102 protein-coding genes and 1 tRNA gene (1 of these 103 running past the window's edge) are annotated in these 115,343 nt (G+C 62.4%); 63 read left to right on the forward strand and 40 right to left on the reverse strand.

The window, feature by feature from the left end; all coding sequences use genetic code 11:
* On the forward strand, positions 1-587 hold a 587-nt coding region (locus SINAR_RS0100770; protein ID WP_027997255.1), incomplete at its 5' end, for an ABC transporter substrate-binding protein.
* Between the two features lie 53 nt (positions 588-640).
* Positions 641-1,936 carry an NAD(P)/FAD-dependent oxidoreductase gene (locus SINAR_RS0100775; protein ID WP_027997256.1) on the forward strand — a complete coding sequence of 432 codons (1,296 nt, stop codon included), beginning with the start codon at positions 641-643 and terminating at the stop codon, positions 1,934-1,936.
* Between the two features lie 147 nt (positions 1,937-2,083).
* Here SINAR_RS0100775 and SINAR_RS0100780 read toward each other — a convergent pair whose 3' ends face one another.
* The 5 genes from SINAR_RS0100780 to SINAR_RS0100800 all read right to left on the reverse strand — a co-directional run bounded on the left by SINAR_RS0100780 (position 2,084) and on the right by SINAR_RS0100800 (position 8,860).
* Positions 2,084-3,814, reverse strand: coding sequence for a CocE/NonD family hydrolase (locus SINAR_RS0100780; RefSeq protein WP_027997257.1), 1,731 nt, complete (start codon positions 3,812-3,814; stop codon positions 2,084-2,086).
* Between the two features lie 2 nt (positions 3,815-3,816).
* Positions 3,817-4,812, reverse strand: a complete 996-nt coding sequence (locus tag SINAR_RS0100785; RefSeq protein ID WP_027997258.1) for an ABC transporter permease — start codon at positions 4,810-4,812, stop codon at positions 3,817-3,819.
* A complete protein-coding gene (locus SINAR_RS0100790; RefSeq protein ID WP_027997259.1) occupies positions 4,805-6,301 on the reverse strand; it encodes a sugar ABC transporter ATP-binding protein in 1,497 nt (498 codons plus the stop codon). Before SINAR_RS0100790 ends, SINAR_RS0100785 begins: the two co-directional genes overlap by 8 nt.
* A complete protein-coding gene (locus tag SINAR_RS0100795) occupies positions 6,298-7,341 on the reverse strand; it encodes a sugar ABC transporter substrate-binding protein (RefSeq protein ID WP_234710555.1) in 1,044 nt (347 codons plus the stop codon). Before SINAR_RS0100795 ends, SINAR_RS0100790 begins: the two co-directional genes overlap by 4 nt.
* A gap of 91 nt (positions 7,342-7,432) precedes the next feature.
* A complete protein-coding gene (locus tag SINAR_RS0100800) occupies positions 7,433-8,860 on the reverse strand; it encodes an arabinose isomerase (protein ID WP_027997261.1) in 1,428 nt (475 codons plus the stop codon).
* A 245-nt stretch (positions 8,861-9,105) separates the two neighbouring features.
* On the opposite strand from SINAR_RS0100800, the gene SINAR_RS0100810 reads away from it, so the two are divergent.
* Positions 9,106-9,993, forward strand: a complete 888-nt coding sequence (locus SINAR_RS0100810; protein ID WP_027997263.1) for a helix-turn-helix domain-containing protein — start codon at positions 9,106-9,108, stop codon at positions 9,991-9,993.
* Positions 9,994-10,016: 23 nt separating this feature from the next.
* Here the strand turns inward: SINAR_RS0100810 and SINAR_RS0100815 are convergent, their stop codons facing one another.
* The 3 genes from SINAR_RS0100815 to rfbF are packed head-to-tail and all read right to left on the reverse strand — an operon-like array spanning position 10,017 to position 13,090.
* Positions 10,017-11,249: a class I SAM-dependent methyltransferase gene (locus SINAR_RS0100815; RefSeq protein ID WP_027997264.1), complete on the reverse strand. Its 1,233-nt coding sequence runs from the start codon at positions 11,247-11,249 to the stop codon at positions 10,017-10,019.
* Between the two features lie 6 nt (positions 11,250-11,255).
* Complete coding sequence (gene rfbG, locus SINAR_RS0100820) at positions 11,256-12,326, reverse strand: CDP-glucose 4,6-dehydratase (protein ID WP_027997265.1); 1,071 nt, start codon at positions 12,324-12,326, stop codon at positions 11,256-11,258.
* Positions 12,323-13,090: a glucose-1-phosphate cytidylyltransferase gene (gene rfbF / locus SINAR_RS0100825; protein ID WP_027997266.1), complete on the reverse strand. Its 768-nt coding sequence runs from the start codon at positions 13,088-13,090 to the stop codon at positions 12,323-12,325. Before rfbF ends, rfbG begins: the two co-directional genes overlap by 4 nt.
* 242 nt (positions 13,091-13,332) lie before the next feature.
* Between rfbF and SINAR_RS0100830 the strand changes: the two genes are divergently transcribed.
* From SINAR_RS0100830 to SINAR_RS0100855, 6 genes are all read left to right on the forward strand, one after another.
* A complete protein-coding gene (locus SINAR_RS0100830) occupies positions 13,333-14,772 on the forward strand; it encodes an FAD-binding oxidoreductase (RefSeq protein WP_027997267.1) in 1,440 nt (479 codons plus the stop codon).
* A 37-nt stretch (positions 14,773-14,809) separates the two neighbouring features.
* The gene (locus SINAR_RS0100835; protein ID WP_027997268.1) at positions 14,810-16,231 is read left to right on the forward strand and encodes a pyridoxal phosphate-dependent decarboxylase family protein; all 1,422 of its coding nucleotides are present in this window, start codon (positions 14,810-14,812) and stop codon (positions 16,229-16,231) included.
* A gap of 173 nt (positions 16,232-16,404) precedes the next feature.
* Positions 16,405-16,872, forward strand: coding sequence for a PLC family EF-hand domain-containing protein (locus SINAR_RS0100840; RefSeq protein ID WP_027997269.1), 468 nt, complete (start codon positions 16,405-16,407; stop codon positions 16,870-16,872).
* 80 nt (positions 16,873-16,952) lie between these two features.
* Positions 16,953-17,324 (forward strand): DUF488 domain-containing protein, encoded by a 372-nt coding sequence (locus SINAR_RS0100845; RefSeq protein ID WP_027997270.1) that lies wholly within the window; start codon positions 16,953-16,955, stop codon positions 17,322-17,324.
* 341 nt (positions 17,325-17,665) lie between these two features.
* Positions 17,666-17,941 carry a hypothetical protein gene (locus SINAR_RS0100850; protein WP_027997271.1) on the forward strand — a complete coding sequence of 92 codons (276 nt, stop codon included), beginning with the start codon at positions 17,666-17,668 and terminating at the stop codon, positions 17,939-17,941.
* A gap of 183 nt (positions 17,942-18,124) precedes the next feature.
* Positions 18,125-18,442: a hypothetical protein gene (locus SINAR_RS0100855; protein WP_027997272.1), complete on the forward strand. Its 318-nt coding sequence runs from the start codon at positions 18,125-18,127 to the stop codon at positions 18,440-18,442.
* A 74-nt stretch (positions 18,443-18,516) separates the two neighbouring features.
* On the opposite strand, the gene SINAR_RS0100860 is transcribed toward SINAR_RS0100855, so the two are convergent.
* The 4 genes from SINAR_RS0100860 to SINAR_RS0100875 all read right to left on the reverse strand — a co-directional run bounded on the left by SINAR_RS0100860 (position 18,517) and on the right by SINAR_RS0100875 (position 22,235).
* On the reverse strand, positions 18,517-19,317 hold the full coding sequence (locus SINAR_RS0100860) for a class I SAM-dependent methyltransferase (RefSeq protein WP_027997273.1): 801 nt from the start codon (positions 19,315-19,317) through the stop codon (positions 18,517-18,519).
* A 176-nt stretch (positions 19,318-19,493) separates the two neighbouring features.
* Positions 19,494-19,895 carry a VOC family protein gene (locus SINAR_RS0100865; RefSeq protein WP_027997274.1) on the reverse strand — a complete coding sequence of 134 codons (402 nt, stop codon included), beginning with the start codon at positions 19,893-19,895 and terminating at the stop codon, positions 19,494-19,496.
* A gap of 349 nt (positions 19,896-20,244) precedes the next feature.
* On the reverse strand, positions 20,245-21,546 hold the full coding sequence (locus SINAR_RS0100870; RefSeq protein ID WP_027997275.1) for a HAMP domain-containing sensor histidine kinase: 1,302 nt from the start codon (positions 21,544-21,546) through the stop codon (positions 20,245-20,247).
* Positions 21,546-22,235, reverse strand: a complete 690-nt coding sequence (locus SINAR_RS0100875) for a response regulator transcription factor (RefSeq protein WP_027997276.1) — start codon at positions 22,233-22,235, stop codon at positions 21,546-21,548. Before SINAR_RS0100875 ends, SINAR_RS0100870 begins: the two co-directional genes overlap by 1 nt.
* A 149-nt stretch (positions 22,236-22,384) precedes the next feature.
* Here SINAR_RS0100875 and SINAR_RS0100880 point away from each other — a divergent pair, with 149 nt between their 5' ends.
* From SINAR_RS0100880 to SINAR_RS0100900, 4 genes are all read left to right on the forward strand, one after another.
* Entirely contained in the window at positions 22,385-23,830 is a 1,446-nt protein-coding gene (locus SINAR_RS0100880; protein WP_033056909.1) for an efflux transporter outer membrane subunit, read from the forward strand.
* Positions 23,830-24,906, forward strand: a complete 1,077-nt coding sequence (locus SINAR_RS0100885) for an efflux RND transporter periplasmic adaptor subunit (RefSeq protein ID WP_150851966.1) — start codon at positions 23,830-23,832, stop codon at positions 24,904-24,906. Before SINAR_RS0100880 ends, SINAR_RS0100885 begins: the two co-directional genes overlap by 1 nt.
* Positions 24,903-27,989: an efflux RND transporter permease subunit gene (locus tag SINAR_RS0100890; protein ID WP_027997279.1), complete on the forward strand. Its 3,087-nt coding sequence runs from the start codon at positions 24,903-24,905 to the stop codon at positions 27,987-27,989. Before SINAR_RS0100885 ends, SINAR_RS0100890 begins: the two co-directional genes overlap by 4 nt.
* Positions 27,990-28,398: 409 nt before the next feature.
* Positions 28,399-29,202, forward strand: a complete 804-nt coding sequence (locus tag SINAR_RS0100900; RefSeq protein WP_027997280.1) for a GNAT family N-acetyltransferase — start codon at positions 28,399-28,401, stop codon at positions 29,200-29,202.
* Positions 29,203-29,258: 56 nt separating this feature from the next.
* Here SINAR_RS0100900 and SINAR_RS0100905 read toward each other — a convergent pair whose 3' ends face one another.
* Both SINAR_RS0100905 and SINAR_RS0100910 read right to left on the reverse strand, forming a co-directional pair.
* On the reverse strand, positions 29,259-29,645 hold the full coding sequence (locus SINAR_RS0100905; RefSeq protein WP_027997281.1) for a GNAT family N-acetyltransferase: 387 nt from the start codon (positions 29,643-29,645) through the stop codon (positions 29,259-29,261).
* 144 nt (positions 29,646-29,789) lie between these two features.
* Positions 29,790-30,284: a hypothetical protein gene (locus tag SINAR_RS0100910; protein ID WP_150851967.1), complete on the reverse strand. Its 495-nt coding sequence runs from the start codon at positions 30,282-30,284 to the stop codon at positions 29,790-29,792.
* A 118-nt stretch (positions 30,285-30,402) separates the two neighbouring features.
* Here SINAR_RS0100910 and SINAR_RS0100920 point away from each other — a divergent pair, with 118 nt between their 5' ends.
* The 9 genes from SINAR_RS0100920 (at position 30,403) to SINAR_RS0100960 (ending at position 39,761) form a co-directional block, all read left to right on the forward strand.
* Entirely contained in the window at positions 30,403-31,044 is a 642-nt protein-coding gene (locus SINAR_RS0100920) for a hypothetical protein (protein WP_150851968.1), read from the forward strand.
* Positions 31,044-31,724 carry a hypothetical protein gene (locus SINAR_RS0100925; RefSeq protein ID WP_027997284.1) on the forward strand — a complete coding sequence of 227 codons (681 nt, stop codon included), beginning with the start codon at positions 31,044-31,046 and terminating at the stop codon, positions 31,722-31,724. Before SINAR_RS0100920 ends, SINAR_RS0100925 begins: the two co-directional genes overlap by 1 nt.
* 206 nt (positions 31,725-31,930) lie before the next feature.
* Positions 31,931-32,992 carry a hypothetical protein gene (locus SINAR_RS0100930; protein WP_150851969.1) on the forward strand — a complete coding sequence of 354 codons (1,062 nt, stop codon included), beginning with the start codon at positions 31,931-31,933 and terminating at the stop codon, positions 32,990-32,992.
* A gap of 6 nt (positions 32,993-32,998) precedes the next feature.
* Positions 32,999-35,026, forward strand: coding sequence for a hypothetical protein (locus SINAR_RS0100935; protein WP_027997286.1), 2,028 nt, complete (start codon positions 32,999-33,001; stop codon positions 35,024-35,026).
* 104 nt (positions 35,027-35,130) lie between these two features.
* Complete coding sequence (locus tag SINAR_RS0100940) at positions 35,131-36,258, forward strand: hypothetical protein (protein WP_150851970.1); 1,128 nt, start codon at positions 35,131-35,133, stop codon at positions 36,256-36,258.
* 242 nt (positions 36,259-36,500) lie between these two features.
* A complete protein-coding gene (locus tag SINAR_RS1000000137505; RefSeq protein ID WP_209439294.1) occupies positions 36,501-36,833 on the forward strand; it encodes a hypothetical protein in 333 nt (110 codons plus the stop codon).
* Between the two features lie 54 nt (positions 36,834-36,887).
* Positions 36,888-38,213: an AAA family ATPase gene (locus tag SINAR_RS01000000132915; protein WP_050577404.1), complete on the forward strand. Its 1,326-nt coding sequence runs from the start codon at positions 36,888-36,890 to the stop codon at positions 38,211-38,213.
* Entirely contained in the window at positions 38,210-38,815 is a 606-nt protein-coding gene (locus SINAR_RS1000000137620; protein ID WP_050577405.1) for an ATP-dependent metallopeptidase FtsH/Yme1/Tma family protein, read from the forward strand. Before SINAR_RS01000000132915 ends, SINAR_RS1000000137620 begins: the two co-directional genes overlap by 4 nt.
* Positions 38,816-38,948: 133 nt before the next feature.
* On the forward strand, positions 38,949-39,761 hold the full coding sequence (locus SINAR_RS0100960; RefSeq protein ID WP_150851971.1) for a hypothetical protein: 813 nt from the start codon (positions 38,949-38,951) through the stop codon (positions 39,759-39,761).
* A gap of 210 nt (positions 39,762-39,971) precedes the next feature.
* On the opposite strand, the gene SINAR_RS0100965 is transcribed toward SINAR_RS0100960, so the two are convergent.
* The 7 genes from SINAR_RS0100965 to xylF all read right to left on the reverse strand — a co-directional run bounded on the left by SINAR_RS0100965 (position 39,972) and on the right by xylF (position 46,845).
* On the reverse strand, positions 39,972-40,370 hold the full coding sequence (locus SINAR_RS0100965) for a hypothetical protein (RefSeq protein WP_027997289.1): 399 nt from the start codon (positions 40,368-40,370) through the stop codon (positions 39,972-39,974).
* A 143-nt stretch (positions 40,371-40,513) separates the two neighbouring features.
* On the reverse strand, positions 40,514-41,353 hold the full coding sequence (locus SINAR_RS1000000137625; protein WP_027997290.1) for a hypothetical protein: 840 nt from the start codon (positions 41,351-41,353) through the stop codon (positions 40,514-40,516).
* Between the two features lie 50 nt (positions 41,354-41,403).
* Entirely contained in the window at positions 41,404-42,372 is a 969-nt protein-coding gene (locus tag SINAR_RS0100975) for a hypothetical protein (RefSeq protein WP_027997291.1), read from the reverse strand.
* Positions 42,373-43,195: 823 nt separating this feature from the next.
* A tRNA-Arg gene (locus SINAR_RS0100985) sits at positions 43,196-43,272 on the reverse strand.
* Between the two features lie 223 nt (positions 43,273-43,495).
* Complete coding sequence (locus SINAR_RS0100990; RefSeq protein WP_027997292.1) at positions 43,496-44,281, reverse strand: ATP-binding cassette domain-containing protein; 786 nt, start codon at positions 44,279-44,281, stop codon at positions 43,496-43,498.
* 14 nt (positions 44,282-44,295) lie between these two features.
* Entirely contained in the window at positions 44,296-45,687 is a 1,392-nt protein-coding gene (locus tag SINAR_RS0100995; RefSeq protein WP_050577429.1) for a sugar ABC transporter permease, read from the reverse strand.
* Between the two features lie 120 nt (positions 45,688-45,807).
* Entirely contained in the window at positions 45,808-46,845 is a 1,038-nt protein-coding gene (xylF, locus tag SINAR_RS0101000) for a D-xylose ABC transporter substrate-binding protein (RefSeq protein WP_027997294.1), read from the reverse strand.
* Positions 46,846-47,228: 383 nt separating this feature from the next.
* On the opposite strand from xylF, the gene SINAR_RS0101010 reads away from it, so the two are divergent.
* Positions 47,229-48,440: an ROK family transcriptional regulator gene (locus SINAR_RS0101010; RefSeq protein ID WP_027997295.1), complete on the forward strand. Its 1,212-nt coding sequence runs from the start codon at positions 47,229-47,231 to the stop codon at positions 48,438-48,440.
* Between the two features lie 160 nt (positions 48,441-48,600).
* Here the strand turns inward: SINAR_RS0101010 and iolG are convergent, their stop codons facing one another.
* Positions 48,601-49,593, reverse strand: a complete 993-nt coding sequence (gene iolG, locus SINAR_RS0101015; protein ID WP_027997296.1) for an inositol 2-dehydrogenase — start codon at positions 49,591-49,593, stop codon at positions 48,601-48,603.
* Positions 49,594-49,968: 375 nt separating this feature from the next.
* On the opposite strand from iolG, the gene SINAR_RS0101020 reads away from it, so the two are divergent.
* Entirely contained in the window at positions 49,969-50,211 is a 243-nt protein-coding gene (locus tag SINAR_RS0101020) for a hypothetical protein (RefSeq protein ID WP_027997297.1), read from the forward strand.
* A gap of 3 nt (positions 50,212-50,214) precedes the next feature.
* Here the strand turns inward: SINAR_RS0101020 and SINAR_RS0101025 are convergent, their stop codons facing one another.
* Together SINAR_RS0101025 and SINAR_RS0101030 are read right to left on the reverse strand one after the other, a co-directional pair.
* Positions 50,215-50,661: a hypothetical protein gene (locus tag SINAR_RS0101025; RefSeq protein ID WP_027997298.1), complete on the reverse strand. Its 447-nt coding sequence runs from the start codon at positions 50,659-50,661 to the stop codon at positions 50,215-50,217.
* Between the two features lie 157 nt (positions 50,662-50,818).
* A complete protein-coding gene (locus SINAR_RS0101030) occupies positions 50,819-51,799 on the reverse strand; it encodes a LysR family transcriptional regulator (RefSeq protein ID WP_027997299.1) in 981 nt (326 codons plus the stop codon).
* A 273-nt stretch (positions 51,800-52,072) separates the two neighbouring features.
* Between SINAR_RS0101030 and chvE the strand changes: the two genes are divergently transcribed.
* From chvE to SINAR_RS0101065, 7 genes are all read left to right on the forward strand, one after another.
* Positions 52,073-53,140, forward strand: coding sequence for a multiple monosaccharide ABC transporter substrate-binding protein (gene chvE, locus SINAR_RS0101035; protein WP_027997300.1), 1,068 nt, complete (start codon positions 52,073-52,075; stop codon positions 53,138-53,140).
* A gap of 191 nt (positions 53,141-53,331) precedes the next feature.
* Entirely contained in the window at positions 53,332-54,867 is a 1,536-nt protein-coding gene (gene mmsA / locus SINAR_RS0101040; RefSeq protein ID WP_027997301.1) for a multiple monosaccharide ABC transporter ATP-binding protein, read from the forward strand.
* A complete protein-coding gene (gene mmsB, locus SINAR_RS0101045) occupies positions 54,867-56,081 on the forward strand; it encodes a multiple monosaccharide ABC transporter permease (protein WP_027997302.1) in 1,215 nt (404 codons plus the stop codon). Before mmsA ends, mmsB begins: the two co-directional genes overlap by 1 nt.
* Positions 56,082-56,226: 145 nt before the next feature.
* The gene (gene araD1 / locus SINAR_RS0101050; protein WP_027997303.1) at positions 56,227-57,222 is read left to right on the forward strand and encodes an AraD1 family protein; all 996 of its coding nucleotides are present in this window, start codon (positions 56,227-56,229) and stop codon (positions 57,220-57,222) included.
* Between the two features lie 72 nt (positions 57,223-57,294).
* Complete coding sequence (locus tag SINAR_RS0101055) at positions 57,295-58,728, forward strand: aldehyde dehydrogenase family protein (protein WP_027997304.1); 1,434 nt, start codon at positions 57,295-57,297, stop codon at positions 58,726-58,728.
* Positions 58,729-58,785: 57 nt separating this feature from the next.
* Positions 58,786-60,531 carry an L-arabinonate dehydratase gene (gene araD / locus SINAR_RS0101060; RefSeq protein WP_027997305.1) on the forward strand — a complete coding sequence of 582 codons (1,746 nt, stop codon included), beginning with the start codon at positions 58,786-58,788 and terminating at the stop codon, positions 60,529-60,531.
* 185 nt (positions 60,532-60,716) lie between these two features.
* Positions 60,717-61,403 (forward strand): hypothetical protein, encoded by a 687-nt coding sequence (locus SINAR_RS0101065; RefSeq protein WP_027997306.1) that lies wholly within the window; start codon positions 60,717-60,719, stop codon positions 61,401-61,403.
* A gap of 194 nt (positions 61,404-61,597) precedes the next feature.
* Here SINAR_RS0101065 and SINAR_RS0101070 read toward each other — a convergent pair whose 3' ends face one another.
* From SINAR_RS0101070 to SINAR_RS0101080, 3 genes are read right to left on the reverse strand one after another with little or no spacing between them, the layout of a single operon-like run.
* A complete protein-coding gene (locus SINAR_RS0101070; RefSeq protein ID WP_027997307.1) occupies positions 61,598-62,422 on the reverse strand; it encodes a transglutaminase family protein in 825 nt (274 codons plus the stop codon).
* Positions 62,423-62,435: 13 nt separating this feature from the next.
* Entirely contained in the window at positions 62,436-63,377 is a 942-nt protein-coding gene (locus SINAR_RS0101075; protein ID WP_027997308.1) for an alpha-E domain-containing protein, read from the reverse strand.
* A 4-nt stretch (positions 63,378-63,381) separates the two neighbouring features.
* Positions 63,382-64,776, reverse strand: coding sequence for a circularly permuted type 2 ATP-grasp protein (locus tag SINAR_RS0101080; RefSeq protein WP_027997309.1), 1,395 nt, complete (start codon positions 64,774-64,776; stop codon positions 63,382-63,384).
* Between the two features lie 373 nt (positions 64,777-65,149).
* Here SINAR_RS0101080 and SINAR_RS0101085 point away from each other — a divergent pair, with 373 nt between their 5' ends.
* From SINAR_RS0101085 to SINAR_RS0101110, 6 genes are all read left to right on the forward strand, one after another.
* A complete protein-coding gene (locus SINAR_RS0101085) occupies positions 65,150-66,067 on the forward strand; it encodes a DMT family transporter (protein ID WP_027997310.1) in 918 nt (305 codons plus the stop codon).
* Positions 66,068-66,075: 8 nt separating this feature from the next.
* Complete coding sequence (locus tag SINAR_RS0101090) at positions 66,076-66,552, forward strand: hypothetical protein (RefSeq protein WP_033056915.1); 477 nt, start codon at positions 66,076-66,078, stop codon at positions 66,550-66,552.
* 107 nt (positions 66,553-66,659) lie between these two features.
* Entirely contained in the window at positions 66,660-67,061 is a 402-nt protein-coding gene (locus tag SINAR_RS0101095; protein ID WP_027997312.1) for a FixH family protein, read from the forward strand.
* Complete coding sequence (locus tag SINAR_RS0101100) at positions 67,058-68,464, forward strand: efflux RND transporter periplasmic adaptor subunit (protein ID WP_027997313.1); 1,407 nt, start codon at positions 67,058-67,060, stop codon at positions 68,462-68,464. Before SINAR_RS0101095 ends, SINAR_RS0101100 begins: the two co-directional genes overlap by 4 nt.
* Positions 68,461-71,640 carry an efflux RND transporter permease subunit gene (locus SINAR_RS0101105; RefSeq protein ID WP_027997314.1) on the forward strand — a complete coding sequence of 1,060 codons (3,180 nt, stop codon included), beginning with the start codon at positions 68,461-68,463 and terminating at the stop codon, positions 71,638-71,640. The genes SINAR_RS0101100 and SINAR_RS0101105 overlap by 4 nt, the downstream gene beginning before the upstream one ends.
* Entirely contained in the window at positions 71,637-72,092 is a 456-nt protein-coding gene (locus tag SINAR_RS0101110; protein WP_027997315.1) for a DUF411 domain-containing protein, read from the forward strand. The genes SINAR_RS0101105 and SINAR_RS0101110 overlap by 4 nt, the downstream gene beginning before the upstream one ends.
* Positions 72,093-72,473: 381 nt before the next feature.
* On the opposite strand, the gene SINAR_RS0101115 is transcribed toward SINAR_RS0101110, so the two are convergent.
* A complete protein-coding gene (locus tag SINAR_RS0101115; protein ID WP_027997316.1) occupies positions 72,474-73,958 on the reverse strand; it encodes a DEAD/DEAH box helicase in 1,485 nt (494 codons plus the stop codon).
* Positions 73,959-74,545: 587 nt separating this feature from the next.
* Between SINAR_RS0101115 and SINAR_RS0101120 the strand changes: the two genes are divergently transcribed.
* Entirely contained in the window at positions 74,546-74,998 is a 453-nt protein-coding gene (locus SINAR_RS0101120) for a host attachment protein (protein ID WP_027997317.1), read from the forward strand.
* Between the two features lie 73 nt (positions 74,999-75,071).
* Here SINAR_RS0101120 and mnmC2 read toward each other — a convergent pair whose 3' ends face one another.
* Entirely contained in the window at positions 75,072-75,791 is a 720-nt protein-coding gene (mnmC2, locus tag SINAR_RS0101125; protein ID WP_027997318.1) for a tRNA (5-methylaminomethyl-2-thiouridine)(34)-methyltransferase MnmC2, read from the reverse strand.
* A gap of 39 nt (positions 75,792-75,830) precedes the next feature.
* Here mnmC2 and SINAR_RS0101130 point away from each other — a divergent pair, with 39 nt between their 5' ends.
* The 6 genes from SINAR_RS0101130 to uraH all read left to right on the forward strand — a co-directional run bounded on the left by SINAR_RS0101130 (position 75,831) and on the right by uraH (position 80,455).
* Positions 75,831-76,961, forward strand: a complete 1,131-nt coding sequence (locus SINAR_RS0101130) for an NAD(P)/FAD-dependent oxidoreductase (RefSeq protein WP_027997319.1) — start codon at positions 75,831-75,833, stop codon at positions 76,959-76,961.
* A 215-nt stretch (positions 76,962-77,176) separates the two neighbouring features.
* Positions 77,177-77,977 (forward strand): DUF1045 domain-containing protein, encoded by an 801-nt coding sequence (locus tag SINAR_RS0101135; protein ID WP_027997320.1) that lies wholly within the window; start codon positions 77,177-77,179, stop codon positions 77,975-77,977.
* 80 nt (positions 77,978-78,057) lie between these two features.
* A complete protein-coding gene (gene puuE, locus SINAR_RS0101140; RefSeq protein ID WP_027997321.1) occupies positions 78,058-78,987 on the forward strand; it encodes an allantoinase PuuE in 930 nt (309 codons plus the stop codon).
* Entirely contained in the window at positions 78,987-79,490 is a 504-nt protein-coding gene (uraD, locus tag SINAR_RS0101145; RefSeq protein WP_027997322.1) for a 2-oxo-4-hydroxy-4-carboxy-5-ureidoimidazoline decarboxylase, read from the forward strand. Before puuE ends, uraD begins: the two co-directional genes overlap by 1 nt.
* 93 nt (positions 79,491-79,583) lie before the next feature.
* The gene (locus tag SINAR_RS0101150; RefSeq protein ID WP_027997323.1) at positions 79,584-80,087 is read left to right on the forward strand and encodes an ureidoglycolate lyase; all 504 of its coding nucleotides are present in this window, start codon (positions 79,584-79,586) and stop codon (positions 80,085-80,087) included.
* Between the two features lie 5 nt (positions 80,088-80,092).
* Positions 80,093-80,455, forward strand: a complete 363-nt coding sequence (gene uraH, locus SINAR_RS0101155) for a hydroxyisourate hydrolase (RefSeq protein ID WP_027997324.1) — start codon at positions 80,093-80,095, stop codon at positions 80,453-80,455.
* 149 nt (positions 80,456-80,604) lie between these two features.
* Here the strand turns inward: uraH and SINAR_RS0101160 are convergent, their stop codons facing one another.
* From SINAR_RS0101160 to SINAR_RS0101195, 7 genes are all read right to left on the reverse strand, one after another.
* Entirely contained in the window at positions 80,605-81,741 is a 1,137-nt protein-coding gene (locus SINAR_RS0101160; RefSeq protein WP_027997325.1) for an alpha-hydroxy acid oxidase, read from the reverse strand.
* A 114-nt stretch (positions 81,742-81,855) separates the two neighbouring features.
* Entirely contained in the window at positions 81,856-83,172 is a 1,317-nt protein-coding gene (gene guaD / locus SINAR_RS0101165; RefSeq protein WP_027997326.1) for a guanine deaminase, read from the reverse strand.
* Positions 83,169-84,401: a urate hydroxylase PuuD gene (locus SINAR_RS0101170; protein WP_027997327.1), complete on the reverse strand. Its 1,233-nt coding sequence runs from the start codon at positions 84,399-84,401 to the stop codon at positions 83,169-83,171. The genes guaD and SINAR_RS0101170 overlap by 4 nt, the downstream gene beginning before the upstream one ends.
* A 114-nt stretch (positions 84,402-84,515) precedes the next feature.
* On the reverse strand, positions 84,516-85,424 hold the full coding sequence (locus tag SINAR_RS0101175; RefSeq protein WP_027997328.1) for a LysR substrate-binding domain-containing protein: 909 nt from the start codon (positions 85,422-85,424) through the stop codon (positions 84,516-84,518).
* A gap of 424 nt (positions 85,425-85,848) precedes the next feature.
* Complete coding sequence (xdhB, locus tag SINAR_RS0101185; protein ID WP_027997330.1) at positions 85,849-88,188, reverse strand: xanthine dehydrogenase molybdopterin binding subunit; 2,340 nt, start codon at positions 88,186-88,188, stop codon at positions 85,849-85,851.
* Positions 88,189-88,422: 234 nt separating this feature from the next.
* The gene (gene xdhA, locus SINAR_RS0101190; RefSeq protein ID WP_027997331.1) at positions 88,423-89,910 is read right to left on the reverse strand and encodes a xanthine dehydrogenase small subunit; all 1,488 of its coding nucleotides are present in this window, start codon (positions 89,908-89,910) and stop codon (positions 88,423-88,425) included.
* Positions 89,911-89,941: 31 nt separating this feature from the next.
* Positions 89,942-90,718, reverse strand: a complete 777-nt coding sequence (locus tag SINAR_RS0101195; protein WP_027997332.1) for a 3-hydroxybutyrate dehydrogenase — start codon at positions 90,716-90,718, stop codon at positions 89,942-89,944.
* A gap of 295 nt (positions 90,719-91,013) precedes the next feature.
* Here SINAR_RS0101195 and glpK point away from each other — a divergent pair, with 295 nt between their 5' ends.
* The 10 genes from glpK to bacA all read left to right on the forward strand — a co-directional run bounded on the left by glpK (position 91,014) and on the right by bacA (position 99,645).
* Positions 91,014-92,507, forward strand: coding sequence for a glycerol kinase GlpK (gene glpK / locus SINAR_RS0101200; protein WP_027997333.1), 1,494 nt, complete (start codon positions 91,014-91,016; stop codon positions 92,505-92,507).
* 354 nt (positions 92,508-92,861) lie between these two features.
* Complete coding sequence (locus SINAR_RS0101205; protein ID WP_027997334.1) at positions 92,862-93,185, forward strand: ArsR/SmtB family transcription factor; 324 nt, start codon at positions 92,862-92,864, stop codon at positions 93,183-93,185.
* On the forward strand, positions 93,182-93,613 hold the full coding sequence (locus SINAR_RS0101210; RefSeq protein ID WP_027997335.1) for an SRPBCC family protein: 432 nt from the start codon (positions 93,182-93,184) through the stop codon (positions 93,611-93,613). The genes SINAR_RS0101205 and SINAR_RS0101210 overlap by 4 nt, the downstream gene beginning before the upstream one ends.
* A gap of 58 nt (positions 93,614-93,671) precedes the next feature.
* Complete coding sequence (locus SINAR_RS0101215; protein WP_027997336.1) at positions 93,672-93,893, forward strand: hypothetical protein; 222 nt, start codon at positions 93,672-93,674, stop codon at positions 93,891-93,893.
* 10 nt (positions 93,894-93,903) lie between these two features.
* Positions 93,904-94,368 (forward strand): DUF1801 domain-containing protein, encoded by a 465-nt coding sequence (locus tag SINAR_RS0101220; RefSeq protein ID WP_027997337.1) that lies wholly within the window; start codon positions 93,904-93,906, stop codon positions 94,366-94,368.
* 41 nt (positions 94,369-94,409) lie between these two features.
* On the forward strand, positions 94,410-94,847 hold the full coding sequence (locus tag SINAR_RS0101225; protein WP_027997338.1) for a DUF1801 domain-containing protein: 438 nt from the start codon (positions 94,410-94,412) through the stop codon (positions 94,845-94,847).
* A 108-nt stretch (positions 94,848-94,955) separates the two neighbouring features.
* Positions 94,956-95,999 (forward strand): LLM class flavin-dependent oxidoreductase, encoded by a 1,044-nt coding sequence (locus tag SINAR_RS0101230; RefSeq protein WP_027997339.1) that lies wholly within the window; start codon positions 94,956-94,958, stop codon positions 95,997-95,999.
* Positions 96,000-96,070: 71 nt separating this feature from the next.
* Positions 96,071-96,820: a type I methionyl aminopeptidase gene (gene map, locus SINAR_RS0101235; protein ID WP_027997340.1), complete on the forward strand. Its 750-nt coding sequence runs from the start codon at positions 96,071-96,073 to the stop codon at positions 96,818-96,820.
* 139 nt (positions 96,821-96,959) lie between these two features.
* Positions 96,960-98,228 (forward strand): MFS transporter, encoded by a 1,269-nt coding sequence (locus tag SINAR_RS0101240; protein ID WP_027997341.1) that lies wholly within the window; start codon positions 96,960-96,962, stop codon positions 98,226-98,228.
* 154 nt (positions 98,229-98,382) lie between these two features.
* Positions 98,383-99,645, forward strand: coding sequence for a bacteroid development protein BacA (bacA, locus tag SINAR_RS0101245; RefSeq protein ID WP_027997342.1), 1,263 nt, complete (start codon positions 98,383-98,385; stop codon positions 99,643-99,645).
* 9 nt (positions 99,646-99,654) lie between these two features.
* Here the strand turns inward: bacA and SINAR_RS0101250 are convergent, their stop codons facing one another.
* Positions 99,655-100,659, reverse strand: a complete 1,005-nt coding sequence (locus tag SINAR_RS0101250) for a polysaccharide deacetylase family protein (RefSeq protein WP_027997343.1) — start codon at positions 100,657-100,659, stop codon at positions 99,655-99,657.
* 159 nt (positions 100,660-100,818) lie between these two features.
* Here SINAR_RS0101250 and SINAR_RS0101255 point away from each other — a divergent pair, with 159 nt between their 5' ends.
* From SINAR_RS0101255 to SINAR_RS0101270, 4 genes are all read left to right on the forward strand, one after another.
* Positions 100,819-101,403, forward strand: a complete 585-nt coding sequence (locus SINAR_RS0101255) for an NnrU family protein (protein WP_027997344.1) — start codon at positions 100,819-100,821, stop codon at positions 101,401-101,403.
* Between the two features lie 86 nt (positions 101,404-101,489).
* The gene (locus SINAR_RS0101260; protein WP_027997345.1) at positions 101,490-102,158 is read left to right on the forward strand and encodes a tetratricopeptide repeat protein; all 669 of its coding nucleotides are present in this window, start codon (positions 101,490-101,492) and stop codon (positions 102,156-102,158) included.
* A 172-nt stretch (positions 102,159-102,330) separates the two neighbouring features.
* Positions 102,331-103,761, forward strand: coding sequence for a ribosome biogenesis GTPase Der (der, locus tag SINAR_RS0101265; RefSeq protein WP_027997346.1), 1,431 nt, complete (start codon positions 102,331-102,333; stop codon positions 103,759-103,761).
* 328 nt (positions 103,762-104,089) lie between these two features.
* The gene (locus SINAR_RS0101270) at positions 104,090-104,545 is read left to right on the forward strand and encodes an RrF2 family transcriptional regulator (protein ID WP_033057054.1); all 456 of its coding nucleotides are present in this window, start codon (positions 104,090-104,092) and stop codon (positions 104,543-104,545) included.
* Positions 104,546-104,573: 28 nt separating this feature from the next.
* Here SINAR_RS0101270 and SINAR_RS0101275 read toward each other — a convergent pair whose 3' ends face one another.
* Positions 104,574-105,788: an SfnB family sulfur acquisition oxidoreductase gene (locus tag SINAR_RS0101275; protein WP_027997348.1), complete on the reverse strand. Its 1,215-nt coding sequence runs from the start codon at positions 105,786-105,788 to the stop codon at positions 104,574-104,576.
* Positions 105,789-106,432: 644 nt separating this feature from the next.
* Between SINAR_RS0101275 and SINAR_RS0101280 the strand changes: the two genes are divergently transcribed.
* The 5 genes from SINAR_RS0101280 (at position 106,433) to SINAR_RS0101300 (ending at position 112,459) form a co-directional block, all read left to right on the forward strand.
* The gene (locus SINAR_RS0101280; RefSeq protein ID WP_027997349.1) at positions 106,433-107,836 is read left to right on the forward strand and encodes an FAD/NAD(P)-binding protein; all 1,404 of its coding nucleotides are present in this window, start codon (positions 106,433-106,435) and stop codon (positions 107,834-107,836) included.
* Between the two features lie 137 nt (positions 107,837-107,973).
* Positions 107,974-109,440 carry an FAD/NAD(P)-binding protein gene (locus tag SINAR_RS0101285; RefSeq protein ID WP_027997350.1) on the forward strand — a complete coding sequence of 489 codons (1,467 nt, stop codon included), beginning with the start codon at positions 107,974-107,976 and terminating at the stop codon, positions 109,438-109,440.
* Between the two features lie 223 nt (positions 109,441-109,663).
* Positions 109,664-111,028, forward strand: a complete 1,365-nt coding sequence (locus SINAR_RS0101290) for an NfeD family protein (protein WP_027997351.1) — start codon at positions 109,664-109,666, stop codon at positions 111,026-111,028.
* Positions 111,029-111,103: 75 nt separating this feature from the next.
* On the forward strand, positions 111,104-111,874 hold the full coding sequence (locus SINAR_RS0101295) for a slipin family protein (protein ID WP_027997352.1): 771 nt from the start codon (positions 111,104-111,106) through the stop codon (positions 111,872-111,874).
* A gap of 108 nt (positions 111,875-111,982) precedes the next feature.
* A complete protein-coding gene (locus SINAR_RS0101300; RefSeq protein WP_027997353.1) occupies positions 111,983-112,459 on the forward strand; it encodes an NUDIX hydrolase in 477 nt (158 codons plus the stop codon).
* A 23-nt stretch (positions 112,460-112,482) separates the two neighbouring features.
* Here the strand turns inward: SINAR_RS0101300 and SINAR_RS0101305 are convergent, their stop codons facing one another.
* Together SINAR_RS0101305 and SINAR_RS0101310 are read right to left on the reverse strand one after the other, a co-directional pair.
* A complete protein-coding gene (locus tag SINAR_RS0101305) occupies positions 112,483-113,619 on the reverse strand; it encodes a siroheme synthase family protein (protein WP_027997354.1) in 1,137 nt (378 codons plus the stop codon).
* On the reverse strand, positions 113,591-115,343 hold the 3' portion of the coding sequence (locus SINAR_RS0101310; RefSeq protein ID WP_027997355.1) for a nitrate reductase. It continues 905 nt past the right edge of the window; the window shows 1,753 of its 2,658 coding nt (coding positions 906-2,658); its start codon lies off the right edge, out of view; it ends in the stop codon at positions 113,591-113,593. Before SINAR_RS0101310 ends, SINAR_RS0101305 begins: the two co-directional genes overlap by 29 nt.

Genomic DNA, 115,343 nt, shown 5'->3' on the forward strand with positions numbered 1-115,343 from the left:
ATCTCGGTTACACCGAGGACAACGGCAATGTGGCGTTCGATGCGGAAAAGGCAAAGGCGCTGCTGGCCGAGGCCGGCTATCCAGACGGCATCTCGGTCAAAATGATCTCAAGCCAGTTGCCGAGCTACGAATCTTCGAATCAGATTCTGCAGGCCCAACTTCAGGAGTCGGGCTTCAAGCTGGAACTGCAGCCGGTAGAACACGCCACCTGGCACCAGATGATTCGTCAGGACCTGAGTCCGCTCGTCACCTATGGCGCTGCCCGCTTTCCTGTCGCGGACGTCTACCTCACTCAGTTCTTCCATTCAAAAAGCGCAATCGGATCGCCCGCTGCGGTGACGAACTTCAGCCATTGCGATGTGGCCGACAAGCAGATCGAGGCGGCTCGTGTTGAAACCGATCCGGAAAAGCAACTCGAGCTGTGGCATGAAGCGCAGCGGCTGATCCTCGAGGCAGTCTGCGGAATTCCGATGACCGAAACTTCGGGTGTTTGGGCCCGGCGGAAGAACCTGGATTGGGGCTTCGAGTTCAAAGGTTCGATGTCGCTCGGGCCGCTGGTAACCGAACTCACCCACTTCACGGAATGACGATCCACGGGCTGCGGGCAACCGCAGCCCATTTCAAATGTGATGAACCTATTATGTTCAAAGAGATTTTCCCGAACTATTCCACCCCCTGTGGCTGGAACCGCATGCTGGCGATGCGTACGCCCCGCTCCGCGCTAAAGAATGACCTTACCGTCGATTATGTGATCGTCGGCGCCGGCTACACCGGTCTGGCGATCGCGCGCCGGCTCCATGAGCTCGATCCGCAGGCAAGGATTGCGGTGTTTGAGGCATCGTCCGTCGGCGAAGGATCTTCCGCCCGAAATTCCGGTTTTACCGGGTCTGAAGTGCTGCCCCGCACCGTCACCCTGGCCGGCGCCGAGAAAGCACGCCGTCAAACGGCTCTGATGAGGGAAGCTTTCGACTGGCTCGCAGGCATAATTGCACGTGCCGGCATCGAATGCGATCTCCAGAAGGTCGGATCGATTCGCGCTGCGGCGACCGAAGCCGGCGAAGCCTCGTTGAGGCAGGTCGCAGAAGTCGCAAAGCTCAACGGAATCAGTCACACCGTGTTGGGCAGGAATGAAATAGCCGAGCGGATCGGATCGGAATATTATCGCTTCGGCATCTACTTGAACGATACCTATCTGCTGCAGCCGGCCGCACTTATTCGCGGTCTGGCCGATGCCCTCCCCGAGAACGTCGCCCTCTACGAGAATACATCGGTCCGACGATTGAAGCGAAACGGCGGAAGCTGGGAACTCCTGACCGACGGCGGAGTGGTGCGCGCCCGAAGTGTGGCCCTCGCGAACAACGGATTCATCCGGCGTTTCGGTTACCTCAAGTGCCGCATGACCACGATCTTCACCTATGCCGCGGTGACCCACCCGGTTGCAGAGACTGAGCTGGACCATCTCGGCCAATCTCCGGCATGGGGTCTCCTGCCTTCTCATCGACTTGGCACGACGTTGCGACGCATCGGGCGCGATCGTCTCATGGTGCGCTCGCTCTATGCTCACGAGCACGAGGTGCCCATTGACGAAGTCTCCGCAAAATTGCGCGACCGCTTTATCAGGAGGTGGCCGGGATTGAGGCACGTGGAACTGGAGTATGTCTGGGGAGGAGCCACAGCCTTCACGATGAATGGAGCGCCCTGGTGGGGTAAGCTCGAAGAGGGGCTTTTTGCGTCCGGAGGCTGCAATGGCAGCGGAATTGCAAAAGGGACGATGTTGGGACGGCACCTCGCCGAGCTGATGCTGGGTATCGGGAATCCGGCGAAGATCAGCAGCGCGATGGGAACGGCCAGTCTGATTGCCCCGGAACCGTTCCGCAGCATCGGTTTCCGGATAGTCTCGGCGATCGAAAGCCGCAAAGCGGGTCTGGAAGCTTAGGAGAAGAACCGACACAGAACCGGATGTGACGTTTTCATGGCGATCCATGGTTATGCGCGGGTCAGCACGACGAAAAAGAACCTCGCCGCGCAGTTGGCGGTCATGCTTGCCGAGTTCGTCCGGGCATCAGCCCCAACTCGCCGAACCTCAACTCCCCAGTGCCGACAGCGTTCTCGCCTGCGGATAGCTGGCGGTCACCACCGGAAGGAGGAGGCGGCTTGGGAAAGCCTCGCCTGAGAAGATGCGCTGTTCTGCAATGATGAAATCGGAGGCTCTCGCCAGGGTGGACGGGATGCCGGACTGCGGATTGCGGTCGAAGCGTGGAAAGTTCGACGAGGCGATCTGCAGCCGGAGCCGGTATCCCTTGCGGAACAGGCGGCTGATGTGACCGAGGCGCACGACGACTTCTTCGGGTTCGCCGCCCGCTTGTCTCGAACGGGACCAGCGCAGGATGCCGTCCACGATACCGGAACTCCTGCCATCCGGGCCGACTTCGCAGAGCCGTGCCGTCCAGTCACAGCTTGCGGCTGAGGACGATACCCAGAGGCGTGCTCTGACCAGTCCCGTAACCTCCAGATCTTCTCCGAGCGGCTGGCCGGTGAATATCACGACGTCGTCGCGCGCTTCGATCGCGGCCTGCTCTACCGGGCCGGAGTTGCGGCCGAGCAGAAGGCCCGGGAGAAACGTGGCGCCACCGGCGGTGGGAACCGGCTTCAATGGGTCGGAGATGAAGGCAGCGCTCGCCTCCCCGGCAGGCGCGGAGCCGAGCGAAGACCGGCTGCTGTCGAGAAAGAGCGACACCTCAATGCTGTCCGGAAGGGGCCAGTCGGGCGCGGCGTGCCAGGTGTTGGATCCGGAGCGGAAGTAGCGCACCACGGGGGATGCCGGTTCTCGCTCGTTGAGCGTGCTCTCGAAGAAGTTCAGCGTTTCCTCGGGCAGATCGATGGTCGAGGCCGCATAACCGAGCCACTCCCGGCCCTGCCAATCGGTCGGGTTGCCGTGCGACCAGGGACCGATGATGAGGCGGTCGGGCATGTATCCGCCTCCTGACCAGCGCGATCGGGCCTTCTCGAAAAGCTCGATCGACCCTTCCACGAAGATGTCGTTCCAGCCGCCGACGACGAGCAGCGCCGCACGGCTTTTCTGCAGCCATCCGGGACGGCAGTCCTCGGCGGCGATCGCTTTCGGATCGAGCCAGTCCGCAAGGTATGGCGCAAGCTCGATGATCGCGCCATCGAGGACCGGAAGACGTTCGAAGCCTGCAAAAGGATCCTTCTGCAGCGTCTGCAATAAAGCCTGGGCACGCTCGCGCATGTCTGCCGGCAAGGAGGCGATACGACGCTGCAGATGATCCGGGCCGAGGGATTCGATCACCCAAAGCAATAGGAAGGCGAGTTCCACGGCTCCACCGCGATACATCCAGGTTTCGCCGTGGCGGGCCGTGGTCAGCTGCGGCGCGATCGCTTTCAGTCCTGCCGGGTCTTCCGCAAGAGCGAGTATTTGCGTCGCACCGACATAGGAGGCGCCGAACATCGCAACCGAGCCATTGCAGAACGGCTGCATGCGAAGCCAGCTGATAGTATCCGCCCCGTCGCTCGCCTCGGCCCGAAAGGGTATGAAATCGCCTTCCGAGCTGTAGCGCCCGCGCGTATCCTGCACGACAACGGCATAGCCGCGTCTTAGGGCTGTCTGGAACTCCAAGGCGGAAATGTGCTGGGAGCCGAACGGCGTCTCGCGGCGATACGGCGTTCGCTGGAGCAGGACGGGACACGGCTCTTCCGTCGCGGGCAGCCAGACGTCGGTCTTCAGCCTTACGCCGTCGCGCATCGGGACGTCGACATTGTCGAGCAGGCGAATCGTCGGTTGGGTGGCCAACATTTTCACCGTCCGCGGACGAGGCGCTGGCGGAGCTGGTCGAAAGAGACCGCGAGGATCAACAGCAAGCCCGTGGCGGCCTGCTGCCAGGACGAGTTGACGTTCATCAGCGTCAGGCCATTGTTGAGAACGCCGACGATCAACAGGCCGATTACCGTACCGAACATGGTGCCGGTCCCGCCTTTCAGCGAGGTGCCTCCGAGAATGACGGCCGTGACGACGGCAAGCTCCAGTCCGAGGCCCGTGGTTCCGGATGTCGAGCCGAGCTGCGAGGCGCTGATGAGACCGCCGAGCCCGATGAACGCACCTGAGAGAAGAAAGCCTGCGAACACCACGCCCTTCGTCCTGATGCCGACGAGGCGGGCGGCGTTTTCGTTCGCGCCGATCGCATAGAGCGAGCGCCCGAAGACGGAGCGCCTGAGCACGATGCCGACCATGATTGCCACGATCAGGAAGACCAGCGCCGAGAGCGGGATGTTCAGGAATGGTCGCCAGATAGCCCAGTCGAAATTGGCGATCGGGATATTCCTGCCACCGCCGATGGATTGGGTGAGGCCGCGAAAGATGGCGAGCGTCCCGAGCGTCGTGATAAGCGCGTTGACACCGATTTTCGTCACGAGAAAGCCGTTGATCAGGCCTATGCAGACGCCGACGAGCATCGCAAGCACGCTGGCCGGCAGAACGCCCAGGCTCTCGATAGTCAAGGCGAGCACGAGGGCGACGAAGGCGACGCCGCTACCGACCGACAGGTCGAACTGGCCCGCAATCAGAAGCATTGTGCCTCCCGCGGCAAGAACGCCGGTGATCGAGAGCGCGGTGAAGACATTGACCCAGTTTCCCCACGTCAGGAAGTAGGGTGAACTCAGCGAGAAGAAGATGATCTCCGCGACAAGGAATGCGAGCAGGGCGGCCGATTCCGGCGCCTTCCGAACTGCCGCCCTGTTTCGGCTGCGCTCCAGATCGGCCATGGGAAGGATATCGGATTGAAGGTTGTCAGGCATGGACACCGCCTCCTGCGGCTTCAGTCAGGGCTTCAGTCGAAATGCGCTCGTGCGGGATCTCCGCGACCATTCGTCCGCGCACCATGACCAGCGCACGGCTGGCAACGGCCGTGATGTCCTCGTAATCCGAGGTGGCGACGACGATGGCGTGGCCCTTGGCAGCCAGTCCGGCGAGCACGCGGTAGATTTCCTGGCGGGCGCCGACGTCGACGCCGCGGGTCGGTTCGCTCAGCACGAGGATCTTCGATCCGGCTTCCAGCCACCGGCCTAGCAGAACCTTCTGCTGGTTGCCGCCGGACAGTTCGGTGATCAGTTGTTCGCCGGAAGCGTCGGCCTTGATGTGCAACGTGCGATGCCAGCGGCCATAGGCCTGGCGCAGCTTGCGGCGGTTCACGAAGCCGCGCCTGGCCAGGCGGCCCCAGCTGGGAGCTGAAAGGTTTTCCGCAAGCGTCATCGTGCGAAGCAGGCCGTCGGCGGCACGATCCGCCGATAGATGGCCTATGCCAGCCGCAATCGCGTCCGCCGGGTGCCGGAAGTGCCTCGGCGAGCCTTCCACATACAGTCTTCCTTCGTTGAAGACGTGCGCGCCGACCAGCGAGCTCGACAATTCCTGAAGGCCCGAGCCGACTTTGCCGTACACGCCGAGTATCTCTCCCGGGCGCAATGCAAAGGAAACGTCTGAAAAGGAAGCTGACCCCAGCCCGATTGCCTCCAGCACCGGAGGAGCGGCGGTCGATGGCGGTACGGCATGTCGGGCATGAGCGACCGCGCGGCCCACCATGGCCTCTATGACCTGATCCTGAGTGACCTCGGCCGTCGCACGATCGAGGGAAACGCGGCCGTCGCGCAGCACGCACACCCGGTCGGAAAGCGCGAACACTTCGTCGAGCCGATGGGTGATGTAGAGGATGGCGACGCCGCGTCCCGCAAGACGCCGGATCAACTGGAAGAGTTTGCGTGCCTCCGCGTCCGACAGGGCCGCAGTCGCCTCGTCGAAGATAATGCATTTCGATGCGCCAATCGTGGAGCGGGCGATCTCGATGATCTGCCGCTCGCCCAGCCGCAGAGAGGCGACCTTCGCCTCCAGCGGAAGGTCCGTGCCAAGCATTTCCAGCGCCTGCCGTGCCAGTTCGCGCATGGCCCGGTAATCGACGAGCCCGGCCCGCGTCGGCCACGCACCGAGCAGGATGTTCTCCGCCACCGAGAGCGTCGGCGCATCGGCGATCTCCTGGGCGATCAAACGGATGCCCGCCGCGCGCGCATCTCCCACACCGCGAAAGGAGGCAGCGGCGCCGTCCACGGAAATCGTGCCGCTGTCGGGCATGTGGTCTCCGGCCAGGATCCGCACGAATGTGGACTTGCCGGCGCCGTTCTCCCCCAGAAGGGCGGTAATCGTTCCTGCCGGCAGATCGAGGTCCACGCCATGGAGGACCTCGATCGGGCCGAACGATTTCCTGATGCCGCGTACGGCGAGGAAATCCGCCGTCATTTGCAGGCAAACTCCGGATAGACCTTGGAGATGTTCTCCGGCGTGATCAGTTCGTGCGGAACGAGAATCTGCCGGTTGATCGTCTCGCCTTTGATAGCCCTTACCAGGTTCGGAACGATCAGTTCGGCATACCGCTCGGGAAAATAGGCGGCGGTCGCGATAAAATGCGGCGCGGTCCAGATCTGGCAATTGTCCGGGTCGAAATTCTGGACGCCGAGATAGAGGTCCTGGTTGCGGCCCTGGGTGCGCGCCGCCGCAAGGGCGGCGATGACGACGTCCTCGTTGATGCCGACCGTGATGACCTTGGTGGCGCCTGGAAGGGCCGTCAACGTGTCGGTGAACTGGCGCTGCGCCGCATCGGCCTGTCCGCCGGCACCGGTGTCGATGATGCGAAGGTTCTGCACCGGCCCGCACACAGCTTCGAATGCCTTGCGGATGCCGCCCATGCGCTGGTCGTTGACGACGCCGACGGCCGTCGATTCCAGCGAGACGAAGGCGTCGTACTCGCAGTTGAAGTTTTTGGCGAAGTGCATGCCCAGCTCGTGGCCGACAATCTCGCCGGCATAGGAATTGGCGGCCCCGACGAACGCCGTTTCGCAAGGTTTCTGTTCGATGTCGATGGCGATGACCGGCACCTGCGGGCCCTCGGCGCAGATGTTGGCGGCAGCGGCGGCGTCCGCCTGAAAGGTGACGAGGCCGTCGACATTCTGGGTCTTGAACTGGCGGGCGCAGTTGAGTGCCGTCGCTGCGTCGAGCTTGGAGTCGCAGGTGACCAGCTTGAAGCCGGCCGTCTCGGCAGCCTTCTCCATGCCGGCCTGAAGTGCATCCGGGAAGGGCACGCCGAGAATGAGCTGGGTGAATCCGATCGTCAGACCTTCGGCACTGCCGGGCTCGATCGCCTGGAATTTGGCGATCTCGGGAGGAAAGGTCGGGGCTGGTGCGTTCAGATTGATCTCCGCCGCGGTAGCCATCGGGCTTGCCAGCCCCATGGTGACGGCAAAGAACAGGCCGATCAGCCGGCGCGCCCGGATAAAATTCATTGATTTTTCTGCAGGCATTTCAGGTCCTCCTCACCTGTTGACTATAGGTTTTTCGCGCATCTCGAGTTGCGGCGCTCCCGGATTTGTCCGTTCAGCACACCTGGACCACTTGCAGACCGAGAAGTTCGCCGAGCTTTGCGATCTTGCCGGCGATGTGACCGACGCCGACGGCGCAGTGATGCGCCGGTCCCTGCGCGTTCCAGTCCTCCACGAAACGGCGCGCGCCGACATCGAACCTGTAGCGGCTGTTGGTGTTGCCGATCTCGAGAACCGGACCAGGCACGGATTGCCCCTCCGCACATAAAAGAATGACCCGGCCCTCGCGCTCGATCACGGAAAGAAGCGTCACGGGGCCATGCCTGACGGACATTTCCACGCTGACGCCGGAGCCGACCTTGCCGTGATAAACCTTGAGGGGACGTATCTTGGTTTTGCCTTCCGCGACCCTGATGTGCCCCGGTCCGTCATGCCCCATGAGGACGACGTCCTCGTTGAAGTCCATGGCGTAATATTCGGTGAAGGATCCGCCCGCGCCGAAGGTGTCCATGATCTTCATCGCCTGGGCGTTCTTGATCTCGTATTCGCCCGCGACCGGAATGCCTTCCGCCGTCAGAAGCGAGCAGCCGACGATCACCGATGCGATGAGATCCTCGTATTCGTGCCCCGCCACCGACTCGTAATAGTATGCGAGCGAGCCGAGCTTTTTCTGCTCGGCAAGTTTGCGCAGGGCCACGGCGGTGTGCGCTGCCCGGTGCAGTTCGGCGGGATCGCAGTCGGGCTGGATGTCGAACTCGCTCCGGATCTTTTCGAGGCAAAGCTCGACCTCCGCCTCGGTCGTCTCGCGTCGGAGCCGCGCGAGCTCGTCGATCTCGACGATTTCGATGTGGGTTCCAAAGGCGGCCGCTTGAGCGGTCAGGTCGGAATAGATGTCGAGCATGCCGTTATAGTACCGGCCCATCAGGCCCAGGCGGTTATGTGCCATGACGTGGGCGACCCGCGCTGCGTCGATCCAGTCGCCGATCTCCCGGTCGACATGCGGATCGCCGTTGAGCATGCCCGTGATCTGATGGAACGCGACGCCCGACCGCCGGAACACATTGGCGATTTCGGGCACCGGGCAGGCTCCGCAGTGGGCGAGCCAGTCACCGGTCATCCTCGTCCTGTCGCCGAGCGCATTGAAGCTCCGGTACTCGATCGCGGCTGCAGGCTGAAGATTGAGGATCACCACCGGCACGCGGGCTCGCCGGACCACGGGCAGAACGGTGGACGAGAGGGCATAGGTGGTGACGTGAAGGAATATGATGTCGACATCGGCCTCGCGAAAACGGTGGCCGGCGTCGTATGCTGCCTCGGCAGTGTCGATGAGGCCGAGGTTCACCACTTCGATGTCGGGCCGGCCCAGTTTCTCGGCCATTTGTCCGACATAGCCTGTGAGCCGATCCTCCAGGCCTTCGAACTGGGGCCAGTAAGTGGACAATCCGATGCCGAAGAGGCCGACCTTCAGGATCCGATCCGTCATGCGCGCCCCGCAAACGCCAGGCATAGATCATGGTCCGGCAGCAGGCCTGCGCCTGCCGCCCCGTGCGGCGATCGGTCCATCATATCTCCTCCGAGGGCCGCGCTCTCCCTGCGGCCATGGCGGCTTCCGTTGCCGGACCGCCCAGATTTCATCCCCGGGTAAACCCTAGCATCGGCCATGCGGATTGACATCATGGTCTTTTCCGCAAAAATGATCAGAAGCATACAAAAAATGATCCTGAGGGGATGCCGTTGGCGGAGAACTATTTCCTCTATCTGCCCGACAATCGACTATGTTCGGCCTGGGGGTGCACGACAGTATCGACCGGGCATACGAAAATACCTCCGCATTCGATCTATCCGCCGATACGTCATCCGGACGACCATCACTTCGATTGGAAAAGAGGGAGGATTCTCCAAGCCTATCAGGTGATCCTGATCTCGGACGGGCGGGGCATGTTCGAATTCGGGCGGCGCGGGAAAACGCAACTGGTGGAAGGCGGATCGATAGTCCTTCTGTTTCCCGGCGTCTGGCACCGGTTCGCTCCGGATCCGGAGCTGGGCTGGACCGAGAACTGGATAGAGTGCCGAAGCGCCGCATTCGACTTTGCGCGGGCGATCGGCCTTATCGACCCTGCGCGCCCCGTTTTGCCCTCGGGACCGGATTTCGACGCCATTTTCGAAGCGATTCACGAGCGTGCCGTCGAAGACGGTCTGAAGAACCAGCCGGTCCTGTCGACGCTCGGGCTGCAATTGCTGGCGCTTCTCTCGCAGCAACAGGAAGGCGCCTCGGCTGCTCCTGCGGACCGGCTGGTCGAACGGGCGCGCGTGCTCTTGATGGAACGCTGCGCGAACCAGATGCCGGTAGAGGAAATCGCCCGGGAGCTCGGTGTCAGCTATTCCTATTTCCGAAGGGTATTCAAGGAGAAGGCCGGCATCTCACCCAAGCAGCACCAGATGGCGCTCAGGATCCGACGGACACAGGATATCCTGACGAATACGGACAAGCCGATCAAGGAAATTGCCGCCTTGCTCGGATTTAGCTCGGCCTTTCACCTGTCGACCCAGTTCCAGGATCTGGTGGGATGCAGCCCGTCGGAATACCGGAAGCGATCGGGCAGCCTGGCCGATTAGGGATGGGGTGCTGGCAGTCAGGCTCAGATCACCCGCACTTCGGGAATGGCGACGACGAAGCGGCCCCCCCAGGAGCGGATATAGCCGTGGGCGGCGACGATCTCGTCGGTCAGGTTCCAGGGCAGGATGACCACATAGTCGGGTTTTGCGGCCGGGATCCTGGCGGGATCGTAAATCGGAATGTGGCTGCCGGGCGAAAGCTTGCCCTGCTTCAGATCGTTGCGGTCGACGATGAAGTCGATGTCTGAGGCGGTGACGCCGCAGACGTTCAGGAAGGTGTTTCCCTTCGCTGCCGCGCCATAAGCCGCAACGCGCTTGTTCTGACCCTTCGCGTCAGTGAGAAACGCACGGAAACCGTCGCAGACCGAGGCGATGCGCTCGCCGAAGGCGGCGTAGGCGGGCATCTGCGTGAGTCCGGCGCTTTCCTCCTTGGCCCGCACTTCCGCGAGCTGTTCGGTGGCCGGTCTGGTTCCGGTCGCCGGCTGGGCGTAGACGCGCAGCGAGCCGCCATGGGTCGGCAGTTCCTCGACATCGAAGACTTTCAGCCCGCAAGCGGCGAAGATACGTTCGACGGCGGCGAGCGAGAGGTAGGAATAGTGCTCGTGATAGATCGTGTCGAACTGAATGCCTTCGATCAGCCGGAGGAGGTGCGGAAACTCGAAGGTGGCGACGCCGTCCGGCTTCAGGAGGATCGCAAAACCGCTTACGAAATCGGCGATATCCGGCACGTGGGCGAGAACATTGTTGGCGGCAGTGAGATCGGCGCGGATGCCGCGGGCGACGAGCGCGTTGGCCGTATCACGGCCGAAGAAGGCGACATGGGTCGGCACGTTGCGGCCTTCGGCGATCCTGGCAGCGTTGGCTGCGGGCTCGACGCCGAGCACGGGAATCTGCCTGGCCGCGAAATACTGCAGCAGGTAGCCGTCGTTCGATGCTACTTCCACGACCTGCGAGCGGCTGTCGAGAGCGAAGCGTTCGGTCATTGCCTCCGCATAACGGCGCGCATGGTCGAGCCAACTCGTCGAGAAGGACGAAAGATAGTGGTAATCGGCGTTGAAAATCTCGTCGGCCGGGACCGTCTCGGTGGTCTGCACGAGCAGGCATTCGGAACAGACCATAACCTTCAGCGGAAAAGCCTTCTCCCGGGCGATCGCCTCGTCGGTCGGCTCGAGAAACGAGTTGGACCAGGGCGTCGCCCCGAGGTCGGCCACAACGGTTTCAAGCGGGGTCGAGCAGAAGCGGCAGGAGTGGGACATTTTGGGTCAGAGGCCTTTCGTGAATGCTTCTATCTGATCGAGCATGAGCCGCCGCGCCGCTTCGCCGCGCCGCCAGCCGTCGTACCAGCGCGCGGTCCACTCGATCGCCTGCTTCTGGGCGAGGCGCGGACGCCAGGCGAGGCTCTCGCCGGCGAGTGCCGGGTCGAGCCCCAGCGTCTGCATTTCGCGCGGTTGCTCGAGCGCCGAGACGTCGTCCCATTCGGGGTCGAGTCCCATCGCGGCCTGCACTGCGTTGGCCACGTCGCGCACGGGGATTGCCGGTTCGGAGGGCGAGGGGCCGAAGTTCAGCGCATCGACGTCGCTCTCGTCCCTGTAGAGCGCCTCGGCAAAGAGAAAGTAGCCGTTGAGGCAATCGAGTACGTGCTGCCAGGGGCGCGTCGCCAACGGACTGCGGATATTGAGCCTGGTGCCGGAAAGGGCAGCGCGCACGACATCGGGCACCAGCCGGTCGGCGGAAAAGTCGCCGCCGCCGATCACATTGCCGCCGCGCGCCGTGGCGACGCGAATGCCGCGCTCCCTCAGATAGGCGCTGCGCCAGGTCGAGACGGCAAGCTCGCAGGCGGCCTTGGAGCCCGAATAGGGGTCGTGCCCGCCGAGCGTGTCGCTCTCCCGGAAATGCCGGCCGCTCTCGTCGTTGCGATAGACCTTGTCGGTCGTCACGACGAGGACGGTCTTCACGGAAGGAGTCGCACGGGTCGCTTCGAGCAGCCGCACCGTGCCCATGACGTTGACGTCGAATGTTTCCGCAGGCGTCGCATAGCTTTCGCGCACCAGCGGCTGCGCCGCCATATGCAGGACGATTTCCGGCTCGCCCTTCCTTGTAATCGCCGCGAGCGCCTCTCCGTCGCGAATGTCGCCGAATTGCCCGCGCGGGATTCCGTCCGAATGCAGCAAATCATGCAGCGACGGCCGCGAGGCCGGCGGCAGGGCATAGCCGGTCACATGTGCGCCCATCTTCTCGAGCCAAACACCCGCCCAGCTCCCCTTGAAGCCCGTATGGCCGGTGAGCAGGACACGCTTTCCCGCCCAGAACTCCGGATCAGCGAGACGGCTCATGCCCAGATCTTCCAGGGCGCGCGGTTTTGCTGCCAGAGCTCCTCGAGCTGGGTCTTGTCGCGCAGCGTGTCCATCGGGCGCCAGAAACCCTCATGCGGGAAGGCCATCAGCTGCCGGTCGCGCGCCAAGCCCTCGAGCGGCGCGCTCTCAAAGGCGACGTGATCTCCCTCGATGCGGTCGAGCACGGAACGATTGAGAACGAAGAAGCCGCCGTTGATGCGGCCGTTGTCGCCGGCCGGCTTCTCGGTGAAGCTCATGACCTGCCCGGCTTCCATGGCGAGCGCGCCATAGCGCCCCGGCGGCACGACGCTCGTCACGGTCGCCTCCCGGCCATGACGGTGATGGAAATCGGTGAGCGCGCGGATGTCGATATCGGCGACGCCGTCGCCATAGGTCAGGCAGAAGGTCTCGCCGAGATAGCCGGCGACGCGCTTCAGGCGACCGCCGGTCATGGATTCCGGACCCGTATCGACCAGCGTCACCCGCCAGGGTTCCGCACTGCTCGTGTGATAGGTGGTCTCGCCGGTCGCCAGGTCAAAGCTAACGTCGGATGAGTGCAGAACGTAGTTGGAGAAGTATTCCTTGATCATGTAGCCGCGGTAACCCAGGCAGATCACGAAATCCGAAAAGCCGTAATGGCTGTAGATCTTCATGATATGCCAGAGGATCGGGCGCCCGCCGATCTCGATCATCGGCTTCGGCCTCAGGTGGCTCTCCTCCGAAATGCGGGTGCCGTATCCGCCGGCGAGAATGACCACCTTCATGCCGCGACTTCCCTCTCCAAACTGCCTTCGACCGCTGTTTCGCGGATTGTCCGCGCCGGCGGTTCATTGGAGCATTTCAGCCGCGATTGCAAGAATTGCGGTGTCGGGGCGCCCGTGTTGCGCCCTGCAACCTAACCCCAAAGGACTATGGGCGCGGGCGACGGGTCTGCTTGCCGGGTGCAGGGCAAAGGCGCAGAATGCCCGCCGCTGGGGGCAATGGTTCACCGTGGGAGGAGCGAATCATGAACGACATGAGCCTCACCAATCTGCAAAACGGAATAACAATGGTCAGCGCCGGGGCAATCGAGGCATTTGCCGGGCGCCTGCGCGGGCGCGTCCTGATTGCGACCGACGCCGCCTATGACGAGGCGCGCACGATCTGGAACGGCATGATCGACCGCAGGCCCGGGCTGATCGTGCAATGCGCCGGAGCTGCCGACGTCGTCAATGCGGTGCGCTTCGCAGCGGAGAACCAGTTACTCGTCGCGGTCCGCGGCGGCGGCCACAACATCGCCGGCAATGCGGTCTGCGACGGCGGCATGGTGATCGATCTCACGCTGATGAAGTCGGTGCGGGTCGATGCGACGACGAAGACGGCCTGGGTCGAGCCGGGTGCGACGCTTGCAGATCTGGATATGGAGACGCAGGCCTTCCGCCTTGCTTTACCGACCGGCATCAACTCGACGACCGGAATTTCCGGCCTGACGCTCGGCGGCGGGTTCGGCTGGATCACGCGCAAATTCGGATTGACGATCGACAACCTGCTTTCGGCCGATGTGGTCACGGCGAACGGCCAGCTGGTGCGGGCGAGCCCCACCGAGCACCGCGACCTTTTCTGGGCCATCAGGGGCGGCGGCGGCAATTTCGGAGTCGTGACGGCCTTCGAATTCCGCCTGCACGAACTCGGCCCCGAGGTGCTCTCCGGGCTCGTCGTCCATCCCTTCGCCGAAGCCGAAGGCGTCCTGCAGCAGTACAGGCGGGCACTCGAAAATGCGCCGGACGAACTCACCTGCTGGGTGGTGATGCGCCAGGCGCCGCCGCTGCCCTTCCTTCCGGCCGAATGGCACGGAAAGGAGGTGGTCGTGCTCGCCATGTGCTATTGCGGCGATCTCGAAGCGGGCGAGAAGGCGATGGCGGGGCTGCGGGCGATCGGCAGCCCGATCGCCGATGTGGTAGCGCCGCATCCCTTCGTCGGCTGGCAGCAAGCCTTCGATCCCCTGCTTGCTCCAGGCGCCCGCAACTACTGGAAGAGCCACGATTTCACCGAGCTTTCCGATCAGGTAATCGGTATTCTCATCGAGGCCATACGGCAATTGCCGGGCCCGGAATGCGAAATATTCCTCGGCCATGTCGGCGGTGCCGCCGGCCGCGTTGCGCCCGAGGAGACCGCTTTCCCGCAGCGCAGCTCGCACTTCGTCATGAACGTGCACGGCCGCTGGCGCGACCCGGCGATGGACCAGGCCTGCATCGACTGGGCGCGGCATCTCTTCGAAGCCACAAAGCCCTACGCCGCCGGCACGGCCTACGTCAATTTCATGCCCGAGGACGAGCTGGACCGGGTCGAGGCGGCCTACGGCGCAAACTATGGCCGGCTCGTCGAGATCAAGCGGCATTACGATCCGCTCAATCTGTTCCGGATGAACCAGAACGTCCGGCCGATAGAGGAACGCGGGGCAGCCTGAAGCGGGCGGTCCGCAAGGTGACGCCTGGAGGCACCTCATGAAAGAGGAAGCGACCCGCGAAGTACTTCAACGCGCGACGGAGCACGCCGCGCGTTTCCGCGAAAAAATCGCGGAGGCCCCGCAGCGGCCGGAGCAATCCTACCCCGCCGCATTGGAGACGTTTCGCGAAGCTCTGCCGGAACGGGGAAGCGCCGGTACCGAAGTGATCGGCGAGCTTGCCGCCAAGGCGGAGCCGGGGCTCCACGCGATGACGGGGCCGCGCTTCTTCGGATGGGTCATCGGCGGTTCGCATCCGGTCGGGGTTGCGGCCGACTGGATGACGAGCGCCTGGGGCCAGAATGCCGGCAACCACCACGCGGCGCCGGCCGCCGCCGCCGCGGAGGCGATCGCGGCCAACTGGCTTCTCGACCTCCTCGACCTGCCGCGGGAGAGCTCCGTCGGCTTTGCCACCGGTGCGACGCTTGCCAATTTCATCTGCCTGGCCGCCGCGCGCGGAGAGGTGCTGCGGCAGGCAGGATGGGACGCCGAGGCGCAGGGCCTCTTCGGAGCGCCGCCGGTCGCGGTGCTGATCGGCGACGAAGCGCATGCGACGGTTTTCTCGGCGCTGCAATTTCTAGGCTTCGGGCACGACCGCGTCGTCCGCGTCAGGACCGACGAAATGGGCCGCATCACCGCCCCGGCTTTTGCGGAAGCCGCCGCGCGGGTTTCCGGTCCCTGTATTGCGATCCTGCAGGCAGGGCAGATCAATACCGGTGCCTTCGACGATTTCGGCGGCATCATGCCGATTGCCCGGGCTCTGGGCGCCTGGGTTCATGTCGACGGCGCATTCGGCCTCTGGGCCCGCGCCGCTCCCGGAAAGCGCGCACTCGCCGACGGGATCGAAGGGGCCCACTCCTGGGCAACCGACGGCCATAAATGGCTGCAGACGCCCTACGACTGCGGATATGCCATCATCCGCGACCAGGAAGCGCATCGCCGTGCCATGACGATCGCCGCGAGCTACCTGCCGCCGAGCACCGAGGGCGAACGGGACCCGAGCCATTTCGTGCCGGAACTCTCGCGCCGCGCCCGCGGCTTCGCCACCTGGGCGATGATCAAGCATCTCGGCCGCGAGGGCATTGTCGCCATGGTCGACCGGCATTGCCGCGTCGCGCGCGCAATTGCCGAACGGCTGAGCGGCGAAGACGGCATCAATGTCCTGAACGACGTGGTGCTCAATCAGGTCCTGCTGCGCTTCGGAGCGGCTGTGCCCGGCGAGGAGGGCGACCGGATGACCCAGGCGGAGATCGCCCGGCTGCAGGCCGAGGGCGTCCTGTTCGCCGGGGGCGCCGTCTGGCGCGACCGCAAGGTGATGCGGCTCTCGGTCATCTCCTGGCTGACGGACGACCGGGCCGGCGAAATGGCCGCGGACGCGATCATCGCCGCCTGGCGGGCGGTCCGCGATGGGATTGAGGTTTAGAAGCGCCTCCCGGTCTTGACGCCGAAAGAAGAGTGGCGCGTACCGGAACCTCTCCACGACCTTGCAGTTAGCAGGCGATCAGGCGGCTGTTCCATGACCGCGGCGAAACTGCCGTGCCGTTTGAGGGCATTGCAGCCGCTGCAGCACTCCTGACAACTCGAGGAGGATATCACATGTCACCGATGAAATTTCCGGCCGTGACCGCTCTGGCTGCTCTTATGGCCATCAGCACCGCAGCCGCCGCTGCCGCCCAGGCACCCGATCCCATTCCGCCCGCCGGAGAAATGCCCGCCGAGGACCAGGGTATCGAACCGGACATGGAACCCGGCGATCGAGGGGGCGCTGAAGGAGTGATCCAAGGCGATCAGCCCGACATGATGCGCGAGGACATGGTACGCGGCGACCGGATGCATGGCGATCGCATGCGCCACCGCGACCGGATGCGGGGCATGATGATGCACCGGCAGATGATGCACCGGCAGATGATGAAGATCATGTTCGCCATCACCGATGCGGACAATGACGGCGCCCTTTCCTTCGAGGAGATCAGCACCATTCACAAGCGGATTTTCGACAAGGTCGATAACAACCGCGACGGTAAGGTCACGCCGGAGGAGATACAGGGCTTCTTCCACGATTAGGAAGACTCCGCTACGCTGGATGAAAGCAGTTTTCCTCCCGGGACGGTTGCGGCCGCCCCGGCCTGTCCCGTGGAGACCCTATGGCACCATTCCAGTTGAAGCGGATCTACGAGGCCCCGACTGCTTCCGACGGCACGCGCATTCTCGTCGACCGCCTCTGGCCGCGCGGCGTCGCCAAAGACAAGGCTGGAATCGATCTCTGGCTCAGGGACATCGCTCCCAGCGATGCGCTGCGCAAGCGGTTTCATGGCAAGCCGGAGGACTGGGACGCGTTTTGCGCCGCCTATGCGGAGGAGCTCGAGAGCGAAGCGGCGGAGGCGGCGGTGGCCGAGTTGCGTGAACGGCTGAGAGAAGGCCCGGTGACGCTGCTTTATGCGGCGCGGGACGAGACGCACAACAATGCGGTTGCGCTGAAGGCATGGCTGGAGCGGGGAAGGGGAGTGGCCCCTTAGATCCCCATGATTTCGGGCCGGCTCGGTCCTAAAATCATAGAGTTATCGATTCCAGCAAGCAGAGCGGCATGCGGGCGGAAACCGCACGCAGTTTTGCTCATCCCGCTCTGAAGACGTGGACAGCGGCCGGCCTTGTTCCCGCATCGTTCGGTCCGTGGTTGCCCGGTTCCATGAAGGGCATGCGGTAGCCGCATAGTAGCCATTCCTTGCATTCGCCGTGCCTGGTACCGATCTATGCAATGAAAACTTCGACCCGTACTCCAACAAATAAAGTGGCATACGCCCGCCCGGCCGACCGGCCGCGCCTGCGGAAGGCCGCCGTAACGATTAAGGAGCCAGCTATGCGGGAATCTGCCAAGACCCTGAATGAGATGACGCCTCGCGAGCGCGAAAACCTGATGACGCTCGTCGCGGACGCACTTGAAGCCACCGCGGACGAGGCACAGGAAATCGGCGATGATCGGTTTGCAGCAAACTCGATCAGTCTCGCCAGAATTATCAGCGGTTGCGCCGAAGACGTTGCGACGATGGATGTGCCGGCAGCGGAACTTCTTTTGCAGCATGGTATCTCGCTGATCGCGCTGTTTCGGCGGGAAGCGCCGCCTGTTCTGCACTGAGCAGAAGGTGAGCGGCTTTGCGCGGGAAGGTGTAATCCGATGGATCTTTGTACCGTTTCCGCGAAACGGTGCAAAGATCCACGCGCGCTGCACGTGCCGACCAGCACGGAACATTTTCAGAAGCAGGTGGTTCGTTGAGCCAGCCCGAAGATCGCGGCTGGAAAGGAACGATGGAGTCTGAAGATGAAACTTGCTGTATCCGCTGCCCTGGCGGCAGTCCTTTTCTCGACGGCGAGCCTGACTGCGTCAGCGCAATCCGGCACGAGCGCCACCGGGGATCAACCGATGACTATGGAAAAATGCGATCCGGGCAGCCCCAACTGCAAGGCGGATCAAAGCAGCGACAAGCCGTATTCCAGCGAGACGACCGGCAGCGTCAAGAGCAATGAGAACAGCGCCGCCGGCGAGGCACAGGACGAGGTTCCCAACAAGGATTGCCCGCCTGGCCTTGCCAAGCAGGACGTGAACCCCAGTCAGGGACGCGACACGACAGCCTGCTGAGCAGCCTGACCGGATCCAGGCTTGTAGCAGTTCCCGAAGCCGGCGGCAGACGCGAAATGCGAGCGGGCGCCGGCTCAGGGAACTATGCCCCGGCAGGCCCAGGCTATGTTCGCAAAGGAGCGTGGACCGTCGGGCCGGCCGGCCTCGTATGCGTCGCGCACGGCGGCACCGGTGCGCGACCGCTCCTCCGCATCGAGCGTCGCCACATATTTGCCGAGCGGCCCTTCGCCGGCGGCAATCGGCGCCCAGTAATCGTCAAAGTTCCGGTAATCCATGCGGATCATCAGCTGGGTTTCCGTAACATCCATGAGCCCCTGCTCGACAAATGTCCGTTTCATTTCCTGCGGCTGCATCATCGGCTGGAAGCAGTAGCGGGCCCGAAGCTGGCGCCCGCCCTCGCTGAGCGCCGCCACCGTGTCGACCATCATGCGCATGCCGGGCATTCCGCCGAGATGGTCCCACACGGCCGCCGCGACGACGCCGCCCGGACGCACCACACGACGCATCTCGGCCACGGCCTTGCCCGCTTCGGGCACGAAGTGGAGCACGAGAAGGGCGAAGGCGCGGTCGAAGGTCCGGTCTTCGAACGGCAGGGCGCAGGCATCCGCCTGTCTTATCTTTATGCGCGGATCGGTATTCCGCCGGGCTGCCTCCTCGACGAAGACGGGCGAATAGTCGATCGCGGCGATCTCTGCGAGCCTGGCGGCGTCGGCGAGCGCGAAGGTGAGACTGCCGGTGCCGCAGCCGACGTCCAAAATCTTTTCGCCATCGGCGACGCCGGCGAAATCGATGAATTCCGGCGCAAGTTTCCGGCTCCAGCGGCCCATAAGCTGCTCATAGCCGGCCGCGTCATGCACGTTGAAGCTTGATGTCATGGCAGCCTCCCGCCCTGTTAACCGAACAGACCGCAGTAATCCCAATGAAACCTGCGGTGATTTGCGCCGCGCTTCTCAGCGCAGCTTCGCAGGCCACAGCCTTATGCTGCTTTAGCTGGCCGTTTGCACTGGCGGCATGCATGGGCGTTGCTGTCCATCGCTCCAGGAAACAAAACTCAGGCACCGCCCGAGTTGCCCGAAGATCCGAGAATTTGCGGTTCTCCAATCTCGATGGCATGCCTGTCTGGATCGTAAAAGCGGAACACCCGCTGCCCCCATGCTTGCCGCTCGACAGCATGGATCAGTTCCACGTGGGGGGCAATGGCCTGGAAAGCGAGGTCAACATCCTCGTGTTCGAAATACAGCAGCAGGTTTCTTCGCCCATAAGGTTCTTTCGCAACAGATGCTTCCCGCCAAATCGTTTGTTCCAGCGAGCTTCCCTCGTGGATTGAAAAGCCGGTCTCGAAAAGCACGAACGTTCCGAAATCCTTCAGCATTTTGAGCCCGAGCACGTCTCGGTAAAACTTCTTTGAGCGCTCGATGTCGCGGACGAAAGGGATCGGATTGATAAAACGCATCGAATTCCTTCGTTAAGTCGAAAGTCATGGTCGCAGAGTAGCGGCGTCTCTGTCCATGGTCGAAAGCGGCGAAATCCCCAAGGGCAGCTATCTGCTGATCGAAAGTCTCGATCGGTTATCGCGCGAGGCCGTGCCGGACCGGTGGGAGCGCGTCGACGGCGCTTTACGGGGTCTAGGCCACCACCGGTTTAACCGGTCGCATGATTCAATGATGCCACGATGTGGACCGAGTGGTGTACCAGAAGAGCGCCTAAGAGCCTGCAAACATTGACTTTACTGGCCATTTAAGAAGCTGATGGCGCGCCGCACCGGGTGATGATAAGAACTACGTTTGCGCCATAACCCTCTTTTAAGGGGCTCCACCCCTAGTGGCCCCGCCCCGTTTATGGGCAGTCGCCTGGGGAATCTCCAAGGTGACCGCCAGGCCACCACGGGCGGCTGTCGAAGCCGTGACCCGGCCACCATGCTGTACAATTGCTTGCCTTGTGATGGCCAGACCAAGTCCGAAGCCGTTTAGCGCAGCCGCATCGGTTCCGCGCGAAAACGGCTGGAAGATTCTCTCGAGTTCGGACACCGGCACGCCCGGCCCTTCATCCGTGACCGTCACACGAAGCGTCCCGTCGACAATTTGGGAGCAAATCGAAACGCGGGAGTTGTCGGGGGAATATTTCAAGGCATTGCGGATGACGTTCTCGAAGGCGCGATAGATCAACTCCCCATCGACCTCCGCGACGAACGCGGCGGCGCGGTCGTGGCAAACGGCAATCCCACGCGCCTGAGCCTCGAAAGTTGCGTCCTCGACGATCTCGTTAAGCAAATCCATCAGATCGAGTGTCTGTACGGCGCGATCGCCCGAGCCGGCGGACAATCGCGCAAGCGTGAGGATCTCACCAACCAGTCCGTCGATTCGCTCGATTTCGCGATCCATGCGATCCATCATGGCCTCAAGCTTCGACGGATTCTGCCGAAGCACACCGATTGCCGCCTGAAGCCGGGACAGCGGCGAGCGCAGCTCATGGGACACATCGTGGAACAGTCGCTGCTGGACCTCATGGAGCTCCTGCAGGCGCGCGGCGCTGGCGTCGAAGTCATGGGCGAGCGCCGTCACCTCGTCCTTCCGGCCGCCCATTTTGTCGCCGATGCGAACGTCGAACCGGCCATGGGCGAGAGCGCTCAGGCCGTGGCGGAGGTGGGCGACGGGGCGAATGAGATAACGCGCGAGCCAGAATGCGGAGACCGCGCTTGCGATGAGGGCCGATATCCATGGCACCAGCTTCGGCCAGGTTTCCGCAACGATACCGGGTTCCGGAGTGGTGGATGTCACGCGGATGCATCTGCCATCGGCAACGACGCCGCGCATGGTCCTGGCATCGATATCGGCGCAAGCTGTCTCCGGACCGGCCTCGGATATGGACAGTTCGACAGGCCGAGGCGCCGCCCTTGCGGCCCGCGCGAACGCCTGAGCGGCCTCTTCCCCCTCTCGCCCGAGCAGCCGTTCGGCCACGTCAAGGGCGAAGACCCGCTGCTCGCGTGCGATGTCCTGGGAGAGCGGGCCAACATCAAGCAGAGCACTGATTGCGAACAGCCCTGCGATCGATGCCGCCATCATCAACCAGGTGATGGTGAAGAACTTCCAAAACAGGCCGCGCATCATCGGTCCTTCAGGAGCTGATAGCCTTGTCCCCGCACCGACTGTATCCAGGACTGGCCGTCTTCCCTGGCGCCGAGCTTCTGGCGCACGCTGCTGAGATGAACGTCGATGCGCCGATCAAAAGGCGTCAGGGGCCGCCCGAAGGCATGCTTCGAGATCTCCTGCTTGGAGACGAGCTGGCCGGCATTGCGGGCGAGCACTTCGAGCAGGCTGAACTCGGTGCCCGTCAGTTCCAGACGCGCGCCGCCCCATTCCGCCGTCCTGTTTCCCGGATGCATGACGAGTTCGCCCACCCGCAGCACGTCTTGCGATGTTCCGGCACCGGAGGAGCCGACACGGCGCAATATGGCCTTCAGCCGTGCCGCGAGCTCGCCGGGCGAGCAGGGCTTCGGTACATAGTCGTCGGCGCCGAGATTGAGCCCGGCGATCCGGTCGACGTCATCGCCCTTGGCCGTCAGCATCAGGACGGGGACCGTGCTCAGCCGCCTGATCCGCTGCAGGACATCGATGCCGTTCACGTGCGGCATCATGATATCGAGGACGATGATGTCGACGGCATTCGATGTGGCCTGAGTGATCGCGGCGCGCCCGTCCTGCGCGGTCGCGACCTCAAACCCCTCCTCGGAGAGATACTCCTTCAGGAGCGTAGTGAGATCGACGTCGTCGTCGATGAGAAGAACCTTTGCCATCCCGGGAGCCTGCCGTTCACTGAAGGCATAGCCATACAGGACAAATGCCTGTCGGGCAGTGGATTTTACCTAACTTAACACTGGCTTGGCCGTACTTAACATTCGACCTGCTACGGACCAGAGGAATTGTCGGTGGTCCGGGCAGGTCAATGAAAACTGCACTCGAAAAGAAACTTTTGCCGTCTGCGGCAGTCACGCTCAGCCTGCTTCTGTCCGGCTGCGCCACATTCGCAGAGCTTCGGCCGACCGAAGTCAAGACCGCAAAGGTCTGGCACGCGACCGTGCCGCATGGCGGCAACGCATCGAGCCTCGTGTCGTGGTGGTCGACCTTCAGCGACCCTTCGTTGACCTCTCTCATCGACTATGCCCAGGAGGAGAACCCCAGCCTTGCCTCGGCCGCCGCCGACATCGACAAGGCGCGCGCAACGCTGGCCTCCGCGCGGGCAAGCCTGTTTCCAGGACTCGACGGTTCAGCCTCCGTCACGCGTTCTGCCACCGACGGCGACGCCGCCAACCGCATTGCCGCCTCGACGACGTCGAGCGGCGGTCTGGATGCGTCGTGGGAGATCGATCTGTTCGGCAAGACGCGGCAAAAGAGCGAGGCGGCTCAGCTCCGGATCCATGAACAGATCGCCAACTGGCACGAGGCGCGTGTCTCGCTCGCCGCCGAAGTGGCCGATTATTATGTTCAGTACCGGGCCTGCCGGCAGCTCGAGAACGCCTACAGCGTCGAACTCGCCTCGCAGCGGGAGACGATCCGGGCGACGGAAACCGCCGCCACCTCCGGCCTCACTTCCACCGCCGACCTGGCCTTGGCACGGGCGAGCGCTGCCTCATCCTCCTCGACACTGACGGCGCAAGAGGCTGAATGCGAAGTCCTGGTCAAAACACTCGCCCAGGTCACCGGCGGTGACGAGGCACGGGTCCGCCAATTGCTGGTCAGGGGCAAGGCGGGCATACCGATGCCGATGAACTTCAAGCTGACCGCAGTGCCGGCCGATGCCCTGCGGCAGCGTCCGGACATCAACGCGCTCGAACTGGAGCTTGCCGCCTCAATTGCCGATGTCGGGGCGGCGAAGGCCGATCTCTATCCGAGCTTGAGCCTTGGCGGTTCAGTGACGATCAGCAGTTCGACGCTGACGGCCGAATCCCTGCCCTGGTCCTTCGGTCCGGCACTGACCATCCCCTTGCTTGATGGTGGATCACGACGGGCAGTCGTCAAGAGTGCGATCGCCGACTACGACACGGCGGTCGCCAACTACAAGTCCGGCGTGCTGAGCGCGATTGCCGAGGTCGAGACCGCGCTTGTTCGGGTCGACAGCACCCGCAGGCGCATCGGTGACGCCAGCAGCGCGGCCCGCAACTACCGGACCTACTTCAACTCGATCGATTCGAACTGGCGGGCGGGCGGCGTCAGCCTGCTCGACCGGGAAGAAGCCCGGCGCTCGGCGCAGTCGGCGGAGATCTCGCTCATCGAAATCCGGCGCGATGCGGTCCGCTACTGGATCGCGCTCTACAAGGCGCTCGGCGGAGGCTGGGACGCCGGCTCCGCTTTGCCGGTTCAGCGCCAGGCAAAGATACAAGGACTTTACTGATGCAGCCTGCCCGTCTTCTGGGTGCCCTGTTCGCCGGGGCGAGCCTAGCTTTCTCAGCCCTGCCTTCCCATGCACAGCAGCAGGAGGAAGCCGCGGCCCTCACCGTGGCCGTCGTGAAGCCGGCGGAACGCCGATGGGCGGAGACCGTGCCGGCGAGCGGCTGGCTAACGCCGTGGCACGAGGCGATCATCGCATCGGAAATCAGCGGCCTTCGTATCACCGACGTTCTCGTCGATGTCGGCTCTGTGGTCTCGAAGGGTCAGCCGCTCGTCCGACTTGCGGACGAGACGGTGCTTGCGGATCTGCGCAAGGAAGAGGCCGCGCTCGAAACGGCGAAAGCCGATCTTGCCAAGGCCAAGGCAAATGCGGACCGGGCGCGCAAGGTGCAGGGCAGCGGCGCGCTTTCGGACGAGAAGGTCACCGAATACCTGATCGCCGAGCAAACCGCCGAGGCGAGCCTCAAGTCCGCGGATGCCACGCTGGACAGCCAGAAGATCAAGATCGATCAGACCACGATCGCCGCGGTCGACGACGGGCAGATCACCTCCCGCTCCGCGCAGCTCGGCGCGGTGGTCTCCTCCGGCACCGAGCTCTTCCGTCTGGTCCGGCAAAGTCGCGTCGAATGGCAGGCCGAGGTCTCGGCACGTTATCTACCCCGCATCAAGGAGGGCCTTGGCACCGTGATCGCCGGGCCTGGCGACCGGCGCATCGCGGGAACGGTCAGGCTGGTCGGGCCGACGGTCAGTACCGACACGGGCCGCGCGATCGTCTATGTCACGCTGCCCGCAGAGGATCATCCTCCCGTCGGCATTTATGTGACGGGGCAGATCGAGCTGCAGTCGACAAGCGCCCTCACCGTACCGGAGACGGCGCTCGTGTTCCGCGACGGCATCAACTACATCTTCACGGTCGATGCGGATCATCGCGCCTCGCGCGTGCGGGTCGAGACCGGACGCCGCAACGCCGGAGAGGTGGAGATCCTGTCCGGCATCGATCGATCAACCTCGGTTGTAAAATCCGGCGGCGCCTTCCTCTCGGACAATGCGCTGGTCAGGGTCGAGGGAGAAGCACAATGAACTTCTCCGCCTGGTCGATCCGCAATCCCGTCCCCGCCATTCTGCTGTTTGTTCTCCTGACGGTGGGTGGGCTGCTCGCCTTCGAGCGGCTCGCGGTCCAGAACTTTCCCGACATGGACCTGCCGACGGTCAAGATCACCGCGACGCTCGAGGGTGCGGCCCCGTCGCAACTGGAGACCGAGGTCGCCCGCAAGATCGAGGACAATCTCGCCTCGCTCAGCCTTCTCGACCATATCACCACGACCATTACGGACGGGTCGGTGTCGATCAGCGTCTCCTTCAAGTTGGAGAAGGACAGCGAGGAGGCCCTCAATGAGGTCCGCAACGCCGTGGACAGCACCACCGATCTGCCTTCGGCCATGGAGACGCCGAGCGTGACGAAGGTCACGGTGCAGGGTTCTCCTCTGATCACCTATGCCGTGCGCTCGACCCGGCTCAACGAAACGGAGCTGTCCTGGTTCGTCGACAACGAGATGACCAAGGCGCTGCTTTCCGTCTCCGGTGTCGGCGATGTCGGCCGCATAGGCGGCATAGACCGCGAAGTACATGTCGACCTCAACCCGCAAATCATGGGATCGCTGGGGATGACGGCCGCAACGGTCTCGTCCCGTCTCAAATCCGTTCAGGCGGACAGTTCGGGCGGTCGCGGCGAGATCGGCGGCAACAGGCAGTCGATCCGCACGCTCGGGGCCGTCGCTTCGACCGAGGAGTTGAAGGCGCTCGCGATCCCGCTGCCGAGCGGCAAGCTGGTGCGCCTCGACGAGATCGGCACGGTGACGGACAGCTTCTCCGACCGCTCCTCGCTCGCCTATCTCGACGGGCAGCCGGTGATCGGCGTTCAGGTTAAGCGCTCGAACGGCTTTTCGGATACCGGCGTCGCGGCCGCCATCCAGGCCGCGATGCGGGACTTCGCGGTCGCCAATCCGGACGTGGAGATCGTCGAGGCCTACAGCACGGTCGGGCCGATCATCGAGAACTACGACGGCTCCATGCACATGCTCTATGAGGGCGCGATCCTCGCCGTCGTGGTCGTCTGGCTATTCCTGCGCGACTGGCGGGCGACCTTCCTGTCAGCGGTGGCTCTGCCCCTGTCGGTCATCCCGACCTTTCTCGCGATGTATTTCGCGGATTTCAGCCTGAATACCGTGACGCTGCTCGCGCTCTCTCTGGTGGTCGGCATCCTCGTCGACGACGCCATCGTGGAAGTCGAAAACATCGCCCGTCACCTCAACATGGGAAAATCGCCGATGGACGCGGCGCTGGAGGCCGCCGACGAGATCGGCCTTGCCGTCATCGCCACGACCTTCACGCTGGTCTCCGTGTTCCTGCCGACCGCCTTCATGAGCGGCATTCCCGGCCTCATCTTCCGCCAGTTCGGTGTGACCGCGGCCGTCGCAGTGCTGGCCTCACTGCTGGTCGCGCGCCTGCTGACGCCGATGATGGCCGCCTACATGATGAAAGCCCATCCGGCCGAAGAGAAGGACGGCCGTATCATGCGCGCCTACATGGCCGTCATGAAAGCCTGCCTCAGCCACCGGAAGCTGACGGTTCTCGGCGTCGGCGTCTTCCTCGGCCTCTCATTATCGGCGATTCCACTTCTCAAATCGGGATTCCTGCCGGCCTCCGACGACGCGCAAACGAAGGTCACGCTCACACTGCAGCCCGGCAGCACTGTCGAGCAGACCGACGCGTTGACGCGCCAGGCCGCGGACATCATCGCGAAGCTGCCGGATGTCACCCGCGTATTCTCCACGGTTGGCAGTGCGTCCTCGGGAGCCGGCCTCGAGTCCTCCACGACGAACGACGTCAGCTCGGCGACGCTCGTCGTCAACCTGACGCCGATCGGCGATCGCGACCGCAAACAGTCCGAGATCGAGAACGACATCCGGCAGGCGCTCGCCGTGCTGCCGGGCCTCAGGGTCGAAGTCGGTTCGGGGGGCAATGGAACGACGCTCGAGATCACGCTTGCCAGTGACGATTCCAATGCCCTCGACCAGGCAGGCAGCGCGCTGGAGGAGCAGTTGCGCACTCTTAAGGGCATAGGCGCCGTTACCTCCAGTGCTTCACTCCAAGCTCCAGAGATCCAGATCGTGCCCGATTTTACGCGGGCGGCGGCACTCGGCGTCACGTCGGAAGCGATTTCCGAAGCGGTCCGCGTCGCGACCAATGGCGATTACTCCTCTTCGATGGCAAAGCTCAACCTGCCGCAACGGCAGGTATCGATCCGCGTGCGGCTCGATCCCGGGAACCGGACGAGACTGGACGACATCGCCAATCTCCGCGTCAGCGGCACGAACGGCAATGTCGATCTCGGCTCCATCGCCGACATTCGCATCGGCGGCAGCCCGTCCGAGATCAACCGCATCGACCGCTCGCGCAACGTCACCCTCTCGGTCGAGCTCAACGGCCGCATCCTCGGCGACGTCAACCGCGAAGCCCAGGTGCTGCCTGCGCTCAAGAACCTGCCGCGGGGTGTTCACCTTATCGAACAGGGCGAATTGCAGCGCAGTTCCGAACTGTTCGAGAGCTTCGGCATCGCCATGGCGATCGGCGTGTTCTGCATCTATGCAGTGCTGGTTCTGCTCTTCCACGATTTCCTGCAGCCGCTGACGATTCTGATGGCGCTGCCGTTGTCGCTCGGGGGCGCGCTTCTACCGCTTATCGTTACCGGCACGAGCTTCTCCATGGCGGCGGTGATCGGGCTGCTCATGCTGATGGGCGTGGTGACGAAGAACTCCATCCTGCTGGTCGAATACGCCATCATGGCGCGGCGCGGCGGTATGTCACGATATGACGCTCTGGTGGACGCCTGCCACAAGCGGGCGCGACCGATCATCATGACCACGATCGCCATGGGATGCGGCATGCTGCCCGTGGCCCTGAGCCTGAGCGGCGGCGATGGGAGCTTCCGCCAGCCCATGGCTATCGTCGTGATCGGTGGGCTGCTGACGTCGACATTCCTCAGTTTGCTGGTCATCCCGGTCATTTTCACGTTTGTCGATGACTTCCTCGAACTCCTCAAACGGCCATTTCGTGGGAATCAGCAGGGAGAATCGGAAGCGGCGCCTGCAAAGGTTGTCTGAGATGACTTGGCGGGCGCGATAGGCGCGTTCGCCACGAAGGCCTCGGAACATCATAGACAACAAGGCCCGCCATGCTTCTCGGCGGCGCCAATCGCCTCGATTAACTGCGGCGATTGGCGGCAAATTTCGTCGCTGGCGTAACGGAAATGGCTCTGTGTCGCCACATAAGCGCGGATTGGGATCAATGAAAATACACGCTTTTCTGCAGCATTCGCACGCAACTACACGAACCCAGGCGCCATAAGTGCGAACTCAAGCACCCCGAGACACCATAAGTGCGAACTCGTTGATATCTGGGCAAACTCGCGAATCTCGTCATTTTTATGCTGACGTCGATCTGCGAAGTGAGCAACCTGTTTCTCGATATTGATTCACGCGGACCGCCGGGTCTCAACACGAAAGAGGCATAATGGCCTATCGGATTATTCCTGCTGACGAGTCTTTGCTCGCAGAGATCGAAACCTGGTTAGACGCCGAAGAGGCCAACTATCAGCGTGCATATCAAGAATGGGAGGAGGCGGATTACCAGGGGGATGCACCGATCCGCGGTTTCCGGTGCAACTGGGATTCAGCAAAGAAGGGATGGCGGGAGGGGCGATCTAAGATCCACTGCCTTATCGTAGATGGTCGAGCTGTAGGTTTCCTCGATGGCACAGATATCCTTGAGATCAATCCCGATCATCGGGGCCATGGCTACGGCCAGATCCTTGCCGACTTCATGATTCAGTCGGCATGGGAGGAAGGAAGGTCGGTGGTCGAAATTGAGATCGCGCCGTCCAGTGCTGAACCATTCTGGAAGCATATGGGCTTTTCGCTTGTAGCAGAGCGAGAGGGATATGGCGGGGGAACTTTCGCCTATAAGATTCTTCCCAGAACCTTCACTCTGGGAGATGGAGATCGCGTCAATTACAAGATCGGCTTCTTCAGCGAGAAAGCACGGTACAGCGATGACCCTAAACCCTTTGCTGAGTTCGTCGGAGACGGCGAGCGCCTTTCCGACGGTCGGATCCAGCTTCCGGAACGCGCATATTGTTTCAACCCGCTGGATGACCAGCACGTGGACTATTTCGTGAAGATCGAGGTCGATGGCGAGGTTATCCATTTCGACAAGGCGAAGTACGAAGAAAGCGGTCTCTGTGGCGTGCAACGCGATGCCGGCTATGACTTCTACATCGAGCGCGTCAATCCTGCCAGCGGCAACGTCGCGAGATGATACTCTGGGTTCCTTCCCGCGGAAGGATCGTAAGCGTCCGGTCCGGCAGTAAGTTGTCACTTCAGCTTTATGAGTCCTGCCTCGGTCTGCCGGAATCCGCAGCTCCGGTAGAAGGAGGTCAGATGCGGTTCGAAGTCGACATGCAACCACTTTGCTCCGCGCTCTCGGGCCACATTTGTGGCCTCTATAACCATGCGAGTAGCGATACCCTTTCTTCGCATCCGAGGGTCGACACAGGTGTCGAGGATAAAGGCGTGGGCACCTCCGTCCCATGCCACGTTTAGGAAGCCGACGAGCCGACCATCTGCATAAGCCCCTATATGCGCGAGGCTGCGCGACAGGACGCCAGAGAAGTCTTTCGGCTCACGGCTGCCCCAAGCTTCTAACCAAAGCATATTGAGGTCGTCTTGGGATGGAAACGGATCAATTCGAAGCAACACCATGTGGCCGCTATCCATTCACTGTTCGGGAGATTGTCGTTGCAAGATGCTCCATGGCAATAGCTCATCGATCGACAGATCTCCACGTAGTCGCAGAAGCCACGCCACCGGCACCACTAGCTTATAGCGGTGCCGGTGGCCGAATTTCTACGGCATCTTGTGCCGGAAGTACGATGCCAAGTTCCCTAGCTCGATTGTGGCCTTGCGGATGTGGCCATCCGTCGAGACCTTGGCGGTCGCCGTGATCTCATCGCCGCTACGTTGCCAACTGAACGATTCCAGAAGTTTCGTGAAGACATCCGCATGCTCCCGATAGACCTTCCAGACCCTCCGGTTGTCGGGCTTGAACCGCGCCTTCAGCAGCAGACCATCCTCCTCGAAGATGACACGGAACGAGAACAGCCTTGTTAACGTGTATACGTAGGTGACGCCATCGCCTGGAACCTCAGGGATTATGAATGACGGGCAATTCTCGCGACCGTAACGGATCAAAGTGCGCCACCGCTCCATTATGTCCGCAGCGGGCTGATGAAGCGGCCCAATCCGCGCCTCGAGCTCTGCCCTGCTTCCAACAGGCCACGCTTCAGCTCCCGATCGAAAGAAATCAAGGCAGCCATGGGATCTGTCATCGCGGGCATTCACATTCTCCTTTGAACTTGGTGCGGCTCGTTCCTTGATTAAAGCTGTAGATTAATCATCGCTACGATGCCTGTGGACTTATCGCCGGTTGATTTACCACATAAAATTGTGCCGACGATACATGGGCCAAGCTGGGGTGGGTATGGCGAACACAGAGTACCGGGATGCCGTGCGGATTCTGTTCCTTCTGAAGGAAGGATCGGAACCCAATCGAGATCTAACCACGTCGGAGGAATATCCACTCAGGTTCGAAGGCGAGACAAGGCTGCAGGCGCTGGACTTCTGGATTCGCTATCCGGACTACCTCGCCGATGAGCTTCTTGCCCAGTTCGACGAGACGGGAGACAGGTTCTTTCTCGATACGGCCCGCGGGATCTTCGACGATGACGAGCCTTCCGAGAAAACGATCCCGATGTTGCGACGGTACTACGGCGCATACGAGCGCCTGGATACGGTGCTGGCGATACTGTCCGTGCGAGGACTCGTGCGGCCGCTCACGCTCCATCATCCGACGACGAATCCTCAGCATTTTCTGGTCAGCAAGGCCGGCGTTGATATCGCCGAGCAGATCGTGCGCGATCATCCGATCTTCGACTGGTACTCTCAGCGGGCACGGTTGGTTCTCCGCGTGGCCAATGGAAGGGGCGGAGCTGTCCTTAAGAAGCGGCAGCATGAGCAGAAGGAATATCACGATGCTCAGGTCGGCGATCTGATTCCCACGATTGCTGAACGGGTTCAAACGAAACTTGCGGAGATCCATTGATGAATACCCCTATTGCGGCACGCGACCAATGGATCGGACAGATCGCCAAGAAGACCGAAATGAGCCCCTCAGAGGTCGAGGGGCTGCTCAAGAAGTACGGCATCGATCCCAGGCTCACGCACTCGGTGCCCAAGCGGTTGCAGATCCTCGCTCTCAATTTCGAGGGCACGAAGACCGGAGACTACGAAACTACTGAAATCGATTTCTCCCAGGAGAACCTGTCGTCCGGTCTTCATGCGTTTGTTTCGAAGCGGAACCTGAAGGGTAAGACCTCGCTCCTGAAGATGATCCGCTGGGGCCTGACAGGCACGCGTGATCTGCCCAAGGACATGGCTGGATGGTTTCGCTCGTTCACCGTCCGGTTCAGCCTCGACAGTGATCTCTACGAGGTTCAGCTTTCGGATCCTGAGAATAGCGTGGGTCGGCTCGTGAAGTTCGCCCGGCAGAAAGAATTCGTTGTCGCAGAATTTTCTGATCAGAAGCAGTTTAACGAATCCATGGACGGATTCTTTCTCCACGAACTGGGTCTTGAGCCGCTTGAAGTCATAGCGGAGCAGCAGGACGGCGGTGTGGAGCAGCGCCACGGCTGGAACTGGCTGTTCGGGGCCCTCTGGATCGATCCGGATCCAAAGGCGGTCTTCGGGGGTGGGGATATCCAGCATGGAAAGCCATCCGGATGATGCAGATGTATCTCGGATTGCCTTGGATCGCGACGCGGGCATCGCTTATCGAAGCTCGAAAGCGGCTCGAGATCGATAATAAGCAGACAACGAAGGCCGCTAGACAGGTATCGAACGCAGCAGCCGCGAGGCTCGCGGAACTTCGGAAAGCGAAAGACGCCATTACATCCGCCCAGAAGGATTCAACGTCGCTTGCGGATTTGCGCATGCGCTTTTCCGACAGCCTCACGAAGTTCATGTCCTCGGCCGAGAAGGTTCGTCGATATATCCTGCTGCTGAACGAGATCGATGCCGATCGCCGCGGTGCCGAGGAGGCCGCGACGGCCGCCACGAGGGAGCTGAACGCTTTCCTCGAGAGCCAGGCTGCCGGCCGCGTATTTAGGAAGCTGAAACCCGTCTCTTGCCCTAGCTGCGAAGAAGTCTACACCGATGCATACCGCGAGGAGCGGGAGCAGCACCACGATTGCGTAGTTTGCGGTCGTGAAGATCATCGCGTCGCCGACGACGTTGAAGGGGTTGAGGCCCGCCTCCGCGAAGCCGTCAACGAAGCAACACAAGAGAGCCGGAGGCTGCGCAGCCGCTTGGTCGATGCAAACAAGCGGAAGGCGGAAGCGGAGGCTGATCGAGAGCGCTTCGATGAGCTGTCGAAGGAACTCGAAAAGGAAATCAAGGCGATCCAGTCACGCCCGGATGGCCAGATGGAGCTCATAAAGCTTTCCGCCCAGATCGAAGAACTCGAGAAGATGGTTAGCGACGAGCCGGTAGTTGAGGTCGATGACATCAAGCTGCTGGACGTCGCAGTAAATGCGACCAAGGACATGTACGACGACGAGCAGCAATCAGTCCTTGGCAAGGTTTCGGACCTGACTGCTGAATTCGCTCGCGCCTTCGGCCTAGACGATCTGAAAAGCGTGAAACTGAAGGGCAACACGCACATGGATGTTCACACGAAGGGCGGCAAGAAGAACTTCGGGGAGTGCACGGCCGGCGAGCGCATGCGCCTCAAGCTGGCCGCGACGCTGGCGTTGATCCAGGTTGCCGAGGAAAGCGGGATTGGGAGGCATCCGGGCGTTCTGCTCGTGGATTCAGTTGGCAGCCACGAAGTGGTCAACGAGAACGTCGTTGCGATCGTGACCGGCCTTGCGAAGCTTCAGTTGTCCCTGCCGACTATCCAGGTGTTCCTTGCCGGGATCCAGAGCGACGCAATCCTGGCGCATGTCCCTTGCGAGAATGTGGTGAAGAATCGGGAAGACGGTTACCTGTGGTAGGCCACCATGCAATACGACGAGATCATGGAAGACATCCTCGCCCGGGAGGCAGTTCCGAGCGTTGACGCGTTTGGCGGGATTGACCGAGTCCTGTCCGATGGAAAGGTCATCGGCGCGTCGATTTTCCCCGATATCTTTGTAGAACTCGTTCTCCCCTTTCGGTCGCTTCGCAAGGCCGATGTCGACCGGTTTATCGAAAACGTATTGATGTCCATCGACCGCGGCGCGGAGCTGGATGCGATTGCCAACTATCTTCTCGCCATCAGCTACGAGGATACCCAGGTCGAGAACGCTGTGTTCCGCCGTCTTCTCGACATCTCCCGGCAGACCAGTCGCTCGGTTCGCCTCCGCGCGGCCGCATTGAAGGCCGCGCTCGGTTTCGCCCGCGACAACTCGATACGTCTGACCCGACTGATCGCCGATCTCGTAGATACCGATCTTGAAGATGATCCGTCGTTCATCGCCCATGCGGCGAGAATAGCCGGTGTCCTCTTGGCAAGGACTCGAAATCCTGCGCTTCTCGAATTTCTGAATGTAGCGAGTGCCGTCAGCGGCTCTGGCGATCAGGTGCACCTGGAACTCGGTCTCGTCGCCCTGCATTCCGCGATCGAAGGGGCCGACCAGACCATCATCCTGCAGCACCTGCGCGATGCCCATCGAGGATTCGCTCACGCCGCTAGCCTGCGCGAAAGCAGATACGACGCGAGGATCTTCGCATCAGCGGTGGAGCTCCTGATCGACTTCCATGAAAACCAGGTCGCGCCAGACTTCGAGACAACCTTGGCCCGTCTCAAGGAAGACGCCTGGGCGTACATGGCCTATTCGGGTGCCGACGCTAAAGATCCAATCCTCGGAGCCCTAGCGAGCCAGACCACGGCTCTCGTCGTGCTTATCGACAAGTTGTCCGAATTGGATCGCCGCCTGAACGATGTCTTTTGGCTGGAAGCGGCAAACCTTATAGAAACGCATCTCCTGTTCGCGTACGAAGCCAACCGGACCGTCTTCGCGGCCGAACCCGGCAAGGGCCTTGACTGCGTCATCAGACCCCAGATCGAAGCCCGGATCTTTGCGAACCATGCGCACGCAATGGCGATCATAGAGTGGATCCGCCAGCATGGTGCGGAACACGACCCCGGCCTCGTCAAAGAACTGAATGAGGTTGCCAGGCGGCTTTTTCGGGAGGGCGGCGGTTTCCCTATCGGCGCGGAAACCGAAAGCCCATCGGTATCCGCCTCGAGAAGCTGGGCACACTTCACTGATCCCGCCACCGACGCGGTACTTCGTGGAATTCTCGAGACAGTCGAGATGCAGCACGCATCCGGTGCAACCAGACCAGTGATGGCGATGATCCAATCGACCGAGGAGGCACTCTCCGGAGTAGCCGACTACAAGGATCCATCGGTAAGGCGAGTGTTCAACACGCTCGTCTACTACATCGCTCTATTCCTCGAGATGAAGCTCGACGGGTCGCGGGAACAGGACAGTTTCTCGAAGTACCTCTTCCAGCACAGTCCACTCCCTGTCGAGAAGGACCTGCAACAGGACTTCCTGCGCCATGGCAAGTCGAACCGCCTTCCGGTCGACGATGAGATCAAGGGCATTGCAGGCGGCCGAGCGGACATCAGGTACAAGGCGGATCCCCACCGGATGATCATCGAGGTGAAGAGGGAGCTGTCTGACGCTTCTTTCGACAATTTGATGCTCTCCTATGGGGATCAGACCGTCATTTACCAGGCTACGAACGTCAAGCTTGGCGTCATGTTGGTCCTGGATCTCTCCAAGCCACACCTGAAGCTCGCCCATATGGACACATGGTACGAGACACGGACGGGCGATCTGCTCGGTGACGGCACTCACAGGGGTGTCCTGGTAGTCAGGATTCCTGGCAGGCGTGGCGTTCCCAGTGCGGCCACCGTCGCCGCCAAAAGCGCGAAGGTTCCCAAGAGCGGCAAAGCGGCCCCAAAGTCTAACGCAGGCAGCCGCGGCGCGAAGGCTCGGCCAGCGCAGACTAGGGCCAGGAAGCCCCAGCCGTGACCTTCGGCCCGATCCAGTCCAAGGTTCACCTCTGATGGAATTGCCATCTGGAAAATGATCGTGAATGATCCTTATCCAGCAGCAACCGACATCAGGGACGAATCGTGTACACCCGCCACCCTCACTCCGAGTTCATGCAGCCGATCCGACGACAAGGAGACGCCGACACCTTCCTGATGGCATGGACCGGTGGGGTGAAGGCAGCGCAGCTCGACCAGAACCGTTGGCGGCTTCTTCCCGTACTGCATGCGGGCCAACCGTATGTGAGCGGGTTCTACACGCAGGCGGAACTCGGTGCGTTCCTAAGGGAACGCGGGTATCGGTTCGTGGCGTTCCAGCAGATAAACTGGAGGTCGGGATCACATTTCTCCCACTGGGCTCCAATCATCCCCGGCGTGCAGAACCACGCTTTCAGCCCATCGGATCTCTGGAGCAACGTCGCTCGCCGCCTGAGTGAGACGCGGACGCGTCCGCTGTTGCGAAGCGGGTTGGAAAAGAGCGAGCAGGATTACCAAGCCATCATGGACGACGCTCAAGAAGACGAACGCCTTGCAAACTCGATCTCGCTGAGCCTCAGAAACCTCGACACCAGCGTGGAGCACATCGCTTCGTTTTACCACGAGGAGCTTATCAACCAGATCGCGGATGGGAACATCGACGGTCGGCGATCCGCTACCATGAGGGACCAGTATCTCTACGAGCAGGTCCACAGCTTCTTCCTCCACCTGGGATCCGTGCGCGACTATCTTGCCGCATTCATCGCCAATCAGATCGGGATGGACAGTCACAAGGTAGATAGCATGGCGCGGCTGGTTGAAAAAATCCGCGGTCCCAATGTGGCATCCTCGCCGCTCCTGCAGGAATTGCAATCATCGGGCAACATCGCCCCGCAAGGCGAACCGTCGACCAAGTGGATGGCCTGCGGTTGGCTCGACGCAGCGACAGATGCGAGAAACGAGTTCGTTCATCGCCGGACTTATGGACAGAAAACCGTGGAACGCATGGGGCATCTCAGGGCGACGGACAGGCCGTCTGGCCTCTTCCGCTACTTCCGGCCGATCAAGCTCACGACGACGGCAGAGAACGATGTCTTCGACGTGATCGTCGAACACTATGAGAACAACAATCGCCTGCTGCACGCATGCGCCAAGTTGTCGGGCCACGACACAAGCATACGGGAACTGGATCCCAATGATGTGATATCGTTCGAAGTCACCAGAACTCGAGCATGAGGCTATTCCGCTGAGGACCTTGACGCCCGCTACTGGCGACCATCAAGTGCGATGGTCCCGCCCTGTTCCGATCGCAGCAGGCGAGGGATTTCGCTTGCCTTCTCGATCTCGATCCCGCTGTCGCTCAATGGAGCACGTCGCCGCCGCTGCTCCGGAACGGCGACGATGAGTATCGGCTCGACTTCCTCGTTCTGACCGGAGAGGGCGGATTCTTCCTGATTGATGTCGGGCAGGAGGAGCCATTGCCGCCGATCTGGCTCTCGAGCGCCATCGAATCGATGGGATACCGCTACCGCCCCGTGGCGATGGTCGACTTCGCCGACAGCTTCCGTCTCCGGAACGCGAAGGACCTTCTCCGATACGGCTTCTACCGGGCGCCCCTCGGCGACAGGATTCGTCTGCTGGCCGGCCTCGAGGAAATGGGATCGCTCACTATCGCGGAATGCCTCTCGGCGATCCGGGAGGGACGGCCGATGCCGACACTGGCCTCGCTCATCCTCCAAGGGTTCCTGGAGATCAATCTGGACGATGCCCTGATCAGCCCGGAGACGGTGGTGCGCCGGATACGGGGATGACGTGACGCGCCATCGGGCGCCAGCGGTCATCTACTTGAATTCCGGGGTCACACAATGAAAAACATCTCTCGCGACCGGGACGGCTTCTCGCTGCCCGAATTCCTGGCATATGCATCCATCAGCGGAGCCATGCGTCCATTCACTCGGGCAAACCGCTATTCCATCGGCCTCGTCGTTCCCGACTGGGATCGCAGGGTCACATACATTCGGGCGGCGCTCGTGGTTCTCGACCGGGAGCTGAACTTCCGCTTTCGGGATCAGGTCAGGGCCTTCGATGACGAGAAGGCGGAATCCTCGACCGACTCCGTGCTGGACATGCTGCAGAACACGAAGACGATCATCCTCTTCAAGTCGGCAGAAGCCGTCCCATCGGATCTCCGGCACGCTCTCGATGCAGTCGTCCACGTTCCGTCTCCCGACAGTCGCCTGGTGCGTGGCGTGGTTCGGTGGGCATACGGTATCGGTGTCACCGAGCAGCAGGCGGAGGCGCTCGCAAGATCCAACTGGAAACGCCTGAAGCTTGCGATGACACGCGGCCGGCCAATCTCGCGCGTCTTCGCAATCCTGGAAAAGATGGCGCAGGAGGAGCTGCCAGCACAACGGCAGACGAAGGATCCCGACACACTCTCTGGGATCCGTCTCGAAGACATGGAGGGGTACGGCGAAGCCAAGGAGTGGGGCCTTGAGCTGGCGCGCGACATCTCCGATTGGCGCGCGGGGACAATCTCGTGGGAGGACGTCGACAAGGGAGTCCTGCTATCCGGCCCGCCGGGGACCGGGAAGACAATGTTCGCCCGCGCGCTCGCTGCCTCATGCAAGGTTAAGGTGATCGCCACCTCATATGCCAAGTGGCAGGCGAAGGGGTATCTCAACGACTTCCTGAAGGCCATGCAGAGGAGCTTCAAGGAGGCCAAGAATGCGGCCCCTTCGATCCTGTTCATCGACGAGCTGGATGCTTTCGGCTCACGCGATGGAGCCGCTGGCAGCAACGCATCGTACGACATCAAGGCGATCAACGGCCTCCTGGAGGAACTCGATGGCATCGAGGGCAGGGAGGGTGTGATCGTCGTCGCTGCCTGCAACCATCCCAAGATGGTCGATGCCGCGATTCTGCGGGCGGGACGGCTAGACCGGCATGTGGTGATTTCGCTCCCGGACGAACACGCCCGCGAGGCGATCTTCAGGATGCACCTGCACGACTGCCTGACTGCCGATGATCACCGTGACTTCGCAGCGGCGACCTCTGGACTTTCCGGTGCCGAGATCGAGAAGATCACCCGCAACGCCCGCAGGTCAGCACGGCGGCGGCGCGGGCCGATCACGAGGGGCGATGTGATCCTTCATCTGCCCTTCATGGCGGACATCCCCCGAATATCTTGAAGGCGAATGCCGTCCATGAGATCGGACATGCGGTGGTCGGCGCCGTTCTCGGCATGGATCTCGTGAAAGTTGCCATCATTGGCCGGATCAGGGTTGATGACAGCTTGCAGTCCCTAGGTCAGGCGCGCTTCAGGCGTGGCACATGGATTCGCAGGACACGGGACCACTACCTCGATTTGATTGCTATGACGATGGCCGGCATGGCTGCGGAGGAGGTATTCTTGGATGGCCACGATGACGGCGTCGCAGGTACCGATGGATCCGACCTCTTCGAGGCGACGAAGACGGCGATCGCCTTGGAACGATCCTACGGCATGGGCGAGAAGCTTGCCTCCTATGGCGATCTCAGTCGGCGCCGTTTCGAAGAGATCGGCCATCTGGATCCTGCGTTAATGGCACGGGTCGACCGCATTCTCCAAGAGCAGCTCGATCGGGCGAAAGGAATCCTTGAGCGGCATCGGAGCGCCTGCATGATGCTCGCCGATGAACTTGTCGCGCGGCTTGAGTTGCCGGACAAAGAGGTCTTGGATGCGCTTGACCAACACAGCAGGGGGAGGGATGAATCCGCTATGCGACTTGATTTCGGACCTCGGGCTCGATAAGCGAACTCCATGAATTCACGATGCCGGGGCGGCGAATAGCCGGACGGTCGTGAGAGCGACCAGGGACTCCGGGACAGGCATATTGCGCGTCCGGAGTTCCGCCCTTCCTCTCGAAATCGTCATGGGGCCGGAAATGATCAATATCTGGGATGTCGGCACATACGACGGCGATGTCCAAGATTACCTCAAGCTGCACCAGGAGACCATTAGGCTCCATCGGGAGAGAGCACTGGAGCTCGACAAAATCGAGCCGCCGAAAGATCTCCAGGAACGAATTCGCCTCCAGAGGCCCGCGAACCAACACTACCAGGCGTACATGGAAGCACGCGATGGACTGGCACCCATTTTGCAGTCGAAGAGCTGTCGGGCGTTTCACTACACGCGGATGACCGACGGCGAGGTGGCGAGGATCCTGCGCGCCGGGATCCGGATGACATCGCTCGATCTCCTGAGAGAGCGGCTGCAGGCGGTTGTCGAAGAGAAACTCCTGAAGCCGGAGATCGCGGAGACAATTTATCGGTCGAGCGCGCTCCATTTACCCCACGAGTACGGCGACCGTAGAGGGTTCTGGACGACAGCTTGCCCGATCGATGTCACGGATTCTGCCGTCGATATGCTGGTCGGTTACTGGGGAGGAGAGTCCTCGTATTTTCCGTTCATGGGTGGATCCGAGGACGAAGCCATGCTGGCTGCGATCCGAGGCATCGGCCGCGGACGAATACTCGAAATTGAAGTTCCCATGTCGTCCACCCAGGGCGTCGGTCCGCACTCCGCGACGAAGACGATGTTCGATGTAGTGGAACGTTCGTTCGGCCACGAGAACTCATTGGCATTAGACTTCAACTCACTCGAGCCTCTGCCGCTATCGGTGATCAAACGGGTAATCTCTGAAGGCGAGGACGAATTTCATGACGTGACGGGGGCGTTCGGTTACAAAGCCTCCTGAGATCGCCGGGACCTTGATCAATGAAAAGACAACGTGGAAGTGTCCGCTACTTTCCCGGGAAGGAGCCAGCGACGGACATGGACGGCGAAAATCTCGAAGATCTCGACGCGGTGGCGTTATCTCGAGCGACTGTGGGTGAACCCTCTTCATCCCAGATCCCCACATCGACACCCTCAAGGTGAAGGCGAGGAATTTCCACTGAGATGGCAGCTAGATGTGCTTATAAGTACTCGGAACCGGGCACATCGCGATAACACGGGGCTGACTTTTCAGTTCACGCGAGTAGTAAGTGCCGCTCTCGTATGAGAGCTCATCGCGGTTGTCGAATTGCAACGCCAAGATCACGCCATCCCTGCCATTTCGCACTGTCACCCAATGGTGCAACGCCCATGCACTCTTGTCTGCGAAAGAGATCGTCGTAAGCTCCCTCCCGAGCTTTATCCCCGGCTGCAATCCTGAATGCAGAATGCTCTCGACATTTTCCGCAGCCGTTGCATGAAAGAAGACGAGTTCATCGCTCTCCAAGTCGGGGGGAAACACATTGTAATCGTTCTCTTCGAGAACCTGCCGCGCGGGAAACACGACGTGACATGGAATGTGGTCGGGCATTAATCAACTCTCAACTCTCTGGCTTGGGTGCCTAATCATGATGGTATCCGGTGCCGTCAGTTTTCCATTGCGGCACGGACGTGGGTTTGGCGGCGGCCAGGGTGACGCGCCTTCCTCTGACGCGGTGCACTGACCATCGCGGATCAGATGGGACTGAACTCGACGAACTCGCACTGCAGATGGTCAGATCTGGTCTTCTTCCAGTCGTAGACGTATTCGCCCTGATCGACTGCCGAGCAGCTCAGTCCCGGCAACACAGTGCCCGACGGATTGGTGGCGGCTTTCCTGGCAATGTACCGCCAGAACAGGCCGGAGGTGTCGGACTGGTCCTTCTCGAAGCGCGAAAGCTGGACTACGCCACATGGACCTTCGGGCTGCGACGACACCACCCAAGCACCGCCATTGCCGAAGTCGGAGACCCAGACGAATTCCTGCGCGAACGGATTCGAACTGACCTGGCAAGTTCGAAGATTCTTGTCGTGGTCGGCCTTTGTGATCTTCAAGAAATTCTCCTCAGTCGGATGATCGCACATGCCTGCGAGAGCGCGGAAGGTGTCGAGCACGCTGGGGTTCGCCTTGGCGTCCTCTTGCAGGCGGATCATGCCTTCCTTGAACTTCGCAGCATCTGTGGCGATTCCAGGATTGCGGGCGAGGGCGGCATCAATGGAAATCTGACCGGTGGCCATACCGAGCCATGCGCCAACCATGTTGCATTCCTTGGGATCGGAGAATTCCTTCACAGCACCCGGATAGTTCTTGCGGGCTTCATCGAGCTTCTTTTCCAGGTCGGCTGGCTTCGCTTTCTTGCGGACGGCTGTCTGAATGAATTCGCACCGGAGCCGCTGCTGGCCCTGCTGGAGTGTGCAGGTGTAGGTCAGCGAGGAGTCTTCCTGCTGGTTATACAGCATGCCGGTGGTCGGATAGTCCGCGGCCAGAGTGCTGGAAGCAACGATGCCAAATAAGAAGGCAAACAGTGATCTCATGAAGTTGCTTCCCTGTGCGGTTCTAGGCGCGCCTCCTGACAGCTCATGGTTCAGTTTCCAACGCCAAGAATATTGGAAACAGCATCTTCCTTCTCGTCGCCGTCTTTCACACGCGCTGCGATCTTTGACTTGATCGCGTCGACCATAGTTTGAAGTTCTGGCCTGATGGCGAGGGCCGCGGCGCGCTCGGCAGGCATATCGATAAACAGACGCATTGCGGTCAGTCGCGTAGCCACACTGTCGAAAATCATTCCCGGGCGAAGAATCTCGTACATTGCGGTCGCCGACCATCGCGACGGATCTGCGTTTTCGACGTCGATGAGGCATCGGTATGTCATGCCGTCCGGCGGGATCATCCTGCTGAGTTCGTTCCGTGAGTGGCGGTAACACAGGACCTCCCACATGACTCTCCGCTCGGCCTGGCCGTACTCGCCGTACATATCTCCCGACCATTGGAAGTCGAGCATTCCTGGGGATCCTTCCCTGTCGTAGCCGTATTTGTTGCGAGCTTTGATGGACTGATAGAGAGCTGTGTCGAAGTCCTTCTCCTTCAGATCGACGCCGTCGCATCTCTCGACCATGAATGGCTTATCACTACCCGTGATGTTGCCAAAAAGCTTGCCCTCGCGCAGTTCGCGACTGTCGCATCGGTCGAAGTTCAGCTTAATCCGTACTAGGCGATCCTCGTAAGCAAAAGCCTCGATGGTTGCCTCTTGCCCGATCGTGCACCGGATTGAAGTCACCTTGCTCGGCGAAAACGTCCGCTCATCCTCGTGATCGTTGGTTGGATCCGGCTCGCCCCCGATGATTATCGCCCCTGGACCTGGGGTCTCGACGGGATCGAATAGGCTGTCGGATAGCGTCGTGTCCTTGTTAACCCATCGGACCGGAATTGAGAAACCGCCTGTCGCGCATCGGCCTGACTGTCCCAATGCGGTTTGCAGGGTCGCCGGGGATTTGCCTAGCTGCGCCGACCAATCGAATGCTTCCGCTACCGCCGTCCCCGGCATGAGAGCCATCAACGCTACTGCTGCAATTCCGGATCGCATCTTTTCCCCGCCACTTTGAACCCAGAGATTGTGTAGCGGCTGAAATAGCCCGCAGCAAGCGGACAGAGCGGGAGTTGCCGCGCCGCCGTCAGGCGGACGTTGTTGTGATTGGTCCAATCATCGCTGGGCCCGATACTCCCGATCGCGAGCATCAGGTAAGGTGTCTGGCAGTATTCGTTGCGCCACCAGTCGCTCCGGGGCAACGCTCCAGTCTGGTCAAAGCCGCTTTTTGGTTGAGTGTATCGCTCCACGACACCGTGCCAATCCTAAGGGCTGACAGAGTCTCCTCCCGTGGATACCGTGGCGGCAGATCTCCCGCAACGAGGGCGCGCAGGAAGCCGAGGTATAGGACTAAGTCCTCGTCGGAAAGATTCGAAAATGGCTGAGCCTGACCTGGTTCGGTCACCGAAAACGGCGTTGCTTTCACTTCGAAAGTATTTTTCGAAATCGCCTGCATTTAGGTGCGACGCGCTCGTGCGTTACATCGGGTGTGCTTGTCCAGCGAAGTCGACTTTGACCTCAAGCGAGTGTCTACACTTTCTCGCAGTGCAGGCAAAAGCGGCGGAAAAAACTTAAAAAAATTTCGGAGTCCGCGTTTATGGCGGGATTTGCCGTAGGATTCGTCGGTGTCAACTTTTCCAGCGGGGAAACGAGGTGCAAGGCCATTCGATTGCGCGATTCGGATGGATCGAATTGCAGTCGGTTGACCGCACCAGTTCGCAATTATGGTGGCTACAGTTCGCGAACCGCGGGTGCGAGTTCGCACTTATGTGGTGACAAAGAATGGCAGAATTGGCGCACCCGACAGGATTCGAACCTGTGACCTTTGGAATCGGAATCCAACACTCTATCCAGCTGAGCTACGGGTGCATCCGTTGGCGGCAGGGCCGCCGAAGCAGGCTGTGAGCGGTTCTTAGCCTAGCTTGCGCGCCGCTTCAATGGTCAATTGCAGGAGATTAAGGGGAAACTCGTTTTCGCCGGCTGGTCTGGGGACGCCGCGCATCGGTTGCGGCGTTCCCAGGGCAAAAGAAAATGCCGCATCTCGGGGGATGCGGCATGAAATCGTGTCTTCGAATCGATCAGGTCTCGCGCCTCACGCCATCTGCATGGCGCCGGGGCCGGGGATCGCCTTGGCGGGCACCTTGCCCATGATGATCATGCCGAGCACCTCGTCCTTGGTCACGTCCTCGGTGCGGGCGTGGCCGACGACCTGACCGTTCTTCATGACGGAGACGCGGTCGGCGAGGTCGAAGACGTCATGAATGTCGTGGCTGATCAGGAAGATGCCGATGCCCTCGCGCTTCAATTGCTTGATGAGTTCGCCGACTTGAGCGGTTTCCTGCGGTCCGAGCGCTGCGGTCGGCTCGTCCATGATCAGGATTCTGGCGTCGAAGAGGATGGCGCGGGCGATCGCCACCGATTGCCGCTGGCCGCCGGAAAGCGCCTTGACCGGCTCCTTGAAGCGCTGGAAGTTGGGGTTGAGCCGGCCCATCACTTCGCGGGCTTTCGCTTCCATCGCCACATCGTCCAGCGTGCCCCAGGGGGTGCGCAGTTCGCGGCCGAGATAGAGATTTGCGGCGGCGTCGACATTGTCGGCCACGGCAAGCGTCTGGTAGATCGTCTCGATGCCGTATTTCTTGGCGTCGCGCGGATTGTTGATCTCGGCCGGTTCGCCGTTGATCAGGATCTCGCCGGCGTCGCGCCTGTAGGCGCCGGAGAGAATCTTGATCAGCGTCGACTTGCCGGCGCCGTTGTGGCCGAGGAGGGCGACCACCTCGCCGGGGTGGAGATCGACGGAAGCATTGTCCACCGCATGGATGCCGCCGAAGGAGATGGAAATGTTCTTCATTTCCACGAGCGGAGTGCGTTGTTCAGTCATGTTCGAACTCCTGATTATTTTGCGCGGGCGCGGTAGACGGTGTCGAGCCAGACGGCGGTGACGAGCACGACGCCGACGACGATCCGCTGGAAGGGCGTATCGATCCCCAGAAGGACCATGCCCGACTGGAGGGATTGCATGACGAGCGCGCCGATCATCGCGCCGGCAATGGTGCCGACGCCGCCGGCGAGCGAGGTCCCGCCGATGACTGCGGCAGCGATCGTGTAGAGCTCGTCGAGTTCGCCCTGGGCATTGGTCGCCGCGTTGAGGCGCGCCGTCGAGATGGCCGCCGCGATGGCGCAGAGCACGCCCATCAGCGTGAAGATCTTGACGGTGACCCAGCGGGTCTTGATACCGGCGAGCTCGGCCGCTTCCGGGTTGCCGCCCAGCGCGAAGACGTAGCGGCCGAAGCGAAGGCGGGTGGCGATGAAGGTCATGACGATGCCGACGACGATCGCGACCAGGACGGGAATGGCGATGCCGTGCGAGATCTGCAGGCCGCCGTCCGGCCAGGCGATGCCGTTGGCATCGGCGTATCTGCGAGCGATATTGACCGGCCAGTAATAGTGGTTGGCGACGGCGACCGCGCCGAGCACCAGAGCGCAGCCGAGGATAGAAAGGAAATACTCGGCCCAGACGGGGCGCAGCGGGAAGCCGAAGCGCTTGCGCTGCTTGCGCGAATTGAGAATGGCGCCGACGATGGCGATACAGGCGAGAAAGCCGACGATCCAGCTCGCCGTTGCGCCGATCGAGCCCTCGGTGCCGCCGCCCATGAGACGGAAGGTGGCGTCCATCGGCGCAACCGTCTGGCCGCTCGTCACGAACCAGGTTGCGCCGCGCCAGACCAGCAGGCCGCCAAGCGTCACGATGAAGGCGGGAACGTTGAGGAAGGCGATGATCGACCCGTGCAGCGCGCCGATGGCGCCGCCGACCGCGATGCCGCAGGCAAGGGTGATCGCCCAGATGGCGCCATGGCCGAGCCCGAGATATTGCGGCAGGACCTGCGCCTGCAGGACGCCCATGATCATGCCGCAGAAGCCGAGCACGGAGCCGACCGAGAGATCTATGTTGCGGGTCACGATGACCAGCACCATGCCCGTCGCCATGACGGCGACGGATGAGGTCTGGACGGTCAGGTTCCACAGGTTGCGCGGTCTCAGGAACAGGCCGTCGAACAATCCGCCGGTCATCACCTGGAATCCGAGCCATATGATGACCAGCGCGCCGACCATGCCGAGCAGCCGGGTATCAATTTCGGTAGCACGGAAGAAGCGTTTCACCGGGTTTTCGTCCGTCATGCGGGCGCGCCCGGATTGCGTGCCCGGTGTCTGATCGGCCCGCGTCTGGTCGGCCCGTGTCTGGTCGGCCCGTGTCTGGTCGGCTTGTGTGATGTCGGCCATGGACATGCCATCCCCCACTTGTCTGTCGATGTCGTTCGGATCCGCTTCGCACCTTGCAAGAGCGCCGCAACGGGAGTGCGTTGCGGCGCTCATGAAGACTAGAGATCGGCCCCGTCGTTTTGCGGTTTACTTGCAGGCAGCGACGTCGTCCTTCGCGCCCTGGCAAGCTTCTTCCTTGGAAATCCAGCCGGCGTCGATGACGACGTTCAGATTGTCCTTGGTGATCGCCAGCGGCGCGAGGAAGACGGACTTCATGGCAACGCCCTTCGGTCCGCCGTTGAAGGTCTCTACGCCTTCGATCTCGTCCATGGTTTTGCCGCCGGCAAGCGCCGCGGCGATTTCGGCCGCCTTCTTGCCGAGCTCACGGGAGTCCTTCCAGACCGAAACCGTCTGCGTGCCGAGCGCCACCCGGTTCAGCGCCGCCTTGTCGGCATCCTGGCCGGAAACCGGAACCGAGCCGGCAAGGCCCTGCGCGTCGAGTGCCGCGATGGCGCCGCCAGCGGTGCCGTCGTTGGAGGCTACGACCGCATCGACCTTGTTGTCGTTGGCGGTCAGGAATTGCTCCATGTTCTTCTGGGCGTTTTCCGGCTTCCAGCCATCGGTATAGGCTTCGCCGACATTCTTGACCTTGCCCGCGTCCATCGCTTCCTTCAGGACTTCCAGCTGCCCGGAGAAGAGGAAATCGGCGTTCGGATCGGCGGAGGAGCCCTTGATGAAGACGAAGTTGCCCTCCGGCTTCTGCTTGAATACCTCGCGCGCCTGAAGGCGGCCGACTTCCTTGTTGTCGAAGGTGATGTAGAAGGCGTCGGGGTTTTCGATCAGGCGATCATAGCCGACGACCGGAATTCCCTCCGCGGCCGCCTTCTCGATCGCCGGGCCGATCGCATCGGAGTCCTGCGCAAGGACGATCAGCGCGTTGGCGCCCTGGGCGATCAGCGACTCGATGTCGGTGAGCTGCTTGGCGGCGGAAGACTGCGCGTCGGCCGAGATGTACTTGTCGCCCGAAGCCTCGAGCGCAGCCTTGATGGCAGCCTCGTCGGTCTTCCAGCGCTCTTCCTGGAAATTGGACCAGGAAACGCCGATGACCAGATCCTTGGCGATCGCCGCAGAATGCATGGACGCGATGATGGCGGCTCCCGCCATCAGCTTCAAAATGGATTTCATCCTATCCTCCCAAATGGCCCTGCTGCGCGCACGAACCTCCCGCACGCATCCCCAACAGGCCTGAAGTCCTGCCGCAAATATCTCCGGCACTTCGTCCGGCGTTTTTTCTCGACAGTCGAGAAAATAAATGTCAGAGTTTCTCCAAGCTGTCAACAAGGCCTCTGAAGCGTGTGGACGATTGCTGCAGCATCTTGAAATCGCTACGGAAATGATGAATGCGCCTTGTCTTGTCGGCCGCCAGATGCTTTGGGAGGGGCATGACCTCGAGGGACCCGCGATTGCTCCTGCATGGCTTTTTTGATCGGACAAGACATGCAGCAACTTACTGAATCGGAGCGCGCTCTGCGCGCCCTGCCAGACGCGCGGCGGTGTAAGAGTATACGATGCTGACCAAGTCGAGCACCGAGCTTGTGCGTCAGCAGAACAGCACCCTCGTTCTCTCGGCGCTGCGCCGTAAAGGCTCGCTCTCCCACACGGAGATTGCAGCACAGACGGGGCTTGCCTCGGCGACGATCTCCGTCATCACGGCCGAGCTCGAGCGATCGGGGGTGATCGTCAAGACCGAGCAGCACGTCCAGGGCGGCCGCGGACGGCCGCGGGTTCTCTTCGAGCCGAGACGCGGCTGCGGCTACGTGATCGTCGTGCGCATTTCCTCCGACGTCGTGCAATACTCGCTTGCAGATTACGGTGGCATCCTGCTCGACCGTTTCGAAGATGCGCGCAGCCCCGATCTCCGCGGCACCGCTGCTTTCGGGCAGGTCCTGGCAGCGGCGCTCGAACGCCTGCTGGGCCGCTCGAGCATTTCCAAGGACGACGTGCTTGCCATTTCCATCAGCAGCAAGGGACTGGTGGCCGCCGACGGCGCACGGCTCATCTGGTCGCCGGTCTTCGGCAGCGAACAGCTCGACTTCGTGGAACTGCTCCGGCCCGATTGGCGCGCAAGGATCATGCTCAGCAACGAGTCGCTGCTTGTCGCGCATGCGCTGGCTGTAAAAGAAGAGGAGAGCGAGGGCGGGTTCCGGGCGCTCGCCGCCGTTTCGCTCGGCCACAGCATCGGCCTCGGTCTCGCAAGAAGAGCCAGCACCGGCCAGTTCGATGTCACGGCGCCGAATTTCGGTCATATGCTGCATCAGGCGGGCGCGGGGCTTTGCCGGTGCGGCAGCGACGGCTGCGTCGAGGCGGCAGCCGGCTTCTACGGCATCCTGCGCACCGCCTTCGAGGTGCCCTCCGATACGATACCGGCGAAGTTCGTGCCGCTGTCGGAGATGGACAAGATTGCCGCGAGCGCGCGGCAGGGGAATCGGATGGCCGGCTATGCCTTCCGCCAGGCCGGCGTGGCGCTCGGCAACGGTATTTCGCGGATGCTCAGCCTCTATGAACCGATGCCGATCTACGTGACGGGGCCGGGCACGCGCTATTTCGAGCTTCTGCAGAAGGGGCTGGAGGAGGGCATGGCGCATTCGCTGCAGGTTCGCCTGCAGGGCATGCCGCAGATAAGGGTGGTGATGGACGAGCAGCGGCTCGTTTTTGACGGCCATCTCGATCGGGCGCTCGGCGCGATCGACGGCGATATTGGAGCCGCCGGCCATCGCTGAGGCGTTTGGCCGCCGGCCAACGCCACGGCGGTGGCTGGCGCAGACGCGAGTACCGAGCAGTCTCCGAGCGCGGAAGCGCCGCCATCATCGGTGCCGAATCGGATGGAGGCGTGAAGGCCGGGCGTTGCCCGGCCTGTCTCGACAATAGGACAGCAGGTCGTCAGGCGACGCTGATCTGGCGCTTTTCCGCAACCGAGCGCACGGCCGCATCGGCGAGCGCGAGTGCGGCAAGGCCGTCCTTGCCCGACGGCGCGATCTCGGCGCCCTTTTCTATCGCATCGATGAAGCTTTCGATCTCGTTCGCATAGGCTTCCGTATAGCGCGTCATGAAGAAATCGTGCAGCGGCGGGCGCGTGTAACCTTCGCCGGTCGCAATCTCGATCGACACGGGGCGCTGATTTTCCGCAGCGACTGCGCCATTCGAGCCGTGAACTTCGATGCGCTGGTCGTAACCATAGGTGGCGCGGCGCGAGTTCGAGATGATCGCCTGCTTGCCGGACGCGGTCTGAAGGATCACCGACACGCTGTCATAGTCGCCGGCTTCGCCGATCGCCTTGTCGACGAGCACGGCTGCGGTCGCGGTGACGGAAACGGGTTCTTCGCCAAGGAGGAAACGGGCCATGTCGAAATCATGGATCGTCATGTCGCGGAAGATCCCGCCCGAGCGCTTGATGTAGTCGACCGGCGGCGCACCGGGATCGCGCGAGGTGATCGTGACCATCTCGACCTCGCCGATCCGCCCGTCGTCGATCGCCTTGCGTACCGCCATGAAATGCGGGTCGAAGCGACGGTTGAAGCCGACCATCAGCTTGGCCTTTGTCTCGGACACGACCTTCAGGCAGGCCCTGACGCGTTCGACGTCGAGATCGATCGGCTTCTCGCAGAAGATCGCCTTGCCGGCACGGGCGAAGCGCTCGATCAGATCGGCATGGGTGTCCGTGGGCGTGCAGATCACGACGGCGTCGATGTCGTTGGCCCCTTCGATCTCGCCGATCGTGCGGACTTCGCATCCATAGGCGCCGGCGATCGCTTCCGCCGCGGCCGGAAAAGCATCCGCGACAGCGACGAGGCGCGCATCGGTATTGCCGCTGACGGCTTTCGCATGAACCTTGCCGATACGCCCGGCGCCCAGAAGACCAAATCTCACTGTCATCACTATCGTCCTTGAATTCCGGTGCGCGACCGGGTTGGCGCACGATGATTGACGCTCATCGCGCAAAGGCGTCGCGGGGCACCCGCAAGAGAGGAACTGGAATGAAACGGCCAATTATTGCATATGCGGAATATTTATTCCAATTCGCTTGGCGCCGTCAAGTATCAACGCCGACAGCGGCTGCAGGATTTTATCGCCGGGTCGGTTACGAACCGGGGAATATCTGGAGCTGGGGGGCCGCTGCCCATGCGTTCCGGAAAGCGACCAATGATCGGCCGTGGCCGACCGCATCGAACCGAAAAGATGGACTTGCTACCTAATTGCAGAAATATGCAGTAGATGGACTTGGCATTAAGTCTACCCAGAGGAATCAGGATGATCAAATTTATCGATCCGGATCACCCCTTCTATCGTCCCTTGTGGATCCGGCTGCTGATCATCGTGTTCTGCGCGGTTTGGACGGCGGTGGAATTCTACGGCGGGCAGATGATGTGGGGGACGATCTTTCTCGTGGTGACCGCCTATGCGGGCGCGTCCCTTCTCGTCTTTTACCGGCCGAAGGAGGAGGACCGGAACAAGGGCGAGACGACCGACGGGACGACTGACGGCACGAAGTGACGCTTATCTCGCCGTCCTCGGCTTGTCGATCCGCCCCAAAGCCTCGTCGATGAGCATGTTGGCGAGCTTCATGCGCAAGGTCGCATTGAGCCGCGCTTCGGCTGGCAACCTGTCGGGATGATTCGCGGCGGCGAACCGCCTTCGCTTGGCTGCGAGCGTCAGCGCGGTTTCCGCTTCCCCGAGCGCCAGTTCCGAGGCGACCTCCGCGAGGCCGGTGCGGTTCAGATAGTCGGGCATAGCAAACGGCTCCGGGGTCTCATCCGCAGTCAGTTCGCAATAGGCTTGCTGCACCGTAGTGTGGAATGCCCAAGTTTGGGTCGCGGTTTCGGCAATGAAGCCCGGCGCCGCTGCGATGCCCCTCCATTCATCCCCTGCCTCATCCGACAGCTCTTCGTCCTGCTCGGCCTTGAGGCGCTCGAGCACCGAGTGGAACACCGACATACCGAACATCAAGTCTCTCCGGGCAGGCACTTGGTCTTTAGTTCTGTAAGGCACTCAATCGTCATCCTCGGGCTTCTCGATCGTCATCCTCGGGCTTCTCAATCGTCATCCTCGGGCTTGACCGGTCAAGCCCGAGGATGACGTTTGCAGAGAAGCTCGGCGTGCATCACACCCTGCTTTGCTTCAGGATCAGGTCGTAGAGCAGCTTTGCGCTCGGGGGAAGGGCCCGGCCTTCGGCGGTGATCAGCCCATAGGGCTTGATGCGGATCGGAAATTCGGTCGGCAAAATCCGGATCTCGCCGGCTTCGGTGCCGTTGCCCGCGACCAGCTTGGCGACGTCGAGCGCAACGGGAGCGATCGCATTGGTGTTGCGAACGATCGACAGCGTCAGGATGATCGACGAGGTGTTGATGACGGTTGCCGGAAGCCGAACGCCGGCGGAACCGAAACTGTCCTCGACGGCGCGTCGAAGCAGCGTACCGGGCGGCTGGAAGACCCAGTCATAGCCGGGGAGGTCGTCGGCACTGGCTGACGTCTTGTCGAGCAGCGGATGGCCCTCCCGGACAATGAGGCAGACGTCCTCGAAACCGATTTCGACCAGGTTGAACAGCCGCGGATTGAGGTCGTCGGGGATTCGCCCAACGATGAAGTCGTGCCGCGCCGCCAGAAGCTCGCGCGTCAGCACGTTGCTGTTGTCGATCTGCACGTTGATCTCGATGCCGGGATAGGCCGTCGACACCTGCCGGATCGCCGGCACCGCGAGATTGAGTGCCGGGCCGGTGACCGAGCCGAGGGAGACCGATCCGCCGCTTCCGGTCTTGAGCTCGTTGATCTCGCGCGCGGCCTCGCGCAGCTCCAGGAAAATGGTACGGGCCCGGCGCGCCAGGGCCTCGCCGTAGCGGGTCAGGTCGACGCCGCGCGCCACCCGCTCGCAAATCGGCGCCTTAACGATCGCCTCGATCTCGGCGAGCATGCGCGAGGCTGCCGGCTGCGAGATGCCGAGCGCATCGGCGGCTGCGCTGATGCGCCGGTGGTCGTCGATCGCTAGAATGAGCCGCAAGTGGTTGATCTTCAATCCGGAGCGGAAGAGCCCGGTTTCCAGCAGTTCCCCCGTCAGCCCGGCTGCATTCGGCTTGCCATCGAGCATTCCATTCGGTTCCGTTTTCAAGAGTTTCAAAAATCACACTCTTTCAGAGTGGTATATCAATTTTGATATGCATGCAAAGCGATATTGTATTTGACAGTTATGGCAATTGATTCCAGTTTCCCAGCATATGCGCCAGCGCATGCGGGAGTATGATAAGACGGGGAGGGCTTCCTTCATCTTGAACCACCGCCGGGGGTCACGCTCCGCGACGGTGGTCGCTGCGCATAGACGGTGGCCCTGTGCCTGCCGGTTCAACACTCAGGGAGAGATCTGATGAAATTCTTTACTTCGCTTCTCGCAGCTGCGGCGATGACGGTCGCCGGTTTCGCTGCGCCGGCAGTTGCCCAGGATAAGGGCATGGTCGGCATCTCCATGCCAACCAAGACGTCGACGCGCTGGATTTCCGACGGCGAAACCATGGAGAAGCTGTTCAAGGAGGCCGGCTATACGCCGGACCTGCAATTCGCCGACGACGACATTCCGAACCAGCTGGCGCAGATCGAGAACATGGTGACCAAGGGCGCGAAGGTCCTCGTCATCGGCGCCATCGACGGCACCACGCTCTCCGACATTCTGCAGAAGGCCGCCGATGCCGGCGTCAAGGTCATCGCCTATGACCGCCTGATCCGCGATTCCGGCAATGTCGACTACTACGCCACTTTCGACAACTTCCAGGTCGGCGTGCTGCAGGCCACCTCGCTCGTCGAGGGCCTGAAGCTCGACGGCGCCACCGAGCCGAAGAACATCGAACTTTTCGGTGGTTCGCCGGACGACAACAACGCCTTCTTCTTCTACGACGGCGCGATGTCGGTGCTGCAGCCTCTGATCGACAGCGGCAAGCTCGTCGTCAAGTCCGGCCAGATGGGCATGGACCAGGTCGGCACATTGCGCTGGGACGGCGCCGTAGCTCAGGCCCGCATGGAAAACCTCCTGTCGTCCGCCTATACCGATGCGAAGGTCGATGGCGTTCTGTCTCCCTATGACGGACTGTCGATCGGCATCATCTCGGCTCTGAAAGGCGTAGGCTACGGCTCCGGCGACATGCCGATGCCGATCGTTACCGGTCAGGACGCCGAACTGCCGTCGGTCAAGTCCATCCTCGCAGGCGAACAGTACTCCACGGTCTTCAAGGACACCCGTGAACTCGCAAAGGTCACCGTCAACATGGTCAATGCGATCATGGATGGCAAGGAGCCGGAAGTTAACGACACGAAGACCTACGAAAACGGCGTCAAGGTCGTTCCGTCCTACCTGCTGAAGCCCGTTTCCGTAGACAAGTCCAACGCCAAGGACGTTCTCGTCGGTTCCGGCTACTACACGGAAGATCAGCTCAACAACTGATGCGGCGAACCGGGAGGGTGCGCGAGATGCTCGCGCACCCTCTTAACTCAGGCGGCATGCGTCTCCTTGCAATGTCGCTGTAGCACTTTGGCCCGTCGCGTGGTTTTATTTCGGATCGGGGCCGGTCGATAGAACCGTGCAGCACGGGAGAGCGCCTGCAGTCTCTCTGACTGCAGCTGGAATGGCTGAGTATGGACAATATCATTCTTGAAATGCGGGGCATTACGAAGACGTTTCCGGGCGTCAAGGCCCTGGACAATGTCTCGTTCAAGGTTCGCGAAGGCGAAATCCACGCGCTTGTCGGGGAAAATGGTGCCGGCAAGTCGACCTTGATGAAGGTGCTGAGCGGCGTCTATCCGGCCGGCACCTATGAGGGCGAGATCCGTTACGACGGTGAACTCCGTCAGTTCAGCACGATCTCGGACAGCGAAGAACTCGGCATCATCATCATCCATCAGGAGCTGGCGCTGGTGCCGCTGCTGTCGATCGCCGAGAACATCTTTCTCGGCAACGAGGTGGCCGACAAGGGCGTGATCCATTGGCCCCAGACCTTCGCCCGCACGCAGGAGTTGCTTAAGAAAGTGGGTCTGAACGAGTCCCCGGCGACGTTGATCACCGATATCGGCGTCGGCAAGCAGCAGCTGGTGGAGATTGCCAAGGCGCTTTCCAAGAAAGTCCGGCTGCTGATCCTCGATGAGCCGACTGCATCCCTCAATGAGAACGACTCCGACGCGCTGTTGAAGCTGCTCATGGAGTTCCGCAGCCAGGGCATGACGTCGATCATCATTTCTCACAAGCTCAACGAGATTAAGAAGGTTGCCGACCAGATCACCATCCTGCGCGATGGCGGAACGGTAGAGACGCTCGACTGTCACAAGGAGGACGTCAGCGAGGACCGGATCATCAACGGCATGGTCGGCCGGGCAATGGAAGACCGCTATCCGCCGCGCGAGCCGAAGATCGGCGACACGCTGCTCGAGGTGAAGAACTGGAACGTCTACCATCAGCAGCACCGCGACCGGCAATTTCTGCATGACGTAAGCTTCAAGGTGCGGGCCGGCGAGGTCGTCGGCATCGCCGGACTAATGGGCGCCGGCCGCACGGAGACGGCGATGAGCCTCTTCGGCAAGTCCTGGGGCCACAAGATCACCGGCGAGGTGACGATGCATGGCCGGCCGGTGGACGTGAGCACGATTCCGAAGGCTATCAAGGCCGGTCTTGCCTATGTGACCGAGGACCGCAAACAGCTCGGTCTCGTGCTGATCAACAACATCATGCAGAACACGACCCTCGCCAACCTGCATGCGGTCGCATCGAACGGCGTCATCGACGAGCGCAAGGAACGGAAGGTCGCCGCCGAGTATCGCTCGAAGCTCCGCATCCGTTCCCATTCGATCTATCAGGAGACGGTCAACCTCTCCGGCGGCAACCAGCAGAAGGTCGTGCTGTCGAAGTGGCTGTTCACCAATCCCGAAGTCCTCATACTCGACGAACCGACGCGCGGTATCGACATCGGCGCGAAGTATGAGATCTACACCATCATCAACCAGCTCGCGGCCGAGGGCAAAGGCATTCTGATGATCTCGTCGGAGATGCCGGAGCTGCTCGGAACCTGCGATCGCATCTATGTCATGAACGAGGGGCGCATGGTGGCGGAGCTTTCCAAGGAGGAAGCGAGCCAGGAATCGATCATGCGCGCCATCATGCGTTCAGGGGAGAAACAGTAATGGTCGCCGATACGAGCACCCAAACCACCAAACCGTCGATCGGTGACTACCTCAGGAACAACATTCGCGAATACGGCCTGCTGGTCGCGCTCGTCATCATCATGCTGTTCTTCCAGTTCGTCACCAACGGCGTTCTCTTCAGGCCGGTCAACATCACCAACCTGGTGCTGCAGAACTCGTTCATCGTCATAATGGCGCTGGGCATGCTGTTGATCATCGTCGCCGGGCACATCGATCTGTCGGTAGGCTCCATCGTCGCCTTCATCGGCGCGATTTCGGCGATTATGCTCGTCAAATGGGGCCTGCCCGCCTTGGTGGTCATTCCCGTCTGCCTGGTCGTCGGAGGAATTTTGGGAGCTGCGCAGGGCTACTGGGTCGCCTACCAGAAAATCCCGGCCTTCATCGTCACGCTCGCCGGCATGCTGGTGTTCCGCGGAATGACCTATGTGGTCCTCGGCGGGCGTCCGATCGGACCGTTCCCGAAAGACTTCCAGCTTCTTTCGACGGGTTTCGTTCCCGATTTTCTCTACTTCCTCAATCCGAGCCCGGACACGATCAAGAACATGGTCGCGCTGGTCGCCGTGCTTGCCCTCGTCGGCTATGCGATATTTGCGGGCCTTCGCAACCGCAGGATCAACGAGCAACACGGCACGGAGAACGAGCCGTTCGTCTTCTTCGCGATCCAGATGGCAGTCATCAGCCTGGTGGCCCTGTTCCTCGGCTTCCAGCTTTCCACCTATCGCGGCCTGCCCAACGTCCTGGTCGTCATGGGCGTGCTGATCGCCGCCTACACCTTCGTCACCACCCGATCGACGCTCGGTCGTCGGATCTATGCGATGGGCGGCAACGAGAAGGCAACCAAACTCTCCGGCATCAACACCGAACGTTTGACCTTCTACGCTTTCGTGAACATGGGCGCGCTGGCGGCGCTCGCCGGCATGATCATCACCGCGCGCCTGAACTCGGCCACTCCGAAAGCCGGAGTCGGCTTCGAGCTCGACGTCATCGCAGCCTGTTTCATCGGCGGCGCATCGGCGTCGGGCGGCGTCGGCAAGATCACCGGCGCAGTGATCGGCGCGTTCATCATGGGCGTCATGAACAACGGCATGTCGATCATGGGCATCGGCATCGACTACCAGCAATTGATCAAGGGGCTCGTGCTGCTCGCAGCCGTGTTCTTCGACGTCTACAACAAGAACAAGGGCAAGGGCTGATCGGCGTCCGGTCAGCGCCCGATGATCGCAACATAAAACGCGGCATGGTCGCCGTAACTGGGTGGCGTGAGCCACTCTCGAGGCGAAGCGTTGCCTTTCCGGAAGGGAAGGCAAGGTGGGGCCAACTTATCAGGAAGGACAGAACGTGCTGATTTCTCAGGTCAGGAAAGAAGACGGTTCGGTTATCGTCGCCGTGCGGGCCCCGGGCGAAACGGCCCGTGCCGTCGAGGGAGCGGAGAGCGTCTATGCTCTGGCGATGGAAGCGGCCAACAGCGGCAGGAGTCTCAGGGATGTCGTCGACGCCAAGGGCCTTGGCGAAGCGGTCGATCTCGAAGAGGCCTATTCCCAGGGGCGGCTGCTTTCGCCGATCACCCATCCCGATCCCGCCCATCTGCATCTGACGGGGACGGGGCTCACGCATCTCGGTTCTGCCGCAACGCGCGACGCGATGCACAAGAAGGCGACGGAAGCCGCCGAGGAAACGCTGACGGACTCGATGAAGATGTTCCGCATGGGGCTCGAGGGCGGCAAGCCGAAGTCCGGCGAGAAAGGCGTGCAGCCGGAATGGTTCTACAAGGGCAACGGCACCACGGCGGTGGCGCCGGGCGAGCCGCTCGTGTCTCCGTCCTTCGCGGAGGATGGCGGCGAGGAACCCGAAATGGCCGGCATCTATGTGATCTCCGACAAGGGCGTCCCGTTCCGGCTCGGTTTTGCGGTTGCCAACGAGTTCTCCGATCACAAGACCGAGCGGGTCAATTATCTGTGGCTCGCCCATTCGAAGCTCAGGCAGGCGAGCTTCGGGCCGGAGATCCGCATCGGCGCGGCTCCCGACGATATTCGCGGCGCATCGCGCATCCTGAGGGGCGGCAAGGTGCTGTGGGAGAAGCCCTTCCTTTCCGGTGAGGCGAACATGTCGCACAGTTTCGCCAATCTCGAATATCACCATTTCAAGTACGGCCTCTTCCGCGCGCCGGGCGACGTGCATGTCCATATGTTCGGCACGGCGACGCTCTCTTTCGGCGATGGCATCCGCACCGAGGAGGGAGACGTATTCGAGATCGAAGCCAGGGAATTCGGCCTGCCCCTGCGCAATCCGCTGGCGATCGCGGCAGAAGAAGAAGTCGCTGTCCATCAGCTCTGACATATCTGCAACGGCAGGCTCGAGGCCGTGACCCGCGGCCGCTTGCGCAAGAAGACAAGGAGGCTGAAGCCCATGACACTTCACCAGAACCTGATCGCCGGCGAATGGGTCGGCGGAGATGGCGTTGCGAACATCAATCCGTCGAACACCAATGATGTCGTCGGAGAATATGCCCGCGCGAGCGCCGAAGACGCGAAAGCCGCGATCGCGGCCGCCAAGGCCGCCTTTCCTGCATGGTCGCGCTCCGGCATTCTCGAGCGCCATGCGATCCTGAAGAAGACCGCCGACGAGATCCTCGCCCGCAAGGACGAGCTGGGACGCCTCCTCTCGCGCGAGGAAGGCAAGACGCTCGCAGAGGGTATCGGCGAGACGGTCCGCGCCGGCCAGATCTTCGAATTCTTTGCCGGCGAGACCTTGCGTCTTGGCGGTGAGGTCGTCCCGTCGGTAAGGCCGGGGATCGGCGTCGAGATTACGCGCGACCCGGTCGGCGTCGTCGGCATCATCACGCCATGGAACTTTCCGATCGCCATTCCCGCCTGGAAGATCGCCCCGGCGCTCTGCTACGGCAACACCGTCGTCTTCAAGCCGGCCGAGCTGGTTCCGGGCTGTTCGTGGGCGATCGTCGACATCCTCCACCGCGCGGGCCTGCCGAAGGGCGTGTTGAACCTCGTCATGGGCAAGGGTTCGGTTGTCGGCCAGGCGATGCTCGACAGCCCGGATGTCCAGGCGATCACCTTCACCGGCTCGACCGCGACCGGAAAGCGCGTCGCAGTCGCTTCGGTCGAGCACAACCGCAAGTATCAGCTTGAGATGGGCGGCAAGAACCCGTTCGTCGTGCTCGACGATGCCGATCTTTCCGTCGCTGTCGAAGCGGCGGTCAATTCCGCCTTCTTCTCGACGGGGCAGCGCTGCACCGCCTCCTCGCGGATCATCGTCACCGAGGGGATCCACGACCGGTTCGTTGCGGCCATGGCCGAGCGGATTAAGGGCCTCGTCGTCGACGACGCGCTGAAGGCCGGCACCCATATCGGTCCGGTGGTCGATCAGAGCCAGCTCAATCAGGACACCGACTATATCGCCATCGGCAAAAAGGAAGGCGCCAAGCTCGCCTTCGGCGGCGAACTGATCTCGCGCGACACGCCCGGCTTCTATCTGCAGCCGGCGCTCTTCACCGAGGCAACAAACGAGATGCGTATCTCCCGCGAGGAGATCTTCGGACCTGTCGCGGCCGTCATTCGGGTCAAGGATTACGACGAGGCGCTCGCCGTCGCCAACGACACGCCGTTCGGCCTGTCTTCGGGGATCGCCACCACCAGCTTGAAGCATGCGACGCATTTCAAGCGCAATGCCGAGGCCGGCATGGTGATGGTCAACCTGCCGACGGCCGGCGTCGATTTCCACGTGCCGTTCGGCGGACGCAAAGCCTCCTCCTACGGCCCGCGTGAACAGGGCAAATACGCCGCAGAGTTCTACACCAACGTCAAGACAGCCTACACGCTTGCCTGAAGAAACAGGGCGTAAAGCGGCGTGTCCAGCCCGCGCAGGGCCTTAAGGAAGGAAGAAATGAAGAAGAAAGCTGAGTGGCCGCGCAAGCTGCGTTCGCAGGAATGGTTCGGCGGAACTGGCAAGAATGCCATCATGCATCGCTCCTGGATGAAGAACCAGGGGCTACCCGCCGACACTTTCGATGGGCGGCCGATCATCGGTATCTGCAACACCTGGTCGGAGCTTACCCCCTGCAATGCGCATCTGCGCGACCTCGCCGAGCGCGTGAAGCGCGGGGTCTACGAGGCGGGGGGCTTCCCGGTGGAATTCCCGGTCTTCTCGACCGGTGAAAGCACGCTCCGCCCGACGGCGATGATGTTCCGCAATCTTGCGGCGATGGATGTCGAGGAATCGATCCGCGGCAATCCGGTCGACGGGGTCGTGCTGCTCGGCGGCTGCGACAAGACCACACCCAGCCTCCTGATGGGCGCGGCAAGCGTCGACATTCCGGCGATCGTCGTCTCCGGCGGCCCCATGCTCAACGGAAAATGGCGCGGCAAGGATGTCGGTTCGGGCACCGCGATCTGGCAGTTCTCGGAAATGGTCAAATCCGGCGAGATGTCGCTGGAGGAGTTCATGGACGCCGAACAGGGCATGGCCCGGTCGGCTGGAAGCTGTATGACCATGGGGACGGCCTCGACGATGGCGTCGATGGCCGAAGCGCTCGGCATGACGCTTTCCGGCAATGCTGCCATTCCCGCAGTGGATGCGCGCCGCCGGGTGATTTCGCAGCTTACCGGCCGCCGCATCGTCGAGATGGTCAAGGAGGACCTGAAGCCCTCCGACATCCTGACCAAGGCGGCTTTCGAAAACGCCATCCGCGTCAACGGCGCCGTCGGCGGATCGACCAATGCGGTACTGCATCTTCTCGCGCTCGCAGGCCGTGTCGGCATCGATCTTTCGCTCGATGATTGGGACAGGCTCGGCCGTGACGTGCCGACCATCGTCAACCTGCAGCCGTCCGGCAAATATCTGATGGAGGAGTTCTATTATGCCGGCGGCCTGCCGGTGGTGATCAAGGCGGTCGCGGAGATGGGGCTGCTGCACAACGACGCCATCACCGTCAGCGGTGACACGATCTGGAACGACGTCAAGGGCGTGGTCAACTACAACGAGGACGTGATCCTGCCGCGGGAAAGGGCGCTGACGAAGTCCGGCGGCATCGCCGTTCTGCGCGGCAATCTGGCGCCGCGCGGTGCCGTCCTGAAGCCCTCGGCCGCCTCGCCGCACCTGATGCAGCACAAGGGCCGTGCGGTCGTCTTCGAGAGCATCGAGGACTATCACGCGCGCATCAACCGCGAAGATCTCGACATCGACGAGACCTGCATCATGGTGCTGAAATACTGCGGCCCCAAAGGCTATCCCGGCATGGCCGAGGTCGGCAATATGGGCCTGCCGCCCAAGGTCCTGAAGAAGGGCATCACCGACATGATCCGCATTTCGGACGCACGCATGTCGGGTACGGCCTACGGCACCGTCATTCTTCACACTGCGCCGGAAGCCGCCGAGGGCGGACCCCTGGCGCTCGTCGAGAATGGCGACCTGATCGAGGTCGATATCCCGAACCGCACGCTGCATCTCCATGTTTCCGACGAGGAACTGGCACGCCGCCGCGCGGCCTGGGTGTCGCCCGTCATGCCGCTCAACGGCGGCTATGGCGGCCTCTACATCAAGACCGTCATGCAGGCCGACACCGGCGCCGATCTGGACTTCCTCGTCGGCCCGCGTGGCGATCGCATCCCGATGGACCGCGACAGCCACTGATGCCGTAATCCGCGGGCGGAGCGTTCGGGTACGAACCTCCGCCGGAGCGCCGTTTCGGGGCGGGGCGGTCGCATACCGTGCCGCCTCGAAAAGTTGTATTCCTTCCGCCTTTTCGTGAAACTTATTCGCGTGTTCGGAATTATCCTCAATCGGGCAATCGCATCCGTCGCAAGGAGGAAGTGAACATGCGGAAGAACGCCCTCGTTTTGTCTGTCGGTCTCATGACGAGTCTGGCCTTTACTCCCAGCTTTGCCCAAAGCCTCGGAGGCAATGGTGGCCTGAACGTTGGAGTGTCGCTCGGAGGTTCGAGCGGCGTCAGTACCAATGTCGGTGCATCGCTTGGCGGATCCAGGGGTATCAGCGCAGACGTCGATGCATCCGTCGGAGGATCGCGCGGGGTCAACACTTCGGCTACTGCATCCGTCGGCGGCAGCCGCGGCGTCAACGCCAATGCCACCGCGAGTGCGGGCGGCAGTCGCGGCCTCAACAGCACGCTCAGCGCAAATGTCGGCGGCGGCAACGGCATCGACGCCGATGCAGACGTCTCGCTTGGCGGCAGCCGCGGTCTGAACGCCAACGTAAGTGCGAATGCCGGCGGCGGAAGCGGTGTCGGTTTGGACGTGGGCATCGGGCTTGGCGGCGGCAGTTCGGGCGGCGGAGGTGGACCCGGCAATGGCGGAGGTGGACCTGGCAACGGCGGCGGCGCGGGCGGAATCGGCGGCCCCGGCCAAGCTCCGATCGCAGCTTTCAACGCCATGTCCCCCAACGAGCGGCGCACGGTATTGAAGCGCTGCCGCGATGTCGTCAATGGCGGCTACGACCGGGGACTGGTCGCTCTTTGCCGTCTGTTGCAGTCTACCGCATCACGATAGGGCTGCTGGCCCAGTTTGCCCTCGCCTCGGGTTAACCCGGAGGACCGGATCTGGTTCTCTCCCGCTCCGGACGTGTTCTGACGGGGCAGGAGGGGACTGAACCGTTGCAGTCTGCGTCCTGCGCGCCGCGCAGCGAGAAGGTGCCGGCAGGCGGATGAGGGCGGCGTTTTAAAGCGTTGAAAACACTCTCTGTTTCATTGGAACTGCTGACTCTGACGCTGCCCTTGTTCCTCGACCGTCACGGCCACTTTCAGCGTCTCGGTGCCGATGCCGTGCACCAGCCCCGAGACCGGCGCCGCATCGCGGTAACATAGTCCCGAGCCGATGCGCACATATCGGTCGTCCGGGCAGACCCTGTTGGCGGGATCGAATCCCACCCAGCCGAGGCCTGCGATATGCACGTCGGCCCAGGCGTGGCTCGCGGTCCCGTTCGGCTGACCTTCCGACATGAGATAGCCGGAGACGTAGCGTGCGGGCAGGCCGAGTATGCGCGCGGCTGAGATCAGGATATGGGCATGGTCCTGGCATACGCCCTTGCCCCGCTCCAATGCCTCCTCGGCGGCGGTTCCGACCTGCGTCTCACCCGGTTCGTAGCGCACAGTGTCGTGAATGAGGGCCATCAGCGCGTGCATGCGCTCGAGTTCCGTGGCGCCTCCGGCGGCTTTCGCGAGCTCGCGGATACGCTTGCCCGGCTTGGTGAGCGGGGTTTCCCGGGCGTAGAGCCACAGCGGTACATAGGACTGGTGCGCGCCGAACACGCCGGCCCGATCTTCCGTTTCGACTTCGCCTTTCGCCTCTATGCGAAGGATCGTCCGGTCGGCGTCGACGCTGACGAGATGCGTGCGGTTGCCGAACTGGTCGTCATAGCTGACTTCGATGGCGGCTCCGTCCACAAGCGTCTTCCAGTTCAGGACGGTCTGGCCGGGCAGATTGACTGGCGTGAGGCGCAGGCGCTGCAGCGCGTATTGTACCGGTTGGTCGTAATGATACTCGGTCGTGTGGCTGATCTTCAGATACATCTCGGCCCCCTGCTCATTGATAGAACCGGTAGCCGTCGGAGATTTCCCGGCCGAGGCGGTTGTTCTGGCTGATGAACTCCTCGAGATATTGGTGCAGCCCCTGATCCATGATGTCCGCGATCGACCGGCTGCGCAGCAATCCGAGCGTCCCCTCGGCAGTCTCGTGGGCCGCGTGCCGCTCGCCGTATTCGCGCGCGAGGTAACCGAGATTGGAGACGAGCTTGTCGTAGCAGTAGGCGAGCGAGCGCGGCATGCGGCCATTTGCGATCAGGAAGTCGGCGATATTTGCCGGCCTGAGCTCGGCATCATAGACCCAGCCATAGGAGCGGTGTGCGGAAACCGAACGCAGGATCGATTCCCATTGGACATTGTCCATGGACGATCCGACTGCGGAGACCGCCGGCAGAAGCACGTAATATTTGACGTCGAGGATACGGGCGGTGTTGTCCGCCCTCTCGATGAACGTGCCTATGCGCGAGAAGTTGAAGATCTCGTTCCTGAGCATCGTGCCGTGAAAAGCGCCCCGGATAAGCCCGGCCCGCCGCTTGATCGTGTCGATGATCTCCGGCAGGTCGGTGGTCCTCGCCCTCCTGGCGAGAATCCCCTTCATCTCGATCCAGCATTCGTTGACCGCTTCCCAGGTCTCGCGCGTGAGTGCCGTACGGACCATGCGGGCATTGTTGCGGCCCGCCTCGATGCAGGACAGGACGCTGGACGGGTTGGCGCGATCGCGCAGCAGGAAATCGATCGCGTCGCCGCTCGTCAGATCTTCGTGGACCTGATCATAGAGTTCGCGCACGCCCGCGCTTTGCAGCACGCCGTCCCAGTCGTCCTCGGTTGCCTCGCTGCGCGTGAGCGACATGCGCAATCCGGCATCGATGAGCCTGGCGCTGTTTTCCGCGCGCTCGATGTAGCGGAACATCCAGTAGAGGCCGTTTGCAGTTCTTCCCAGCATTGCCTCAGTCCTCCAGCACCCAGGTATCCTTGGTCCCGCCGCCCTGGCTCGAATTCACGACCAGCGATCCTTCCTTCAGCGCGACGCGGGTCAGGCCGCCCGGAATGATCTGAACCTTGTCGGAGACAAGCACGTAGGGACGCAGATCGACGTGGCGCGGCGCAATCCCCTTGTTGACCATGATGGGCACCGTCGAGAGCGACAATGTCGGCTGGGCGATGTAGTTGCGGGGGCGAGATTTGAGCTTTTCGGCGAAGGCGGCACATTCCTTTCTGGTCGCGGTCGGGCCGACGAGCATGCCATAGCCGCCGGAGCCGTGAACCTCCTTGACGACGAGCTCTTCGAGATGCTCGAGCACATATTTGAGACTATCCGGCTCCGAGCAGCGCCAGGTCGGGACGTTCTCGAGCAGAGGCTTTCGGCCGGTATAGAATTCGACGATTTCCGGCATGTAGGAATAGATGGCCTTGTCGTCGGAAATGCCGGTGCCGGGGGCATTGGCGATAGTGATGTTGCCGGCGCGATAGACGTCCATGATGCCCGGTATGCCGAGGGCGGAATCCGGCCGGAAGGTGAGGGGATCGAGGAAATCGTCGTCGACGCGCCGATAAAGAACGTCGATCGCCTCGTAGCCGCGCGTCGTGCGCATCTTCACCTTGCCGTCGATGACGCGCAGATCCGAGCCTTCCACCAGCTCGACGCCCATCATATCCGCAAGGAACGCGTGCTCGTAGAATGCGGAGTTGTAGATCCCGGGGGTCAGGACGGCGACGCGCGGCTTGCCGTCGCAACGGGCCGGAGCGAGCGATGAAAGGCTCTGGCGCAGCAGATAGGGATAGTTCTCCACCGGCCGCACGCGGTTCTGGTGGAAAAGCTCCGGGAACATCTGCATCATGGTTTCCCGGTTTTCCAGCATATAGCTGACACCGGAGGGTGTGCGGGCATTGTCCTCCAGCACATAAAACTGGTCTTCGCCGGTACGCACGATGTCGGTCCCGACGATGTGGGTGTAGACGCCGCCCGGCGGCCGGAAGCCGATCATCTGCGGCAGAAAGGCGTCGTTCTTCTCGATCAGTTCGCGCGGGATGCGCCCGGCGCGAATGATCTCCTGCTTATGGTAGATGTCGTCGAGAAAGGCATTGAGCGCGACCACCCGCTGCTCGATGCCCTGCGCGAGCCGGCGCCATTCACGGCCAGAAATAATGCGGGGAATGAGATCGAAGGGGATGAGCTTTTCCGAGGAATCCGCGTGTCCGTAGACTGCGAAGGTGATGCCCGTCTTACGGAAAATCTTTTCGGCTTCCTTTGATTTCGCTATGAGCCGGTTTCTGTCCTGACTGGCATACCATTGGTGATAGGTCGAATATGGCTGGCGCGGGCTGCTGTCCGCATTGATCATTTCGTCAAATGCCAAAGGCGTGGTCCCCTTATTTTCGGCCATTTGAATACAACGCAGAGTGCAATGCAAGAAGCGTGCACATTTGCCGTGGAAGAATTTGACGGGCGACTGGATGCGGCCGTTTGCGGCATCGTCAGGCCAGGGGTCGCGCGAGCGGCATGCGAACCGGACCGGTGCCTGCGCAACAAAAAGCCAGATGCTCAAATTTTAAGCGCAGAGTTCAGGCGGCCCTGGCAGGCTGAGGAGCGACGGTTCCGATTCGCTGATGCTATCCATCAGAAAAATTCCTTTGACCTCAGGCGGTACCCGCTCTATCGCGGCTGCGGTGATCCCGCACGGACCGCCGTGAAACCGTTCGCTCAGGAAACACATCATGCTCGCCCGCTTGGCCCCGGCCATCTTCGTGCTGCTCTGGTCGACAGGTTGGGTCGTTGCGAAATATGCGGCCATCTTCGCCGATCCGCTGACTTTCCTGGCGCTTCGCTACGGCTTCGCCATTCTGCTCTTCATCGGCTTCTGTCTCCTGAGCGGCGCGCGCTGGCCGCGCTCTCCGACGGCGATCGGCCATGCGATCGTGTCCGGCATCTTTCTCCACGGCCTCTATCTCGGCGCCGTGTGGTGGGCGATCGGGCAGGGTGTGCCCGCGGCAATCTCCGGCATCATTGCCGGCCTGCAGCCGCTGATGACGGCTGCGGCAGCGCCCTGGCTGATCGGCGAGAAACTGAGCGGGCAGCAGAGGCTGGGTCTCGTCCTCGGCTTTTGCGGCATCGCGCTTGCGGTTGCGCCGAAGATGCTGGCGATCGACACGGACGCAACGCCGATCCACCTGCTGCCGCTGGCCGTCAACGTGCTCGGCATGGCCGCCGTCACCTACGGTACGCTCTATCAGAAACGGTATCTGCAGACTGGCGACATCCGGTCGATTGCGGCGCTGCAATATGTTGGCGCGCTCCTCGTCACCATACCCCTGGCGCTCCTGCTGGAGGACCTGCGTGTCTCCTGGAGTCTCGAGCTCGCCGCGGCGCTTGCCTGGTCGGTGCTGGGCCTCTCGATGGGAGCGATCGCGCTCCTGCTCTATCTCATTCGCCGCGGGCAGGTTTCCCGCGCGGCATCGCTCATCTACCTGGTGCCGCCGCTCGCCGCCGGCGAGGCGGCGCTGTTCTTCGGAGAAGCGCTGACCTGGCCGATGATCATCGGCACCGTAGTTGCCGTGGCAGGGGTCTATCTCACCAACCGCAAGGTCGCCGGAACAGCCGCGAGTGACCGCACGAAGGAAGTGCCGGCGGTCTGACGAGCTGTATGACGGGGGCACTCAGCAGCGAACGGTCGCACCGTCCGGTGTCCTCGATCGCAACTTTCCGTGACCGGCTTCCATTGGGCGCCGACCTGTGCCAGCCTATGCGCATGTCCGCTCTCGCCGCGCTTCGGCGCTTCCTGTGTCTGCTTGCCTTGCTCGGTGTCGTCGTCGCCCCCGTGAGCGTCGGCACGTCCACGAGCGCGATGGCCGCGTCGGACATGCGCATGGAAGCCATGGCAAGCATGGATGTCTCCGAGGACATGTCCTGCTGCCCGCAGCAGCAACTGCCCCGGAAGAACGACTGTGGAAGCCCATGTCCTCTGGGCCTGATCTGCGCTGGCAGCGTCCTTGCACACGCGGACCGGGCCGAAGGCTGGGGCGTCCACCGCGACGCGCGCGGCGCTTCACACACGCTCCTGCACGACAGCGAACTTTCCTCGGCCACTATCGATCCCCCGGCGCGGCCTCCCAAAGCCTGAATCTCACTCTTCGAATCGCCGGAAATGCTCCGCCCGACCGCGGCGGGGCGTCCGACCATGGACGTTTTCAAGGACGCGGCCGACAGGCCCGTCGGGTGAGAGTTTACATGACTGGAATCCATATTATGCCGAAAGCAGGCGGCGCCTGCCTCGCTCTGATGCTGCTTTTAACGAACGCCTATGCCGCCGCTACGGACTACCGGTTCGAGCTCGTCGAGCGCGAGATTGCCGAGGGACCGGAAGCGATCGTCGCGGTCCGCCTCATAGACGAGAGGACGAGAGAGCCGGTTCGCGGCGCGATCATTTTTGCGACCCGGCTCGACATGGCTCCGGAAGGCATGGAGACAATGACTGCCGCCGTCGAGGCCGTGCCTTCGACCGAGCCCGGCGTTTACCGGTTCAAGACGAATCTCGGCATGGAAGGCGGCTGGCGCTTCAGACTGGCGGCCAAGCTCCAAGGGGAGGCCGAAACCGTTCAGGGTGAACTCGTTCTGAAGGCAATCCCGTGAAGACGCTCAAATTCCTGGTTCTGGTCGGCTCCCTCGTCCTGGCAGGCGGAGGAGGCTACGTAGCCGGCACAGGCGGCCTTACGCAACAGTTCTCCCTTGGGGCAACGCCCCGAGTACCGATGCCGTCTGCTGCAGAGCCTGCGGGCGAGATCATCTACTACCGGCACCCGGACGGGGTGCCGGAGTATTCAGCGGCGGCGAAACAAACTGCGGACGGGCGCCCGTTCGTTGCGGTCCGGCAAAGTGAGGACGTCTCCTTCGAGCCGCTGAAGGCTGTCGCCGGGGGTACGGGCGCCGGCGAGCGAAAAATCCTCTACTACCGCAACCCTATGGGGCTGCCGGATACGTCTAAAGTACCGAAAAGAGACTCCATGGGAATGGACTACATTCCCGTTTACGATGGCGAGGAGGCAGACAGCTCGGCCGTGAAGGTGTCCCCGGGCAAACTCCAGCGGACGGGTGTGAAGACGGCGTCGGCCGAGCGTGCCGTCATCGCTCGAAGAATACGCGCGCCCGGCATGATCGCCTTCGATGAGCGGCGCATCCGGATCGTCTCGACGCGGGTGGATGCCTTCATCGAAGATGTCGCGGACATCACGACCGGCGACCGCGTGGAAAAGGGCCAGAACCTCTTCCACTACTATTCGAAGGACGTCGCCAGGGCGGGAGCGGAATACGCCACGGAACTTCGCGGCGGCGTCAAGCCGGGCCTCGAAGTCGGGGGAGCCCTGCAATTGCGCAATCTCGGCGTGCAGGAAGAGACGATCCTTTCGATTGGCAGGGATCGCACGGTCCCGCGGAGCATCGCCTATCGTTCGCCGAGCGACGGCGTCGTCCTGGAACGCAATGCCATTCCGGGCATGATGGCCAAAGCCGGCGACGTCTTGTTCCGCATCGCCGACACCTCCAGCATATGGATCCTGGCCGACATCCCGGAATACGATGCTGCGGCCGTCAGAAAAGGTGATCCTGCGAAGGTCAGCATACGAAACCTTCCGGGCAAGTTCTTCGAGGGCAGCGTCGATCTGATCTATCCCGAGCTTCGCTCGGAGACGCGGACCGCGAAGATCCGGATTGAGCTCCCCAATCCGACGGGGCAGTTCCTCGCCAGCATGTATGCCGAGGTCGAGATTGCTACAGGCAAACCGGAGCACGTCGTGGCGGTCCCGAACAGCGCCGTCATCGACACTGGCAATCGCCAGCTCGTCTTCGTGGACAAGGGCGAGGGCCGCTTCGAGCCGCGCGAGGTTGCGCTCGGGGCACGCGACAGCGACAGGACCGAGATCACGAAGGGGATCGAAGCCGGCGAGAAGGTCGTGATTTCAGCCAACTTCCTGCTCGATGCCGAAAGCAACCTCAACGCGGCGCTGAATGCGCTCGCCTCGGCGGAGGCGCAGCCATGATCGCGAAAGTCATCGCCTGGTCTGCGCGCAATCTCGTGCTCGTCTTCATCGCAGCGGCGCTTTCGATCGCCGCCGGCATCCATTCCCTGCGCACGCTCCCGCTGGATGCGATCCCCGATCTCTCCGACGTGCAGGTCATCGTCTTCACGGACTATCCGGGTCAGGCGCCCCAGGTGGTCGAGGATCAGGTGACATATCCGCTGACGACCTCGATGCTGACCGTTCCCCGTTCGAAGGTCGTCCGCGGTTTCTCCTTCTTCGGCGTCTCCTTCGTCTATGTGATCTTCGAGGACGGCACCGATCCCTACTGGGCGCGCAGCCGCGTCCTTGAATATCTGAACGCGGCCTCCAGCCGGTTGCCGCGAGGAGTATCGCCGAGCCTCGGGCCGGATGCGACGGGGGTCGGCTGGATCTACCAGTATGCCTTGGTCGCAAAGGAGCTCTCGCTTGCGGAACTGCGTTCGCTTCAGGATTGGGTGGTGCGCTTTGCGGCTTCCAAGGCCGATGGTGTCGCCGAAGTCGCGAGCGTTGGAGGCTTCGTAAAGCAGTATTCGGTCGTCGTGGATCCCGTTCGGCTGCGATCGCAGAACGTGACGCTGAGGGAGGTTGCGGACGCAGTTCGTGCCAGCAACCGCGACGCCGGCGGCCGGACGGTGGAAATATCCGAGTTCGAGTTCATGGTGCGGGGCAAGGGCTATCTACAGGGTATCAGGAGTATCGAGAACATCGTCCTGATGACCGAGGCCGGCGTTCCGCTCCGGCTCAGCGACGTGGCCAGGGTGGAGACGGTCCCCGACGAGCGGCGCGGCATCACCGAGTTGAACGGCGAGGGAGAGGTCGCGAGCGGTATCGTGCTTCAACGCGTCGGCGAAAACGCCTTGTCGGTCATCGACAGTGTCAAGAAGAGCCTTGCCGAGATAAAGGCCGGTCTCCCCGAGGGCACGGAGATCGTGGCTGTCTACGATCGCTCCGAACTGATCAATGCCGCCATCGAGACGCTGAAAACGACGTTGGTCGAGGAGTCGATCGTTGTTGCGCTGGTGACGGTCGCCTTCCTGCTTCACGTCCGCAGCGCTCTCGTCGCCATCATCATGCTGCCGGTCGGCATATTGATCGCCTTCATAGCGATGCGCGCGCTCGGGATCGGGGCCAACATCATGAGCCTCGGCGGGATCGCAATTGCCATCGGCGCGATGATCGATGCGGCGATCGTCATGATCGAGAACGCCCACAAGCACCTGGAACGCGCCGCGCCGGAAGAATCCCGCACGGAGGTCCTGATCAAGGCGGCCGGCGAAGTCGGTCCGGCGTTGTTCTTCAGCCTGCTCATCATCACCGTATCCTTCCTGCCGATCTTCACGCTGGAATCGCAGGAAGGCCGCCTTTTTGGACCCCTCGCCTTCACCAAGACCTTCGCGATGGCGGCGGCCGCCCTTCTGTCGGTCACGCTCGTGCCGGCGCTGATGGCCGTGTTCGTGCGGGGCCGGATCGTGCCGGAGCACAGAAATCCTCTCAACCGCTTTCTGATCTGGGCTTACCGGCCGGTGATTTCGGGCGTTCTCGGGGCCAAGACGATAACGATCCTGCTCGCGATAGCGGCGCTGGCGGCAACCGTCTGGCCGGCCCGCCAGATCGGCAGCGAATTCATGCCGGCACTGGACGAGGGTACGCTGATGTACATGCCGACGACGCTGCCCGGCCTGTCCGTGACCAAGGCCGCCGAACTCCTCCAGACGCAAGACCGCATCATCAAGTCTTTCCCTGAGGTCGAGACGGTATTCGGCAAGGCGGGCAGGGCCATGACGGCCACCGATCCCGCGCCGATGGAGATGTTCGAGACCATCATTACCCTGAAACCTAAATCCGAATGGCGACCCGGGATGACCGTCGAAAAGCTGAAACAGGAGATGGATGCCGCGCTGCAGTTTCCCGGCGTTTCCAATGCCTGGACGATGCCGATACGCGCTCGCATCGACATGTTGTCGACCGGCATCCGCACCCCGGTAGGCGTCAAGGTCCACGGCACCGATCTTCGCGAGATGGAGCGGATCGCACGGGACATCGAAACCGTTCTAAAGTCGGTCCCCGGCACATCCAGCGCCTACGCGGAACGGGTCATCGGTGGTTATTACCTCGACATCGTTCCGGACCGGACGGCGCTCGGCCGATACGGCCTGAGCATCGACGACGTACAGCAGGTCATAGGCATGGCGCTCGGGTCGGAAGTCCTGACCTCGACGGTCGAGGGTCGGGAGCGCTACGGCGTGGCCGTGCGCTATCCCCGGGCTTCGCGCAGCGATCCGGAATCGATCGCCAGCGAGGTTCATGTTTCGCTTCCCGGCGGCGGCAGCGTGCCGCTCGGCGAGGTGGCGGAGGTGAAGTTGACCCGCGGCGCAACGGGGATCCGCACCGAGAACGCTCAGCTCTCCGTCTATGTCTTCGTGGACATCGCCGATCGCGATCTCGGCGGCTATGTGGCGGAAGCGAAGGAAGCCGTCGCCGCGAGCGTAGGGCTGCCGGCGGGCTATTCGCTCGCCTGGAGCGGCCAGTACGAATATCTGGAGCGGGCCAAGGCGCGTCTGGCAATCGTCGTGCCGCTGACGCTGGCGCTGATTTTCCTGCTGCTCTACCTTAACTTCAAGGCGCTGACGGAGACGCTGATCGTCATGCTATCGCTGCCATTTGCGCTCGTCGGCGGCATCTGGCTCATGTGGTGGATGGAATTCAACTCTTCGGTTGCGGTCGCGGTGGGCTTCATCGCCCTGGCCGGGGTGGCCGCAGAGACCGGGGTGATCATGCTGATCTATCTCGATCAGGCATTGCGCGAGCGGCGCGGGGCATGCGCGGCCGAGGGGCGTGCCCTGACGCATGCCGATCTGAACGAGGCCATCATGGTGGGGGCGGTCGAGCGGGTTCGGCCGAAGATGATGACCGTCGTCGCCATCATGGCGGGGCTGGTGCCGATCCTCTGGAGCACGGGGTCCGGGTCGGAGGTCATGCAGCGGATCGCCGTCCCGATGATCGGCGGAATGGTATCCTCGACCATCCTCACCTTGGTGGTGATTCCGGCGGTTTATTGCCTCGTCAAGGGCTGGCGGCTGTCCTCATCGAGCGCACCGACTGAGGTCGGCCATTTCAATGCCGCACAACCAATGTTCAATGGAGAGCAACCATGAAAAGAAGAGAGCTTCTGTTTTCCGCGGCCGCGGCCGCGTCGGCTTGGATGATCGGGCCTGCCTCGGCGGTCAGCCGGGAAATGGTCGTCTACAAGGACCCCAATTGCGGCTGCTGCCATGAATGGGCCGAGGCGATGAAGGGAGCCGGCTTTAAGGTAGGCATAAAGGATGTCGACGATCTGTCCGCGATAAAGCAACGCTATGCGATACCGGATGAGATGCAAGGTTGCCATACGGCCGTGGTCGGCGGTTATTACCTGGAGGGCCATGTGCCGCTCGATGCCGTGGAAAGGCTCCTCGCCGAACGCCCGGACATTGCCGGCGTCGCGGTCCCGGGCATGCCCGTCGGATCGCTGGGCATGGGAAACGACCCCCGCGCATCCTATGATGTGTTCGCGGTGAAGAGAGACGGCACCAGCGCAATCTATCAGTCTGTCAGACCCAAAGGCTGACTGGTGACGCAGGGCGTGTCAAAACGGTGGGCATCTGCCCGCCGTTCTCGATCCCCATGGCGCCTTACAGCGTTCAGTGCATTGAAACACGAGATCACGATGGTTTCAGGTCTGGTCGACCTAGACTTAAATCATGAACGTGATTGATTCTGATAAATTGGAGCGGGATGCGGGCGGAAACCGCACACACTTCACCTCATCCCGCTCCAGACGCTCTGAGTCTTTGCAGCTATGCACCTCCGGACGAAGAGGCGCTAGAGCGCCGTACGTCCGAATGGACGCACAAAGGGCGCTCTAACTTATTGAACCGACGCCTCGTGCTTTCCGAAAATCGATTCCGATTTTCGGGCCGATGCGGTAGGCATTTTTCCTCGATGTGCTCTAACGCTGATGGCCGCGACCGTCGGCACGTTGCGGTCGGTTGCGGCCGCCATTGCGTTCGCCCGACTGTTCGCTCCCACGGCGGCCGGCCTGCTGCGGCCCGGGTCGCCCATGGTGCTTCTGCGCCTTGTGTTTGCGGTGCCCTTCGGGCCGCCCGTCCGCCGGTCCGTGCCCAGCAGCGCGCTGGTCGCGGCGCTCGTCGCGCAGCAGGTCATCGCCGGCGAATCCGCCGGCCGCCGCCTGGCGCTGCGGCCGCTCGCGGCGGGGTCCGCCCTGGCGCTGTCCTGCGCCATTGCCGCGAGGCTGACCGTTGCCACGACCGCCCCGGCCCTTGGACGGGCGGGCCTGGTCGGCGGGCGCTTCGCCGCTGGCGACAGCGATCTGGATGCCCATCAGCTTCTCGATGTCACGAAGCAGGCGGATTTCGTCCGGCGCGCAGAAAGCGATCGCGATGCCGTCGCGGCCGTTACGAGCCGTGCGGCCGATACGGTGCACATAGGCGTCGGGCACTTCCGGCAGGTCGTAGTTATAGACGTGGGTGACGCCCGGAATGTCGATCCCGCGGGCGGCCACGTCCGTCGCCACGAGCACGCGGATCTCACCCTCGCGGAATGCCTTCAGCGCACGCTCCCGCTGACCCTGACTCTTGTTGCCATGGATCGAGGCGGCCTTGAAGCCGACATGGTCGAGATGCTTCATCAGCTTCTCGGCGCCATGCTTGGTGCGGCTGAAAATCAGCGACAGCCCGTCGGGATTGGCGGTCAGCGTCTGCTTCAGGATCGTCGTCTTCAGGTCCTTGCCCGGGACGAAATGTACATATTGTTCGACCTTGTCGGCGGCTTTGCCCGGGGGCGAGACTTCGACCTTTACCGGATCGGTCAGGTATTCGCCGGCAAGCTCGGCAATCAGCTTCGGCATGGTTGCGGAGAAGAGCAGCGTCTGACGGTTCTTCGGCACCAGCTTGGAAATCTTGCGCAGGTCGTGGATGAAGCCGAGGTCGAGCATCTGATCGGCCTCGTCGAGAACGAGGTAGCGAGCCTGGGTCAGCGTCACCGCCTTGCGGGAAACGAGGTCGAGCAGGCGGCCTGGGGTCGCGACGAGAATATCGACACCGCGGGCGAGCTGTTCGGTCTGCTTGTTTATCGAGACGCCACCGACGACGACGCCGATCTTGAGCGGGCTCTTCCTTACGAAAAGCTTCAAGTTGGCCGCGATCTGGTTCACCAGCTCGCGGGTGGGGGCGAGTACAAGGGCGCGGATATTGCGCGGATCGGGACGTCGACCGTCGGCGACGAGCTTTTCGATCATCGGCAGGCCGAAAGCAGCGGTCTTGCCGGTGCCAGTCTGTGCAAGGCCGATGAGGTCACGGTTTTTCAAGACCAGCGGAATGGCCTGCGCCTGGATGGGCGTCGGCTTTTCGAAACCGTTGGCGGAAAGTGTCGCCACGATGGACTCGGAGAGGCCAAGCTCTTTGAAAGTGGACAATGCGTATACCTTTCGGGGCGCCAAACGCTCTCGCCGGAACAGCAGGATGCGGTTCCGGTGTCGTCTGGCGTCAAGAACCCCGCGTGAATTGGGAACTTGTGAGTTAATAGAAAATCGTCAGGCGCATGTGCTGCCGCTGAGGGCGGCGATGTTTCGCGCTTTTCCTTCTTCACGGCTTCAAAGTGATGCCGAGGGCGCGCTCACGCGGCGGCCGGAAGGTGACGCAGGCCTTAGATCGTTGTTTTGCGCCCGAAAGTCAAGCCGCGTCTTTTTGCACGTGCGAAGGCGCCGCCGTCCTGGGCCTCAGACACGCCTGGCGAAAGGGGCACGGCAGCTCGGCGACCTCCGTGGCGACAGCCGGCGAGGAAGCCGCGCATCACGTATGTACCCCTTGCAGAAGAAGGGCCTGAGCGTACAATCTTTGCCGCTCGGCCTCGCCAATTATTGGCTGCTGACAGGCTGATGATGCGATGAGGCCGCGCGACACCCAATGCGCAGATCTTCGGCGGTAAGGAACCTGACGCGGACTCAGCCGTTGTGTCCGTGACCCTCGCCAACCTATCTGCCATCGACACGGGGAGACAATAGTGCGGAACCGGATCTGGATATTGACAGCCGATGGAAACACGGCGCGCATCTTGAAGGACGTCAACCTGCTGAAGGACGGCAGACAGCAGCCGGAGGTGGAAACATTCCAAATCGAGACCAAGCGTCGCCGGGACATCATGGCGGACAGACCCGGACGCAGCCATTCGTCGGTCGGTCACGGCCGCTCGGCGATGGAATACAGCAGCGATCCCGTACGGGAGGAGCAGCATCGATTCGCCATGGAAATCGCCGGGAAGCTCGACCACTATGCCCACGAGCATGCCTTCGAGAATCTGGTGATCTGCGCGGCGCCGAGAACGCTCGGCGATCTCAGAAAGCTGCTCTCGCATCAGGTCAAGGAAAGAACCCTTGCGGAGATCGACCGCAACTGCGTCGCTGTACCGACCGATCAATTGATCGCGACGGTCAAATCCGTGGTTTTTCCCGGCTAGATCACGAGGATTTAGGCCGGATCGAACCTGAAATCACGAGCGTGATCGGTCCTGGCAGATTCAGGAACTGGTCTCAGGCTTTGTCGCCGCGCAGCATCTCCCGCTTTCCGGCAAAGCCGGGACGACGTTCGACGGTGAAGCCGGCGGCCGCCAGGTTGCGGCGGACGAAACCGGCTGCGGCATAGGTGGCGAAGCTGCCGCCGGAGACGGTCCTGTCGAACACCAGCCGCATCAGCGTTTCAGACCACATGTCCGGATTGCGTGCAGGCGCGAAGCCATCGAGGTACCAGGCGTCGAAACCTGGACGGGTCGCTGAAACTCCGTCGAGCGCCGTGCCGATGACCACCGTGAGCCTTACCTCTCCCGTGAAGGCGATATCTACCCGGCCGGCCGGTTCCGTGGGCCAGTTGGCAACAAGCGCCTGCCGCTCCTCGTCGATTTCCGGCCAATGCGCCAGCGCGCGGTCGATCTCGCCCGCTTGCATCGGAAAGCGCTCGAAGGAGACGAAATGGAGGCTCGTGGCGGTGGCCGGCGCCTGTTTCCATTGGCGCCAGGTTTCGCAGAAATTGAGTCCGGTGCCGAAGCCGAGTTCGCCGATCGTGAACGCGCCCCCCGCCTGCCACCGTTCCGGCAGCCGGTTGCCGGCAAGAAAGACGTGGCCGCATTCGAGCCGCCCGTCGGTGCGGCAATAAAAGTGGTCGCCAAATTCCGTCGAATAGGGCATATCGCCCTCGTGCCATTCGAGGTTTTGCCGCGAGGGTGAAGGGCTCTGGCCGGGATCGGTTCCTGTCATGGTGAACCCGATAATTCTCCGGCCCGGGAAGGTCAATCGATGTGCGAAGTTTTGATCGTGGGCGGCGGCGTCATGGGCCTTTGGGCTGCCGTGATGGCTGCCCGTGCCGGTTTCACTACGCGGCTTCTCGAGCGGGGTGCGATCGGTTCCGGCGCGAGCGGCGGCCTCCTCGGCGCGCTCATGCCGCATATGCCCGACCGATGGAACGAGAAGAAGCAGTTTCAGTTCGATGCCCTGATGTCGCTCGAAGGCGAGATCGCCGGGCTTGAAGCCGCCACAGGCCTTTCGGCAGGCTACCGTCGCTCTGGCCGGATCATGCCCCTCGGCAAACCGCACCTGCGAGAGATCGCCCTCGGTCGCGAGCAGGATGCGGCACGGCATTGGTGTACGCCGTCACGCCGTTTCCACTGGCATGTCCGCGAAGCCGACGCAGGCGGATGGCCGCCCGCCGAGGCGGCGCCCTTCGGTGTCGTCCATGATACGCTCGCCGCCAGGGTGGCGCCGCGCAGCCTTCTTGCGATGCTGAGGGCGGCGTTGGACCAATTTCCTCATGTGCGGTGCGAGGAAGGGGCGGCGGTCATCTCGCTCGAACCGGCACGCGGCCGGCTGTCGCTCGCCGACGGGCGCGCTCTGACTTTCGACCATTTGGTACTTGCGGCGGGCGTCGAAAGCTTCTTCTTCATTGATGGTTTGACCCAGCCGCGGCGGGCCCCGAGCGGCGGTGCCGTCAAGGGCCAGGCGGCGCTGCTTCGCGCCGATATCGATCCGGCCCTGCCGATCATCTTTAGCGATGGGCTCTATATCGTGCCGCATGAAAATGGCCAGGTGGCGGTCGGCAGCACGAGCGAGAACCGGTTCGACCAGCCATATTCCACCGACGACCAGCTTGACGCCCTGCTTGCCCGCGCAACCACATTTGCGCCCGCTTTGCTCGGCGCCCCGGTGATCGAGCGCTGGGCGGGGCTGCGTCCCAGGGCTACGGGCCGCGAGCCCATGGTCGGCCGCCACCCGGATCACGAAAGGCTCTTCGTCCTGACGGGCGGTTTCAAGGTAGGCTTCGGTCTGGCGCATGCGTTGGCGCGTTCCGTGATCGACGAGATTGCCGGGCGCCCCTCGGGAGAATTGCCCGAAACCTTCCGCTGTGCGCATCACATCGCGGCATTGCGGTAATGCATGGCGCCCAAAAATGTCCGGCGTTCCGGGCTGGAGACATGCGCATAAGCGCGAACCCGAAGCGCGCGTCGTGAACCGGTGTGGGCAGACAACTTCGTCAATCTGTCACGCAAATCACGTAACACGCGGCCATTGGATATCGAACGGAATGCGGGCGGAGAGCTGCGAACGAGGCCCCGCACGCCGCTTCCAAGGACTTCCGGAGCACACGCATGCGTTACGCAATCTGTTTCACCCCACCGATGGGTGACCCCCTTTCGGCTGCGGCTGCCAGCTGGCTCGGCCGAAGCGTCTATTCGGGGGAGGCGGCAGAACTGCCGTCGATTGCCGGCCTTGCCGTCTCGGAGATAGCCTTTCACACGGCGGTGCCGCGCCGGTTCGGATTCCATGCGACGGTCATGGCGCCGTTCGATCTCAACCCGGACTTGGACGAAGCACAATTGCTCAAGGCGATGATGCTCTTCACGAGTGGCGAAACGCCGTTCGAAATCGAGCGGCTGGAGGTTGCACGCATCGGCCAGTGCTGGGGGCTGATGCCGCAGATTCCAAGTCAGCCGATGCATCTGCTCGCCGCACGCGTGGTGCAGGCCTTCGACCGCTTCCGCGCCCCGCTCGGCGAAGACGAAATCGAGCGGGCGGACCCGGACAGGCTCACCGCGCCGCAATTCACCAACCTGCATCGATGGGGCGACCCCTTCGTAATGGACGAATATCGGTTTCACCTGGCGCTCACAGGCCCCGTGAATGCCGATGTCTCGCGGCGGATGGAAGGCCCCTTGCGCGAAGTTTTCGAGCCGTTGCTGACTGCGCCGCTTGCGATCCGAAGCCTCGCCCTGTTCGTGGAGCACGAGCCCGGAGCGCCGATGCGCGTGCATTCCCAGCATCCGCTTGGCAGGATTTCCGCGCGGCCGCGCAGCGATTGGGCGAGGCGTTCCCTTGAGGGACGACCGGTTCAGGCTGATGCCACCCTGCCGCCGGCTCCGGCAGCCGCCTTCCTTCTCAGCCGGCCGTAGCAGCCCCCGCATCGCCAATTTCTCTTCTCGACAATCCGGCGCGGGATGCTACCGTTCCGGAAAAGTCGAAGGGTGAATTGATGACCGAGAATTCCTACCCCCGTGACCTCGTCGGCTATGGGCGCAGACCGCCTGAGGTGCGCTGGCCCGGTGACGCGAATGTCGCCGTGCAGTTCGTGCTGAATTATGAGGAAGGCGGCGAAAGCTGCATACTCGACGGTGATCCGGCATCCGAGTGTCTGCTGTCGGAGATCGTCGGCGCGCAGCCTTGGGCAGGACAGCGCAACCTCAACATGGAGTCGATCTATGAATATGGCGCCCGCGCCGGCTTCTGGCGCCTGTGGCGGATGTTCACGAGCCGGGGCGTGACGCTGACGGTCTATGGCGTGACGCTCGCCATGGCACGCAATCCGGAGGCAGTTGCCGCCATGAAGGAGGCGGGCTGGGAGATCGCGAGCCATGGCCTGCGCTGGCTCGAATACAAGGACGTCCCGGAAGAGGTCGAACGTCAGCACATCCGCGAGGTCGTGCGGCTGCACACCGAATTGACCGGCGAGCGCCCGCTCGGCATCTACCAGGGCAAGCCTTCGGTGAACACGCTGAAGCTCGTTCTGGAGGAGGGCGGTTTCCTCTATTCCTGCGATTCCTATGCGGACGAGCTTCCCTATTGGGTGCCCGGACTGACGCCCGGCAATCCGCACCTCATCATTCCCTATACGCTCGACGCCAACGACATGCGTTTTGCGACCAATCAGGGCTTCAACTCCGGCGACCAGTTCTTCACCTATCTCAAGGATACGTTCGACGTGCTCTACGCGGAGGGAAAGGAAGGCAGTCCGAAGATGATGAATATCGGCCTGCATTGCCGGCTCGTCGGACGGCCCGGCCGCGCTGCGGCGCTCGCGCGTTTCGTCGACTATGTGATGTCGCATGACAAGGTCTGGGTGCCGCGCCGTATCGACATAGCACGCCACTGGTACGAGCATCACAAGCCCAACGGTACGCGCTGATGTCGGGGCGCGACGATTTCATCCGGCGCTTCGGCGGCATCTTCGAGCACTCGCCCTGGGTGGCGGAACGCGCCTATGATCGGGCGGCTTCTTCCGGCTTGACCGCAGGCAATGTCCATTCGGCGCTCTGCAATGCTTTCCGCGCCGCTTCCCCGGCCGAACGGCTTCGGGTACTGCGGGCTCATCCCGACCTTGCAGGTAAGCTCGCCGTGGCGGGCGAGCTCACGGCCGCTTCAAAAGCCGAGCAGGCGTCTGCCGGTCTCGATCGGCTCTCCCCCGAAGAGCATGCACGCTTCACCGGGCTCAATGCGGCTTACACCAAGAAATTCGGCTTTCCCTTCATCATCGCGGTGAAGGGGCTGGCGAAGGAGGATATCCTCGCCGCTTTCGAGCGGCGCATTGACAATTCCGCGGAAGAGGAATTTGAAACGGCCTGTGCCGAGGTCGAGCGGATCGCCCGCCTGCGGCTTCGATCCATGCTTCCGGGAGACGACAATGCCTGACATCATGCCTGATCCGTCCGACCATGCGATGGGGCCGCGGTTCCCGTCCGTGCATTCGGGCACCAACGGACAAAGAGCCGGTACGGCAGGCTGATGTCGCAGATGCTTTCGATCGAGCCTCTGACCAGGGAGGCTTTCGCCCCTTTCGGCAATATCATCGAAGCCGATCCCCGGTCGATGCGCTTCATCAACGGCGGCAATACCGAGCGTTTTCACGCGCTTGCGCGCGTCGATGCGGCGGGTGAGGGTGCCGGCGTCATCATCAACATCTTCCGCGGACAGCCGCGAGCCTTTCCCTATTCCGTGACGATGATGGAGCGCCATCCGCTCGGCAGCCAGAGTTTTTCTCCGCTCCAGGACCGTCCGTGGCTGGTGGTGGTCGCCGAGGATGAAGGCGACCGTCCCGGACGGCCAAGGGTTTTCCTCGCGAATGGCAGGCAGGGCGTCAATTACGGACGCAATGTCTGGCATCATCCGCTGATGTCGGTGGGCGCCGTCAGCGAGTTCATCGTCGTCGACCGCGAAGGCGCGGGCAACAATCTGGTAGAGTTCTATTACGACGAGGCCTTCGTCATTCCCGATCCATCCAGAGGGTGAACGCCATGAGCAAGTCAGGCCGCCTGACGACCCATGTTCTCGACACCGCGCTCGGCAGACCCGCTCAGGCGCTGGAAATCGATCTCTACCGGCTCGAAGGCGATGCGCGGCACCTGGTCTGTACGGTCCGCACCAATAGTGACGGCCGCGTCGACGGACCGCTCATGGAAGGGGCCGGGTTCACGACGGGGACCTACGAACTGGTATTCCATGCCGGCGACTATTTAAGGTCCACCGGCGTGACGCTTCCGAATCCCGCCTTCCTCGAGCTCATTCCCCTGCGCTTCGGCATTGCCGATGCCGGCAGCCACTACCATGTGCCGCTGCTGCTTTCGCCTTACGGGTATTCCACTTATCGGGGCAGTTAAGCCAATGCTTTTATTGGGATGCCGCGCCTGGAATTAGAATGCACCATCTGTGCTTCGAAAGTCGCATAATGATCGCGCGGGTTCGCTCCAAGTCTTTGAAGTCAGGCACTTTCCACGGAAAACCGCTGCACGCTTTTCCTGCAAGTGCTCTAATCCGCAATGATGTCGCGGCCGACATCCGTGATGCGGCGTTTGCCGCAGAGCGCCATGGTCGTGTCCATCTCCTTGCGGATGATGTCGAGCGCGAGCGTCACGCCTTGCCTGCCGAGTGCACCGAGGCCGTAGAGGAAGGGGCGGCCGATATAGGTGCCTTTCGCACCGAGCGCGATCGCCTTCAGGACGTCCTGACCGGAGCGAATGCCGCCGTCGAGGTGCACCTCGATTCGGTCGTCCACGGAGTCGACGATGCGCGGCAGCATGCTGATCGAGGAATGCGCGCCGTCCAGTTGGCGGCCGCCATGGTTCGAAACGATGATCGCATCGGCGCCGGTCTTCGCCGCCATTTTCGCATCTTCCGGATCGAGAATGCCCTTGAGGATCAGCGGACCGCCCCAGCGCTCCTTGATCCATTCGACGTCCTTCCAGGAAAGCTGCGGATCGAACTGCTCGTTGGTCCAGGCCTGAAGCGAGGAGAGGTCGGCGACGCTCTTGGCGTGGCCGACGATGTTGCGGAAAGTGCGGCGTTTGGTACCGAGCATCTTCATGCACCAGCCCGGGCGCGTCGCCATCATCCATAGATGTTTCGGCGTCAGCCGCGGCGGCGCGGACAGGCCGTTGCGAAGGTCCTTATGGCGTTGACCGAGGATCTGCAGATCGAGCGTCAGGACGAGCGCGGAACACTTCGCGGCCTTGGCCCGGTCGATCAGATCGAGCACGAATTCGCGCTCGCGTATGACATAGAGCTGGAACCAGAAGGGCTTCGTCGTCACCGAGGCGACGTCCTCGATGGAGCAGATGCTCATGGTCGAGAGCGTGAACGGAACGCCGAACGCCTCCGCCGCCTGGGCCGCCAGCATTTCACCGTCGGCATGCTGCATTCCCGTCAGGCCGGTCGGGGCGAGAGCGACCGGCATCGAGACCTTCTGCCCGATCATCGTCGTCTCCAGCGAACGGTCGGACATGTCGACCAGCACCCGCTGGCGCAGCTTGACCTTGGCGAAATCCTCCTCGTTGGCCCGGTAGGTTCCCTCCGTCCAGGCGCCGCTGTCCGCATAATCGAAGAAAAGCTTCGGCACGCGCCGTCGGGCCAGGGCCTTGAGGTCCCGGATTTCGAGGATCTGCGTCATGGATCGGCCTCATCAAGTGAATGACAGCCGAGGCCTTATCACGATTTCGGAGGGCTTGTAATAGTTGCGGAAAGCGAGAGGTCAAAAAATTTTACCTCTCGCCTTCCTGTCTGCTCAAGCTTCGCCAAGCGTCGATTTGCAGGGTCTGCCGGCCACATAGGTCTCCACCACGGCGCGGTCGTCGCCCATCGTCTGCAGGAGAAAGAGTTCGTCGGCGAGCGAGTTGACCACTTCTGCTCTGAGCGCCATTGCAGGCGTTGCCGCCATGTCGAGCACCGTAAAGTCCGCATCGGTTCCGGGCTCCAGCGTGCCGATGCGGTCGGCAAGAGACAGCGCTTCGGCATTGCCGCGGGTCATCATGTAGAAACTGTCGAAGGGGTTCAGCCTTTCGCCCTGCAACTGCAGGATCTTGTAGGCCTCGTCGAGCGTCTTCAACATCGAATAGCTGGTGCCGCCGCCGATGTCCGAGGCGACGGAAACGCGCACCGGTCTTTGCCGCCGCTGGAGCGCCCGCAGCGGAAACAGTCCGGATCCGAGGAAGAGATTGGACGTCGGGCAGAAGACGGCGACCGAGCCGGTTTCGCTCATCGCATCCGCTTCGCGCTCGGAGAGGTGGATGCAATGCCCGAACAGGCTTTTCGGTCCGAGCAGACCGTAGCGGGCGTAGACGTCCGTATAATCCGCCGCTTCCGGATAGAGTTCTGAGGTATAGGCGATTTCGTCGCGGTTCTCCGAGAGGTGCGTCTGCACATGCAGGTCGGGAAACTCGCGGACGAGCGATCTTGCGACTTCCATCTGCTCCGGCGTCGAAGTTATGGCGAAACGGGGGGTGATAGCCACATGGTTGCGGCCCTTTCCGTGCCAGTCGGCGATGACGGCGCGGGTCTCGTCGTAGCTCATTTGCGGTGTATCGAGCAGGCCCTGCGGCGCATTGCGGTCCATCATCACCTTGCCGCCGACCATGCACATGCCGCGCTTCAGGCTCTCGGCGAAGAAGGCATCGGCGGATGCCTTGTGCACCGAACAGTAGGCCGTCGCCGTCGTCGTGCCGTGGCGGATCATCTCGTCGAAGAAGTGGCGGGCGATCCGTTGCGCATGCGCCGTCTCGACGAAACGGCACTCCTCGGGAAAGGTGTAGGTGTTCAGCCATTCGAGCAGGTTGGCCGCATAGGAGGCCATCACCTGCATCTGTGGAAAATGCAGATGCGTGTCGATGAAGCCCGGCATGATCAGGTGCGGTCTGTGGTCGATCTCGAAGACATCCTCGGGCGCTGCCGCCTTGACCGCTGCGTAGGAACCGGATGCCTCGATCACGCCGTTCCCGACAAGAAGGGCGCCGTCGCTTTCGTAGGCATAGGCAGCACTGTCGTCGATGCCGTGCGGCTCCCGATGGAAGCTCAGGATGCGGCCGCGAATAAGGGTGGATGTCATCGTGTCTCCCCGACGGCGCTTTCGAACCAGGCCGTCACAAGCCCGCGTTCGTCCGCCGTCATGTCGGTTATGTTGCCGGGCGGCATCGCGTGGCTGCGCCCGGCCTGGATATAGATTTCACGCGCGCGGGCCGCAATCTCCGCTTCGCTTTCGAGCATGACGCCGTTCGGAGGCCGCGCGATTCCTTCATAGACCGGCTCGGCCGCGTGGCACATGCTGCAGCGAGTCGCGATCGTCTCCTTGACCGCCGGGAAATGCGCGTTTTCGGCAAAGCGCCTGAATGCCGGTGCCGTTTCGGCGCGTTCTGCTCCCGTCAGTATTTTTGGCGTTGTCGACAGCCACATGATCAGGATGAACAGGATTGCGGTGACAAGCCAGGTCCAGGTCGGCTTACCCTTGCGTGCATGCGTTGTATTGAACCAGTGGCGGATCGTCACGCCCATCAGGAAGACGAGCGCCGCGATGACCCAGTTGAAGGCCGTTGCGAAGGCGAGCGGGTAGTGGTTCGAGAGCATGAAGAAGATGACGGGCAGCGTGAGGTAGTTGTTGTGCAGCGACCGCTGCTTCGCCTGCGCGCCGAGCCTTGGGTCGGCCGTACGGCCGGCGATAAGGTCGGCGACGACGATCTTCTGGTTGGGGATGATGATGAAGAAGACGTTGGCCGACATGATCGTCGCAGTGAAGGCGCCGAGATGCAGGAAGGCGGCGCGTCCGGTGAAGACCTGGGTATAGCCCCAGGCCATGGCGACCAGCACAAGATAAAGCAGTGCCATCAGTCCCCAGGTGCTTTTCCCGATCGGGGACTTGCAGAGAAGGTCATAAAGGACCCAGCCGATGCCGAGCGAGGCAAGCGAGATCAGGATCGCGGTCGTCGCCTGGAGGTCCAGGACATGGCGGTCTATGAGGAAGAGGTCGGCGCCGCCATAATAGACGATGCAGAGCATCGCGAAGCCTGACAGCCAGGTCGCGTAGGACTCCCACTTGAACCAGGTCAGGTGCTCCGGCATCGACGCTGGCGCCACCAGATATTTCTGTATGTGATAGAAGCCGCCGCCATGCACCTGCCATTCCTCGCCATAGGCGCCCGGGGGCAGATGGTCGCGTTTGACGAGGCCGAGATCGAGCGCGATGAAATAGAAGGAAGAACCGATCCAGGCGATGGCAGTGACGACATGCAGCCAGCGGACGGCGAAGGCCAGCCATTCCCAGACAATGGCGAATTCATACATTCGGGCCCCCTTTCTCTCCGTTCACACAACCTTGCGAGAAAAACGGAGAGCGGGGAAGGGGCGATTTCCGTAGTTTCACAGTGTTGGCGTCCGGCCGATAGTCGCTTCCGGCGCTCAGAACGGGCCCTGACGGGCGTCCGGATCGAGTCTGTCGAGAATCCAGTTGCGGAAAGCGCGGATCTTCGGGGTGTTGCGGCGGGCGTGCGGATAAACGAGCCAGTAATCGTGGCCGTCGCTGCATCTCAGCTCGAACGGCTGGTAAAGCCTGCCGAGCGCCACGTCGTCGCTATAGAATTCAGGCATCAGGATCGCGACACCTTGGCCCGCGACCGCCGCCCGCGCTTCGAAGGCCTGGGCGCCGAGCCGGCTTGCCGGACGGCCGTCCAGATTCGGATCGTCCACGCCCGCAGCGCGAAACCATAGGCGCCACCAGGGATCTCGAGGGTCGATAATGCGGAGCTTCAAAAGGTCCCGCGGCGTGCGCACGCCGCCGATCGTTTCCGCAAGGGCCGGGCTGAGCATCGGCGAAAACTCTACCCGCATCAGCCGATGGCTGACGAGGCCGGGCCAGTCGCCCCTGCCGGAGCGGATCGCTACGTCGGCCGACTCCTTGGTGAAATCGACGATCGCGTCGTTCGCCACCAGACGCACTGCAATATTCGGATGTTCTAGCTGGAACGTGCCGATTTCCCGGGCGAGCCATTGCGAGGCAAAGGTTGCCGTCGAGTTGATGAGCAAGGCCGCCTCCGTATTCCCGCGCGCCGAGGCAACCGCCTCGTGCAGCAGCTCGAAGGCTTCCGTCACCTTCGGAGCGAGGTGCTGTCCAACCTCCGTGAGCGTGATCTGCCGCGGACGCCTCAGGAACAGCGGCTCGCCGATGCTCTCCTCGATCAGCTTAATCTGATAGCTGACCGCCGTCTGGGTCATCCCGAGTTCTTCGCCCGCCTTGGTGAAACTTCCGAGCCGCGCGGCCGCTTCAAAGACCCTCAGGGCATTCAGCGGAAACTGTTTGGACAGCTTCATGGATAAGTTCTCTTGATGCATGTAGACGGATGTTCGATTGGAATTCGAGCATCTATCGGGGCATGCTGCAAGTCAACTTCACCGCTTTGAAAAGGTGCTCAGATGTCCTGCGATCTATCGGAATTTACTGAAAGAAAGCCGCTTCTCCCACTAAGTGGGATCGCTCGTATCGCCGCTTCGGCACTACGCCGCATGCGAGGCCGGAGCTTAAATCTCGACCTCGAATCCACATCCGATTACATGAAAAAGGACTTGGGATTTCTCGACGGCCGCATGGCCCGGCAGGACGACGACATACTGCGCTAGGAGCGGCAGAGGAAAAGTGTTGGCGGGGTTCCGCCCGCATTCCGCGTCCCAACCTATTAGAAGCGATCACGATGATTTTAGGTCGGCCAGACCTAAAATCATCGTGTTGGAATACTGTTCATCCAAACTGCTCTCTAAGCCGTTCCACGGCCATCAGGATACGCTCGGGCGTCGCCGGCGTATCGAGGCGGGGACACTCGCGATAGTCGGCGACGCTGGCGACGGCCATCGACAGGGCCTCGACCACCGAAATGGGCAACATGAGGGGTGGCTCTCCCACGGCCTTCGACCTGCCGATCGTCTTTTCCGCATTTTCCGACCATTCGGCGAGGCGCACGTTGAAGACCTTCGGCCGATCCGAAGCGAGGGGGATCTTGTAGGTCGAGGGCGCATGCGTCCTCAGACGTCCCTTCTCGTCCCACCAGAGCTCCTCCGTTGTCAGCCAGCCCATGCCCTGGACGAAGCCGCCCTCGACCTGGCCGAGATCGATCGCCGGATTGAGCGAGCGGCCGACGTCGTGCAGGACGTCAACGCGATCGACCATATATTCGCCCGTCAGCGTATCGATCGAGACCTCGGAAACGGCCGCGCCATAGGCGAAGTAATAGAAGGGCGTGCCGCGGCCGGCGGCCCGATCCCAGTGGATGCCCGGCGTCGCATAGAACCCGGCGGCGGAAAGCTGGACACGTGCACCGTAAGCCTCCTGCACGAACCGGGCAAAAGGCACGAGCTCCTCGCCGATCCTGACGTGATTGGCCACGAAGGTGACATTCTCGGCTGTCGTCTGCCAGCGCTCGGCCGCAAAGGCGACGAGCCTCTCCTTGATCTGGCGCGCAGCATCGAAGGCAGCCATGCCATTGAGGTCGGATCCGGAGGAGGCGGCGGTCGCTGACGTATTCGGCACCTTGCCGGTCGTCGTCGCGGTTATTTTCACCCGGTCGATGTCGATCTGGAAACTGTCTGCGAGGACCTGCGCCACTTTCGTATATACGCCCTGGCCCATCTCGGTGCCGCCGTGATTCAGGTGGAGCGAGCCGTCCGTATAAATGTGGACGAGCGCCCCGGCCTGATTGAGATGCGTGAGGGTGAAGGAGATGCCGAATTTCACCGGGGTCAGAGCGATGCCCTTGCGGATCACGCGGCTCGATCGGTTGAATTCGACGATCGCTGCCCGCCGCGCCAGGTAATCGGCGCTCGCTTCCAGTTCATCGACGATCCGTCCGATGATGTTGTCCTCTACCTTCTGATGGTAGGGCGTGACGTTACGGCCGGAAAGGGCGTCGCCATAGAAGTTCAGCTTGCGGACTTCGAGCGGGTCCTTGCCGAGCGCATAAGCGATCTCCTCGATGATCCGCTCGCCGCCGAGCATGCCCTGGGGTCCGCCGAAGCCTCGAAAAGCGGTGTTGGAAACCGTATTGGTTTTAAGCGGTTGCGAGGTAAGCTTCACATGCGGATAGAAGTAGGCGTTATCCGCATGGAAGAGAGCGCGGTCGGTGACCGGGCCGGAGAGATCGGCGGAGAAACCGCATCGCGCGGCATAATTCGCCTGGACCGCCCGGATGCGCCCCTCCTCATCGAATCCGACGTCGTAGTCGACGAGGAAGTCATGACGCTTGCCGGTGGCGATCATGTCGTCGTCGCGGTCCGGGCGGAACTTGACGGCGCGGCGAAGCTTGCGCGCGGCGACGGCGGCGAGTGCCGCAAACTGGTTGCCTTGGGTCTCCTTGCCGCCGAAGCCGCCGCCCATGCGGCGGACATTCACCGTAACTGCGTTCGAGGGGACGCCGAGCACCTGCGCGACCATGCGTTGGACTTCGCTCGGATGCTGCGTCGAGACCCAGACGGTCATTTCATCATCTTCGCCGGGGATCGCGAGCGCGATATGTCCTTCCAGGTAGAAATGCTCCTGGCCGCCGATGCGCATGCGTCCCTTGATGCGGCGCGGCGCCCGCTCCAGTTCGCCTTCCGCATCGCCGCGTTCGAGTGTCAGCGGCGGAGTCACGAGCCCCCCGCCAGTCCCGATGGCGTCGACGACATCGATCGCCGGCAGGAAGTCGCGATAGGTGATCGTGGCGAGCCGCGCGGCCCGGCGGGCGATGTCGCGCGTTTCGGCGACGACCGCGAAGGCTGGTTGACCATGGAACTCCACTCGCCCGTCGGCAAGCACCGGCTCGTCGTGCAGATGGGTCGGGCTGATGTCGTTGGAATGCGGCATGTCCTCAGCCGTGAGCACGCAAACGACGCCGGGCACTGCGGCTACGGCGGAGAGATCCATCTCGAGGATTTCCGCATGCGCCCGGTCCGTGAGGCCGAGAGCGCCATGCACGGTTCCGACGGGTTCGGGCATGTCGTCGATATAGTCGGCGGTGCCCGCCACATGCTTGTGGGCGCTGTCGTGGCGCAGTGGCGCATGCATCGGACCGGTAATGGTGCGGACTTCAAGGGTGGGTTTATCCATGCGGGGGCCTCCTGACGAAGAATTTCCCCCTTATCCCCATGCCGGCAACTTCTCCCCGCAGGCGGGGGGAAGGAACAAGCGGCGCGCGCTCGTCCGCTCTGCGAGCCCTTTTATCGACCGGGAGGAAGGAAGCGGCGCACTCGTCCCCTCTCCCCGCAAGCGGGGAGAGGGTTAGTCCTCGGGTTAAGCCCGAGGAGAGGGGCAATCCCGACCCGTCAATGTCGCGACAAGCACTCACGCCACCTCCTCGAACCGCTGGAGCTGAACCGTTTCCCCGATGCTTTCGAGGAAGAAACGCATCAGCAGGTTCTTCGCCGCGAGCATGCGATAGGCACCGGTCGCGCGCCAGTCGGTAATCGGCTGATAATCTGCATCGAAGGCTGCTTGAGCGGTACGGACCGTCTCCGCTGTCCAGGGTTGTCCGATCAGCGCTGCTTCGACGGACTTCGCCCGCTTCGGCGTTGCCGCCATGCCGCCGAAGGCAATTCGGGCGGCTTTCACCCGATTGCCGTCGAGCGAGATGCGGAAGGCGCCGAGCAGGGCGGAAATGTCTTCGTCGCGGCGCTTCGAGATCTTGTAGGCGGCGAAACGCTCGTCGGCGGGCAGCGCCGGGACGAAGATGCTCTCGATGAACTCTCCCGGCCTGCGATCCTGCTTGCCATAGGCGATGAAGAAGTCCTCGATCGGCAGCGTGCGCTGACCGTCCTTCGAGCGCAAGGTAACGGTCGCGCCCAGCGCGATCAGCGGAGGCGGGCTGTCGCCGATCGGAGAACCGTTGGCGATATTGCCGCCGAGCGTGCCCATGTTGCGCACCTGATCGCCGCCGATGCGGTCGAGAAGAAGGCCGAAAGACGGGCAGGCGGAGGAAAGAGCCTCGTGCGCCGCCGTGTAGCTGACGGCGGCGCCGATCGTCAGACCCGCTTTGGAGCTCTCGATTCGCAGCAGTTCGGCGATGCCGTTGATGAAGACCACCGGATTGAGCGATCGCATCTGCTTCGTCACCCAAAGCCCGACATCGGTACAGCCGGCGACGATCGTAGCCGTCGGATGCTCTGCGAGAGCACGTGCAAGGTCCGCAGAGTCGACAGGTACGATCAGACAGTCCGCACCGCTGCGGATAACGATTGTATCCGTCTGCCGCAGCGCCTGCAGGCGCGCCGTCACTGCTTCCCGCGTGCGGGTGATCGGGTCGAAGAGGGCAGTCGGGCGCTCCGCCGCCGCAGCCTCCGCCGCGCGCACGATCGGTTCATAACCGGTGCAGCGACAGAGATTGCCCTGCAGTGCCTTTTCGATCGCCGCTCGGCTCGGCTTGTCATTGGTGAGCCATAGCCCGTAAAGCGACATGACGATGCCGGGCGTGCAGAAGCCGCATTGCGAGCCGTGAAAATCGACCAGTGCCTGCTGCACCGGGTGAAGCGTGCCGTCCATGGCCGCCAAGTGCTCGACCGTTACGACATGCGTGGCATTCAGCGACCCCGTGAAGCGAATGCAGGCGTTGACGCTTTCATAGACGAGGCCTTCCGCTCCGCCGCTGTCCTTGGCGAGCCGGCCGACGAGCACCGTACAGGCACCGCAGTCTCCTTCCGCGCAGCCTTCCTTGGTGCCGGTGAGGCGGCGCTCCAGCCTCAGGTAGTCGAGCAGCGTCGAGGTGGGTGCGACGTCGGAAAGGGCGATCTCGGTGTCGTTCAGGATGAAGCGGATGCTGTCGGACGCCTGTGCCATGCCATTCCCTTCACTTCCCGCTAGCCGTCGTTTACTGCGCCGTCCACCCGCCATCCATCGAAACGTGGGTTCCGGTGATTTGAGCGGCATCATCGCTTGCAAGATAAAGCGCCAGGGACGCAACCTGTTCGACGGTGATGAACTTTTTCGTCGGCTGCCCCTTGAGCATTACCTCATTGATCACCTGCTCCTCTGTGATGCCGCGCGTTCTCGCCTGATCCGGTATCTGCTTTTCGACGAGCGGCGTCAGCACGTAGCCGGGGCAGATGGAGTTGACGGTGATGCCGCTTTCCGCCACCTCCAGTGCCACGGTTTTCGTCAGCCCCATGATACCATGCTTGGCGGCGACATAGGCGGACTTGAAGGGGGAGGCCACGAGGCCATGGGCTGACGCGATATTGATGATCCGGCCCCAGCCTTTCTTTTTCATCCGCGGAATGGCGGCACGAATGGTGTGGAAGGAGGAGGAAAGATTGACGGCGATGATCCGGTCCCATTGCTCGACCGGAAAATCCTCGATCTTTTCGACGAACTGCACGCCAGCATTGTTGACGAGGATGTCGGCGCCGCCGAAGCGATCGGCCACCGTCGCCATCATGTCCGCGATCTCGGAGGGATTCGTCATGTCGGCTGGGTGATGAAGCACCGTGCCGGCGCTCAAGCCTGCGACTTCGTCCGTAACGGCCCTGATCTCGTCCGCCGCACCGAAGCCGTTCAATACGATATTGGCGCCGGTCTTCGCCAGGGTCCGGGCGATCGCCAACCCGATGCCGCTCGTGGAACCCGTTATCACCGCAGTCTTGGTCATTCCCGCTGTCTCCCTCCTGGACGCCGCTCGCGTTTTTTGCAACGCAATAGCCTCAGCCTACGCGCAAAGGAGCGGTAGTGACAATTGTGTTTTTCCGGCCGGCGACGCAGAGGCGGCCTCCAACGGAGCGTCCGGGGCGAGTTGCGTTTTGTTTTCGTTTGACATTCGTTTTTCTATTGTATTGAAGTCTTTCGAACGTCGCCCTTGAGGAAGGGCGGAGGGCGGTATCGGGAAACGCGTCCCGCGGCTCCCGCTTGTATTCGGTGCCGGCCTTTTAAGTGCCGAGGAGGGGCATATGGGCGGATATATTCTCGCGATTGATCAGGGCACGACGTCGACCCGCGCAATCGTCTTCGACGACACCCAGAAAATTGCGGGGGTCGGACAGAAGGAGTTCAAGCAGCACTTTCCGAAGTCGGGGTGGGTCGAGCACGATCCGGAGGAGATCTGGCAGACGGTCGTCGGCACGGTCGGGGAAGCGATCGATAAGGCGGGCATATCCGCGAGCGACATTGCCGCGATCGGCATCACCAACCAGCGCGAGACTGTGGTCGTCTGGGACCGTGAGACCAGCAAGCCGGTCCACAATGCCATCGTCTGGCAGGACCGCCGCACCGCCGCCTTTTGCGACAAGCTCAAGAAGAAAGGGTTGGAAAAGACTTTCGTCAGGAAGACCGGCCTGCTGCTCGATCCCTATTTTTCCGGAACGAAGCTCAACTGGCTGCTTTCGAACGTGAAGGGCGCGCAGGCGCGCGCGGCCAGAGGCGAACTCTGCTTCGGGACCATCGACACCTTCCTCATCTGGCGCTTGACAGGCGGCAGGAGCTTCTGCACCGACGCGACGAATGCCTCGCGCACACTCCTATACAATATCGCCGAGAATGCCTGGGACGACGAGCTCACGGACATCCTGCGCGTACCAATGGAGATGCTGCCGGAGGTGAAGGACTGCGCGGCTGACTTCGGCGTCACCGATCCGTCCCTTTTCGGCGCGGCGATACCGATCCTCGGCGTTGCCGGCGACCAGCAGGCGGCGACGATCGGCCAGGCCTGCTTCAAGCCCGGCATGCTGAAATCCACCTATGGCACCGGTTGCTTCGCCTTGCTCAACACCGGCAAGGACATGGTCCGTTCGAAGAACCGACTCCTGACCACCATCGCCTACCGTCTCAACGGCGAAACGACCTATGCGCTCGAAGGCTCGATCTTCGTGGCCGGGGCTGCCGTGCAATGGCTGCGCGACGGGCTCAAGGTGATCAAGGCGGCGCCGGATACGGGCTCGCTTGCGGAGAGCGCCGACCCCTCGCAGGAGGTCTACCTCGTGCCGGCCTTCACCGGGCTTGGCGCGCCCCATTGGGATCCCGATGCGCGCGGTGCGATTTTCGGCATGACGCGCAATACCGGTCCGGCAGAGTTTGCACGGGCGGCACTCGAGGCCGTCTGCTATCAGACCCGAGACCTGCTGGAGGCGATGCACAGGGATTGGCGCAGCAACGGCAATGATACGGTCCTGCGCGTCGATGGCGGCATGGTCGCCTCCGACTGGACGATGCAGCGCCTGTCGGATCTGCTCGACGCCCCGGTCGACCGCCCGGTCATTCTCGAAACCACCGCGCTCGGCGTCGCCTGGCTCGCCGGCAGCCGCGCAGGCGTCTGGCCGAACCAGCAGGAATTCGCCAAGTCCTGGGCCCGCGATCGCCGCTTCGAGCCCCATATGGACGAGACCACGCGCAAAATGAAGCTCAAGGGCTGGCGCAGCGCGGTCAAGCGGACGTTGATCGCTGCCTGAGCGCGTTGCACTTCCACGTTACGCGTCAGCGCTCCGGTACGAGATCTTCGCAATGATCTTCATGCCTGTGCATGTCACAGGAAACCAGCCAGCCCAAGTCCTTGGGCTGACAGGACTCTCGTGTGCCGCAGGTGCGGCGCTGCTCGATCTCTGTGGCGAGCACAGGGACGAGGGAGGAAAAAGCACGCCAAACCATAGCCATGGGAATATGTGAAGTCACGCGCTCTGCGCGCGCTGTCGTTCGCCGGCGAGCAGCCTTGCCGCAGAATTTGGTCACACAGATGGGGTCCGCTTGACTCATCCATACCTCATTGGCTATGAATCGATCCATAGCTAACCGGGTATGTATTTCAAATGTCCAATGCGCATGACATGCTGTTCAGGACGCTTGCCGACCCTACGCGGCGGGCCCTGTTTGAGCGCCTGTGCCGCGAAGGGGAGAGGACGGTCGGTGCTCTGACGGTTCGGGCGGGCGTCTCGCAGCCGGTCGTCTCGAAGCATCTGGGAGTCCTGAAGCAGGCCGGATTGGTGCGCGACCGCCACGAAGGCCGCCACACCTATTACAGCGCGCAACTCGGTGCACTCGCGCCGCTGGTCGACTGGACGCGCGAGATGGCCGGATTCTGGCAGAGCCGCTTCGACGATCTCGAAGATCTTTTGAAAAGGATGGACCAATGAAGGAAACGTCGACCGAAACACGCTCCGTCGTCGTCGAGCGGGAGATCGCTCATCCGCCGGAGAAGATCTGGCGCGCGCTCACCCAGCCGCACCTGATGGAGGAGTGGCTCATGAAGAACGACTTCAGTCCAGTCGTGGGGCACCGTTTCAATCTGCGCGGCGAGTGGGGTGGCGTATTGGACTGCGAAGTCCTCGTCGTAGAGCCCAACAGGAAACTGAGCTACGCTTGGAATTTCGCCCATGAGGATCCGGCCTACGACTTGAAGAGCGTGGTCACCTTCACGCTCGTCCCTACAAGCGCGGGAACCCAACTGCGCATGGAGCAGGTTGGCTTCCACCCGGATCAGCGGCAGGCCTATGGCGGCGCCAAGGCCGGGTGGCAGCAGTTCTTCGAAAATCTGGAGCGCCTTCTGGCGGGTATGAACTGAGACCCGCCTGCCGGCGCCGATCGGGCCGCTTCGCTTCGTGTCAAGGGGAGATTATTCAATGGATTGGAACGCCTGGATACGTCATACCCACCGGTGGTTATCCGTCGTCTTTACGGTAACCGTCATCGCCAACTTCGCCGCCATGGGCTTGGGAGAACCTCCAGCATGGGTGGTCTATTCTCCGCTGCTCCCGCTCTTCCTGCTGCTTTTTAGCGGCCTCTATATGTTCGTGCTACCCTATGCCGCGAGGTGGCGTAGCGGCCGGCATGCGGAGCAATGAGGTGACGACGATGGCCAGCAAGAACCCCGAAAAGATCGGGAATGCAAGGAAAGCCGCCGTCAAGCCGGCCTCGGCGCAGCCGACCCTGCTCTCGGGCGGCAACCCTCAGATCGCGAAGGGCTATGGCGACGCCCCCGTGCAGGCCTATATCGCAGCCATGCCGGGCTGGAAGAGCGATGTAGGGCGCCGCCTGGACGTTCTGATTGTGGAAGCCGTTCCCGGCGTGCGCAAGGCGGTCAAGTGGAACTCGCCTTTCTACGGCACCGAGGACGATGTCTGGTTCCTCAGCTTTCACTGCTTTACAAAATATATCAAAGTGACGTTTTTCCGCGGCGCCTCGCTCAATCCTGTCCCGCCCGGCACGTCCAAGTATCCGGAAGTGCGTTACCTGGACATTTACGAGGGCCAACTCGATGAAGCTCAATTCTCGGCCTGGGTGAGGCAAGCCAGCCAATTGCCCGGCGAACGAATGTGATCGACCGGCGGACGCCATCAACCACAAGGAAGGTGATAGCCATGGAGAACAGGACGAGCGGCACGAACGAAGAAGGGGCCTCTCCCTCCGAGCTGATAGATGCGAGAATCGCTGAATTTAGCGACTGGCGCGGCGAGACCCTCGCCCGGATACGTAAACTCATCCTGCAGGCCGACCCGGAAGTGATCGAGGAAGTGAAGTGGAGAGGCGTGCCCGTGTGGTCGCATGCGGGGATAATCTGCACTGGCGAGGTCTACAAGAATGCGGTGAAGACTACCTTCGCCAAGGGCGCCGCGCTGGAGGATCCTTCGGGCCTTTTCAATTCCAGCCTCGAAGGCAATACGCGGCGCGCCATCGATTTTCATGAGGGAGAAGAGATCGATGAAGAGGCGTTCATCGCGCTTGTTCGTGCCGCAGTGGCGCTGAATACGTCGGCACGCACACGCGCTCGTTCGCGAACGAAGCCGAAGAGCGCCTGACCCAGGATGGACGTCCGCCGGAAACAGTACGTTTCCCGAAGGCGCATTTGCGACCCGATCCTGCGCCGATTATCTCTAGCGCAACGCTAGACTCGCAGGAAGCCAATCATGGAACTCGGACTCTATACATTCGCCGACGTCGATCCGAATGCGGCCGACAAGGGGGCCGAGGGGCGCCGGCGTCTCGCCGATCTCCTGGAGGAGATCGAGCTTGCCGATCAGGTCGGCCTCGACGTCTTCGGCCTCGGCGAGCATCACCGGCCGGACTATGCGGCGTCCGCACCGGCGGTGATCCTCGCGGCCGCCGCCGCGCGCACCAGCCGCATCCGGCTGACGAGTGCGGTGACGGTGCTGAGTTCCGACGATCCCGTCCGCGTCTTTCAGCAATTTGCCACGCTCGACCTCCTGTCGAACGGACGCGCCGAGATCATGGCGGGGCGCGGCTCCTTCATCGAATCGTTCCCGCTCTTCGGCCAGTCGCTGGATGATTACGACCAGCTGTTCGCCGAGAAACTCGATCTCCTTCTGGCGCTGCGCGAGAGCGAAAGGATCACCTGGTCGGGGACTCTGAGGCCTCCGATCAACGACCGCGGCGTCTATCCGCGTCCGCTGCAGGACGCGCTGCCTCTTTGGATTGCGGTCGGCGGCACGCCGCAGTCGGTCGCGCGTGCGGGTGCGCTCGGCCTGCCTATGGCGCTGGCGATCATCGGCGGTGAGCCGGCGCGGTTTGCGCCGCTCTTCCAGCTCTACCGCGAAGCTGCCCGCCGCTCGGGGCAGGACCCGTCGAAGCTGAAGACGAGCATCAACGTCCACGGCTTCATCGCCGATACCTCGCAAGAAGCTGCAGATCAGTTCTACGGACCGCAAGCCGAGGTGATGAACCGCATTGGACGAGAACGCGGCTGGGGGCCGACCAACCGCGCCCACTTCGATCAGGCCATCACCCCCGCCGGCAATCTCTTTCTCGGTGATCCGGAATCTGTCGCCAGGAAGATCGTTGCGCATCAGAAACTCTTCTGCAACGATCGCTTTCTTCTGCAAATGGCGATCGGTCCGATGCCGCACGGGCAGATCCTGCATGGTATCGAACTTTACGGCACGAAGGTTGCGCCGCTGGTCCGCGAAATGCTGGCGGAGGAGCGCGGATCTTAGCGGCCGCGGCGGCTGCGGGTACTGGCATATCCGCCCCCGGCACGTTAAATGTGCCGCGAAAGCGAGAGATCATGACCCTCAACAACGACGACGACCTCGAAAGGCTGAAGGAGATTGGCCGGATTTGCGCCAATGCGCTTCAGGCGATGGGCGAGGCGCTCCAACCCGGCATCACCACGGCCGAGCTCGACGCGCTGGGGCGCAAGGTGCTGGAGGCGGCGGGCGCCCGTTCGGCACCCGAGCTTTGCTATGATTTCCCCGGTGCGACCTGCATCAGCGTCAATGAGGAGATCGCCCACGGCATACCGGGCCGCCGCGTTATCCAGGCAGGCGATCTCGTCAATATCGACGTTTCCGCCGAGAAGGGCGGGTTCTTCGCCGATACGGGCGCGTCCTTTCCCGTGCCACCGGTCAAGACCGAGATCGACCGGCTCTGCCGCGACGGCAAGCGGGCGATGTGGGTGGGCCTGAAACAGGTCAAGCCGGGCCAGCCGCTGGCCGCAATCGGCAAATCGATCGGCGAGTTCGCGCGCAAGAACCGCTATTCCCTCGTCACCAACCTGGCCAGCCACGGCATCGGCCGGTCGCTGCACGAGGAACCGAGCGAGATTGCCACCTGGCCGGACCCGTCCGAGCGGCGGCGGATGACCGAGGGTATGGTCTTCACGGTCGAACCCTTCCTCTCGATGGGCGCGCAATGGGCCGAAGGCGGCGACGACGACTGGACTCTCTATAGCGAGCCGCGCGCCCCCACTGTGCAATATGAGCATACGGTGGTCGTCACCCGCAGCGGGCCGCTGGTCGTGACGCTGCCGGGATAGAGCGATTAAAGGGAGAAGTGCGTAGCGAGGTGTCGCGCCTGCTCCCTGTTCTCTTCTCAGCGCAGACCGTTCGATTCCATCAATGGACCGTTCAATTATAATGATTTGCCGCTCTCTTGCTGCGATGCAATAAGAGTGCATGAGCACTCCCAAGAGACGGCAGGACCGCAGCGAACCGGGGTCGAGGTACTCGACAAGCCCGTGCGGCGTCGGGCCCGCGCCAAACGTCTCGCGCGGAAGGCTCGCAGCGACCGCGATCGCCGGCGCGATCGCCATGGCGGTGGCTATGGGATTCGGCCGGTTCTCCTATACGCCCATCCTGCCGGCAATGATGGCCGACACCGGTCTTTCGCCCGCTGATGCAGGCCTTGTTGCCTCGGCAAACTTCATTGGATATCTCGCAGGCGCGGTTCTCGCAGGTTATGGCTGGGCGCATGGCCGCGAACGCGGGATTGGTCTTGCGGCGCTCGTTGCGACAACGCTGCTGCTCGCGGCAATGGGGCTTACATCCTCGGTGCTCGCCTATTCCATCATCCGCCTTCTTGCGGGGCTGGCGAGCGCCTTTGCGATGATCTTCATCTCGGGGATAGTTCTGGGGCAGGGGAGCGCCGCCAGATCAGTGCACGTGCCGTCAGTGCATTTCGGCGGCGTCGGTTTTGGCATTGCGTTATCCTCAATCGCGGTCTGGGCCGCACCGCTGGCAGGTGGCGGGCGCTTTTCGATGGCGCAGGCCGACTGGTTCGTGGGCGCGCTCGTCGCGCTGGCGGGTACTGTCCTGGTGGCTGCGCTGCTGCCGGAGAGCCGTCATACCGCCAATGGCGGCCGACCGGAGGCGCCGCTCGTCCCATCGCGGCCGCTCACGGCGATGACGCTCACCTATGGCTTTTTCGGCTTCGGCTACGTGATCACCGCCACCTTCCTCGTTACCATGGCGCGCGACGCAAGCGGCGGCCACAGCGTCGAGTTCCTCGCCTGGCTGACTACCGGCGTCAGCGCTGCGCTGTCGGTTTATCTCTGGCGGTTCGCCGTGCCGCGCTTCGGGCTGGTCGGTGTCTATGCGGCCGGCCTGCTGGTCGAGGCGGCGGGCCTCGTTCTGACGGTTTCTTTGCCCTCTCCTTATGCACCGCTCGTCGGCGGGTTGATGCTCGGCGCAACCTTCATGATGGTCACGGCCTATGGCCTCCAGATCGGCCGGCAACTCGCCCCCGAAAGCCCGCGCCGGGCACTCGCCTTCATGACCGCCGCCTTCGGGATCGGCCAAATCGTGGGGCCACTGGTCGCCGGCTGGCTTGCGGAGCGGACCGGAAGCTACGCTCTGCCGACCTTGGCTGCGGCCGTCGTTCTCATGATCTGCGGGATCGTCGTCCTCGCTGAATTGCGCAGGATAAACGCCGCTTTGGTCCGGTGACCGGTCCTCACGAGGCTGGGACAGCCAGCGTCGGCAGTCACATGAAATAACAGTAACATTCGCATTCCGTAATTGTTGCGCAATGTGAATTGCCCTAGTTTCGGCGCATCAGGAGTGAAGTCCTTGATGCTCCCCGAAACGAGAGTGCCGTCCCTTGTTCCAATCCTTCTTCCCCAAGCCGAAGCTGTTTTTCATATCTTCCGCCGTCTGGAGCCTGCTCGCCGTTCTTGTCTGGTATGCCGGAGGGCGGGACATCGGCGCGTATTTCGGCTTGCCGCCGCTTCCTCCAGGGCAGGAGCCTATCATCGGGGTATCCGTTTTCTGGACGGCACCCTTCCTCTGGTTTTATCTATACTATGCGGTGGTAGTGGCGATTTTTGCGGGGTTCTGGTTCGCATACAGCCCGCACAGGTGGCAATATTGGTCCGTTCTCGGTTCGGCACTGATCATCTTCAACACCTACTTTTCGGTTCAGGTCAGCGTCGCCTTCAATGCCTGGTACGGCCCGTTCTACGACATGATCCAGCAGGCGCTTGCGCGGACGGCACCGGTCACGGCCGAACAACTTTATCTGGGAATGCTCAGCGTCTCCGGCATCGCGTTCCTGGCGGTTACCGTGGGTGTTCTGAACCTCTTCTTCGTCAGTCACTACATCTTTCGCTGGCGGACCGCGATGAACGAGTACTATGTCTCGCACTGGCCGAGGCTGCGACATGTCGAGGGCGCATCGCAGCGTGTGCAGGAAGATACGATGCGATTTTCCACCACTGTGGAAAGGCTCGGTGTCGGTCTGGTGAGTTCGATTATGACGTTGATCGCCTTCCTCCCGGTTCTCTTCAAGTTTTCCGAGCAGGTGAATGTGCTGCCGGTCGTCGGCGAGATACCCCACGCGCTTGTGTGGGCCGCGATCTCATGGTCGCTGTTCGGAACGGTCTTCCTCGCCGTCGTGGGTATAAAACTTCCGGGACTCGAATTTCGCAACCAGCGCGTCGAAGCCGCCTACCGGAAGGAACTGGTCTATGGCGAGGACCATGAAGACCGTGCCGATCCGATAACGCTCGCACAGCTCTTCGAAAATGTCAGGCGCAACTATTTCCGCCTGTATTTCCATTATATGTATTTCAATATTGCTCGTATTTTCTACCTTCAGGCGGACAACCTGTTCGGCACTTTCGTGCTGGTGCCGTCGATCGTGGCGGGGAAGCTCACGCTCGGCGTCATGAACCAGGTCCTGAATGTGTTCGCGCAGGTGCGCGACTCCTTCCAGTATCTCGTCAATTCCTGGACGACGATCGTCGAGCTCCTTTCAATCTACAAGCGACTTAAAGCCTTCGAGTCGGTGCTGGACGACGCGCCGCTGCCTGACATTGACCGACAATTCCTCGACGCCGGCAGAAAGGAAGAGCTGGCGCTGTAACGGCGGACATCAGAAGGCGGAGCGATCCGCCTTCTTTCTGGCATCCTCGATCAGCGGCAGGGCCTCGGCGTAGCTGACACAGGCGACGTCGCGCGTGCTGCAGGTTTCCGAGAGAAAGCGATCGAGCGCCCGCCAATAGGCGCCGCCGTTCATTTCGACGAAGTGGAAACCGAGCTGAAGGGGTATCCGGTCGCCTTCGTATTCCCTCCGGAAGGCATCGCGGAAGGCTGCAAGGGTCCGCTCCTCGAAGCGGGCGCTGTCGCGTTTGTTCTCGACCCCCATCGAATGGCGGACGAAGAGATTGTAATCCATGCCGATCACCGGGCGATGGGAGGGGCCTTCCGGGATGAGCGGCAGGCCGAAGCGCGGCAGACCGTCAGCAAAGCTGGGCCAGCCTGGTCCCTTGGTGACGAGGCTTGCGTCATAGTCGAAGCCGAAAGCCTCGAGCGCGGGCATGAGGCCGTCGCTCACCGACAGGTAAGGGGCGCGGAACCCCTTGATGCCCTGCCTTGCGAAGCCAGCCCAGCCTTCCGGCTCGTCCTCCGGTCTGCCCGCCATTTCCCAGGCGCCGGCGAGCGCTTCACGAAAGGCGGAAAACTCCCGCTCCCAATCGGCCTTGCTCCAGTCTTTGCCGTCGAAATGGCCACAGGCGTGGCTGCCGATATCGTGCCCTTCAAGATGCGCCTGCCAGATATGGCCGGCGCGGATCGCGATCTCCTCGCGGGTTTGCGCGAAGCCGACATTCGAACGTCCCTGCTTCTGCCCGGGCGGCCGGTAGGTCTGCTTCCCATCGGCCTTCGTCATCAGGAAGGTGCAGGAGAGGAAATAGGTGAAATGCGCGCCCGTGCGCCTCGCCATGGCAAGGCTTTTCTCCCAGAGCGCATTGTCGTGGGCGCCGTCGAAGGAGATGACGACGAGCTGTTTGCCGTTCGGCGGATGGGGTGCCGGCGGCGGATCGGCAAGGGCGAGAGCGGGAAAAAGGGCGAGGGAGAATGCGACAGGAATGCGAATCATGTTTCAACTGTGACGTTTGGTTTCGTCGCAGTTGGTCGGAAATTGCGGCAATCCTTTGATTGGGCTGGAAAATAGGCGCTATCGAAGGTAGTGCGTAGGTAGACGGATCGGCAAAGCGCGGCGCTGTAGCGGTCCGACATCTCGAACAAGCGGTGACCCATGGCCATACTCGTTCTCGGCATCATCATATTTCTCGGCATGCACCTCATCCGCGTGGTCGCGCCCGGCTTTCGCGCCGGCGTCATCGAAAGTCGCGGCAAGGGCACCTGGATGGGGCTTTATGCGATCGTCAGCCTCGTCGGACTCTGTCTCATCATCTACGGATTTGGCCAGGCGCGGGGCGAAACGGGGATGCTCTACAACCCGCCGGTGTTCCTGCGCCATATCGCGCTCCTGCTGATGCTCGTGGCCTTCATCGTGCTTGCGGCCGGTTTCCTGCCGGCTGGCCGCATCGCCGTCGCGCTCAAGCATCCGCAGATCCTCTCGATCAAGATATGGGCGCTCGCGCATCTCCTCGCGAATGGCGAGACGTCTTCGGTCCTGCTCTTCGGTTCCTTTCTCGCATGGGCGGTGATCCTGCGCATCTCGTTGAAGCGGCGCGAACGGGCCGGCGAGAAGGTTCTTCCCGTTTTCAAGTCGGCGCGCAACGACGTCCTGGCGGTCGTCATCGGCACCGCCGCCTACGCGCTCTTCGTCTGGAAGCTTCATGAGCTTCTGATAGGCGTTCAGCCGGTGGGACTCTAAATGTCGATCTCCCCCTTACATCAGGCGCAAAATCGGGTAGAAGGCGCCAACTTCTCTAGATCAGGGCCGCGCGGCCGGGACAGGACATGGTAAACCAGGACGACAGCTTTATCCGCGAGGTGAACGACGAACTCCGCTCGGACCAGATGAAGGCCGTCTGGACGCGTTTCGGCGGTATCATCATCGGGATTGCCGTTTTGATCGTGCTCGGCACCGTCGGCAAGGTCGGTTACGATTACTGGCAGGAATCGTCCTCGTCTCAATCGGGCGACGCCTTCCTCGCAGCACTCAACCTTGCCCGGGAGAACAAGTCCGATGAGGCGCTCGCCGCGCTGACCGAGCTGGAGAAGGACGGTTACGGGTCCTATCCGGTTCTGGCGCGACTGCGCGTAGCGACGCTGCAGGCGCAAAAGGGTGAAACGGACGCGGCAGTCGCGGCGTTCTCCGAGATCGGCAGGGATACGCGCATTCCGGCAGCGCTCCGCGATGCAGCGCGGTTGCGCGCGGCCTATCTGCTAATCGATGCGGGAACCTACGAGCAGGTCTCCTCCGAGGTCGAGCAGCTGGCCGTTCCGCAGAACGCCATGCGTCATTCCGCCCGCGAGGCGCTCGGGCTTTCGGCCTACAAGGCCGGGGACCATGCGAAGGCGAAGAGCTGGTTCCAGCAGATCGTCGACGACGCGCAAAGCCCGCGAGGCATCATGAATCGGGCGCAAATGCTGCTGGACGTGATCGCATCGACGGGCAAGGCCTGATGCATGTCGCCCAAAAGTGCGCAGCGGTTTTGGGATAACGACATGCACAGAAAGAGCATGTCGCCCAAAAGTGCGCAGCGGTTTTGGGATAACGACATATACAAAGACAGAAACTTAAAGCGCGCCATGTGAGTTCTGTTTGAACGCGACGCGCTTTGGCACGGATTTCAAGATGAGCTTCACTGTCGCCATTATCGGGCGCCCCAATGTCGGCAAATCCACCTTGTTCAACCGTCTGGTTGGCAAGAAGCTGGCGCTTGTCGACGACACGCCGGGGGTTACCCGTGACCGGCGTCCGGGCGACGCGAAGCTGGTCGATCTCAAGTTCCGCATCATCGATACAGCCGGTCTGGAGCAATCGTCGCCCGACAGCCTCCAGGGACGGATGTGGGCGCAGACCGAAGCGGCGATCGACGAGGCGGATCTGTCGCTCTTCGTCGTAGATGCCAAGGCCGGTCTCACCCCGGCAGACGAAACGCTCGCCGAAATGCTGCGCCGCCGCGGCAAGCCTGTCGTTGTCGTCGCCAACAAGTCCGAGGCGCGCGGCGCCGAGGGCGGCTTCTACGACGCCTTCACGCTCGGCCTTGGTGAGCCCTGCCCGATCTCGGCCGAACACGGCCAGGGCATGCTTGACCTGCGCGATGCGATCGTCGCGGCGCTCGGCGAGGAAAGGGCGTTCCCGCCGGCGGAAGACGTTGCCGAGACGAATGTGGACGTCCGCGCCGACGCCGGCGAAGGAGCGGGGGACGAGGAAGTCGAACCCGCCTATGACGAGACCAAACCGCTCCGGGTGGCGATCGTCGGCCGTCCGAATGCCGGAAAGTCGACGCTGATCAATCGCTTTCTTGGCGAAGACCGGCTGCTGACGGGGCCGGAGGCGGGGATTACCCGCGACTCCATCTCCGTCGAATGGGAGTGGCGCGGCCGCACGATCAAGATGTTCGATACGGCCGGCATGCGCCGCAAGGCAAAGGTGCAGGAGAAGCTGGAAAAGCTCTCGGTCGCCGATGCGCTGCGTGCCATCCGCTTCGCCGAGACCGTCGTGATCGTCTTTGACGCTACGATCCCCTTCGAGAAGCAGGATCTCCAGATCGTCGATCTGGTGCTGCGAGAAGGGCGTGCAGCCGTGCTTGCCTTCAACAAATGGGATCTTGTCGAAAACTGGCAGGCGCTGCTTGCCGACCTGCGCGAAAAGACCGAGCGGCTGTTGCCGCAGGCCCGCGGCATCCGTGCAGTGCCGATCTCCGGCCATACCGGCTACGGCCTCGACCGTCTGATGCAGGCGATCATCGAAACGGACAAGGTCTGGAACAGGCGGATCTCGACGGCGCGCCTCAATCGCTGGTTGGAATCGCAGCAGGTGCAGCACCCGCCGCCGGCCGTTTCCGGCCGTCGCCTGAAGCTCAAATACATGACGCAGGTCAAGGCACGGCCACCGGGATTCATGATTTCCTGCACCCGCCCCGAGGCGGTGCCGGAGTCCTACGCCCGCTATCTCATCAACGGGTTGCGAAACGACTTCGACCTGCCGGGCGTGCCGATCCGCGTGCATTTCCGCGCATCGGAGAACCCTTATGAGTCGAAAGCGCGCAAGAATCGCTGATCCGCGGCCTTCCGGCAGCACCAGAAGAACTCACGTTTCGTTTCGCGTTGCGGCGCTTTTTGATACGATAGGCGTCTGTATTTAGAGTAAATCTATGTAGGAAGTAAGTTGATTTTCTTGCTGCCAGTCTGGGCTTGATCTATAACTGAATCCATGATGCCGAACGAGCGAGCCGTGGCAGGACAGGCTTGCAGGCTGGGAAACGGCACGTGGCTCTGCGAGAATCGGGCCATCCACGTGGTCATTTTGATGTGTCTGGGTCGCGGGCGCGGACGAAGACCGCATGCTTTTCTCGTTTGCCGCGATCCTTCTCGAAAGCGATGTTCTCATGCTGACAAAAAAGGGAAAATACGGTTTGAAGGCGATGGTTGATCTCGCCCAGCTTCAACCGGGCGAAACGGCTTTCATCACGGAAATCGCCCTTCGCAACAACTTGCCGAAGAAGTTTCTCGACACGATCATGCTCGAACTCAGGAATGCCGGCTTCCTTCGCTCGAAAAAGGGGCCGGGCGGTGGTTATGCGCTGGCGCGGCCCGCCTCCGAGATCCGCGTCGGACAGGTGATCCGCACGCTCGATGGACCTTTGGCGCCGATCCGCTGTGCGAGCCGCACCGCCTACGAGGTGTGCGATGACTGTTCCGATCCGGAGAATTGTCATGTTCGCCGTTCGATGATCGTCGTGCGCGATGCCGTCGCCGACATTCTCGACAACATGACGCTCGCGCAATTTGCCGCAAGCGAAAAAGATGCTGTTGTGGCCCCGCTCCTCAGCGAAGCGGGCTGAGCACTTCGTTCAAGTATATCTTCTTTGCTCACAGTGACCCGTTGCGCGGCCGCACGCCGTTGAGGTGATAATTGCCGACGAGGTGATGTTTCCAGCGCACCGGGTCCTGCAGCGTGTGGGCGCGGGCGTTGCGCCAAAAGCGATCGAGATTGAGCGCGACCTTCGCAGACGCGGTGCCGGCGAGGGCGAAAAGCGCATTGGCGGCCTCGAGCGCGGCCTCGGCGGCAAGGGCATTGGCGGCGGTGACCGCCAGGCTGGCTTCGATCGCGTGCTCTTCTGTTGCGTCAACCTGGGCGGTATCGACCTTGCGTCCGGCATGTTCGACGAGCGCGGTGGCCGCCTCGATGCGTATTGCGACTTCGCCGACCTTGGCGATCGTCAAAGCATCGTTCGATGCCCGCTCGAGGTCTTTGTCCGCGGGGGACGGTGCCGTATTTCGGGCGAGTTCGAGGGTCTCCCGGAAGGCCGCCCTTGCAATGCCGAGATCGACGCCGGCATGAATGATCTGGCTGATGGGACCGATCGTATTCGGTCGCTCGAAACCGCGATGATGCGGCACGACCGAACCAAGATCCACGGGAACGTTCTCAAGCACCACGGTACCGGTGCCGGTGACGCGCTGCCCGAAACTGTCCCAGTCGTCGATGATGCGAACGCCTTCCGTTGCGCGCGCAACAAAGGACATGGTGATGCGGCCGGCCGCGTCGAGTGCGGAGATCGCGAGCCAATCGGCGAAGAGGACGCCCGTCGAATATTGCTTCCGGCCGCCGATGCGATACCCGGCCCCATCCGCGGTGATCCGGGGTCCCTCGTCGGAAACGGTCTTGTTGCCGTCTTGCGAAAGTGCGCTGCCGAAGCGGTCGCCCGCCATCGCGCGACCGAAGAAAAACTGCTTCTGCTCTTCGGTGGCGTGCTGACGCAGCGCCTCGAGGGCGCAGAAATGGCCTTGCGGAATCTGACCGATGGAGCTGTCGGCTTCCGACAGGATCGCCGTTACTTCGGCAAGCACGACGTTCGAAACGTCGATTCCCTCGTATTCCGACGGGATGCTGATCGCCAGCAGTCCTGATTGGGCCAACTGGTCGAGTTCGTCGTGGGGAAGGACGCGCTCAAGGTCGCGTTCGCTGGCGCGCTCGGCAAATCGGAACGCAAACTCCCTTGCAACCGCAAGGGCCTCTTCCTCGCTCTCGATGCGGTGCGGCACTGGCCTGCTCTTTCCGGCAAATTGCGAGATGCTTCCCATCTTTGTCCCTCCACGGAGCATGGCCGGTTTGCCTGGCTTAAGGTCGCGGTGTGATCGACCGCTCGCGTCCACGCATCTCGCAGTTTTTTGCGCTGCATTGTTCGCCGCTCATTTAGTATGGAGCAGCCGCTAAATTCTTCCAGCCCCTCCGGCGGAGCGGGCCGCGCAGGTGGGCGTCACGAATGGTCGCCACTCGGGCAGGTGAAATGCCCTGCAATTACAGTAGTTTACATATCCCGGTGACCGGCCGCTGCCCGGTTTTTGAAGAAAATCGCTTGCCGTGGAGGAAGTTTGCAATAGAATACAAAAATTGTAGATTATTCGCAGAAGGACGACCATAACCGAAACGCTGCCCGCATGTTTGTTACGTCGGAACCGATTTGAGGGTACAACATGCAGGAACTGAAATGTTGCAGCGGTCACCACGTGCATGGGGCGGCATTCCGTGCCGCCGAGGAAGTAGAAATATCTCGCTTGAAGCGGGAATGTGGCGCAAGGCGTTCTGGACGGCGCGTTGTTCCGGTAAATCCCGGCTGGTGAGCGGCATACTCTTGAAAATCAACTACAGCTTTTGTGTGTCTCGAAGTCCTGCTTAAGAGTTGCCCCGATCATGGAGCGACAACTAGCTCGCGAAAGGAGCTCACATGACCGTTCGTGGATTGTTTGCCGGCAGGTCAGCAGCGGCCGCCTCTTCCTCGAAGCCGGAAATCGCGATCGTCGGCCGTGGATTTTCGGGCATCATGATGGCGATCGCGCTCATGAAGTCGATGCGGGAATCTTTCCACCTCACCATGTACGACCCGCATCCATCGATCAGCGGCGGACAGGTCTTTTCCGCGGCCCAACGCTGCGAGATTCTCAACAGCCGGGTGCGCGATCTCTCGGTCGCGGCCGGCCAGCCCGACGATTTCAACGACTGGCTTTGCGCCAATGATGAGTTCCGCACTGCCGTCCCGGCGGCCATTCCCGGCTTCCGGCAGATTTTCGTGCCGAAAGGCATCTTCAGCGACTACGTGCATCAGCGCTTTTCCGAGGCGCTTGCCCGGCGCTCAGACATCACGGTGAGATTCTCCCACGAACCGGTCACGGGCTTGCGCAAGCTCGCGAGCGGTCGCTTCAGCCTTGTGCGAGAAGGGGGGAGTGACGCGTGTGACACCGTCATCCTGGCGACAGGCTTCGGCGTTCGCCCGCGCGACCTCGAAGTTTCCGATGCGGAGCGGCCGCTGGTGCGGACGCGCCGCCTCGTCGATCCGCGCCACGCGGTCCTGCTCGGTAGCGGCATTCGGGTTGTCGATCAGCTTTTCCAGATGCGCGATAACGGCTATGCGGGAAAGATCACGCTCATCTCGGCCCACGGCTTCCTGCCGCAGGCGCATACGCAGCTTGCCGCAGCGCCGAGTTTCCCTGTCGATCCGATGCCGCACGGCCTGCGGCAGATCATGCGCTTCGTGCGTCAGGCCTGCGCTGAAGCCGAAACGAAGGGACAAGGTTGGCAGTCTGCGATGAACGGCCTGCGCCGGCGAGCGCGCTCGCTCTGGCAATCGCTTTCGGCGCAGGAAAAGCGCCAGTTCAACCGTCACCTGCGGGCGATTTACGACAGCCACAGAAACCGCCTGCCGGCGGCTGTTCACGCGCGGCTGCAGCAGGAACTTGCCGACGGGCGAACCGTGCTTCGCCGCGGACGGGCGGGGCGGCGCCTGCCGGAGGGCGTCATGGTGCGCTGGTCGGGCCACCATGCCGAGGAACTGCTCAGGGCCGACCAGGTGATCGAATGCCGCTGTTCGGCGCCGGATCTTGGCACACCCCTGCTTCGCAGCCTCTTTGCGGGTGGGCTTGCTCAGCCCGATGAACTCGAGCTCGGCATCGCGGTCAGTCCGACGGGAGAAGTCTTGGGCCCGTGCGGGCGCACGCCGAATCTGTTCGCCATCGGTCCCCTCGGATTGGGGAGCCTGCCCGACATCGACCTCGTACCGGAAATCGTCACCCAGACCTATGCCGCAGCACGGCTGATCGCGACAGGTAAGCGCCTGGCGCTGAAAGCCGGATAGATGCGATCACCGGGCCAGCAGGTGGCGGGCCCCGCAATAGTCGATCACCCAGCCCGCTGCAGGCAACGGCGGGCCGACAAATTCACGCGGAAGATCAACGACGACACGGGGTCGTCGCTGCGCAGTAGGTCTTCGATATGACGGATGCTGTCGACCAGAATGCTGCACGCCCAACCGTTGCGATCATCGGCGGCGGCTTCACGGGTGCTGTGGTCGCGAAGCATCTGGCGCGGGCGCGCGACATGGACGGTTGGCGGATTGTCGTGTTCGAGCCCCGGGAGCGGCTGGGATGCGGACTTGCCTATGACACGGCGGAGCCCGCGCATCGCGTCAATGTCCCGGCCGCGCGCATGAGCATCGATCCGGACGATCCCGACGACTTTATGCACTGGCTCGAGCTTCGGGGCGAACCGTGCGACGACTCCGAGGCGCTTGCCTGCGACGGCCATCTCTATCCCGCCCGGCAGCTATTCGGTCGCTATGTCGCCGAAGCGATCGCGCCGTTCCTGGAGGGCGGCCGCATCGCACACCACCGGGAGAGAGCGGTCGCCGTGGAGCGCCACGGAGTGGCCTGGGAGGTTCGCGGCGCGAGCGGAACACGGAGCCGCGCCGACGTTCTGGTGGTGGCAACGACGCACCCGGCCCCGGAGGCGCCCGCTGGCATCGGCGCTGTCCTCTCCGGGCACCCCCGCTACGTGCCGGATTCGACCGGGCCCGGTGCGCTCGACAGGATCAGGACCGGTGATCGTGTGTTGATCATCGGCACGGGCCTGACGTCGGCCGATGTGATCGCCACCTTGCGCAGGCGCGGGCATAAGGGGCCGATCACCGCCTTTTCCCGTCGGGGTCTGCTTTCGCGCGGGCATGCCGATCGGGCGCAGGATCCCTATGGCGACTTCGTCTCGCAGCCTTGGAGATCGGCAGCGGAGCTGGTCGCCCAAGTGCGCCGGACGATCGCCGATGCGGAGGCCGACGGCTTCACATGGCATGCGGTCCTCGATGCGCTCAGAGCACAAGGGGGTGAGATCTGGCGCAATCTGCCGGTGACCGAGCGGCGGCGGCTCGTCCGGCACGTGCGGCCTTTCTGGGATGTGCATCGTTTTCGCGTGGCTCCGCAAATCGAAGCGGTCGTAAGTGCAGGGCTAAGGGACGGCGATATCCGCGTCCTTGCAGGTTCGATCGCCCATCTGGCGCGGGTGGGCGAGAATGTCGCGGTTAGCGTCCGGAAGCGCCGGGCCGGTGGAACGGAAGAGTGGGAATTCGAAGCCGTTGTGATCACCACGGGTCCGGCACACCGGTCGATCCTGCAAAGCCAGTCCTGGCTGGAGTCGCTCGGAGCCGCAGGTTATCTGCGCCCCGACGGAGTCGGCCTCGGCCTGGCGTGCAGCGAAACCAGCAGAGCGCTCGACAGCGTGGGCAGGGAGGTGGACAACCTCTTCGTTGCCGGTCCTCTCGCCCGCGGCACCTTTGGCGAGCTTATGGGGCTGCCGCAGGTCAACGATCACGCGATTTTCGTAGCGTCGCAAATAGCCAGCCTGGCGCGGGCGCGCCGAGCGGCTGCGCCAGGCGCCGCGGATAACGGCGCTGCGGCACGATCCGCGTGACGAGCTGCGCTCGATAACGCAGAATGCGGGGTCGGCGGAAACCGCGCGGCAGTCCCCATGCAACTTCTGCGGCAGCGCCTGCAGGCCATCTCTTACGCTTTTCGCCGTTCTGACATATATTAGGATGTGTCGGATTTCGACGAAAGGTAGAGCGGGAAAGAAGGGCCTGCGGCCGAGTTGCCCTTGCGCCCGCCTGTGAGAAGCCGCGAGGTATCGACGGCGAATGGCCCGCATTCTTATCGTGTTGTTTAGCCTGTTCTCGGCCTTGGCGCTTCCAGTCGCGGTGGCGGGAGCCGAGCGAACGGCAATCGTCCTGCATGTCAACGGTGCCATCAGTCCCGCCACGGCGGAATATGTGACGAGAGGCCTTCAACGGGCCAGGGATCGCGGTGCCGCGCTGGTGGTGCTGCAGATGGATACGCCCGGCGGACTGGATACCTCGATGCGCGACATCATACGCGCCATCCTTGACTCACCCGTCCCGGTCGCGAGTTTCGTCGCCCCCAGCGGTGCGCGGGCGGCGAGCGCCGGCACCTATATCCTTTATGCGAGCCACATAGCGGCCATGGCGCCGGGAACGAATCTGGGCGCAGCCACACCGATCGCCATCGGGGGAGGGCTTTTCGGCGGCGACGAGCAAGAGGGCGAGGAAAAGCCGGGCGAGCCGGACACGCCCGAACCCCGCAAGCCCGCCAATGCCGGAGAGGCGAAACTGATCAACGATGCGGTCGCCTATATCCGCGGGCTTGCGGAACTGCGCAATCGCAATGTCGATTGGGCGGAGCGGGCCGTGCGCGAGGCCGCGAGCCTTTCCTCCGCTGCGGCCGCGCGCGAGCAGGTCATTGACTTCACGGCCGTCAGCGTCGACGACCTTTTGAAGCAGGCGCACGGTCGCCCCGTCCGCATCGGCCAATCCGACGTTCGGCTCGATACGTCCGGGCTCGCCATAGAGGATTTGCCGCCGGACTGGCGCACGCAGCTGCTGTCGGTGATTACCAACCCGAACGTCGCACTCCTCCTGATGATGGTCGGCATCTATGGGCTCATCTTCGAGTTTCTCTCGCCCGGAACGGTCGTGCCCGGGACAATCGGCGGCATAAGCCTCCTGCTCGGGCTCTACGCGCTGGCGGTGTTGCCGGTGAGCTATGCCGGCGTCGGCCTCATCATACTCGGTGCGGCGCTGCTGGTGGCCGAGGCGCATGCCCCGTCCTTCGGTGTTCTCGGCCTCGGCGGCACCGTCGCTCTGGTGTTGGGCGCCGCCATTCTCTTTGACACGGACGTTCCTGGATTACAGGTATCCTGGCCGGCTCTGAGCGGCATCGGGATCGCCAGCCTCGCTTTCAGCCTGCTGGTCGCCCGTCTGGCCGTTGTTTCGCGCCGGCACAAGGTCGCCACCGGTGCGGAAGAGATGATCGGTATCTCCGGCAAGGTGGACAGTTGGGCGGGGGCGGACGGCTACGTGATCGCCCATGGCGAGCGGTGGAGAGCCGTCAGCAATGAGTCGTTTGGACCGGGAGAGGACGTCATGGTTGTCGGCCGGGAGGGCCTCACGCTCAAGGTGGCGCGCAAGCGAGCTGGAGCTGGATGAGGAAAAGTGCGCGCGGTTTCCACCCGCATCCCGCGCTAACGCCATAACGGATCACGGGGGAAAAGGAGATCGCTCATGCCCTTACTTGGAAATCTAGCGCCCTTCGCCGCCGCGCTCCTGTTCGTGCTGATCGTCGTCGCCTATGCGATCAGGATCCTCCGGGAATATGAACGCGGTGTGATCTTCACTCTGGGCCGCTTCACTGGCGTCAAGGGACCGGGACTGATCCTGCTCCTCCCGTATGTGCAGCAGATGGTACGGGTCGATCTCAGAACGCGTGTTCTGGACGTGCCCAGCCAGGACGTCATCTCGCGCGACAATGTTTCGGTGCGGGTCAGCGCGGTGATCTATTTTCGGGTCATCGATGCGGAAAAATCGACGATCCAGGTGGAGGATTTCATGGCGGCGACGAGTCAGCTGGCTCAGACGACGCTCAGGTCCGTGCTCGGCAAGCACGACCTGGACGAGATGCTGGCGGAGCGCGACCGGCTCAACGACGACATCCAGAAGATCCTCGACGTGCAGACCGACGCATGGGGCATCAAGGTGGCTACCGTCGAGATCAAGCATGTGGATATCAACGAGTCGATGATCCGGGCGATCGCCCGGCAGGCCGAGGCAGAACGCGAAAGGCGCGCCAAGGTCATCAATGCCGAGGGCGAGCAGCAGGCCGCGGCGAAACTGCTGGAAGCGGCTGAAATTCTTGCTCGAAAACCCCAGGCCATGCAGCTGCGCTATCTCAGTACCTTGAATGTCATCGCCGGCGAGAAGAACTCGACGATAATCTTCCCGTTCCCGATGGAGATTGCCGAGATGTTGGCGATGAGGAAGCAGGGGGCGTCCTAGAGCAGTTCCAGGTCCAGCGCAGCGGTTTTTCCTCCGGGATCGCCAAGAAACAAAGGGTTAGATCGCTTCCGCAATTCGGAGAAAAGCGGAAATGCTCGAGAGGTCGCAATGCCGAGGAGAAGTGCCGGCGTTCTGCTTTACAGATACGAGGCGGGCAACCTTTTGGTTCTGCTCGTTCATCCGGGCGGGCCTTTCTGGAGCAACAGGGATCTTGGCGCCTGGTCGATTCCGAAGGGCGAGTACGATGCCGACGAAGAGCCCGAAGCAGCGGCGCGCCGGGAGTTCCTCGAGGAGACGGGCATCGCGATATCAGGCCCTCTGGAATTCCTCGGCGAAGAGCGCCAGAAGGGCGGCAAACTCGTCACGGCCTATGCGCATGAAAGCGAATTCGACGTAACCAGCCTGCGCAGCAACCTGTTCGAGACGGAGTGGCCGCCGCGGAGCGGCAGGATGCAGTCCTTCCCGGAAGTCGACCGCGCGGGATGGTTCACGCTCGAAGAAGCCCGCGGGAAGATAAACGCGTCGCAGCGGCCATTCATCGATCGGCTGGAAGCCGCGCGAAGCGCCGACCGCCCCGCATTTTGAGCGGTTGCGCTCGCCGATCCGTTTCAATGGGCTACAGCGCGCAGGTCTGGTTGCGAAGCCTCCATCCTGCCGAAGCCCAATGGGATCGCGTCGGAACGACAAGGCGCCGCCTCGACGCCGGGCACGATCTCGACGGGAATTCCAAGGCTTTCAAGCGCTGCGATTTCGTCGACGGCACCGGCTAGCGCCATCGGGTTCCCGGACCGGAGGAGGACCACGCGTTTCCCTTCCCCGACGAGGGCCGCCATGTCTCTGCCTCGAAGTTTGGCGCTCCGGGCGACGGGGACGCGCTTTGCCTCGCGGCGCGCCAGTTCCAGGACGTCATTCGGGATCCATTCGTCAAAGAGGATCACATCGGCGGCTTGCAGGGAGCGAACCGCCTTCATGGTAAGGAGTTCCGCATCGCCCGGTCCGGCGCCGACGATGGTGACGCGGCCGATGGCTGAGGGTCGCGTGACCAGACGATCCGCCTCCGCCACCAGCCGCGTCTCTACACCCTCCTCCGGTGTATCAAGAAAGACCCGATCGACGAAACGCTCCCAGAACACGCGGCGCGCGGCACCGGGTTTCAGGCGCGCATTCACGCGATCGCGGATTGCCTGCGCGACCGCCGCCCAATGTTTGAGCGCCGGTGGCAGCAGGGCTTCGATCCGCCTGCGAATCGCCTGCGCCAGGATGGGTGCCGCCCCGTCGGTCGAGATCGCCACAACCACGGGCGAGCGGTTCACGATCGATCCGAACTGGAACGCACAATAGGCCGGTTTGTCGATGACGTTGACGGGCACTCCGGCGCTCCGCCCGGCTTGGAAGAAAGCTTCCGCCTCGCACTCCTCCTCGCAATCGGCAATGGCGATTGCCGCGCCCAGAAAGGCGCCCTCAAGCCACGCCTGATCGTGGTGAACGAGCCGGCCGTGCTCATGCGCGGGCCCACGGGCGAGGAGGTCGAGGAAGAGATCGCTGAGCGTCGCACGTGGCGCGTAAACGTGGACTTCCGCGCCGCAGGCCGCAAGAAGTTCCGCCTTCCAGGCGGCCGCATCGCTGCCGCCGGCGATAACGGCCCGTCTGCCATTCAGGGGCCAGAAGAGCGGCAGCGTCGCGAGTGCGGCAACGCGCTGGGGTCTTTGGGCCAGATCACTCCGCGGCGACGGTGAGGCAGGCATTCAATATCCCCCTGATCTCAGCGCGGCAGGAGCCGCAATTGGTGCCGGCGCTGAGCCTTTCGCCCACCGCCTCGACACTGTGGCAGCCGTCGCGGACGGCGGCAGTGATCTGGTTGACGCCGACGCTGAAGCAGGAACAGACGGTCGCGCCGGGATCTGGCGTATCGGCACCCGGGCGGCCGGCGGTTACCGCGAAGCGCTTGGCGAGGTTGCGATGCGAAGCGCGCAGCTGCGATACCGCCCAGTTGCGCGCGACGGCGACCGGCCTCGGAGAAAGAAACAGGGTGGCGAGCAGCCGGTCCCCCTCGAAAAAAGCAAGGCGGAGTTCGCCGGAGGTGCGGTCCGTATAGCCGATCGGTTCGATCTCGGCGGCGATCGCAAAGGTCTTCCGGCACCAGTCGATCCAGTCGGCATTCGTTGTGGCGAAGGCGAGTTCCATCCGCCACCCGCCCTCGGCCCTGGCGAGCGCCCAGTAGGCGGCGTCGAGTTCCGCAGGCTTACTCGCCGAAACCGCAAAGCCATAGGCGGCGGCCGGGAAGCGGCTCGCACGGACCGCCATATGCTTCGACGCCGGCTGGCCGGAAACCGGGTCGGTGACGGGCGCGACCAGCGCATCGATCCGCGCCATCGAGGCGAACTGATCGTTCCAGTGCATGGGCACGAAGAGATTGCCTTCCGTCTGGCGGTCGGTGACGAGCGCCCGGACGATCGCCGCCCCGTACGAACTTGCTATGGTGACGAGGTCGGCGTCGCCGACGCCGATCGCCTGTGCATCGCGCGGATGAATCTCGACAAAGGGCTCGGCGAGGTGGCCGGAGAGCCGCGCACTCCTGCCGGTGCGGGTCATGGTATGCCAGTGGTCGCGCACCCGGCCGGTGTTGAGCCTGAAGGGGAAGGCGTCGTCGGCGCTCCTTGGCCGTGGCACCTCGACGGCAACGAAGCGTGCACGGCCGTCCGGATGATAGAACGCTCCCTTCGCGAAGAACCGCTTCATCTGCGGCGCGCTGCCCTTGGGCTGCGGCCACTGAAAGGGTCTCAGTCCGTCATAGGCGGGGCCGTCGATCTCCGCATGGGCACTGATGTCGAAATCGCGGCGTCCGTCGTTTTCGAACCCCGAGAGCGCGGCATGCTCGGCGAAAATTTCGGCCGGTGAATTGTGAACGAAGGCGGCGGCGAAGCCCATGCGTCTTGCGACTTCGGTGAGCTGCCACCAATCGGGCCGCGCCTGGCCGGGGGCCGCAAGAAAGGCGCGCTGGCGGGAGATGCGGCGCTCTGAATTGGTGACCGTGCCGTCCTTCTCTCCCCAGCCGAGCGAGGGCAGGAGCACGTGGGCGTGGCGGGCCGTGTCGGTATCCCTCACGATGTCGGAGACGACGACGAAGGGACAGGCCTTGATCGCTGCTTCGACGGAATCGGCATCTGGCATGGAGACGACCGGGTTGGTCGCCATGATCCACAACGCCTTGATGCGTCCGTCGGCAACGGCGCGGAACATGTCAACCGCCTTGAGGCCGGGCTTGCCCGCTACTGTCGGCGCGCCCCAGAAGCGCCGTACCTGATCCCGGTGGAGCGATTTCTCGATGTCCATATGGGCGGCAAGCATGTTCGCGAGTCCCCCGACCTCGCGCCCGCCCATCGCATTCGGCTGCCCGGTCAGCGAAAAAGGCCCCATCCCCGGCCGGCCGATGCGCCCGGTCGCAAGATGGCAGTTGATGATGGCATTG

The organism is Sinorhizobium arboris LMG 14919 (assembly GCF_000427465.1).
GTDB classification, from domain to species: Bacteria; Pseudomonadota; Alphaproteobacteria; order Rhizobiales; family Rhizobiaceae; genus Sinorhizobium; species Sinorhizobium arboris.

Coding starts and splice junctions, on each gene's coding strand:
- SINAR_RS0100775 (WP_027997256.1), top strand. CDS start 641: ATGTTCAAAGAGATTTTCCCGAACTATTCCACCCCCTGTGGCTGGAAC.
- SINAR_RS0100780 (WP_027997257.1), bottom strand. CDS start 3,814: ATGTTGGCCACCCAACCGACGATTCGCCTGCTCGACAATGTCGACGTC.
- SINAR_RS0100785 (WP_027997258.1), bottom strand. CDS start 4,812: ATGCCTGACAACCTTCAATCCGATATCCTTCCCATGGCCGATCTGGAG.
- SINAR_RS0100790 (WP_027997259.1), bottom strand. CDS start 6,301: ATGACGGCGGATTTCCTCGCCGTACGCGGCATCAGGAAATCGTTCGGC.
- SINAR_RS0100795 (WP_234710555.1), bottom strand. CDS start 7,341: ATGAATTTTATCCGGGCGCGCCGGCTGATCGGCCTGTTCTTTGCCGTC.
- SINAR_RS0100800 (WP_027997261.1), bottom strand. CDS start 8,860: ATGACGGATCGGATCCTGAAGGTCGGCCTCTTCGGCATCGGATTGTCC.
- SINAR_RS0100810 (WP_027997263.1), top strand. CDS start 9,106: ATGCCGTTGGCGGAGAACTATTTCCTCTATCTGCCCGACAATCGACTA.
- SINAR_RS0100815 (WP_027997264.1), bottom strand. CDS start 11,249: ATGTCCCACTCCTGCCGCTTCTGCTCGACCCCGCTTGAAACCGTTGTG.
- rfbG (WP_027997265.1), bottom strand. CDS start 12,326: ATGAGCCGTCTCGCTGATCCGGAGTTCTGGGCGGGAAAGCGTGTCCTG.
- rfbF (WP_027997266.1), bottom strand. CDS start 13,090: ATGAAGGTGGTCATTCTCGCCGGCGGATACGGCACCCGCATTTCGGAG.
- SINAR_RS0100830 (WP_027997267.1), top strand. CDS start 13,333: ATGAACGACATGAGCCTCACCAATCTGCAAAACGGAATAACAATGGTC.
- SINAR_RS0100835 (WP_027997268.1), top strand. CDS start 14,810: ATGAAAGAGGAAGCGACCCGCGAAGTACTTCAACGCGCGACGGAGCAC.
- SINAR_RS0100840 (WP_027997269.1), top strand. CDS start 16,405: ATGTCACCGATGAAATTTCCGGCCGTGACCGCTCTGGCTGCTCTTATG.
- SINAR_RS0100845 (WP_027997270.1), top strand. CDS start 16,953: ATGGCACCATTCCAGTTGAAGCGGATCTACGAGGCCCCGACTGCTTCC.
- SINAR_RS0100850 (WP_027997271.1), top strand. CDS start 17,666: ATGCGGGAATCTGCCAAGACCCTGAATGAGATGACGCCTCGCGAGCGC.
- SINAR_RS0100855 (WP_027997272.1), top strand. CDS start 18,125: ATGAAACTTGCTGTATCCGCTGCCCTGGCGGCAGTCCTTTTCTCGACG.
- SINAR_RS0100860 (WP_027997273.1), bottom strand. CDS start 19,317: ATGACATCAAGCTTCAACGTGCATGACGCGGCCGGCTATGAGCAGCTT.
- SINAR_RS0100865 (WP_027997274.1), bottom strand. CDS start 19,895: ATGCGTTTTATCAATCCGATCCCTTTCGTCCGCGACATCGAGCGCTCA.
- SINAR_RS0100870 (WP_027997275.1), bottom strand. CDS start 21,546: ATGCGCGGCCTGTTTTGGAAGTTCTTCACCATCACCTGGTTGATGATG.
- SINAR_RS0100875 (WP_027997276.1), bottom strand. CDS start 22,235: ATGGCAAAGGTTCTTCTCATCGACGACGACGTCGATCTCACTACGCTC.
- SINAR_RS0100880 (WP_033056909.1), top strand. CDS start 22,385: ATGAAAACTGCACTCGAAAAGAAACTTTTGCCGTCTGCGGCAGTCACG.
- SINAR_RS0100885 (WP_150851966.1), top strand. CDS start 23,830: ATGCAGCCTGCCCGTCTTCTGGGTGCCCTGTTCGCCGGGGCGAGCCTA.
- SINAR_RS0100890 (WP_027997279.1), top strand. CDS start 24,903: ATGAACTTCTCCGCCTGGTCGATCCGCAATCCCGTCCCCGCCATTCTG.
- SINAR_RS0100900 (WP_027997280.1), top strand. CDS start 28,399: ATGGCCTATCGGATTATTCCTGCTGACGAGTCTTTGCTCGCAGAGATC.
- SINAR_RS0100905 (WP_027997281.1), bottom strand. CDS start 29,645: ATGGTGTTGCTTCGAATTGATCCGTTTCCATCCCAAGACGACCTCAAT.
- SINAR_RS0100920 (WP_150851968.1), top strand. CDS start 30,403: ATGGGCCAAGCTGGGGTGGGTATGGCGAACACAGAGTACCGGGATGCC.
- SINAR_RS0100925 (WP_027997284.1), top strand. CDS start 31,044: ATGAATACCCCTATTGCGGCACGCGACCAATGGATCGGACAGATCGCC.
- SINAR_RS0100930 (WP_150851969.1), top strand. CDS start 31,931: ATGCGCTTTTCCGACAGCCTCACGAAGTTCATGTCCTCGGCCGAGAAG.
- SINAR_RS0100935 (WP_027997286.1), top strand. CDS start 32,999: ATGCAATACGACGAGATCATGGAAGACATCCTCGCCCGGGAGGCAGTT.
- SINAR_RS01000000132915 (WP_050577404.1), top strand. CDS start 36,888: ATGAAAAACATCTCTCGCGACCGGGACGGCTTCTCGCTGCCCGAATTC.
- SINAR_RS0100960 (WP_150851971.1), top strand. CDS start 38,949: ATGATCAATATCTGGGATGTCGGCACATACGACGGCGATGTCCAAGAT.
- SINAR_RS0100965 (WP_027997289.1), bottom strand. CDS start 40,370: ATGCCCGACCACATTCCATGTCACGTCGTGTTTCCCGCGCGGCAGGTT.
- SINAR_RS1000000137625 (WP_027997290.1), bottom strand. CDS start 41,353: ATGAGATCACTGTTTGCCTTCTTATTTGGCATCGTTGCTTCCAGCACT.
- SINAR_RS0100975 (WP_027997291.1), bottom strand. CDS start 42,372: ATGGCTCTCATGCCGGGGACGGCGGTAGCGGAAGCATTCGATTGGTCG.
- SINAR_RS0100990 (WP_027997292.1), bottom strand. CDS start 44,281: ATGACTGAACAACGCACTCCGCTCGTGGAAATGAAGAACATTTCCATC.
- SINAR_RS0100995 (WP_050577429.1), bottom strand. CDS start 45,687: ATGTCCATGGCCGACATCACACAAGCCGACCAGACACGGGCCGACCAG.
- xylF (WP_027997294.1), bottom strand. CDS start 46,845: ATGAAATCCATTTTGAAGCTGATGGCGGGAGCCGCCATCATCGCGTCC.
- SINAR_RS0101010 (WP_027997295.1), top strand. CDS start 47,229: ATGCTGACCAAGTCGAGCACCGAGCTTGTGCGTCAGCAGAACAGCACC.
- iolG (WP_027997296.1), bottom strand. CDS start 49,593: ATGACAGTGAGATTTGGTCTTCTGGGCGCCGGGCGTATCGGCAAGGTT.
- SINAR_RS0101020 (WP_027997297.1), top strand. CDS start 49,969: ATGATCAAATTTATCGATCCGGATCACCCCTTCTATCGTCCCTTGTGG.
- SINAR_RS0101025 (WP_027997298.1), bottom strand. CDS start 50,661: ATGTTCGGTATGTCGGTGTTCCACTCGGTGCTCGAGCGCCTCAAGGCC.
- SINAR_RS0101030 (WP_027997299.1), bottom strand. CDS start 51,799: ATGCTCGATGGCAAGCCGAATGCAGCCGGGCTGACGGGGGAACTGCTG.
- chvE (WP_027997300.1), top strand. CDS start 52,073: ATGAAATTCTTTACTTCGCTTCTCGCAGCTGCGGCGATGACGGTCGCC.
- mmsA (WP_027997301.1), top strand. CDS start 53,332: ATGGACAATATCATTCTTGAAATGCGGGGCATTACGAAGACGTTTCCG.
- mmsB (WP_027997302.1), top strand. CDS start 54,867: ATGGTCGCCGATACGAGCACCCAAACCACCAAACCGTCGATCGGTGAC.
- SINAR_RS0101055 (WP_027997304.1), top strand. CDS start 57,295: ATGACACTTCACCAGAACCTGATCGCCGGCGAATGGGTCGGCGGAGAT.
- araD (WP_027997305.1), top strand. CDS start 58,786: ATGAAGAAGAAAGCTGAGTGGCCGCGCAAGCTGCGTTCGCAGGAATGG.
- SINAR_RS0101065 (WP_027997306.1), top strand. CDS start 60,717: ATGCGGAAGAACGCCCTCGTTTTGTCTGTCGGTCTCATGACGAGTCTG.
- SINAR_RS0101070 (WP_027997307.1), bottom strand. CDS start 62,422: ATGTATCTGAAGATCAGCCACACGACCGAGTATCATTACGACCAACCG.
- SINAR_RS0101075 (WP_027997308.1), bottom strand. CDS start 63,377: ATGCTGGGAAGAACTGCAAACGGCCTCTACTGGATGTTCCGCTACATC.
- SINAR_RS0101080 (WP_027997309.1), bottom strand. CDS start 64,776: ATGATCAATGCGGACAGCAGCCCGCGCCAGCCATATTCGACCTATCAC.
- SINAR_RS0101085 (WP_027997310.1), top strand. CDS start 65,150: ATGCTCGCCCGCTTGGCCCCGGCCATCTTCGTGCTGCTCTGGTCGACA.
- SINAR_RS0101090 (WP_033056915.1), top strand. CDS start 66,076: ATGACGGGGGCACTCAGCAGCGAACGGTCGCACCGTCCGGTGTCCTCG.
- SINAR_RS0101095 (WP_027997312.1), top strand. CDS start 66,660: ATGACTGGAATCCATATTATGCCGAAAGCAGGCGGCGCCTGCCTCGCT.
- SINAR_RS0101105 (WP_027997314.1), top strand. CDS start 68,461: ATGATCGCGAAAGTCATCGCCTGGTCTGCGCGCAATCTCGTGCTCGTC.
- SINAR_RS0101110 (WP_027997315.1), top strand. CDS start 71,637: ATGAAAAGAAGAGAGCTTCTGTTTTCCGCGGCCGCGGCCGCGTCGGCT.
- mnmC2 (WP_027997318.1), bottom strand. CDS start 75,791: ATGACAGGAACCGATCCCGGCCAGAGCCCTTCACCCTCGCGGCAAAAC.
- SINAR_RS0101130 (WP_027997319.1), top strand. CDS start 75,831: ATGTGCGAAGTTTTGATCGTGGGCGGCGGCGTCATGGGCCTTTGGGCT.
- SINAR_RS0101135 (WP_027997320.1), top strand. CDS start 77,177: ATGCGTTACGCAATCTGTTTCACCCCACCGATGGGTGACCCCCTTTCG.
- puuE (WP_027997321.1), top strand. CDS start 78,058: ATGACCGAGAATTCCTACCCCCGTGACCTCGTCGGCTATGGGCGCAGA.
- uraD (WP_027997322.1), top strand. CDS start 78,987: ATGTCGGGGCGCGACGATTTCATCCGGCGCTTCGGCGGCATCTTCGAG.
- SINAR_RS0101150 (WP_027997323.1), top strand. CDS start 79,584: ATGTCGCAGATGCTTTCGATCGAGCCTCTGACCAGGGAGGCTTTCGCC.
- uraH (WP_027997324.1), top strand. CDS start 80,093: ATGAGCAAGTCAGGCCGCCTGACGACCCATGTTCTCGACACCGCGCTC.
- SINAR_RS0101160 (WP_027997325.1), bottom strand. CDS start 81,741: ATGACGCAGATCCTCGAAATCCGGGACCTCAAGGCCCTGGCCCGACGG.
- guaD (WP_027997326.1), bottom strand. CDS start 83,172: ATGACATCCACCCTTATTCGCGGCCGCATCCTGAGCTTCCATCGGGAG.
- SINAR_RS0101170 (WP_027997327.1), bottom strand. CDS start 84,401: ATGTATGAATTCGCCATTGTCTGGGAATGGCTGGCCTTCGCCGTCCGC.
- SINAR_RS0101175 (WP_027997328.1), bottom strand. CDS start 85,424: ATGAAGCTGTCCAAACAGTTTCCGCTGAATGCCCTGAGGGTCTTTGAA.
- xdhB (WP_027997330.1), bottom strand. CDS start 88,188: ATGGATAAACCCACCCTTGAAGTCCGCACCATTACCGGTCCGATGCAT.
- xdhA (WP_027997331.1), bottom strand. CDS start 89,910: ATGGCACAGGCGTCCGACAGCATCCGCTTCATCCTGAACGACACCGAG.
- SINAR_RS0101195 (WP_027997332.1), bottom strand. CDS start 90,718: ATGACCAAGACTGCGGTGATAACGGGTTCCACGAGCGGCATCGGGTTG.
- glpK (WP_027997333.1), top strand. CDS start 91,014: ATGGGCGGATATATTCTCGCGATTGATCAGGGCACGACGTCGACCCGC.
- SINAR_RS0101205 (WP_027997334.1), top strand. CDS start 92,862: ATGTCCAATGCGCATGACATGCTGTTCAGGACGCTTGCCGACCCTACG.
- SINAR_RS0101210 (WP_027997335.1), top strand. CDS start 93,182: ATGAAGGAAACGTCGACCGAAACACGCTCCGTCGTCGTCGAGCGGGAG.
- SINAR_RS0101215 (WP_027997336.1), top strand. CDS start 93,672: ATGGATTGGAACGCCTGGATACGTCATACCCACCGGTGGTTATCCGTC.
- SINAR_RS0101220 (WP_027997337.1), top strand. CDS start 93,904: ATGGCCAGCAAGAACCCCGAAAAGATCGGGAATGCAAGGAAAGCCGCC.
- SINAR_RS0101225 (WP_027997338.1), top strand. CDS start 94,410: ATGGAGAACAGGACGAGCGGCACGAACGAAGAAGGGGCCTCTCCCTCC.
- SINAR_RS0101230 (WP_027997339.1), top strand. CDS start 94,956: ATGGAACTCGGACTCTATACATTCGCCGACGTCGATCCGAATGCGGCC.
- map (WP_027997340.1), top strand. CDS start 96,071: ATGACCCTCAACAACGACGACGACCTCGAAAGGCTGAAGGAGATTGGC.
- SINAR_RS0101240 (WP_027997341.1), top strand. CDS start 96,960: ATGAGCACTCCCAAGAGACGGCAGGACCGCAGCGAACCGGGGTCGAGG.
- SINAR_RS0101250 (WP_027997343.1), bottom strand. CDS start 100,659: ATGATTCGCATTCCTGTCGCATTCTCCCTCGCCCTTTTTCCCGCTCTC.
- SINAR_RS0101255 (WP_027997344.1), top strand. CDS start 100,819: ATGGCCATACTCGTTCTCGGCATCATCATATTTCTCGGCATGCACCTC.
- SINAR_RS0101260 (WP_027997345.1), top strand. CDS start 101,490: ATGGTAAACCAGGACGACAGCTTTATCCGCGAGGTGAACGACGAACTC.
- der (WP_027997346.1), top strand. CDS start 102,331: ATGAGCTTCACTGTCGCCATTATCGGGCGCCCCAATGTCGGCAAATCC.
- SINAR_RS0101270 (WP_033057054.1), top strand. CDS start 104,090: ATGCTGACAAAAAAGGGAAAATACGGTTTGAAGGCGATGGTTGATCTC.
- SINAR_RS0101275 (WP_027997348.1), bottom strand. CDS start 105,788: ATGGGAAGCATCTCGCAATTTGCCGGAAAGAGCAGGCCAGTGCCGCAC.
- SINAR_RS0101280 (WP_027997349.1), top strand. CDS start 106,433: ATGACCGTTCGTGGATTGTTTGCCGGCAGGTCAGCAGCGGCCGCCTCT.
- SINAR_RS0101285 (WP_027997350.1), top strand. CDS start 107,974: ATGACGGATGCTGTCGACCAGAATGCTGCACGCCCAACCGTTGCGATC.
- SINAR_RS0101290 (WP_027997351.1), top strand. CDS start 109,664: ATGGCCCGCATTCTTATCGTGTTGTTTAGCCTGTTCTCGGCCTTGGCG.
- SINAR_RS0101295 (WP_027997352.1), top strand. CDS start 111,104: ATGCCCTTACTTGGAAATCTAGCGCCCTTCGCCGCCGCGCTCCTGTTC.
- SINAR_RS0101300 (WP_027997353.1), top strand. CDS start 111,983: ATGCCGAGGAGAAGTGCCGGCGTTCTGCTTTACAGATACGAGGCGGGC.
- SINAR_RS0101305 (WP_027997354.1), bottom strand. CDS start 113,619: ATGCCTGCCTCACCGTCGCCGCGGAGTGATCTGGCCCAAAGACCCCAG.